87 protein-coding genes and 1 riboswitch are annotated in these 115,343 nt (G+C 73.2%); of the genes, 54 read left to right on the top strand and 33 right to left on the bottom strand.

Annotated features, from left to right (window positions below; translation table 11 throughout):
* Positions 1-106: 106 nt before the first annotated feature.
* Positions 107-619, top strand: a complete 513-nt coding sequence (nrdR, locus tag ACWCRA_RS26110; RefSeq protein WP_351543504.1) for a transcriptional regulator NrdR — start codon at positions 107-109, stop codon at positions 617-619.
* Between the two features lie 172 nt (positions 620-791).
* Positions 792-3,677: a vitamin B12-dependent ribonucleotide reductase gene (locus tag ACWCRA_RS26105; RefSeq protein ID WP_451068738.1), complete on the top strand. Its 2,886-nt coding sequence runs from the start codon at positions 792-794 to the stop codon at positions 3,675-3,677.
* A gap of 77 nt (positions 3,678-3,754) precedes the next feature.
* On the opposite strand, the gene ACWCRA_RS26100 is transcribed toward ACWCRA_RS26105, so the two are convergent.
* Positions 3,755-4,462 (bottom strand): RraA family protein, encoded by a 708-nt coding sequence (locus ACWCRA_RS26100; RefSeq protein WP_351543498.1) that lies wholly within the window; start codon positions 4,460-4,462, stop codon positions 3,755-3,757.
* Positions 4,463-4,507: 45 nt separating this feature from the next.
* Positions 4,508-5,032 carry a TerD family protein gene (locus ACWCRA_RS26095; RefSeq protein ID WP_351543495.1) on the bottom strand — a complete coding sequence of 175 codons (525 nt, stop codon included), beginning with the start codon at positions 5,030-5,032 and terminating at the stop codon, positions 4,508-4,510.
* Positions 5,033-5,238: 206 nt separating this feature from the next.
* On the opposite strand from ACWCRA_RS26095, the gene ACWCRA_RS26090 reads away from it, so the two are divergent.
* The 5 genes from ACWCRA_RS26090 to ACWCRA_RS26070 all read left to right on the top strand — a co-directional run bounded on the left by ACWCRA_RS26090 (position 5,239) and on the right by ACWCRA_RS26070 (position 9,376).
* Positions 5,239-5,844 (top strand): YdbC family protein, encoded by a 606-nt coding sequence (locus tag ACWCRA_RS26090; protein ID WP_351543492.1) that lies wholly within the window; start codon positions 5,239-5,241, stop codon positions 5,842-5,844.
* Positions 5,845-5,978: 134 nt separating this feature from the next.
* Entirely contained in the window at positions 5,979-6,638 is a 660-nt protein-coding gene (locus tag ACWCRA_RS26085) for a histidine phosphatase family protein (RefSeq protein ID WP_351543489.1), read from the top strand.
* Between the two features lie 12 nt (positions 6,639-6,650).
* Positions 6,651-7,568 carry an ADP-ribosylglycohydrolase family protein gene (locus ACWCRA_RS26080; RefSeq protein WP_351543486.1) on the top strand — a complete coding sequence of 306 codons (918 nt, stop codon included), beginning with the start codon at positions 6,651-6,653 and terminating at the stop codon, positions 7,566-7,568.
* A 406-nt stretch (positions 7,569-7,974) separates the two neighbouring features.
* Complete coding sequence (locus tag ACWCRA_RS26075) at positions 7,975-8,676, top strand: ribonuclease HII (protein WP_351543484.1); 702 nt, start codon at positions 7,975-7,977, stop codon at positions 8,674-8,676.
* 82 nt (positions 8,677-8,758) lie between these two features.
* The gene (locus ACWCRA_RS26070; protein ID WP_351543481.1) at positions 8,759-9,376 is read left to right on the top strand and encodes a hypothetical protein; all 618 of its coding nucleotides are present in this window, start codon (positions 8,759-8,761) and stop codon (positions 9,374-9,376) included.
* 241 nt (positions 9,377-9,617) lie between these two features.
* On the opposite strand, the gene ACWCRA_RS26065 is transcribed toward ACWCRA_RS26070, so the two are convergent.
* Both ACWCRA_RS26065 and ACWCRA_RS26060 read right to left on the bottom strand, forming a co-directional pair.
* Positions 9,618-10,247 carry a hypothetical protein gene (locus ACWCRA_RS26065; RefSeq protein ID WP_351543478.1) on the bottom strand — a complete coding sequence of 210 codons (630 nt, stop codon included), beginning with the start codon at positions 10,245-10,247 and terminating at the stop codon, positions 9,618-9,620.
* 228 nt (positions 10,248-10,475) lie between these two features.
* Positions 10,476-12,662: a RecQ family ATP-dependent DNA helicase gene (locus ACWCRA_RS26060; protein WP_451068737.1), complete on the bottom strand. Its 2,187-nt coding sequence runs from the start codon at positions 12,660-12,662 to the stop codon at positions 10,476-10,478.
* A 151-nt stretch (positions 12,663-12,813) separates the two neighbouring features.
* Here ACWCRA_RS26060 and ACWCRA_RS26055 point away from each other — a divergent pair, with 151 nt between their 5' ends.
* From ACWCRA_RS26055 to ACWCRA_RS26030, 6 genes are all read left to right on the top strand, one after another.
* Positions 12,814-14,175, top strand: coding sequence for a DUF4192 domain-containing protein (locus ACWCRA_RS26055; protein ID WP_451068736.1), 1,362 nt, complete (start codon positions 12,814-12,816; stop codon positions 14,173-14,175).
* 258 nt (positions 14,176-14,433) lie between these two features.
* The gene (locus tag ACWCRA_RS26050) at positions 14,434-15,198 is read left to right on the top strand and encodes an NUDIX hydrolase (protein WP_451068735.1); all 765 of its coding nucleotides are present in this window, start codon (positions 14,434-14,436) and stop codon (positions 15,196-15,198) included.
* Positions 15,199-15,305: 107 nt separating this feature from the next.
* Complete coding sequence (locus ACWCRA_RS26045) at positions 15,306-17,237, top strand: ATP-binding cassette domain-containing protein (protein WP_451068734.1); 1,932 nt, start codon at positions 15,306-15,308, stop codon at positions 17,235-17,237.
* Positions 17,238-17,396: 159 nt separating this feature from the next.
* The gene (locus tag ACWCRA_RS26040; protein ID WP_351543465.1) at positions 17,397-18,284 is read left to right on the top strand and encodes a FadR/GntR family transcriptional regulator; all 888 of its coding nucleotides are present in this window, start codon (positions 17,397-17,399) and stop codon (positions 18,282-18,284) included.
* Positions 18,285-18,629: 345 nt separating this feature from the next.
* Positions 18,630-20,183: an RNA polymerase sigma factor gene (locus ACWCRA_RS26035; protein ID WP_351543462.1), complete on the top strand. Its 1,554-nt coding sequence runs from the start codon at positions 18,630-18,632 to the stop codon at positions 20,181-20,183.
* A 207-nt stretch (positions 20,184-20,390) separates the two neighbouring features.
* Positions 20,391-21,212: a S1 family serine peptidase gene (locus ACWCRA_RS26030; protein ID WP_351543459.1), complete on the top strand. Its 822-nt coding sequence runs from the start codon at positions 20,391-20,393 to the stop codon at positions 21,210-21,212.
* Positions 21,213-21,560: 348 nt separating this feature from the next.
* Here ACWCRA_RS26030 and ACWCRA_RS26025 read toward each other — a convergent pair whose 3' ends face one another.
* Positions 21,561-21,791, bottom strand: a complete 231-nt coding sequence (locus ACWCRA_RS26025) for a DUF7455 domain-containing protein (protein ID WP_006346139.1) — start codon at positions 21,789-21,791, stop codon at positions 21,561-21,563.
* A gap of 434 nt (positions 21,792-22,225) precedes the next feature.
* On the opposite strand from ACWCRA_RS26025, the gene ACWCRA_RS26020 reads away from it, so the two are divergent.
* Positions 22,226-24,343, top strand: a complete 2,118-nt coding sequence (locus tag ACWCRA_RS26020) for a DNA gyrase/topoisomerase IV subunit B (protein ID WP_351543456.1) — start codon at positions 22,226-22,228, stop codon at positions 24,341-24,343.
* An 86-nt stretch (positions 24,344-24,429) separates the two neighbouring features.
* Here the strand turns inward: ACWCRA_RS26020 and ACWCRA_RS26015 are convergent, their stop codons facing one another.
* The 3 genes from ACWCRA_RS26015 to ACWCRA_RS26005 all read right to left on the bottom strand — a co-directional run bounded on the left by ACWCRA_RS26015 (position 24,430) and on the right by ACWCRA_RS26005 (position 28,813).
* The gene (locus ACWCRA_RS26015; RefSeq protein ID WP_351543453.1) at positions 24,430-25,182 is read right to left on the bottom strand and encodes a response regulator; all 753 of its coding nucleotides are present in this window, start codon (positions 25,180-25,182) and stop codon (positions 24,430-24,432) included.
* Complete coding sequence (locus tag ACWCRA_RS26010; RefSeq protein ID WP_351543450.1) at positions 25,179-26,831, bottom strand: sensor histidine kinase; 1,653 nt, start codon at positions 26,829-26,831, stop codon at positions 25,179-25,181. Before ACWCRA_RS26010 ends, ACWCRA_RS26015 begins: the two co-directional genes overlap by 4 nt.
* Positions 26,832-27,499: 668 nt before the next feature.
* Positions 27,500-28,813: a citrate/2-methylcitrate synthase gene (locus tag ACWCRA_RS26005; RefSeq protein ID WP_451068733.1), complete on the bottom strand. Its 1,314-nt coding sequence runs from the start codon at positions 28,811-28,813 to the stop codon at positions 27,500-27,502.
* 102 nt (positions 28,814-28,915) lie between these two features.
* Between ACWCRA_RS26005 and ACWCRA_RS26000 the strand changes: the two genes are divergently transcribed.
* Together ACWCRA_RS26000 and ACWCRA_RS25995 are read left to right on the top strand one after the other, a co-directional pair.
* Positions 28,916-30,124, top strand: a complete 1,209-nt coding sequence (locus ACWCRA_RS26000; RefSeq protein ID WP_451068732.1) for a citrate synthase/methylcitrate synthase — start codon at positions 28,916-28,918, stop codon at positions 30,122-30,124.
* A gap of 12 nt (positions 30,125-30,136) precedes the next feature.
* Complete coding sequence (locus ACWCRA_RS25995) at positions 30,137-31,273, top strand: CobW family GTP-binding protein (protein ID WP_351543445.1); 1,137 nt, start codon at positions 30,137-30,139, stop codon at positions 31,271-31,273.
* Between the two features lie 129 nt (positions 31,274-31,402).
* Here the strand turns inward: ACWCRA_RS25995 and ACWCRA_RS25990 are convergent, their stop codons facing one another.
* Positions 31,403-33,853, bottom strand: coding sequence for a DNA gyrase/topoisomerase IV subunit A (locus ACWCRA_RS25990; protein ID WP_351543442.1), 2,451 nt, complete (start codon positions 33,851-33,853; stop codon positions 31,403-31,405).
* A gap of 294 nt (positions 33,854-34,147) precedes the next feature.
* Between ACWCRA_RS25990 and ACWCRA_RS25985 the strand changes: the two genes are divergently transcribed.
* From ACWCRA_RS25985 to ACWCRA_RS25970, 4 genes are all read left to right on the top strand, one after another.
* A complete protein-coding gene (locus ACWCRA_RS25985) occupies positions 34,148-35,521 on the top strand; it encodes a M16 family metallopeptidase (RefSeq protein ID WP_351543439.1) in 1,374 nt (457 codons plus the stop codon).
* A 26-nt stretch (positions 35,522-35,547) separates the two neighbouring features.
* Complete coding sequence (locus tag ACWCRA_RS25980) at positions 35,548-36,915, top strand: M16 family metallopeptidase (protein WP_451068757.1); 1,368 nt, start codon at positions 35,548-35,550, stop codon at positions 36,913-36,915.
* A 209-nt stretch (positions 36,916-37,124) separates the two neighbouring features.
* Positions 37,125-37,285: riboswitch (cyclic di-AMP (ydaO/yuaA leader) on the top strand.
* A gap of 13 nt (positions 37,286-37,298) precedes the next feature.
* The gene (locus ACWCRA_RS25975; protein ID WP_451068731.1) at positions 37,299-38,072 is read left to right on the top strand and encodes a M23 family metallopeptidase; all 774 of its coding nucleotides are present in this window, start codon (positions 37,299-37,301) and stop codon (positions 38,070-38,072) included.
* A 292-nt stretch (positions 38,073-38,364) separates the two neighbouring features.
* A complete protein-coding gene (locus ACWCRA_RS25970; protein WP_351543432.1) occupies positions 38,365-39,042 on the top strand; it encodes a GntR family transcriptional regulator in 678 nt (225 codons plus the stop codon).
* A gap of 525 nt (positions 39,043-39,567) precedes the next feature.
* Here ACWCRA_RS25970 and ACWCRA_RS25965 read toward each other — a convergent pair.
* Positions 39,568-39,849, bottom strand: coding sequence for an HPr family phosphocarrier protein (locus ACWCRA_RS25965; protein WP_351543429.1), 282 nt, complete (start codon positions 39,847-39,849; stop codon positions 39,568-39,570).
* 169 nt (positions 39,850-40,018) lie between these two features.
* Between ACWCRA_RS25965 and ACWCRA_RS25960 the strand changes: the two genes are divergently transcribed.
* The 5 genes from ACWCRA_RS25960 to ACWCRA_RS25940 all read left to right on the top strand — a co-directional run bounded on the left by ACWCRA_RS25960 (position 40,019) and on the right by ACWCRA_RS25940 (position 49,952).
* Complete coding sequence (locus ACWCRA_RS25960; protein WP_451068730.1) at positions 40,019-43,240, top strand: GNAT family N-acetyltransferase; 3,222 nt, start codon at positions 40,019-40,021, stop codon at positions 43,238-43,240.
* A 46-nt stretch (positions 43,241-43,286) separates the two neighbouring features.
* A complete protein-coding gene (locus tag ACWCRA_RS25955) occupies positions 43,287-43,880 on the top strand; it encodes a DUF5998 family protein (protein ID WP_351543423.1) in 594 nt (197 codons plus the stop codon).
* Entirely contained in the window at positions 43,880-45,082 is a 1,203-nt protein-coding gene (locus tag ACWCRA_RS25950) for an alkaline phosphatase family protein (RefSeq protein ID WP_351543420.1), read from the top strand. Before ACWCRA_RS25955 ends, ACWCRA_RS25950 begins: the two co-directional genes overlap by 1 nt.
* Before the next feature lie 136 nt (positions 45,083-45,218).
* Positions 45,219-45,869: a thymidine kinase gene (locus ACWCRA_RS25945; RefSeq protein ID WP_351543418.1), complete on the top strand. Its 651-nt coding sequence runs from the start codon at positions 45,219-45,221 to the stop codon at positions 45,867-45,869.
* Positions 45,870-46,040: 171 nt separating this feature from the next.
* On the top strand, positions 46,041-49,952 hold the full coding sequence (locus tag ACWCRA_RS25940; protein WP_451068729.1) for an FG-GAP-like repeat-containing protein: 3,912 nt from the start codon (positions 46,041-46,043) through the stop codon (positions 49,950-49,952).
* 129 nt (positions 49,953-50,081) lie between these two features.
* On the opposite strand, the gene ACWCRA_RS25935 is transcribed toward ACWCRA_RS25940, so the two are convergent.
* Entirely contained in the window at positions 50,082-50,852 is a 771-nt protein-coding gene (locus ACWCRA_RS25935; protein ID WP_351543413.1) for a VOC family protein, read from the bottom strand.
* 278 nt (positions 50,853-51,130) lie between these two features.
* On the opposite strand from ACWCRA_RS25935, the gene ACWCRA_RS25930 reads away from it, so the two are divergent.
* From ACWCRA_RS25930 to ACWCRA_RS25915, 4 genes are all read left to right on the top strand, one after another.
* Complete coding sequence (locus ACWCRA_RS25930) at positions 51,131-51,967, top strand: sulfurtransferase (RefSeq protein WP_451068728.1); 837 nt, start codon at positions 51,131-51,133, stop codon at positions 51,965-51,967.
* Positions 51,968-52,384: 417 nt separating this feature from the next.
* Entirely contained in the window at positions 52,385-53,248 is an 864-nt protein-coding gene (locus ACWCRA_RS25925) for a siderophore-interacting protein (protein WP_351543410.1), read from the top strand.
* A 48-nt stretch (positions 53,249-53,296) separates the two neighbouring features.
* Positions 53,297-54,097, top strand: coding sequence for an alpha/beta fold hydrolase (locus tag ACWCRA_RS25920; RefSeq protein ID WP_351543407.1), 801 nt, complete (start codon positions 53,297-53,299; stop codon positions 54,095-54,097).
* Between the two features lie 131 nt (positions 54,098-54,228).
* Positions 54,229-55,980, top strand: coding sequence for an SDR family oxidoreductase (locus tag ACWCRA_RS25915; RefSeq protein ID WP_351543404.1), 1,752 nt, complete (start codon positions 54,229-54,231; stop codon positions 55,978-55,980).
* Between the two features lie 97 nt (positions 55,981-56,077).
* Here ACWCRA_RS25915 and ACWCRA_RS25910 read toward each other — a convergent pair whose 3' ends face one another.
* Complete coding sequence (locus tag ACWCRA_RS25910) at positions 56,078-56,617, bottom strand: ATP-binding protein (RefSeq protein ID WP_451068727.1); 540 nt, start codon at positions 56,615-56,617, stop codon at positions 56,078-56,080.
* Between the two features lie 177 nt (positions 56,618-56,794).
* On the bottom strand, positions 56,795-59,446 hold the full coding sequence (locus ACWCRA_RS25905) for an MXAN_6230/SCO0854 family RING domain-containing protein (protein WP_451068726.1): 2,652 nt from the start codon (positions 59,444-59,446) through the stop codon (positions 56,795-56,797).
* A gap of 341 nt (positions 59,447-59,787) precedes the next feature.
* On the opposite strand from ACWCRA_RS25905, the gene ACWCRA_RS25900 reads away from it, so the two are divergent.
* Entirely contained in the window at positions 59,788-60,498 is a 711-nt protein-coding gene (locus ACWCRA_RS25900; protein ID WP_351543396.1) for a TetR/AcrR family transcriptional regulator, read from the top strand.
* Positions 60,499-60,502: 4 nt separating this feature from the next.
* Here ACWCRA_RS25900 and ACWCRA_RS25895 read toward each other — a convergent pair whose 3' ends face one another.
* From ACWCRA_RS25895 to ACWCRA_RS25875, 5 genes are all read right to left on the bottom strand, one after another.
* On the bottom strand, positions 60,503-61,690 hold the full coding sequence (locus tag ACWCRA_RS25895) for an LLM class flavin-dependent oxidoreductase (protein ID WP_451068725.1): 1,188 nt from the start codon (positions 61,688-61,690) through the stop codon (positions 60,503-60,505).
* Positions 61,691-61,743: 53 nt separating this feature from the next.
* Positions 61,744-62,298, bottom strand: coding sequence for an NADPH-dependent FMN reductase (gene ssuE, locus ACWCRA_RS25890; RefSeq protein ID WP_351543390.1), 555 nt, complete (start codon positions 62,296-62,298; stop codon positions 61,744-61,746).
* 479 nt (positions 62,299-62,777) lie between these two features.
* On the bottom strand, positions 62,778-62,876 hold the full coding sequence (locus ACWCRA_RS25885; protein ID WP_351543387.1) for a putative leader peptide: 99 nt from the start codon (positions 62,874-62,876) through the stop codon (positions 62,778-62,780).
* A 142-nt stretch (positions 62,877-63,018) separates the two neighbouring features.
* Positions 63,019-63,540 carry a universal stress protein gene (locus tag ACWCRA_RS25880; RefSeq protein WP_351543384.1) on the bottom strand — a complete coding sequence of 174 codons (522 nt, stop codon included), beginning with the start codon at positions 63,538-63,540 and terminating at the stop codon, positions 63,019-63,021.
* Between the two features lies 1 nt (position 63,541).
* Positions 63,542-64,852, bottom strand: a complete 1,311-nt coding sequence (locus tag ACWCRA_RS25875; RefSeq protein ID WP_451068756.1) for an SLC13 family permease — start codon at positions 64,850-64,852, stop codon at positions 63,542-63,544.
* Between the two features lie 857 nt (positions 64,853-65,709).
* On the opposite strand from ACWCRA_RS25875, the gene ACWCRA_RS25870 reads away from it, so the two are divergent.
* Positions 65,710-66,597, top strand: coding sequence for a DUF4394 domain-containing protein (locus ACWCRA_RS25870; RefSeq protein ID WP_451068724.1), 888 nt, complete (start codon positions 65,710-65,712; stop codon positions 66,595-66,597).
* A gap of 197 nt (positions 66,598-66,794) precedes the next feature.
* On the opposite strand, the gene ACWCRA_RS25865 is transcribed toward ACWCRA_RS25870, so the two are convergent.
* A complete protein-coding gene (locus ACWCRA_RS25865) occupies positions 66,795-67,457 on the bottom strand; it encodes a fasciclin domain-containing protein (RefSeq protein WP_351543378.1) in 663 nt (220 codons plus the stop codon).
* A 411-nt stretch (positions 67,458-67,868) separates the two neighbouring features.
* Between ACWCRA_RS25865 and sigK the strand changes: the two genes are divergently transcribed.
* The 4 genes from sigK to ACWCRA_RS25845 all read left to right on the top strand — a co-directional run bounded on the left by sigK (position 67,869) and on the right by ACWCRA_RS25845 (position 71,851).
* Positions 67,869-68,453, top strand: coding sequence for an ECF RNA polymerase sigma factor SigK (gene sigK, locus ACWCRA_RS25860; RefSeq protein WP_351543375.1), 585 nt, complete (start codon positions 67,869-67,871; stop codon positions 68,451-68,453).
* Positions 68,454-68,464: 11 nt separating this feature from the next.
* On the top strand, positions 68,465-69,211 hold the full coding sequence (locus ACWCRA_RS25855; RefSeq protein WP_351543633.1) for an anti-sigma factor: 747 nt from the start codon (positions 68,465-68,467) through the stop codon (positions 69,209-69,211).
* Between the two features lie 573 nt (positions 69,212-69,784).
* A complete protein-coding gene (locus ACWCRA_RS25850; RefSeq protein WP_351543372.1) occupies positions 69,785-70,339 on the top strand; it encodes an avidin/streptavidin family protein in 555 nt (184 codons plus the stop codon).
* Positions 70,340-70,552: 213 nt separating this feature from the next.
* A complete protein-coding gene (locus ACWCRA_RS25845; protein WP_451068755.1) occupies positions 70,553-71,851 on the top strand; it encodes an MFS transporter in 1,299 nt (432 codons plus the stop codon).
* 25 nt (positions 71,852-71,876) lie between these two features.
* Here ACWCRA_RS25845 and ACWCRA_RS25840 read toward each other — a convergent pair whose 3' ends face one another.
* The 8 genes from ACWCRA_RS25840 to ACWCRA_RS25805 all read right to left on the bottom strand — a co-directional run bounded on the left by ACWCRA_RS25840 (position 71,877) and on the right by ACWCRA_RS25805 (position 81,144).
* Positions 71,877-74,213: a hypothetical protein gene (locus ACWCRA_RS25840; RefSeq protein WP_451068723.1), complete on the bottom strand. Its 2,337-nt coding sequence runs from the start codon at positions 74,211-74,213 to the stop codon at positions 71,877-71,879.
* 350 nt (positions 74,214-74,563) lie between these two features.
* Positions 74,564-74,923 carry a TetR/AcrR family transcriptional regulator gene (locus ACWCRA_RS25835; RefSeq protein ID WP_351543366.1) on the bottom strand — a complete coding sequence of 120 codons (360 nt, stop codon included), beginning with the start codon at positions 74,921-74,923 and terminating at the stop codon, positions 74,564-74,566.
* 187 nt (positions 74,924-75,110) lie between these two features.
* A complete protein-coding gene (locus ACWCRA_RS25830; RefSeq protein WP_451068722.1) occupies positions 75,111-75,638 on the bottom strand; it encodes an STAS domain-containing protein in 528 nt (175 codons plus the stop codon).
* A 263-nt stretch (positions 75,639-75,901) separates the two neighbouring features.
* Positions 75,902-76,783: an ANTAR domain-containing protein gene (locus ACWCRA_RS25825; protein WP_351543360.1), complete on the bottom strand. Its 882-nt coding sequence runs from the start codon at positions 76,781-76,783 to the stop codon at positions 75,902-75,904.
* A gap of 254 nt (positions 76,784-77,037) precedes the next feature.
* On the bottom strand, positions 77,038-77,949 hold the full coding sequence (locus ACWCRA_RS25820) for a trypsin-like serine peptidase (protein WP_451068721.1): 912 nt from the start codon (positions 77,947-77,949) through the stop codon (positions 77,038-77,040).
* Between the two features lie 285 nt (positions 77,950-78,234).
* On the bottom strand, positions 78,235-78,861 hold the full coding sequence (locus tag ACWCRA_RS25815; RefSeq protein WP_351543355.1) for a class I SAM-dependent DNA methyltransferase: 627 nt from the start codon (positions 78,859-78,861) through the stop codon (positions 78,235-78,237).
* A 1-nt stretch (position 78,862) separates the two neighbouring features.
* On the bottom strand, positions 78,863-79,678 hold the full coding sequence (locus ACWCRA_RS25810) for a class I SAM-dependent methyltransferase (RefSeq protein WP_351543352.1): 816 nt from the start codon (positions 79,676-79,678) through the stop codon (positions 78,863-78,865).
* A 425-nt stretch (positions 79,679-80,103) separates the two neighbouring features.
* On the bottom strand, positions 80,104-81,144 hold the full coding sequence (locus ACWCRA_RS25805) for an inosamine-phosphate amidinotransferase 1 (protein WP_351543349.1): 1,041 nt from the start codon (positions 81,142-81,144) through the stop codon (positions 80,104-80,106).
* A 1,184-nt stretch (positions 81,145-82,328) separates the two neighbouring features.
* On the opposite strand from ACWCRA_RS25805, the gene ACWCRA_RS25800 reads away from it, so the two are divergent.
* Positions 82,329-83,042: a response regulator transcription factor gene (locus ACWCRA_RS25800; RefSeq protein ID WP_351543346.1), complete on the top strand. Its 714-nt coding sequence runs from the start codon at positions 82,329-82,331 to the stop codon at positions 83,040-83,042.
* A gap of 14 nt (positions 83,043-83,056) precedes the next feature.
* Here ACWCRA_RS25800 and ACWCRA_RS25795 read toward each other — a convergent pair whose 3' ends face one another.
* Genes ACWCRA_RS25795 through ACWCRA_RS25775 form a run of 5 tightly spaced genes read right to left on the bottom strand, consistent with a single transcriptional unit; the run spans position 83,057 to position 91,837 of the window.
* Positions 83,057-84,526 (bottom strand): acyl-CoA dehydrogenase family protein, encoded by a 1,470-nt coding sequence (locus ACWCRA_RS25795; protein ID WP_451068720.1) that lies wholly within the window; start codon positions 84,524-84,526, stop codon positions 83,057-83,059.
* Between the two features lies 1 nt (position 84,527).
* On the bottom strand, positions 84,528-85,718 hold the full coding sequence (locus tag ACWCRA_RS25790) for an acyl-CoA dehydrogenase family protein (protein WP_351543340.1): 1,191 nt from the start codon (positions 85,716-85,718) through the stop codon (positions 84,528-84,530).
* A 10-nt stretch (positions 85,719-85,728) separates the two neighbouring features.
* Positions 85,729-89,841, bottom strand: a complete 4,113-nt coding sequence (locus tag ACWCRA_RS25785; protein ID WP_451068719.1) for a non-ribosomal peptide synthetase — start codon at positions 89,839-89,841, stop codon at positions 85,729-85,731.
* Positions 89,838-90,962, bottom strand: coding sequence for a M20/M25/M40 family metallo-hydrolase (locus ACWCRA_RS25780; RefSeq protein ID WP_351543334.1), 1,125 nt, complete (start codon positions 90,960-90,962; stop codon positions 89,838-89,840). The genes ACWCRA_RS25785 and ACWCRA_RS25780 overlap by 4 nt, the downstream gene beginning before the upstream one ends.
* Complete coding sequence (locus ACWCRA_RS25775) at positions 90,959-91,837, bottom strand: RimK family alpha-L-glutamate ligase (RefSeq protein WP_351543331.1); 879 nt, start codon at positions 91,835-91,837, stop codon at positions 90,959-90,961. The genes ACWCRA_RS25780 and ACWCRA_RS25775 overlap by 4 nt, the downstream gene beginning before the upstream one ends.
* Positions 91,838-92,121: 284 nt before the next feature.
* On the opposite strand from ACWCRA_RS25775, the gene ACWCRA_RS25770 reads away from it, so the two are divergent.
* The 16 genes from ACWCRA_RS25770 (at position 92,122) to ACWCRA_RS25695 (ending at position 110,981) form a co-directional block, all read left to right on the top strand.
* Positions 92,122-92,853: a sulfotransferase-like domain-containing protein gene (locus ACWCRA_RS25770; protein WP_351543328.1), complete on the top strand. Its 732-nt coding sequence runs from the start codon at positions 92,122-92,124 to the stop codon at positions 92,851-92,853.
* Positions 92,854-93,023: 170 nt separating this feature from the next.
* Positions 93,024-93,623 (top strand): hypothetical protein, encoded by a 600-nt coding sequence (locus ACWCRA_RS25765; protein WP_451068718.1) that lies wholly within the window; start codon positions 93,024-93,026, stop codon positions 93,621-93,623.
* Complete coding sequence (locus ACWCRA_RS25760; protein ID WP_451068717.1) at positions 93,613-94,713, top strand: BtrH N-terminal domain-containing protein; 1,101 nt, start codon at positions 93,613-93,615, stop codon at positions 94,711-94,713. The genes ACWCRA_RS25765 and ACWCRA_RS25760 overlap by 11 nt, the downstream gene beginning before the upstream one ends.
* A 40-nt stretch (positions 94,714-94,753) precedes the next feature.
* Positions 94,754-96,049 carry a DegT/DnrJ/EryC1/StrS family aminotransferase gene (locus ACWCRA_RS25755; RefSeq protein WP_451068716.1) on the top strand — a complete coding sequence of 432 codons (1,296 nt, stop codon included), beginning with the start codon at positions 94,754-94,756 and terminating at the stop codon, positions 96,047-96,049.
* Entirely contained in the window at positions 96,046-96,888 is an 843-nt protein-coding gene (locus tag ACWCRA_RS25750) for a transketolase (protein WP_351543316.1), read from the top strand. Before ACWCRA_RS25755 ends, ACWCRA_RS25750 begins: the two co-directional genes overlap by 4 nt.
* Positions 96,885-97,853, top strand: a complete 969-nt coding sequence (locus ACWCRA_RS25745) for a transketolase family protein (RefSeq protein WP_351543313.1) — start codon at positions 96,885-96,887, stop codon at positions 97,851-97,853. The genes ACWCRA_RS25750 and ACWCRA_RS25745 overlap by 4 nt, the downstream gene beginning before the upstream one ends.
* The gene (locus ACWCRA_RS25740) at positions 97,850-98,026 is read left to right on the top strand and encodes a lysine biosynthesis protein LysW (protein ID WP_351543310.1); all 177 of its coding nucleotides are present in this window, start codon (positions 97,850-97,852) and stop codon (positions 98,024-98,026) included. Before ACWCRA_RS25745 ends, ACWCRA_RS25740 begins: the two co-directional genes overlap by 4 nt.
* 110 nt (positions 98,027-98,136) lie before the next feature.
* Positions 98,137-99,165 (top strand): N-acetyl-gamma-glutamyl-phosphate reductase, encoded by a 1,029-nt coding sequence (gene argC / locus ACWCRA_RS25735; RefSeq protein ID WP_451068715.1) that lies wholly within the window; start codon positions 98,137-98,139, stop codon positions 99,163-99,165.
* Between the two features lie 22 nt (positions 99,166-99,187).
* Positions 99,188-100,060: a [LysW]-aminoadipate kinase gene (locus ACWCRA_RS25730; RefSeq protein ID WP_451068714.1), complete on the top strand. Its 873-nt coding sequence runs from the start codon at positions 99,188-99,190 to the stop codon at positions 100,058-100,060.
* A gap of 169 nt (positions 100,061-100,229) precedes the next feature.
* A complete protein-coding gene (cysD, locus tag ACWCRA_RS25725; protein ID WP_451068754.1) occupies positions 100,230-101,126 on the top strand; it encodes a sulfate adenylyltransferase subunit CysD in 897 nt (298 codons plus the stop codon).
* A gap of 2 nt (positions 101,127-101,128) precedes the next feature.
* Entirely contained in the window at positions 101,129-102,676 is a 1,548-nt protein-coding gene (locus ACWCRA_RS25720; RefSeq protein ID WP_451068713.1) for a sulfate adenylyltransferase subunit 1, read from the top strand.
* A 9-nt stretch (positions 102,677-102,685) separates the two neighbouring features.
* On the top strand, positions 102,686-103,885 hold the full coding sequence (gene rocD / locus ACWCRA_RS25715) for an ornithine--oxo-acid transaminase (RefSeq protein ID WP_351543299.1): 1,200 nt from the start codon (positions 102,686-102,688) through the stop codon (positions 103,883-103,885).
* A gap of 157 nt (positions 103,886-104,042) precedes the next feature.
* Positions 104,043-105,335, top strand: a complete 1,293-nt coding sequence (locus ACWCRA_RS25710) for an ATP-grasp domain-containing protein (protein WP_451068712.1) — start codon at positions 104,043-104,045, stop codon at positions 105,333-105,335.
* Positions 105,332-106,579, top strand: a complete 1,248-nt coding sequence (locus ACWCRA_RS25705) for an MDR family MFS transporter (protein ID WP_351543293.1) — start codon at positions 105,332-105,334, stop codon at positions 106,577-106,579. Before ACWCRA_RS25710 ends, ACWCRA_RS25705 begins: the two co-directional genes overlap by 4 nt.
* Positions 106,580-106,658: 79 nt before the next feature.
* Positions 106,659-107,417 carry an SDR family NAD(P)-dependent oxidoreductase gene (locus ACWCRA_RS25700; RefSeq protein ID WP_351543290.1) on the top strand — a complete coding sequence of 253 codons (759 nt, stop codon included), beginning with the start codon at positions 106,659-106,661 and terminating at the stop codon, positions 107,415-107,417.
* A gap of 216 nt (positions 107,418-107,633) precedes the next feature.
* Positions 107,634-110,981, top strand: a complete 3,348-nt coding sequence (locus tag ACWCRA_RS25695; RefSeq protein ID WP_451068711.1) for a S8 family peptidase — start codon at positions 107,634-107,636, stop codon at positions 110,979-110,981.
* A gap of 546 nt (positions 110,982-111,527) precedes the next feature.
* Here ACWCRA_RS25695 and ACWCRA_RS25690 read toward each other — a convergent pair.
* Positions 111,528-113,819, bottom strand: coding sequence for an ATP-binding protein (locus tag ACWCRA_RS25690; protein ID WP_451068710.1), 2,292 nt, complete (start codon positions 113,817-113,819; stop codon positions 111,528-111,530).
* A gap of 248 nt (positions 113,820-114,067) precedes the next feature.
* Here ACWCRA_RS25690 and ACWCRA_RS25685 point away from each other — a divergent pair, with 248 nt between their 5' ends.
* Complete coding sequence (locus tag ACWCRA_RS25685; protein WP_451068709.1) at positions 114,068-114,616, top strand: hypothetical protein; 549 nt, start codon at positions 114,068-114,070, stop codon at positions 114,614-114,616.
* Between the two features lie 66 nt (positions 114,617-114,682).
* Positions 114,683-115,225 carry a hypothetical protein gene (locus ACWCRA_RS25680; RefSeq protein ID WP_351543280.1) on the top strand — a complete coding sequence of 181 codons (543 nt, stop codon included), beginning with the start codon at positions 114,683-114,685 and terminating at the stop codon, positions 115,223-115,225.
* Positions 115,226-115,343: the final 118 nt, after the last annotated feature.

Below are 115,343 nucleotides of genomic sequence, written 5' to 3'. Positions count from 1 at the left end.
TGGTCTCTCAAGGTCATGGGCATCGCCTATGCTGGGGACTGCTTCGAAGGGCTTCGACGAGCCCGTCGAGGTGATTCAGTCGTGCCGAGAAGGAGGGTTGGGATACATGCACTGCCCCTTCTGCAGGCACCCCGACAGCCGGGTCGTCGACAGCCGTACCACCGACGACGGGACGTCGATCCGGCGCCGTCGCCAGTGCCCCGACTGCTCCCGCCGTTTCACCACGGTGGAGACCGCTTCCTTGATGGTCATCAAGCGCAGTGGTGTGACCGAGCCCTTCAGCCGCACCAAGGTCATTTCCGGGGTGCGCAAAGCGTGCCAGGGGCGGCCGGTGACCGAGGACGCACTCGCTCAGCTCGGCCAGCGGGTCGAGGAGGCGGTGCGTGCCACCGGGAGTGCCGAGCTGACCACGCACGATGTGGGGCTGGCCATACTCGGCCCGCTGCAGGAGCTCGACCTCGTCGCCTACCTGCGCTTCGCGTCCGTCTACCGGGCGTTCAATTCCCTTGAGGACTTCGAGGCGGCCATCGCGGAACTCCGCGAGCAACGGTCGCCCGCAGAGAACAACGGGACCGGAGGGACCCCCGTGGTCCCCGTTCCCAGCGCCGCCGCAGGCTGAGAGACACCGAGCGGAGCGGCTCGGCCCCACGCGACCGGACGACCGGTCGCCGGCGGGGCGGAAATCAGGATCTGCCGTGGGCGCCGACGCGCGCCCACGACACCACACCAGCACAGTGCTCCGGGAAGAACTCGGCACTTCACGATGTTTTTGCCCGTATATGGGAGGCGGCATGACAGAGACGACGAGCGGCCCGGCACGAGGGTCCCGCGCCAAGGGGACCAAGGCCACCAAGGGTCTGCGTATCGAGCGCATCCACACCACTCCCGGCGTGCATCCGTACGACGAGGTGGTCTGGGAGCGCCGTGACGTCGTCATGACCAATTGGCGCGACGGCTCGGTCAATTTCGAGCAGCGTGGCGTCGAGTTCCCCGACTTCTGGTCGGTGAACGCGGTCAACATCGTCACCAGCAAGTACTTCCGCGGGGCTGTCGGCACTCCCCAGCGCGAGACCGGTCTGCGGCAGCTGATCGACCGGATCGTGAAGACGTACCGGAAGGCCGGCGAGGACCACAGGTACTTCACCTCGCCCGCCGACGCCGAGATCTTCGAGCACGAGCTGGCGTACGCCCTCCTGCACCAGATCTTCAGCTTCAACTCGCCGGTCTGGTTCAACGTCGGCACCCCCCAGCCGCAGCAGGTCTCCGCCTGCTTCATCCTGGCCGTCGACGACTCCATGGAGTCGATCCTCGACTGGTACAAGGAAGAGGGGATGATCTTCAAGGGCGGCTCCGGCGCCGGCCTGAACCTCTCCCGCATCCGTTCCTCCAAGGAACTGCTCTCCTCCGGCGGCAACGCCTCCGGTCCGGTCTCCTTCATGCGCGGAGCCGATGCCTCCGCCGGAACCATCAAGTCCGGCGGTGCCACCCGGCGCGCGGCCAAGATGGTCATCCTCGATGTCGATCACCCCGACATCGAGAGCTTCATCGAGACCAAGGTGAAGGAGGAGGAGAAGATCCGCGCTCTGCGGGACGCGGGCTTCGACATGGATCTGGGCGGTGACGACATCACGTCCGTCCAGTACCAGAACGCCAACAACTCGGTCCGGGTGAACGACGAGTTCATGAAGGCCGTCGAGGCGGGCTCCTCCTTCGGGCTGCGGGCCCGGATGACCGGCGAGGTCATCGAAGAGGTCGACGCCAAGTCGCTCTTCCGCAAGATGGCCGAGGCGGCGTGGGCCTGTGCCGACCCGGGCATCCAGTACGACGACACCATCAACCACTGGCACACCTGCCCGGAGTCCGGCCGGATCAACGGCTCGAACCCGTGCAGCGAGTACATGCACCTGGACAACACGTCCTGCAACCTCGCCTCGCTGAACCTGATGAAGTTCCTCAAGGACGACGGCGAGGGCAACCAGTCCTTCGAGGCCGAGCGCTTCGCCAAGGTCGTCGAACTGGTCATCACGGCGATGGACATCTCCATCTGCTTCGCCGACTTCCCCACCCAGAAGATCGGTGAGAACACCCGGGCGTTCCGTCAGCTGGGCATCGGCTACGCCAACCTCGGCGCCCTGCTGATGGCGACCGGCCACGCCTACGACAGCGACGGCGGCCGCGCCCTCGCCGGGGCCATCACCTCCCTGATGACGGGTACGTCCTACCGGCGCTCCGCCGAGCTGGCCTCGGTCGTCGGCCCGTACGACGGTTACGCCCGCAACGCGGCCCCCCACAACCGCGTCATGCAGCAGCACGCCGACGCCAATACCAAGGCCGTCCGCGTGGACGACCTGGACACCTCGATCTGGGCCGCCGCCACGGAGGCCTGGCAGGACGTGATCCGGCTCGGCGAGAAGAACGGATTCCGCAACGCCCAGGCGTCCGTCATCGCGCCCACCGGCACCATCGGTCTCGCGATGTCCTGCGACACCACCGGCCTGGAGCCCGACCTCGCCCTGGTCAAGTTCAAGAAGCTGGTCGGCGGCGGCTCGATGCAGATCGTCAACGGCACGGTCCCACAGGCGCTGCGCCGCCTCGGCTACCAGCCCGAGCAGATCGAGGCGATCGTCGCCCACATCGCCGAGAACGGCAACGTGGTCGACGCTCCCGCGCTGAGGACCGAGCACTACGAGATCTTCGACTGCGCCATGGGCGAGCGGTCCATCTCCGCGATGGGTCACGTCCGGATGATGGCGGCGATCCAGCCCTGGATCTCCGGCGCTCTCTCCAAGACGGTCAACATGCCGGAGACGGCGACCGTCGAAGAGGTCGAGGAGATCTACTTCGAGGCGTGGAAGATGGGCGTCAAGGCGCTCGCGATCTACCGTGACAACTGCAAGGTCGGCCAGCCCCTCTCCGCGAAGACCAAGGAGAAGGAGAAGGCCGAGATCACCGAGAAGACCGAGGACACCATCCGTGCCGCGGTCGAGAAGGTGGTCGAGTACCGCCCGGTCCGCAAGCGCCTGCCCAAGGGGCGTCCCGGCATCACCACCTCTTTCACGGTGGGCGGCGCCGAGGGTTATATGACCGCCAATTCCTACCCGGACGACGGTCTGGGCGAGGTCTTCCTGAAGATGTCCAAGCAGGGCTCGACCCTCGCGGGCATGATGGACGCCTTCTCGATCGCGGTCTCGGTCGGTCTGCAGTACGGCGTTCCCCTGGAGACCTATGTCTCCAAGTTCACCAATATGCGTTTCGAGCCGGCCGGTATGACGGACGACCCGGATGTGCGGATGGCGCAGTCGATCGTGGACTACATCTTCCGCCGCCTGGCGCTGGACTTCCTGCCCTTCGAGACCCGCTCGGCCCTCGGCATCCACTCGGCCGAGGAGCGTCAGCGCCACCTGGACACCGGTTCCTACGAGCAGTCCATCGACGACGAGATGGACGTCGAGGGTCTGGCCCAGTCGGCCCCGCTCCGGCAGGAGCCGACCCCGGTCGCCACCCCGCAGGCCGCGGTCGCGGCGCCCGCCCAGGCCCACACCTCGGCGGAGCTGGTGGAGATGCAGCTCGGCATCAGCGCCGACGCGCCGCTCTGCTTCTCCTGCGGTACGAAGATGCAGCGGGCGGGTTCCTGCTACATCTGCGAGGGCTGCGGGTCGACCAGCGGTTGCAGCTGATCACCGGCCGCCGGTGACGGCGGTGTCGTGAACGGGGAGGGCGGCGGCCTGTGGCCGGCGCCCTCCGCCGTGCCCGGCTACTCCTCGACGGCACCGCCCCCGGACCGCAGATGTTCGCGGAAGGTCAGGGCGGGGTTCTCGCGGCGGTTCGCGAGATAGTCGGCGAACCGGAACTGCTCGCGGAGGCCGGTGCCCGCACGGAGCCGCTCGGCCTGGCGGCGCTCGCCGGCGCGGATCTCCTCCGCGAGGGAGAACAGCTCTCCGGCGCGGTCGGCGGGGATGAAGACCACGCCGTCGTCGTCGCCGAGGACCAGATCGTCACGGCTGACGACCCACTCGCCGACCGTGGCCGACTCCAGCGCGTCCGGGATGCGGTCGCCGGGGCTCAGCGGGCCGGTGGGGATCGCGCCCAGACTGAAGACCGGCAGGCCGATCGCCCGGATGTCGGCCGTGTCGCGATGGAGCCCCCAGACGACGACTCCGGCCAGCCCCGCCGCCGCGGCCTCCAGCACCATGAGGTCGCCCACGCACGCCTCGTCCGAGCGGCCGTGGTTGTCGGCCACCAGGACATCGCCCGGCGCGGCGCTCTCGAAAGCCTCCAGGAAAATGTCCACGCTGCCGGAGTGACGTGCCGGGAGGGCCCGGCCCGCCAGCCGGCTTCCCGGTGTCACCGGACACAGCGGGGCGGGCGCGCAGCGCACCGGGACCTCCGCCCGGACGCAGGCGTCCGCGAGGTGCGCCGTGGTCAGTGGTGCGAACCGCTTCACGAGCTCGTGGTGATCCATGAGATCCTCTCTGCCCCGCCCGTCCGCCCCTGACGCGGCCACCGCTCAGGCGCCGCCCATCACGGAGACGAAAGCCTGGGGATCGGTGTCGAAGCCGCGGAGGGTCTGCCGGTACTCCCAGACACCCGTCCCGTTCCGGACGAACTCCGCGACGACCGCGGCCGTGGACTCCGCGACGGCGGCGAAATCGCTCCGCCACAGCTCGGTGTGGCCCTCGGTGACCTGGACCAGGGTCTTGGCGACCTCGCCGAACACGCGCCGGCCGTTGCCCTGCTGGATGGCGACGCCCACCACCACCCGTCCGTGGACCGGTGCGAGCCGGTCCAGCTCCAGTGTCATGACCTCGTCGGAGCCGAACCCCTGGCCGGTCTTGCTGTCCCTGGTCAGGCTGATCGTGCCATCGGGCGACCGGCTGTCGAAGTGCACGATGTACGCGGGATCGCCCGTCGGGCCGGAGCCCGGATAGGTCGCGGCGACGATGTCGAGATCGTGGGCGGGGGCTCCCATGGGACTCGGGTCCCACCGGAGGCTCACCTCGACCTTGCTGACGCCCTTGCTCAGGCTGCTCACCAGATTCCCCTCCCCGTAACCGACAGGAACGCTCCGTACCCCGACCGTATCGGCTGGATGTGTGTCACGGCGAGTAGTTGGCTGCTCTGCGCCGTTTCCGGCGGTGGGGATTCCGGAACCGGCCGCGCACCGGCCCCGCGGGGATGGGGCCGGGGCGGCCTTCCGGAGGGTGACCCGGGCCTTGGAGCGGGCCGTACGATGGCGCGGTGCTGGTCAAGTGGATTCGCTGCACCGTGGTGGACCGTCGTCGGTTCGAGCGGGGACAGCGGAAGTGGGCGGGGCTGCCGGGGGAGCCGGGATTCCGGGGGCAGGGCGGCGGGTGGAGCAGGAGCCGGCCCGAGGTCGCCCATGTCTTCGCGTTCTGGGAGAGCCGGGCGTTCTACGACTCGTTCATGGCGCGCTCGCATGATCGTCTGGCGGCGGGTCAGTCGGGGGCGTACCGGGACATGCAGGTCAAGCTGTTCGATCACCGCTTCGATGTGAAGACCGGCTTCGAGCCGCGGTTCACCGGCGCCGATGTGGTGCGGGTGGCGCACTGCAGGGTCCACGAGGACCGCGTCGAGCACTATGCGCTGATGCAGGAGAAGGTGTGGAACCCGGCGATGGCCGGGTCGCCGGGGATGGTGCGCGGGCTGTTCGGCGAGGCCCCGGGGAACGAGTTCCTGGTGATGTCGATGTGGCAGTCCGAGGCGGAGCACGGCAAGTACCGCAGGGAGCGGGTCGAGCGGTTGCTGCTGCGCACCCGCACCGAGGCGGATGTGGCGGCGCTCGCGGGGGACGTGGTGCGGCTCGAACCGGCGTGGACGGTCTGAGAGGGCGACGCGGTGGCCGTCGCGGACGGCCGGGGCGGGTGCGCCGCCCCGGTGTGGCCCGCGTCACGGGCGGATACGCCGGATGGACTCGGCCCGACCTCCCGGGCGCGTCCCCGCCGATCTAGGGTCGTGGCATGGCAAGACCGCGACGTATCGTCCTCGTCCGGCACGGCGAGTCGGAAGGGAACACCGATGACACGGTGTACGAACGCGAGCCCGACCACGCGCTGCGGCTGACCGGCACCGGGCTGGTCCAGGCGCGGGCCACCGGGGTCCGCTTGCGCGAGCTGTTCGGGCAGGAGCCGGTCAGCGCCTATGTCTCGCCCTATCGGCGTACCCACGAGACCTTCCGCGCCTTCGCCCTCGATCCCGCTTCCGTGCGGGTGCGGGAGGAGCCCAGGCTGCGCGAGCAGGACTGGGGAAACTGGCAGGACACCGAGGACGTACGGCTTCAGAAGGCGTACCGGGACGCCTATGGGCACTTCTTCTACCGCTTCGCCCAGGGGGAGTCGGGGGCGGATGTCTATGACCGGGTCGGAGCGTTTCTGGAGAGTCTGTACCGCAGTTTCGACGCACCCGATCATCCGCCGAATGTGCTGCTGGTGACTCATGGGCTGACGATGCGGCTGTTCTGCATGCGGTGGTTCCACTGGACGGTCGCCGAGTTCGAGTCGCTCTCCAATCCGGGCAACGGCGAGACGCGGGTGCTGGAGCTCGGCGCGGACGGCCGCTACACGCTTGACCGGCCGTTCGAGCGCTGGCGCGCCCCTGAGCCGTACGGCATCACCGGATAGAGTGGCAGGAAGATGACCGCTGACTCCCGTGACAACCGGCGCTTCGCACGCGCCCTGGACAGCCTGCGCGGACTGTCCGTGGGGGACGCTCTGGGCTCCCAGTTCTTCGTCCCCGTGAACCTTCCTCTCCTCAAGCGGCGCGAGCTGCCATCCGGTGTCTGGCAGTGGACCGACGACACCGAGATGGCCTGCTCGGTGCTGGCCGTCCTCGCGGACCACGGCCGGGTGGACCAGGACGCGCTGGCCCTCTCCTTCGCGCATCACCACGACTTCGACCGCGGATACGGCCCCGCCGTCAACCGTATGCTCCGGCTGATCCGGGAGGGCGGCGACTGGCGTGAACTCGCCGCGGGTCTTTTCAACGGCCAGGGGTCGTGGGGTAATGGATCTGCCATGCGGATCGCCCCGCTCGGCGCGTGGTACGCGGAGGACCCGGAGCAGGCCATCCACCAGGCCGAGATCTCCTCGTACACCACACACCAGCACCGCGAGGCCGTCGTCGGTGCCATGGCGGTGGCCGCCGCCGCCGCGCTGGCCGCCGCGCCGGCCGGGCCTCCGGAGCCCGCGGAGCTGCTCGACGGGGTGATCGCGCTGGTCCCGCGCAGCGCGGTGGGCGCCGGTCTGCGCAGGGCGCGGGACATGCTCGACTACGACGATGCCTCGACCGTCGCGGCCGTCCTCGGCAGCGGCCGGCGGACGAGCGCCCATGACACCGTGCCGTTCGCCCTCTGGTCCGCCGCCCGTTCCCTGAGCGATTTCGAGCGGGCGTTCTGGACGACCGCGCAGGTCGGCGGAGATGTGGACACCACCTGTGCCATCGCCTGCGGTGTGGTCGCCGCGGGCGGGGCGGGGCGGCCTCCCGCCGACTGGCTGGAGCGCACCGAGGCACTGCCGGAGTGGACACCGAGGCAGTCGCGCGGGCGGGTGTAGGGCTCGACTGGCCGGCGCCTTCCCGGGCGCCGGTACGGCGGGAGCGGATGAATCGGACCGGAGGGTTCGATTCCGTTCCGGTGTGCCGTGACGGCGGGTCCCTTCCTTCGATGGTTCACCTGTGCGATGTGTTGTCGATATCCGCCCTCCAGGTGCGTCCCGTTCAACGGACACCTCTGGAGCTCTCGCCCCTTGTGCAGCAGGGGAGTTGGGGTTCCATGCCGCTCCGTCCGGGGCCGGTCCCGGCGGGTGAGGCACGGTCTGTCGAGTGTGTGCGGGTGTAAATTTTCAGGAGAGGTGTCCGGTGCCGCGACCGGGCGTGGTCAAGATGCGGAGATCCGGTGTGAAGAGTGAGGGGAATCCGGTTGTCACCGGTGGGGTCAGGCGGCGTACGCTTGCTGGCGCCATGCCGTATGAACCCCCCACCCACACAGTCGAGCGCTCGATCCGGGCCACCACCGGTGCCAAGATCATCGCCGGTGTCGACGAGGTCGGACGAGGTGCCTGGGCCGGACCCGTCACGGTGTGTGCCGCGATCACCGGACTGCGCAGACCGCCCGTCGGCCTCACCGACTCCAAGCTGCTCAGCCCCAAGCGCCGGCAGACGCTCGTCGTCGAACTGGAGAAGTGGGTCACGGCGTACGCCCTCGGTCATGCCTCGCCCGAGGAGATCGACACACACGGAATGACCGCCGCGCTGCGGCTCGCCGCCTGTCGCGCGCTCGACGGCCTGCCCGTGCGGCCGGAGGCCGTCATCCTCGACGGCAAGCATGACTATCTCGGGGCGCCCTGGGCCGTTCGCACGGTCATCAAGGGGGACCAGTCCTGTATCGCGGTCGCCGCCGCCTCGGTGATCGCCAAAGTGCGCCGGGACGCGATGATGGCCGAACTTCCGGGGGAGTACGAGGACTTCGCCTTCGCCGCCAACGCGGGCTACCCCTCGCCCGTGCACCAGGCCGCCCTGGCGGAACGGGGCCCCACGCCCTACCACCGGCTCTCCTGGGCCTATCTCGATGCCCTGCCCCGGTGGCAGCATCTCAAGAAGGTCCGTCTCCCCGCCCCGTCGGCGGAACTGGAGAACGGGGGCCAGCTCGGCTTCGATTTCTGAACCCGCCCTGCCCCTGGAGCAGTCGCACTCAGGTGCGCACCCGCCTATGCCATTCGAACCGGCATTTGATAGACATCCATCCATGCCTCTCATACCCGAGGAGCCTCAGATTCACGAGAGCGCCCAGGGTCCCCGCGTCACTCCGGCCACCGGCCGTACCGCGCCGACCCCACGCCCCGTACCCGGTCCGCGTTCCCTGGCCGCGCCGCGCCCCGGACGGCCGGTTCCCGGCCCGGTCCGGCCCGCGCCGCCGGCGCAGCGTACGCATCCTTCCGCGGGTCAGCCGCAGGCTTCCCCCGCGCAGGACCCCGCCCGGCCGCAGATCCAGCTCATCCCCGCTCCCGAGAGCGGCGTGCTCGACGCCGCCGACGAGGCGGTGGATCTGCTGCTCGACTCCGGTCGCGCGCCGGGCGACGTCCTGGTGCTCACCACCGGCGAGCAGCACCCGTGGGCGGCCCACGAGCTGTCCTTCGGCGAAGCCGCCTACTGGGCCCAGCACGACGCCCGTGACGACGTCTTCTACGCGGACGCCGCGGCGGCGGACCGGGCCTCGGCCCGGCCCGTCGTGATCGTCGCGCTGAGCGGCGGCACCGACGACGACGCCCGGGTCCTGCCCGCGGCGCTGTCGAAGGCGGGCGCGCTGCTGATCGTGTGCGGTGACCCCCAGCGGGCCAACACCGTGCTCGGCGCGGGCGTCTGAGCCGTACCCCCTTCGGGGTCGCACGGTGACGGGCCATGGCCCCAGGTGATCCGGCTGTCCGCTCGACGGGCAGCCGGACCATGGGCACAGCGGGCATTCCGCCCTGCCCCGAACCCGGGAGCGGGGTCGTCCGGTCCACTGTGGCGAGGGCGGTCCGGCCGAGGGGCGGAGGCCCGGGGAGGACGGCCGGCCGGAGCGGGGAGAGCGGTCTCCCCCGGGAGCCCCGGCGGGCCCGGTGCGGTCAGCGCGCGGCGGTACGGCGCAGGGCCTCGGGCGCCCCGCTGGCCGTGCGCAGCTCCAGCGGCTCGGCCGCGGCGGATGCCTCGGCCAGATCGCCGGGGTCCGAGGTCAGATTGGGCCGGCGGCCACCCCGCCCCTCGCCCAGCACCTGCCAACCACCCTGCGTCAGGGTGATGTACGCCCCGCACCGCAGACCGTGCAGGGTGCAGGCGTCCCGCAGGCCCCACATCCACGCGCCGTCCTCCGCCGTCCACCGTTCATCGCCCTCGCGGCAGTAGAGCAGGACGGCGGTGCGCACCGGGGTGCGTCGGCGCAGATCGTGCGGGATCACCCGGCGCAGATGCGCCAGGAGCGCGTTGCGGAACTCCCAGCCGTCCGCGAGTGCGGAGCGCCGGGTGAACGAGGCGCTCGCCGCGAGGCGTTCCTCCGGGTCGAGCACGGCGACGACCGCCGTGGTGGGAGTCGGCCGGTGCCGCGAGTGCAGCCCGCTGACCACCTCGCGCGGGTTGCGCAGCAGCGGGATGCCCGCGGACATCCACTCGGCGGGTTCGAGCATCCTGGCGAGGTGATTGGCGGCGTGCGCCGAGGTGTTCATCGAGGTGGCTGCGGACGAAGCGAATCCGAAGGTCACAGTCCTCCCTTCGCATACGCGCCCACAGTGCGGGCAGGGTCGGGTGAGGGCGCGCCGCGAACAGCCCTTCCGGACCGCGAACGGGCCGTGCGGGGAGCACTCCAATTCTCGCTGTCCTGTCGGCATGCGGCAACGAGCAATTTGACCTCAGCGGTGGAATCGGTGGGTATGACGCGGATATCCCTTCCCGCCGGCGCTCCCCGCGACCTCGTCAGTGCCTCCCCGCCCTCATGCCTGGACCGCGAGGACCAGCGGGAACACCCCCTGGGCACCCGCCCTGCGGAGCAACCGGGCCGTGACCGCCAGGGTCCAGCCACTGTCCGAAAGGTCGTCCACCAGCAGAACCGGACCTCCGGCCGCCGTCACGGCCTCCGCCAGCGCGGGCGGAACGGTCAGGGACTCGTACAGCGCGCGCACCCGCTGAGCGCTGTTGGTCCGCGAGATCCGGGCCTCCCGGGCCTCGGGGGTGTACTCCACCGAACCCAGCAGAGGCATCCGGCCCACCTCGGCGATCCTGGCGCCCAGCGACCCGACCAGCACCGGCCTGCTCCGGGAGGCGACGGTGACGACACCGACCGGGCGGGCGGGTGCGTCCGGTGCGCCACTGGCCCAGCCGCCGGGCCCCTTCGCCCAGTCGGCGAGCACGGTCACCACCGCGTCCACCACGTCGTCGGGGACGGGGATGTCGGGTGACTGCGGGGCCAGCATGGGCCGCAGCCGGTTGCCCCAGCCGATGTCGGAGAGCCGGCCGAGCGCCCGGCCCGTGAACGCCTGGTCCGACTCCGGGAGCCGGCCCTTGAGACCGACCCCGACGGCAGCCAGCCCCGTCGGCCACATCTTGCGCGGCTCGACCTCCACGCCCGGCCTGCTCAGCTCCCCGCGCGCGGCGTCCAGCGCCGTGTCGGAGACCTGGTCGCTGAACCGGCTCCCCGCGCAGTTGTCGCAGCGCCCGCAGGGAGCCGCCTCCTCGTCGTCGAGCTGGCGCCGGAGGAACTCCATCCGGCAGGCGGTCGAGCGCGCGTACTCCCGCATCGCCTGCTGCTCGGCCTCCCGCTGGCGGGCAACCCAGGCGTAGCGCTCGGAGTCGTACGACCAGGGACGGCCGGTGGAGGTCCAGCCGCCCTTCACGCGGTGCACCGCGCCGTCCACGTCCAGCACCTTGAGCATGGTCTCCAGGCGGGTGCGCCGCAGCTCCACCAGCGGTTCCAGCGCGGGCAGCGAGAGCGGGCGGTCCGCCCGGGCCAGCACATCGAGGGTGCGCCGCACCATCTCCTCGGGAGGGAAGGCCACCGAGGCGAAGTACTGCCAGATGGCCTCGTCCTCCCGGCCGGGGAGGAGCAGCACCTCCGCGTGCGCCACACCGCGGCCGGCCCGGCCCACCTGCTGGTAGTAGGCGATGGGCGACGAGGGGGAGCCGAGGTGGACGACGAACCCGAGGTCGGGCTTGTCGAAGCCCATGCCCAGCGCGGAGGTGGCGACCAGGGCCTTCACCCGGTTGGCGAGGAGGTCCTCCTCGGCCTGCTGGCGGTCGGCGTTCTCCGTGCGGCCGGTGTAGGAGGCGACGGTGTGGCCGCGCTGCCGCAGATGGGCGGTGACCTCCTCGGCCGCGGCGACCGTGAGGGTGTAGATGATTCCGGAGCCGGGCAGTTCGCCGAGGTGGTCGGCCAGCCAGGCGAGCCGGGTGGCGGCGTCGGGCAGCTGGAGCACTCCGAGGCTCAGGCTCTCGCGGTCGAGCGGACCGCGCAGCACCAGCGCGTCGGTCCCGGCACCGGTGCCCAGCTGTTCGGCGACATCGGCGGTCACCCGGGCGTTGGCCGTCGCGGTGGTCGCCAGCACGGGGACATCGGCGGGCAGCTCCGCCAGCATGGTGCGCAGCCTGCGGTAGTCGGGGCGGAAATCATGGCCCCAGTCGGAGATGCAGTGTGCCTCGTCGACCACGAGCAGACCGGTGGCGGCGGCCAGCCGGGGCAGCACCTGGTCGCGGAAGTCCGGGTTGTTCAGCCGCTCGGGGCTGACCAGCAGCACATCCACCTCGCCCGCGGCGACCTCGGCCTGGACCGTGTCCCACTCGTCGGTGTTGGAGGAATTGATGGTGCGCGCCCGGATGCCGGCGCGGGCCGCTGCCTCCACCTGGTTGCGCATCAGGGCCAGGAGCGGGGAGACGATCACGGTCGGGCCGCTGCCGCTCCGGCGCAGCAGCGAGGTGGCGACGAAGTAGACGGCGGACTTGCCCCAGCCGGTCCGCTGAACGACCAGCGCCCTGCGCTTGTCGGCGACGAGCGCCTCGATCGCCCGCCACTGGTCCTCCCGCAGCCGGGCGGTGCCGCCGCTGTCGGAGACGAGGCGGGCGAGCACGGCATCCGCCGCCGCCCTGAGAGCCGTGCGGTCCATGGAGTCCGCGAGGTCGTTGGTCATGCCCCCATGCAACCCGATGCCACCGACAACACGCGAACGGGACCCCGGGCCTGTGGACAACCTCACCGGGCCGAGCGCCCCGGCGGCCGGCCCGCCGGGGAGTTATCCACAGGGGGTCGCGGAGTCGGACGGACCGCGAGACCGTCGGGCCATGAGCAAGCACCAGGAACCCACCGGACGCACCGACGAACCCCAGATCACCCTGCGCGGCCCCGCCGAGCTGGCCGACGCCCTGCCGTACATGCTGGGCTACCACCCCACGGACTCCGTGGTGCTGGTCGCCCTGCACGGCAGCCGCGGCCGCTTCGGCGGGCGGGTGAGACTCGGCATTCCGCGCTCACCGAAGGAGTGGCCTTCCGTGGCCGGACAGCTCGCGGAGTGTCTGATCGAGGGCAGCGAGCGGCGCGGCAAGCGCCCCGACGGCATGGTGCTCTTTCTCTGCCAGGACCCCGGCGAGGGGGAGAGCGGCCCGGCGGTCATGGAGCGGCTGAGGCCGCTGGCGCAGGGGCTGCGCACCGCGTGCGGCGCGCACGACGTGCCGGTCTACGAAGCGCTCTGCATTTCCGGCGGCCGCTTCTGGTCCTACTGCTGCCCCGATGAGCGCTGCTGCCCGCCGGAGGGGAACGCCATGGCCGTCCCCGGCACCTCGGTGATGGCCGCTGCCGCCGCCTACGCGGGCATCCAGGTGCGCGGATCGCTCCGCGAGCTGGAGGCCGGGCTCGAACCTCCGGCGACCCCGGCCGCGGCGGAGCAGCGCAGGGCGCTGGACCGGGCGGCCTTCGCGCTGGTGCCGAGGATTCTCGAAGGGGCGGGGCGGCGGGGGGTGGCGGAGGAGACGATCGCCCTGGCCCGGGCCGCGCTGGAGCGGTTCGCCGGGGCGCCCCGGCGCGCGGGCCGGGCGGAGACGGACCGGGCGGACGACCTTCTGATCACCCATGACGAGGCGGCCACGCTGATCATCGGCCTCCAGGACCGGGAGACACGGGACCGGGCCGCCGAGTGGATGGAGGGGCCGGAGGCCGAGCCCGCGCTCCGGCTCTGGCGGGTGCTCTGCCGCCGCTGCGTCGCCCCCTACGCCGAACACGCCGCCGCCCCGCTGACCCTCGCGGGGTGGGTGTCCTGGTCCACGGGCGACGAGCCGGCGGCGCGGGTCGCGCTGGGGCTCGCCCTGAACAGGGACCCGGAGTACGTCTTCGCCCGCCTTCTGCACCAGGCGTGCAACGAGGACCTGGACCCGGAGACCCTCCGGGACTGCCTCCGGGAGGAGCGGGGCAGGAGGGAGGCCGCCGCCGGCGGCACGGCATCCCCGGAGCCCTCCGGCTCCCACTCCCCGCCCCGCCGCGACTCCACCGCCGTCCGGCGCTCCGGCACCCGTGCGCGGGCGACCCGGCCCGCCGCCGGGAGGCCTCGCCGCGCCGCCGCGCCCCGGACCGGGCGGGCGGCCGGCATCCGCGCCCGCCGGGGCGGTCACGACAGCCGCGGCGGACCGGAGCAGAGGCGGGACGACCGCTGAGGGACGCCCTCCGCCACCCGGGAGGAGAGCGCCCCGGCCGGCCCCGGGGCCCTGGGGAGAGCCGGGAGAACCGTTGGATGCCCGAGCGCGGGGCCTGTGCGCGGACGGGCGCGCCGGGCGGCGGCGGGCAGGTGGCCGTTCCGCCGGTTCCGGAGCCCGGACGGGCCCGTCGTGGGCAGCCCCCGCGAGGAGCGGAAGGCCCGGCCCGGTGGCGGCGAAAGGAGTGTTTATCGTCAGGCAGACGACTATGATCACGGCATGTCTCCCTACGACCCGTCGGCCTTTCCCCCCTTCGCTGTCACCGTCGACCTGGTCGTGCTCACCGTGCGGCGCCACGCGCTCTGCGCACTGGTCGTCCGCCGCGGTGAGCCGCCGTTCCAGGGCCGGTGGGCGCTGCCCGGCGGCTTTGTGAGGGATGACGAGGACCTCGCGACCGCCGCTGCCCGGGAGCTGGCCGAGGAGACGGGTCTGTCGGCCCACGACCCGGTGTCCCCCGCGCCGGGGAACGGCGCACACCTCGAACAGCTCGCCACCTACGGCGATCCGCGCCGGGACCCGCGGATGAGGGTCGTCAGCGTCGCCCATCTGGTGCTCGCCCCCGATCTGCCCGCACCCCGCGCGGGCGGTGACGCGAACGGCGCCCGGTGGGCTTCCGTGGCGGATCTGCTCGGCCGGGAGAGCGGATTCGTCCACGAGGACGAGGACGCGACCCCGCTGGCCTTCGACCACGCCCTGATCCTCGCGGACGGGGTGGAGCGCGCCCGGTCGAAGATCGAGTACTCCTCCCTGGCCACCGCCTTCTGTCCGCCGGAGTTCACGGTCGGCGAGCTGCGGCGGGTGTACGAGGCGGTGTGGGGCGTGGCCCTGGACCCGCGCAACTTCCACCGCAAGGTGACCGGCACCCCCGGATTCCTGGTGCCGTCGGGCGGGACCACCACACGCCAGGGCGGCCGTCCCGCCCAGCTCTTCCGGGCGGGCGGCGCCACCGTCCTCAACCCTCCGATGCTGCGGCCCGAGGTCTGACACTCACGTATCCACATGCGCCAAAAGTCGTAAATGTCAGGTTATCTTGCTGCGGTATCCGCCCTGCCGCCGAGCGGTCCGCGCGCCGCCCTTCAGCGAGAGAATCGATGCTCCAGGCCATCGGACTGACCAGCAGCCGGCGGCGGGACCGCCCGCCCGCCGTCCAGGACCTGACCCTGGAGGCCGCGCCCGGCCGGGTCACCGCCCTGCTCGGCCCTCCCGGCTCCGGCAAGTCCACGGCGCTGCGGCTCATGCTGGGGCTGGAGCCCGGCCGCGGGGTGACCTACTTCCGGGGCAGCCCGCTCCACCGCGTCGCCCACCCGGCCCGCGAGGTGGGCGCGCTCCTGGGGGATGTGCCCGGCCACCCCGCCCGGACCGCCCGGGGGCAGCTCCGGATGGTCTGCGCCGCCATCGGGGTGCCCGCCGCCCGCGCCGACGAGGTGCTCGAAGCCGTCGGGCTCACGGGCTTCGCCGGTCACCGCCTCGACGCGCTCTCCGCCGGCGCGGACCGCCGGCTCGCCGTCGCCTGCGCCCTGCTGGGCGATCCGCAGACGCTCATCCTCGACCAGCCGGCCGAGGGCCTCCCGCCCCAGGAGCACCCCTGGTGGCACGGGCTGCTGCGGACCCACGCCGACCGCGGCGGAACGGTGCTGTGCACCAGCGGCGACCCCAGGGAGGCGGCCCGGTTCGCCGACCGGGTCGTGACCGTCGCCGCCGGCCTGGTCGTCGCCGACCAGGAGTGCGCCGACTTCTCCCGCACCCGGCTGCGCCCCCGTGTCACCGTCCGCACCCCGCACGCCGCCCGCCTCGCCGAGCTGGTGCGCCGGGAGGCGCGGGCCTCCCGGCGTTCGGTGGAGGCGGTCGCCGAGGCCGGGGGCGGCCTCCTCTCCGTGTACGGGAGCACCTGCGCGGAGGTGGGTGAGACCGCCTTCCGGCACGGGGTGCTCGTGCATCTGCTGACCGAGGAGACCGGCCCCGCCCCGGGGGCCCCGAGCCCTCCGGGGCGCGGTCCGGGCGCCCGACCCCCGGGCCTCTCCGCGACCCCTCCGGGCGCCCCGGCCCCGGAACCCGGGCCGTCCGCGCCACCCGCGCCCGCCCCTGCCGCACCGCCCGCCGCGGGACCCGGACCACCCGCGCCCGCCGCACCACCCGCCCTCGCGGTACCGCCCGCACCATCCGCCCTCGCCGCACCGCCCGCACCACCCCCGCCCGTCGCGGGACCCTCCCGTGCCGCCGGGCCGTTCCGTGCCGCCGCCCCCGTCCGGCCGCTGCGGTACGAGCTGCTGCGCATCCTCGGAGTGCGCACGGCCGCTCTCGTCGTGGCCGCGGCCGTCCTCGTCTCCCTCGCGCTCTGCGTGCTGCTCGCCCGCTCCGGCACCACCCCCCTGCCCCTCGCGCTCGCCGCCTGGCCCGACGCGCTGCCGCTGCCGCCCGCCGCCCTCGCCGCCGGGGTGATCGGGGCGCTCTCCTTCGGGGAGGAGTTCCGCCACCCCGCGCTCGCGACCGCCCGCGGCACCGTGCCCCGCCGTCTCGGGCTGCTGCTCGCCAAGCTCGCGGTGACCGCCGGCGCCGCGCTGCTGACGGCGCTGCTCGTGGCGGCGGCCGACGCCCAGGCGCTCCGGATCGTCTACGGGGCGGTGGACACCGGCGGCCCCGGGGCGGCGGGTCTTCCGGAGGGCCGGACCGCCCTGCTGGCCGCCTGGTGCGCCCTCGCGGTGGGCTGCGCCTGGGCCGGGCTCCTCGCGGCCGGGGTCTTCCGCGTCACGGCCGCCGGGGTGGCCGCCGTCCTCGCCGTGCCGGTCGTGGTGACCCCGCTGGTGCGGGAGGCGCTGACCGTCCCCTCGGCGCGTTCCGTCGCCGGGTTCCCCGGCAGGCTGCGGGAACTCACCGGGCTGCGGCTCCCGCGCGAGGCCGACGACTGGCTGCTGACGGGCGTACAGACGTTCGCCCAACCCGTGGGGGTGGCGCTCATGTTGTCGCTGTCTGTTCTGATCTGCGCGTACATGTTCGCGGACCTTCGTCGCGGGACACCTTGGTGATCATGAACGACCATGGATCGGTCATCTGCCCACAACTCCCTTGAGTGCGCCCGTTTCTTTCCGATAAGGCGTCAATTGTGGGGGAAGCGCCGATCACCCTTTCGTGTGCTTTTCACCAAAGACCTCAAGGGGTGCGGAGGGCGGGCCGACAAAGGATGCGTGAGTACCCTTGCGCACACCATGATGACCGCCGCCCGTCCCGCCGACTCCGGCCTGGCCGGCCCGGGCGAACTCGACCGATACCCCTACGCGGAGTCCCCCGGAACCGATCGCGTCGGACCGCCCGCGTGGGACAGCTCCGATGTGGAGCTCGGACGGGTCGGCCGCCGCACGGCAGGCAGCCGGGGCCGCGGACTGCACGGCCAACTCGTTCAGCAACTCGGCCAGATGATCGTCTCGGGCGATCTGGGCGCCGACCGCCCGCTCGTCCCCGAGGAGATCGGCCAGCGCTTCGAGGTCTCCCGCACCGTCGTGCGCGAGTCGCTGCGCGTCCTTGAGGCGAAGGGGCTGGTCAGCGCCCGCCCCAATGTCGGCACCCGGGTCCGTCCGGTCAGTGACTGGAATCTGCTCGACCCCGACATCATCGAGTGGCGGGCGTTCGGGCCGCAGCGCGACGACCAGCGCCGTGAGCTCTGCGAGCTGCGCTGGACCATCGAGCCCCTCGCGGCCCGGCTCGCCGCCGGCCACGGGCGCGAGGAGGTGCAGCAGCGGCTCGGTGACATGGTCGAGATCATGGGCCACGCCCTCACCCAGGGCGACGGAATCACCTTCTCCCGCGCCGATGCCGAGTTCCACACCCTGCTCATCCAGCTCGCCGGCAACCGGATGCTGGAGCACCTCTCCGGGATCGTCTCCTCGGCTCTCCAGGTCTCCGGCGGCCCGGTCACCGGCTGCGACCGCCCCACGGAGGTCTCCCTCTCCCATCACGCGCGGATCGTCGACGCCCTCGCGGCCGCCGACGCGCACGCCGCCGAATCCGCGATGCGGCAGCTGCTCACCGTGCACCCGGAGGTGGAGCGCGTCGTACCGGCGCCCCGCGAGCACTGACCCGCTGGTCAGGCGGCCAGGAGTACGGAGGCGTACACACCGAGTGTCGCCGGACGCCCCACAGGGTCCGGCGGCACGATTGCGTGCTGTATGTACCTTCTGGCCGTTTAGTCGTGCATGGGGTGTGACTCGGGCCACGCGGAATGGGCGTAACACTCCGCGAAACAGGGCGATGACCTAAGAGGTGACAGCCGAGGAGGGAATACAGCAGCCGTTCGTGGCGCTGTTCTGTTCCAGCTGAGGTTCCGCCCGCGCCACCGGCACATCCGTAGCCCGGTGGTCGTCGGCTCCGGCCCGATCATGGGCGGGGCCGGAAGCCGTATCCATCGTTCCGAGAGGTTGTTCGTGTCGGCCAGCACATCCCGTACCCTCCCGCCGGAGATCGCCGAGTCCGAGTCTGTGATGGCGCTCATCGAGCGGGGAAAGGCTGATGGGCAGATCGCCGGCGATGACGTGCGTCGCGCCTTCGAGGCCGACCAGATTCCGTCAACCCAGTGGAAGAACGTTCTGCGCAGCCTCAACCAGATCCTCGAGGAAGAGGGTGTGACGCTGATGGTCAGTGCCGCGGAGTCGCCCAAGCGCACCCGCAAGAGCGTGGCGGCGAAGAGCCCGGCGAAGCGCACCGCCACCAGGACCGTCGCGGCGAAGACCACGACGACGAAGACGGTCGCGGCCACCGCGGCGACCGCCGACTCCGTCGACGCCCAGGCCGGCGACGAGGGCGCGGCGACGCCCGCCAAGAAGGCCGCGGCCAAGAAGACCACGGCCAGGAAGACGGCGGTCAAGAAGACCGCCGCCAAGAAGACCGTGGCGAAGAAGTCCGCGTCCAAGAAGGACCTGGACGAGCCGGGCGACGGCGAGGAGCTGCTCGACGAGGTCCAGCCCGGCGCCAAGGGCGAAGAGGAAGAGGCCGAGGGCGAGAACAAGGGCTTCGTCCTCTCCGACGAGGACGAGGACGACGCTCCCGCGCAGCAGGTCGCGGTCGCCGGAGCCACCGCCGACCCGGTCAAGGACTATCTGAAGCAGATCGGCAAGGTCCCCCTCCTCAACGCCGAGCAGGAGGTCGAGCTGGCCAAGCGCATCGAGGCCGGTCTCTTCGCCGAGGACAAGCTCGCGAACTCCGACAAGCTGGCGCCGAAGCTCAAGCGCGAGCTGGAGATCATCGCCGAGGACGGCCGCCGCGCCAAGAACCACCTGCTGGAGGCCAACCTCCGGCTCGTCGTCTCCCTGGCCAAGCGCTACACCGGCCGCGGCATGCTCTTCCTGGACCTGATCCAGGAGGGCAACCTCGGTCTGATCCGCGCCGTCGAGAAGTTCGACTACACCAAGGGCTACAAGTTCTCCACGTACGCCACCTGGTGGATTCGTCAGGCGATCACCCGCGCCATGGCCGACCAGGCCCGCACCATCCGTATCCCGGTGCACATGGTCGAGGTCATCAACAAGCTCGCGCGCGTGCAGCGCCAGATGCTCCAGGACCTGGGCCGCGAGCCCACCCCGGAGGAGCTGGCCAAGGAACTCGACATGACCCCGGAGAAGGTCATCGAGGTCCAGAAGTACGGCCGTGAGCCGATCTCCCTCCACACCCCCCTCGGTGAGGACGGCGACAGCGAGTTCGGTGACCTGATCGAGGACTCCGAGGCCGTGGTCCCGGCCGACGCGGTCAGCTTCACCCTCCTCCAGGAGCAGCTCCACTCGGTGCTCGACACCCTGTCCGAGCGCGAGGCGGGCGTGGTCTCCATGCGCTTCGGTCTCACCGACGGCCAGCCCAAGACCCTGGACGAGATCGGCAAGGTCTACGGGGTGACGCGTGAGCGCATCCGTCAGATCGAGTCCAAGACGATGTCCAAGCTGCGCCACCCCTCGCGCTCGCAGGTGCTGCGCGACTACCTGGACTAGACCGGACTGGACCGGACTGGACCGGCCGCCCCGACCGGGCGGCCACCGTGCCCCACAGGCCGTTCGGAGGCCCGTCTCCCGCCGGGAGCCGGGCCTCCGCCGTGTCCGGGGTGCGGATGACGGCTCCCTGACTGACCCTGGGTGTGCTGTTATTCACACAGAGTCACCGATGTGCGGAGTTCCCGAGCCGCGGAGTCAGGAGAGCCCATGCGCCGCCCCCTCGTCCGAGCCCTGACCGGGGTACTGGCCCTGGCCCCTGTGGGGGCCGTGCTGCCGCTGGCCGCCTCCGCTCCCGCCGCCGCGGACAGTGTCGTCATCGGCGGTTACGCGGCCCGGGCCGCCGACAGCCCCTGGGTGGTCGCGCTCTCCAGCCGTGACCGGTTCGGGGGAACGCGCGGGGGCCAGTTCTGCGGCGGGGTGGTGGTGGCGCCGACCAAGGTGATGACCGCCGCGCACTGTCTGGGCCGCGCCGTGCTGGGCGGGGAGGTCGGCGACGTCCCCGATCTGAAGGTGATCAGCGGGCGCACCGAACTGGCGAGTGCGGAGGGCAGGGAGACGGCGGTCACCGGCAGCTGGGTCGCGCCGGAGTACGACGCGTCCACCAACGACTCCGATCTCGCGGTGCTCACCCTGGCCGAGGCGCTGCCCGCCTCACGGGTGATCCCGGTGGCCGGAGCGGGTGATCCGGCGTACGAGCCGGGGACCAGTGCCACGGTCTACGGCTGGGGTGACACCACCGGACAGGGCGACTACGCGAGGTCACTGCGGGCGGCGCCGGTGAGCGTGCTGTCCGACAGGAGCTGTGAACGGGCCTATCCGGGAGGGCTGCGCGGGCGGTACACGGCCGCCACGATGCTCTGCGCCGGTGACGCCCGGGGTGGCCACGACGCCTGTCAGGGGGACAGTGGAGGCCCCCTGGTTGCCGGGGGCCGGCTGATCGGCCTGGTGTCGTGGGGCAGCGGCTGCGGGCGGGCGGACAGCCCGGGGGTCTACACCCGGATCGCCGCGATCCCCGCGCCCCTGTCCTAGGGAGTTTCCGAGAGGCGACCCGGGCGGGGCGGCGGTGCGCCGGCGGGGCGCCGGGCCGGGGAACGCGGGTGTCCGCGTGCCGGGGCGGGCGGGTGCGCTGCGATGCCGCTCCAGAAGGGCTCCAGGCCCGCTGCGGCCCCCGGCGGGCGGTGTCCCGGCATCCGTGGCCGCGCGTCGCCCCGGAGGGCTCCAGCGGCGCTCCAGTGGCACGCGGGTGCCGGTCGGCTCCGGAGGGTCGCTCGCGGGACGGGCGTGGATACGAGAGCGGGCGGTCGCCCCTGACTGATCAGGGGCGACCGCCCGTCAGCCGGTCCGGGACCGGCCTTAGCTCGTCGTGGATGTGAGGTGTCAGTGATCCTCTTGACCGGCACCGGCCGGAACGGCCGTGAGCCGGTCGGTCTCATCCTGTATTTCCGCGGCGATCTTCTTGAGTTCCGGCTCGAACTTGCGTCCGTGGTGGGCGCAGAAGAGCAGTTCACCGCCGCTGGTCAGGACGACGCGCAGATACGCCTGGGCGCCGCACCGGTCGCAGCGGTCAGCGGCCGTCAGGGGGCTCGCGGGGGTCAGAACAGTAGTCACGTCGCCTCTTCTCTAGCTCGACGAGCTGTCGTACCAGGGTCAACATCCAACCAGTCCCAAAACGTTCCCGCTCGGGACTTTTCCCTGAAAACTTCTTGCCGGGGGCGGCTGGCTGCTGCCGGGTGGCGGCGAATGGGCCGTATTGCTGTGCTCTACGGGTTTCGCGTTGCTTGTCTCTTTTGATCCTCCCGGCTGGCTTGCCGGTGTTGTTGAGGACGTGCCCGGAGCCTAAATGGTTCATGCCTCGAAGGGAACGTGATGTTCGTGTCACTCCATCGAGGGATCGAACAGGTATACGAGACTGGACTAGCATAAGGAATCATGAGGGTGGCGTTACATCGGCTCTACCAGGCCTCGGTACGCTCTGACCGGCGACCGACGCCGTGCCCTCACTCCACGGGGCCAGATGTGAAATTCAGCGAGGAGCGAACCGCGTGACCGCCGAAACGTCCGTGCCGTCCACAGCGCTGCTGACCGCAGAGCGTGACGGCTCCAACTACACCGCGCGGCACCTGCTCGTCCTTGAAGGTCTCGAAGCGGTCCGCAAGCGCCCGGGTATGTACATCGGGTCCACCGACAGCCGCGGTCTGATGCACTGCCTCTGGGAGATCATCGACAACTCCGTCGACGAGGCCCTCGGCGGCTACTGCGATCACATCGAGGTCATCCTCCACGACGACGGCTCCGTCGAGGTCCGCGACAACGGCCGGGGCATCCCGGTCGACGTGGAGCCCAAGACCGGGCTCTCCGGGGTGGAGGTCGTCCTCACCAAGCTGCACGCCGGCGGCAAGTTCGGCGGCGGCTCCTACGCCGCCTCCGGCGGTCTGCACGGCGTCGGCGCCTCCGTGGTCAACGCCCTCTCCGCCCGGCTCGACGTCGAGGTGGACCGCAACAGCGCCACCCACTCGATCAGCTTCCGCCGGGGCGTCCCCGGCATGTTCACCGAGCCGGGCCCCGACGCGCCCTTCGACCCGGCCAACGGGCTGCTGAAGGGCAAGCGGGTCCCCAGGAACCGCACCGGCACCCGCGTGAGGTACTGGGCCGACCGCCAGATCTTCCTCAAGGAGGCCAAGCTCTCCCTGGAGACGCTGCACCAGCGCGCCCGCCAGACCGCCTTCCTCGTCCCCGGTCTGACCATCGTGGTGCGCGACGAGCGCGATCTGGAGGGTGAGGGCAAGAGCCAGGAGATCTTCCGCTTCGACGGCGGGATCAGCGAGTTCTGCGAGTACCTCGCCCAGGACCGGGCCGTCTGCGACGTGCTGCGCCTGACCGGCACGGGCACCTTCAAGGAGACCGTCCCCGTCCTCGATGACCGGGGCCACATGACCCCGACCGAGGTCACCCGGGAGCTGGGCGTCGACATCGCGCTGCGCTGGGGCACCGGCTACGACAGCCGGATCAGGTCGTTCGTGAACATCATCGCCACCCCGAAGGGCGGCACCCATGTCACCGGCTTCGAACGCGCGGTGACCCGGACGATGAACGAGGCGCTCCGCTCCGCGAAGCTGCTGCGCGTCGCCGAGGACGACATCGTCAAGGACGACGCCCTGGAGGGCCTCACCGCCGTGGTGACGGTCCGGCTGGCCGAGCCGCAGTTCGAGGGCCAGACCAAGGAGGTCCTGGGCACTTCGGCGGCCAACAGGATCGTCGCCAATGTCGTCGCCAAGGAGCTGAAGGCGTTTCTGACGTCGACCAAGCGCGACGCCAAGGCCCAGGCCCGGGCCGTGATGGAGAAGGCCGTCGCCGCGGCGCGCACCCGGATCGCGGCCCGTCAGCACAAGGAGGCGCAGCGCCGCAAGACGGCCCTGGAGTCCTCCTCGCTGCCCGCGAAGCTGGCCGACTGCCGCAGCGACGACGTGGAGCGCAGCGAGCTGTTCATCGTCGAGGGGGACTCCGCCCTCGGTACCGCCAAGCTCGCCCGGAACAGCGAGTTCCAGGCGCTGCTGCCGATCCGGGGCAAGATCCTCAACGTTCAGAAGTCCTCCGTCTCGGACATGCTGAAGAACGCCGAGTGCGGTGCGATCATCCAGGTCATAGGGGCCGGCTCGGGCCGGACCTTCGACATCGACGCCGCGCGCTACGGCAAGATCGTCCTGCTGGTCGACGCCGATGTCGACGGCGCCCACATCCGCTGTCTGCTGCTGACGCTCTTCCAGCGCTACATGCGCCCGATGGTCGAGGCGGGCCGGGTCTTCGCCGCCGTGCCGCCGCTGCACCGGATCGAGCTGGTCCAGCCCAGGAAGGGCCAGGACAAGTACGTCTACACCTACTCCGACAACGAACTGCGCCAGACCCTGCTGGAGTACCAGCGCAAGAACATCCGCTACAAGGACTCCATCCAGCGCTACAAGGGCCTCGGAGAGATGGACGCCGACCAGCTGGCCGAGACCACGATGGACCCGCGCCACCGCACCCTGCGCCGGATCAACATCGGCGACCTGGAGTCCGCCGAGGGCGTCTTCGATCTGCTGATGGGCAATGAGGTGGCGCCCCGCAAGGAGTTCATCACCAGCTCCGCCGCCACCCTGGACCGCTCCCGCATCGACGCCTGAGCACCTGGTGCCCGGCTCCCGGGGCCCGGACGGCAGAGCCCCCGCACCCGGTCACGGGCGCCGGGGCTCCGCCGTCCGGGGACCGGCTAGCCGCTCGCCGACCAGAGGTAGCGGTGCTCCGGGCGCCCTGTCTCGCCGTACTTGAGACTGAGCCGCACCCGGCCCGTGCGCTCCAGCAGCTTCAGATACCGCTGAGCGGTCTGGCGGCTCACACCCGAGCGGTCCGCGATCTCCTGGGTCGAGAGCGCGCCCTCGGCCGCCAGCAGCACCTGACGCACCACCTCGGCGGTGGTGGGGGAGTGGCCCTTGGGCAGATCGGGGGCGATCGAGCCGGCCGACAGGGCGCCGAAGATCCGGTCCACCTCGGCCTGTTCCGCCTCGCCGCCGCTGCCGAGGGTGCGGCGGAGCCCCGCGTACGCCTCCAGTTTGGCGCGCAGCCCCGCGAAGTTGAACGGTTTCACCAGGTACTGGAGCGCCCCGTGGCGCATGGCGGCCTGGACCGTCGCCACATCGCGGGCCGCCGTCACCATGATCACATCGGTGTGGTGGCCGAGCCGGCGGAGCTCCCGGACGACCGCGAGACCGTTGCCGTCCGGCAGATAGTGGTCCATGAGCACCAGGTCCACCGGGCAGTCGGCGATCCGGGCCAGCGCCTCGGCGGCCGAGTGGGCCTTGGCCGCGACCCGGAAGCCCGGCACCTTGGCGACATAGGCCGCGTTGATCCCCGCCACCCTGAGGTCGTCGTCCACGACCAGGACATCGATCGGCTCGCCGTCCGCTCCGCCGCCGGGCTCCCGCGCGCCGCCCCGCACCGGTCCCCGGCTCGGTCCGTCGGTCATGGCGCCTCCCCGGCTGCGGCGGGCTCGGGATCGGTGAGCTCGTTCAGTGCCTCGGGCAGGACGACGATGAACTCCGCCCCGCCGCCGTCCGCCTCGCGCACCCGGGCGCTGCCGCCCTGCCGTTCCGCGAGCCGGCGCACCAGCGCGAGCCCGAGGCCCCGCTTGCCGTGGGCGGGCAGCTCCTTGGTGGACCAGCCCTCGGTGAAGATCAGTTCGCGCTGCTCGGCCGGGACCCCGGGGCCGCTGTCCGCGACCCGGAGCACGGCGGTCCGGCCCTGGGAGTACATCTCCACCTCGATCAGCGGATCGGGGGAGCCGGCCGCGGCGTCCATGGCGTTGTCGACGAGATTGCCGACGACCGTGACCAGACCGCGCGGATCGACCAGCCGGTCGGGCAGCAGGGTGTCCGGGGCGATGCGCAGCGGGACGCCGCGTTCGGCCGCCACGGTCGCCTTGCCCACCAGCAGCGAGGCCAGCAGTGGGTCGTGCACCTTCTCGGTGACCTGCTCGGCGGTGGCCCGGTGCACCCCCACCACCTCGGTCACGAAGTCCACGGCCTCGTCGTGCATCTCCAGCTCCAGCAGACCGAGCAGGGTGTGCAGCCGGTTGGCGTGCTCATGGTCCTGGGCGCGCAGGGCGTCGATCAGACCGTGGGTGGAGTCGAGTTCGCGGCCCAGCTGCTCCACCTCGGTGCGGTCGCGCAGGGTGGCGACGGCACCGCCCTCGTCGGTGGGCATCCGGTTGGCTATCAGGACGCGGTGTCCGCGTACGGTCACGAGGTCCTCGCCGCTGACCCGTCCGGTGAGCACATCGGTGGTGCGGCCCTCGCCCAGTACCTGGTCGAGGGGGAGCCCCCGGCTGTTGGTCTCCAGTCCCAGCAGCCGCTGGGCCTCGTCGTTCATCAGCCGGATACGGCCCGAGGCGTCCAGTGCCACGACGCCCTCACGGATGCCGTGCAGCATGGCCTCCCGCTCCGCGAGCAGTGCGGAGATATCGGAGAAGGCCAGGTCGTGGGTCTGCCGCTGGAGCCTGCGGGAGATCAGATAGGCGGCGAGCGCACCGGCGGCGAGGGCTCCGCCCGCGTACAGCAGCAGGCCGGGTATCGCCGAGAAGAGCCGGTCGCGCACGCTGTCGTACTCGATGCCGACGGAGACGGCCCCGACGATCAGACCGCTCTCGTCGCGCAGGGGGACCTTGCCCCGGGCCGAGCGGCCGAGGGTGCCGTTGTCGATCTCCATCACGGCGCGGCCCGCGAGGGCGGGGCTGGGGTCGGTGGAGACCACCCGGCCGATCTGCTCGGGTGAGGTGTGCGACCAGCGCACTCCGCCCATGTCCATGATCACGACATATTCGGCGTCGGTCGCCCGGCGTATCCGCTCGGCCTCGGACTGGATGGGCCCGTCGGCCGTCGGGCCGGTGCTGACCAGCTTGCCGGCGATCTCCGTGGACGCGGCGGTCTGGGCGATGGCGAGCGCCCGGCGCATGGCCTGGTCGTCGAGCTGGGCGCTGAGCGGCGCGAGGAAGAAGCCGGTGGCCAGCACGGTGACGCCGGTGGCGATGGCGAGCTGCATCAGCAGGACCTGCGAGAAGACCCGCTGCGGCCAGCCGAACCGACGGCGTCTGGGCGGGGCGGACGGTTCGGGTCTCATGTCTAGGAACGGTAGACGGAGCGCGGGGCTTTCCGAAATCTGCGGAGGGGGGAGCCTGCCGGCGGGCGGGGCGGGGGTGGGTTCGCGGGGCGGTCGGCCCGGGGGTGGGGTGCGTCCCGGCAGGGGTGCGTCCCGGCTCGGGTGCGTCCTGGCCGGGGTGCCTCCGGGCTCGGGTGCGCCCCGGCTGGGGTGCTTCCCGACCGGGTCCGGTTCGGCCGGGTTGTGGTTCGGCCCGGTCCGGCCCGGCTGTCCCGTGCCGTTGTGCCGGTCGGGGGGCCGGCAGCCCGGGGAGCGCGGGGGCGCCCATGGCTCCGCCGGTGTGCCCGCGGGCCGCTGAACCGTTGCCCCGGTCCGGCCCGGCCCTGGCTCCCCGGCCCGGCCCTGGCTCCCGGGCCCGCCACTTGGTCCGGGTCCTTGGTCACCAGGTTCCTGGCCCCCTGGCTCCGGAGCCCGTCGCTTGGTCCGGGTCCTTGCCCATCGGGTCCTTGGCCCCCTGGCCCATCGCTTGCCCTTGGCCCCCGGGTCCGGCGGCCGGTCCGGGCGGTGGGTCCGAAGGCGGTGAGGGCAGTGATCGTGGTCCCCGGCCCCTGGGCCCCTTGCCCCCGGCACTTGGCCGGCCGGCCGGTCCGGCACCGGCGCGGGGCTGTGATCGTGGTTCCCGGTCCCCGTCAGGGCCGAGGTGGTGCCGGGGGTGGCAGAGGGAGGGGCGGGCGGGGGCCGGTGTAGTGGCCGCTCGGGCGCAGTCGCAGGGCGCCCTCCTCGTACTCCTCCAGCGCATGGGCGATCCACCCCGCCGTGCGGGCGACCGCGAAGACCGTCTCCCCCGCCTCGGGACGCATCCCCGACGCCACCGACAGCACGGCCAGCGCCAGATCGACATTGGCCCACTGCTCCGTCCGGCGCGCCGCCACCGCCTCGATCGCGTGGGCCGCCTCCAGGGCCTCCCGCGCGGCCGGAACCCCGGCCAGCGCGCCGAAGAGGGCCTCGGCCCGGGGGTCGCGGCCGGGGTAGAGATGGTGCCCGAGCCCCGGCACCCGGCGGCCGGAACGCAGCTGGTCCGCGACCACGGGGCCCGCGGCACCCCGCTCCAGCACCTCGGTCAGGGTCCTGTGCGCCAGCCCGCTGGCGGCCCCGTGCAGCGGCCCGTCGAGCGCGCCCAGGCCCGCGGAGACCGCGGCGTACGGATGGGCCCGGGTCGACGCCGCCACCCGTACGGCCAGCGTCGACGCGGCCAGATCGTGGTCGATGAGCAGCGCGAGCGCCATGTCCAGGGCCCGCAGGGACGCCTTGTCGGGCTCCCGGGCGGTCAGCCGGGTCCAGAGGCGGGCGGCGATGAGCCGCTCCGCGCCGGCCCCACCCGCCCCGGCCCGGGCGCCCCCGGCCTCCGGTCCTCCTCCGGCGGCCGGCGGCAGCGCGTCGACCAGCGTCGGGATCATGATCCGGGCGCTGCCGAGCACCGCGTCCCGGCCGAGGTCGAAACGGACCGGGTCCATGACCGCCGCGGCGATCACCGCCGCCCGCAGCCGGTCCGCCGACCCGCTGCCCGGGGGCAGCGCCCCGACCGCGCGCCGCGCCGCCGCGAGGGTCTCCGGCGGCGCGGTGAACCGGGTCCCGGTGCGCAGGGTGCCGGTCCAGAGCCAGTCCGCGATCTCCTCGTAGTGGTGGTGCCGGGCCAGCTCACCGGCGTCGACCCCGCGGAACCAGCACCGTCCCCCGTCGATGAGGGTGATGCCGGTACGGATCTGCTGGAGGCCGCCCCCGCCCGGCGCGGGCTCCCTGCGGCTCCTGCGGGCGAGCGCCCCGACCTCCGCCGCGTCGAAGGTGCTGCCGCGCCCGCCCGGATCGCGGCGGCTGGTGAGCTGGCCCCGGCTGACGTACGCGTACAGCGTCGCGGGCTTCACTCCCAGCCGCTCGGCCGCCTCCCGGGTGGTCAGCCGCTCCCCGGCCGCCGCACCGTCGCCCGCACTGCTCTGATCCGCCATGAGGTCACCGTACACACCCCATCCATATATTGATTCAATCAATATTGACACTCGTTGAGTCAAGAGTGGAGAGTCGAATCAATCGTGACCGAGGAGACCTCCATGCACTCCACCACCGCATCCACCACCGCATCCACCACCGCATCCACCACCGCATCCGCATCCGCATCCGCATCCGTCGCCGTGCCGCGCGGGCTCGCGGGCGTCGTCGTCACCGACACCGCGCTCGGCGACGTCCGGGGCCGCGAGGGCTTCTACCACTACCGCCAGTACTCGGCCGCCGAGCTGGCCCGGAGCCGGGGCTTCGAGGACATCTGGCATCTGATGTTCCACGGACATCTGCCGGACGCCGCCGAGCGCGCCGCCTTCCTCGCGCGCACCGCCTCCCTGCGCCGGCTCCCCGACGAGGTGCGCGCGGCGCTGCCCGCCATCGCCCGGGCGAGCGCCCCCTCCGGCCCGCTCGCCGGGCTGCGCACCGCGCTCTCCCTGCTCGGCGCCGCTGCGGGCCTGCGGCCGGTGTACGACCTCGCCCCCGAGGAGCGCCGCGCCGACGCGCTCGCCGCCTGTGCCGCCGTACCGACGCTGCTCACCGCGCTGCACCGGCTGGGCGAGGGGCTGGAGCCCGTCGAGCCGCGCGCGGACCTCCCGTACGCCGCCAACTACCTCTACATGCTCACCGGCACCGAACCGGACCCCGTGCGGGCGCGCGCGGTCGAGCAGTACCTCAACTCCACCGTCGACCACGGCTTCAACGCCTCCACCTTCACCGGGCGGGTGATCGCCTCCACCGGGGCCGATGTGGTGGCGGCGCTGACCGGTGCCATCGGCGCGCTCTCCGGGCCGCTGCACGGCGGCGCGCCCAGCCGCGCCCTGGACACCCTCGACGCGATCGGGACCCCCGGCCGCAGCCGGTCCTGGATCAGGGAGCGGGTCCTGGCGGGCGACCGGATCATGGGCTTCGGCCACCCCGTGTACCGCACCGAGGACCCGCGCTCACGGATGCTGCGGACCATCGCGGAGGAGTTCGGCGGCCCCCTGGTGGAGCTGGCCGTCCAGGTGGAGCGGGACGTGGTCGACCTCCTCGCCGAGCTGAAGCCGGGGCGGGAGCTGCACACCAACGTGGAGTTCTACGCCGGAGTGGTCATGGAGCTGTGCGGGCTGCCGCGCCAGATGTTCACCCCGACCTTCTGTGCGGCCCGGGTGATCGGCTGGAGCGCCAATATCCTGGAGCAGTCGGCGGACTCGAAGATCATCCGCCCGGCGGCCCGCTACACGGGCCCGCCCCCGCCGCAGCCCGTGCCCGCAGTCTGAGAGAGGCCCCAGGTGAGTCCCGTCCCCCCGCCGAGCAGGCAGATCCCCGTCATCGTCCTCGCGGGCTTCCTCGGATCGGGCAAGACCACCTTGCTCAACCATCTGCTCCGGGCGAGCCGGGGCACCCGGATCGGCGCGATCGTCAATGACTTCGGCTCCATCGAGATCGACGCCATGACCGTGGCCGGCCAGCTCGGCGACTCCACCGTCTCCCTCGGGAACGGCTGTCTGTGCTGTGCCGTCGACGCCGGCGAACTCGATGTCTTCCTGGAGAAGCTCGCCCGGCCCGCCGCCCGCCTCGATGTGATCGTGATCGAGGCGAGCGGCCTCGCCGAACCGCAGGAACTCGTCCGGATGGTCCTCGCCAGCGAGAACGAGCGGATCGTGTACGGAGGACTGGTCGAGGTCGTCGACGCGGCCGAGTTCGAGGCCACGCGCGAGCGCCACCCCGAGATCGACCGGCATCTCGCCGTCGCCGACCTCGTCGTCCTCAACAAGACGGACCGGGTGGACGCCGCCGCGCTCGCCCGGCTGCGCGGACTGCTCGGCCCGGGGGCCGCGGTGGTCGACGCGGTGTACGGGAGGGTCGATCCGGAGCTGCTCCTCGACCGCCGGCCGAGCGCGGAGCGCGTGGGCCAGCTCGCCTTCGAGGACCTGCTGGAGGAGGAGGGGCCGGAGGGGGCCGCCGGGGGCGGCGCGGGGCACGCGGGGCATCTGCACACCGCGTACGAGAGCGTGGCGTTCACCACCCCCGATCCCCTGCACCCCCGGCGGCTGCTGGACTTCCTCGACACCCGTCCCGAGGGGCTCTACCGGATCAAGGGGTTCGTCGACTTCGGCGCCGCCGATCCGGACCACCGGTACGCCGTCCACGCCGTCGGCCGGTTCCTGCGCTTCTACCCCGAGCCCTGGCCCGCCGGCGCCGAGCGCCTCACCCAGCTCGTGCTGATCGGCTCGGGCGTCGACGGCCCCGCCCTGCTGGCGGAACTCGGCTCCGCCCGCGCGGACGGACCGCGTGACGCCCCCGACGAGCGCAGCATGTGGGGCGTCCTGCGGTATGTGCCCCGGCCGTCCGGGGCGTCCGACGAGGTGCCGGTGCCGGAGGAGGTCCCGCTGTACGAGGAGGTGCCGGCGCGGCGGGACGGCTGAGCCCCTCCGCGCCGCGCGCCGCAGACCGCCGGACCCGGGCCCAGGTACGGACCCGGACCCGGACCCGGACCCGGACCCAGGCACGGACCCAGGCACGGACCCGGGCACGCGGCCCGGGCCCGCACACCGCTAGGTCGCCGGCCCCGCCAGCACCGCCACCACCGAATCGGGCGGGGTGCCCGAGCCGTCGCGGCGCGGGTCCGGCTCCGGCAGCCCCGCCGGGGTGCCGTTCTGCTGGGAGGCTCTCGCCGGGGCCGGTCCCGCCCAGGCCAGCAGCAGATGGTCCTCGCCCTTGAGGAAGCGCTGACACCGCACTCCGCCCGTCGCCCGGCCCTTGCGCGGATACTGGTCGAACGGGGTGAGCTTCACCGAGGTGGCCGAGTCGTCCAGCGCGCCGGTCGAGCCGGCGGCCGTGAACACCACCGCGTCCGCGGCCGGGTCCACCGCCGTGAACGAGAGCACCCGGGCGCCGTCCGCCAGCTTGATGCCGGCCATGCCGCCCGCCGCCCGGCCCTGCGGCCGGACCTGCGCGGCCGGATAGCGCAGCAACTGCGCGTCGGACGAGATGAAGACGAGATCCTCCTCGCCGGTGCGCAACTCGGCCCCGCCGACGATCCGGTCGCCGTCCTTGAGGGTGATGACCTCCAGCTCCTCCTTGTTCGCCGGATAGTCGGGCACCACGCGCTTGACGACGCCCTGGAGGGTGCCGAGCGCCAGCCCCGGCGACGACTCCTCCAGCGTGGTGAGACAGACCACCGTCTCGTCCGGCTCCAGGGAGAGGAACTCCGACATCGGCGCCCCGCCCGAGAGGGTGGGCGCGGCGGCGGTCTGCGGCAGCTGCGGCAGATCGATCACCGCGAGCCGCAGCAGCCGGCCGGCCGAGGTCACCGCGCCCACATCGGCGCGCGCGGTCGCCAGGACCGCCGAGACGATCAGATCGTGCTTGGCGCGCTTGGCCCCCGGCTCCGGCAGCGGCTCGCCCGTGGCCGTGCGCGCCAGCAGCCCGGTGGAGGAGAGCAGCACCCGGCACGGGTCGTCGGCGACCTCCAGGGCCACCGCGGCGACCGGGGCGGCCCCCGACTCCAGCAGGACCGTGCGCCGCTCGGTGGTGAACTTCTTGGCCACCGCCGCCAGCTCGCCCGAGACCAGCTTGCGCAGCTCACCGTCCGACTCCAGGATGCGGGTCAGCGCCTCGATCTCGCCGGTCAGCCGGTCGCGCTCGCTCTCCAGCTCGATCCGGTCGAACTTGGTGAGCCGCCGCAGCGGGGTGTCCAGGATGTACTGGGTCTGGATGTCGCTGAGGGAGAAGCGCTCGATCAGCCGCTCCTTCGCCTGCGCCGAGTTCTCGCTGGAGCGGATGACGCGGATCACCTCGTCGATGTCCACCAGCGCGACGAGCAGACCCTCCACCAGGTGCAGCCGGTCCCGGCGCTTGGTGCGGCGGAACTCGCTGCGCCGGCGCACCACGGTGAAGCGGTGGTCGAGATAGACCTCCAGCAGCTCCTTGAGGCCCAGGGTCAGCGGCTGGCCGTCGACCAGCGCCACATTGTTGATGCCGAAGGACTCCTCCATCGGCGTCAGCTTGTAGAGCTGCTCCAGCACGGCCTCCGGCACGAAGCCGTTCTTGATCTCGATCACCAGCCGCAGCCCGTGGGAGCGGTCGGTGAGGTCCTTGACATCGGCGATGCCCTGGAGCTTCTTCGAGCCGACCAGGTCCTTGATCTTCGCGATCACCTTCTCCGGCCCCACCGAGAACGGCAGTTCGGTGACGACCAGGCCCTTGCGGCGCGGGGTGACGTCCTCGACCGTGGCCGTGGCGCGGATCTTGAAGGTGCCCCGGCCCGACGCGTAGGCGTCCTTGATGCCGGCCAGGCCCACGATCCGGCCGCCGGTCGGCAGGTCGGGCCCCGGGATGAAGCGCATCAGCGCCTCCAGGTCGGCGCCCGGGTACCGGATCAGATGGCGGGCGGCGGCGATGACCTCGCCCAGATTGTGCGGCGGCATATTGGTCGCCATGCCGACCGCGATCCCGGACGATCCGTTGACCAGCAGATTCGGATACGCCGCCGGAAGGGCGACGGGCTCCCGCTCCTGGCCGTCGTAGTTCGGCGCGAAGTCGACCGTGTCCTCGTCGATGGACTCCGTCATCAGCGAGGTGGCGTCCGCCATCCGGCACTCGGTGTACCGCATGGCGGCGGGCGGGTCGTCATTGCCCAGGGAGCCGAAGTTCCCGTGGCCGTCGACCAGGGGGACGCGCATGGAGAAGGGCTGGGCCATCCGCACCAGCGCGTCGTAGATCGACGCGTCGCCGTGGGGGTGGAGCTTGCCCATGACCTCGCCCACGACCCGGGCGCACTTCACATAGCCGCGGTCGGGGCGCAGGCCCATCTCGTTCATCTGGTAGACGATGCGGCGCTGGACCGGCTTCATGCCGTCCCTGGCGTCGGGCAGGGCACGGGAGTAGATCACCGAGTAGGCGTACTCAAGGAAGGAGCCCTGCATCTCGTCGACGACGTCGATGTCGAGAATGCGCTCCTCGAAATCTTCGGGCGGCGGGGTTTTCGTGCTGCGGCGGGCCATCGCGGCTGCTGCTCCTTCACGTACCGGATCGGGAACTGACGCCGACCATTGTGGACCGTCCCGCTGACAACGCCCGACACGACCCGGGGTCGCGGGCCTCCACCGCGCGCCCCGGAGCGGGTCCGGCACCGGCCGGGGGAGCGGCCCGGCACCCTCGGGGAAGCGTCCGGAGACCGGAACGAGACCAAAGGAGAGCACCGGTGCGCCGGGAACTTCGCCAGGTGTCAGCCCGCTTGCATACAGTGGCAGTGCTGGGAAAACAACACCCACAGCATCGCGATCGAAGGGACGTACATGCCCATGGGTCACACGGCCACAGCGCAGGCCGGTTCGGGCGGCCTGACAGCGACGGAGCACCGGCTGGCCAATGGCCTGCGCGTGGTGCTCTCCGAGGACCATCTGACGCCGGTCGCCGCGGTCTGCCTCTGGTACGACGTGGGCTCGCGTCACGAGGTCAAGGGCCGTACCGGACTCGCCCACCTCTTCGAGCACCTGATGTTCCAGGGTTCCAAGCAGGTCCACGGCAACGGCCACTTCGAGCTGGTGCAGGGCGCCGGTGGTTCGCTCAACGGCACCACCAGCTTCGAGCGCACCAATTATTTCGAGACCATGCCCACCCACCAGCTGGAGCTGGCGCTCTGGCTGGAGGCCGACCGGATGGGCTCCCTCCTCGCCGCGCTCGACGACGAGTCGATGGAGAACCAGCGCGACGTCGTCAAGAACGAGCGCCGTCAGCGCTACGACAACGTCCCGTACGGCACCGCCTTCGAGAAGCTGACCGCCCTCTCCTACCCCGAGGGCCATCCTTACCACCACACCCCCATCGGCTCCATGGCCGATCTGGACGCGGCGACCCTCGACGACGCCCGCGCCTTCTTCCGTACGTACTACGCGCCGAACAACGCCGTGCTCTCCGTTGTCGGGGACATCGACCCGGAGCGGACCCTCGCCTGGATCGAGAAGTACTTCGGTTCGATCCCCTCCCACGACGGCAAGCAGCCCCCGCGCGACGGCTCCCTCCCGGAGAACATCGGCGAGCAGCTGCGCGAGGTCGTGGAGGAGGACGTCCCGGCGCGGGCGCTGATGGCCGCCTACCGGCTCCCGCACGACGGCACCCGCGAGTGCGACGCCGTCGATCTGGCGCTCACGGTGCTCGGCGGCGGCGAGTCCTCCCGGCTGCACAACCGGCTGGTCCGCAGGGATCGCACCGCCGTCGCGGCCGGCTTCGGGCTGCTGCGGCTCGCCGGGGCCCCCTCGCTGGGCTGGCTGGACGTGAAGACCTCCGGCGGCGTCGAGGTCCCGCAGATCGAGACCGCCGTCGACGAGGAGCTGGCCCGGTTCGCCGATGAGGGCCCGACCCCCGAGGAGATGGAGCGCGCCCAGGCCCAGCTGGAGCGCGAGTGGCTGGACCGCCTCTCCACCGTCGCGGGCCGCGCCGACGAACTCTGCCGGTACGCGGTGCTCTTCGGGGACCCGCAGCTGGCGCTGACCGCCGTCGACCGGGTCCTCGACATCACCGCCGACGAGGTGCGCGCGGTCGCCGCGGCCCGGCTGCGCCCCGACAACCGGGCGGTGCTGGTGTACGAGCCGGTGGCCGCCGACGCCGATGCCGACGACCCGTCCGACACGACCGAGCAGAGCGACGACGAAGAAGGGGCGCGCCAGTGACCGACGCCGCCGAGCCGCTGACCACCATGGAGTTCCACCCACAGCCGCAGGCCGGGGAGGCCAGGCCCTGGGCGTTCCCCGCCCCCGACCGCGGCACCCTGGACAACGGCCTGACCGTGCTGCGCTGTCACCGCCCCGGACAGCAGGTCGTGGCGGTCGAGGTCTCCCTCGACGCGCCGCTCGACGCCGAGCCCGAGGGCCTCGACGGCATTGCCACGATCATGGCGCGGGCGCTCTCGGAGGGCACCGACAAGCGCTCCGCCGAGGAGTTCGCCGCCGAGCTGGAGCGGTGCGGCGCCACGCTCGACGCACACGCCGACCACCCCGGTGTCCGGGTCTCGCTGGAGGTCCCGGTCTCCCGGCTGCCCAAGGCGCTCGGGCTGGTGGCCGAGGCCCTGCGGGCCCCCGCGTTCCTCGACACCGAGATCGAGCGGCTGGTGCGCAACCGGCTGGACGAGATCCCGCACGAGACGGCCAACCCGGGCCGCCGGGCCGCCAAGGAGCTGTACCGGCAGCTCTTCCCGGAGTCCCTGCGGATGTCCCGTCCGCGCCAGGGCACCGAGGAGACCGTCGCCCGGATCGACGCGGCGGCCGTGCGCGCCTTCTACGAGGCGCATGTCCGCCCCGCCACCGCCACCGCGGTGATCGTCGGCGATCTCGCCGAGGTCGATGTCGACGCCGTGCTCGCCGAGACCCTCGGCGAGTGGACGGGCGACACCGCGGACCTGCGCCCCGTGCCGGCGGTCACCGCCGACGACACCGGCCGGGTGGTCGTCGTGGACCGCCCCGGCGCGGTTCAGACCCAGGTGCTGATCGGACGGGTCGGCGCGGACCGCCACGACCGGGTCTGGCCCGCCCAGGTGCTCGGCACCTACTGCCTCGGCGGCACGCTGACCTCCCGGCTCGACCGGGTGCTGCGCGAGGAGAAGGGCTACACCTACGGTGTGCGCGCCTTCGGCCAGGTGCTGCGCTCCGCCCCGGACGGCTCGGGCGTCTCCCTGCTCGCCATCAGCGGCTCGGTGGACACCCCCAACACCGGCCCGGCCCTCGACGATCTGTGGAAGGTGCTGCGGACCCTGGCGGCCGGCGGGCTCACCGACGCCGAGCGGGATGTGGCGGTGCAGAACCTGGTGGGCGTCGCCCCGCTGAAGTACGAGATGGCCGCCTCCGTCGCGGGCACGCTGGCCGACCAGGTCGAGCAGCACCTCCCCGACGACTACCAGGCCCAGCTCTACGTCCGGCTGGCCGAGACCGGCACGGTGGAGGCGACGGCCGCGGTGGTCAACGCCTTCCCGCAGGACCGGCTGGTCACGGTCCTGGTGGGGGACGCCGCGCAGATCGCGGAGCCCGTCAAGGCCCTCGGTATCGGCGAAGTGACCGTCGTCACCGGCTGATCGGGACGGATGAGGGAACCCCGGCGGCCACGGGTGCCGGGGTTCCCTCATCTGGCTGCTATATGTCCCTTTTGATCGTTTGTCATGGGGAAGATGCCTTTCTGGGCTGTGGCATGTGCAACAAAAGCAGCTCTTTGTTTGGCGGAGGGAAGATCCCGCGCTTAGCGTCGGTCCGGCTGTTCGCCCGCACGACGCCGCACCCGTGGCACGGGCAGCCATCGCCGAATCCCCCAGGGCGCGAGTCCGGGGAACCGGGGACCCACCGTCCCAGGGGTGAATCGAGCGCCTTCGCCGCCATGCGGAGGGGCCCGTAGGAGACCTTCCTGCTCCGAACCCGTCAGCTAACCCGGTAGGCGAGAAGGAAGGAAAGGACCAGCCTCTCCATGGCGTTGACCCGCCCCACCGGGAAACACCGTGCGCCTGGCCGGATGACGCGCAGAGGCGCGAGCATCGCCGGTGTCGCCACCCTCGCCACCACCGGAGTCTGCGGAACCCTCGCCGCCCCGGCCCACGCCGCCGGATCGGGCGCGCCGTCCCTGGAGGACACCGGATCGCTGATGATCATCAGCGCCGACGCCGACGCGGACTCCCTCGCCGACGAGGTCGCCGACCAGGCGGCCACCCAGAAGTCCGCGGCCGTCGCCCGGGTCCAGGCCGCCGAGGAGGCCCAGCGCAGGGCCGACGAGCGGGCCCGTGAGGCCCGTGCGGCCGAGGAGCGCGCCGCCCGTGAGGCAGAGCGCCGCCGGCTCAACACCTTCCAGTCCCCCGTCGCCGGTTCCCATGTCTCCACCGGCTACCGCGCCGGCGGCTCCCTCTGGTCCTCCGGCAGCCACTCCGGCATCGACTTCCACGCCCCCCACGGCACCCCCGTGATGTCGGTCGGCATGGGCACGGTCGTGGAGGCGGGCTGGGGCGGCGCCTATGGCAACAACGTCGTCATCAGGATGAACGACGGCTCCTACACCCAGTACGGCCATCTGGCGTCCATCGGTGTCACGGCGGGCCAGAGCGTCGTGGCGGGCCAGCAGATCGGCCTCGCGGGCTCCACGGGCAACTCCACCGGGCCCCACCTCCACTTCGAGGCCCGAGGCGGCGCCGACTACGGCTCCGACATCGACCCGGTCGCCTATCTGCGCGCCCACGGAGTCTCCCTCTGACACCACCGCGCCGGGCCCGGCGGCGTCCCGTCGGACGCCCGGCGCCCCCGGAGCGCGGCCGGCCCGCACCGTCATCCCACCGAAGGCCCCGGCGGCAGCGCGCCGGGGCCTTCGGCGTGCCGCCGCCCGGTCCGGGGCTGCGGCCGGGTGGCGGCCGGGGTGGCGGCCGGAAGGAATCCCCGGCCGTCGAGAGGCCATCGGAAAACGGGGGCCGCTGCAATAGAGTCGCCGAACAGACGTCAGACCGGCTGCGTTCCACGCGGAGTGAGCGGATGAAGGCGGAGGTTCGGTGATGCGCGTTCCCGCGCACTCGGTAGGCACGGCGCTCCGCGACGACATCGTCTCCGGGGTGTTCCCGCGCGGCGGCCGGCTCGCGGAGGAGCAGCTCGCCCGCCGCTACGGAGTCTCCCGCATCCCGGTGCGCGAGGCCCTGCGCACCCTGGAGTCCGAGGGCTTTGTCGTCATCCGCAGACACGCCGGTGCCCAGGTCGCCGAGCCCACCGAGCAGGAGGCCGCCGATCTGCTGGAGGTCAGGGCGCTGCTGGAGCCACTGGGCGCGGCCCGCGCCGCCCGGCGGCGCACCGAGGCACACCTCAAGGTGCTGCGCGGCCTGGTCCGCCTCGGCCAGGAGCGGGCCCGCCGGGGGCAGAGCCAGGACCTGCGGGCCCTCGCCGGCTGGTTCCACGAGACCCTGGCCGGGGCCTCCGGGAGCCCGGGGCTGATCGCGCTGCTCACCCAGCTCCGGCACAAGATCGCCTGGATGTACGCGGTGCAGCCGCCGGCCGAGCCCGCGGCGTCCTGGGCCGAGTACGGGGCGATCGTGGACGCGGTGGCGCGCGGGGACGCGGAGCGGGCGCGGGCGCTCACCGCGCTGCACGCCGAGCGCACCGCCGGGGCGCACCGGCTGCGGAGCGCGGAACCGGCTCGCCCGGCGCACCGATCCGTGACGACGGCGCGCGTCCGGAACTAGGGACTGAGTGGGGCTGGGTCCGGTGCCGTGCGGCGCGAGGCGGAGGATGGGGTCACTGCGGGGCGGGCAGGGGTGACGGACGACACCGCGGCGAGGTGCGGTGCCGGGGCGCGCGAGCCCAGCGAGATCCACACGACATACCCCGGCGGAGGGGTGCGACGGCCCGTCACGGCTCTCCGGCGGGCCGCTCAGGGAACGCCGTGCCCGGTGCTCCCGGATTCGGCGGGCGGGGTGCCCTCCCGGCGCCCGGCTGTGCGACGGTGCGGTGGTGTGCCCGGATTCCGTGCCGTGCGGGCCGGACTCCTGCCGGGTGGTCATCCGGACATGCGGTCCCGGGGCCCGGTGTCCGGTGTTCGGTGCCCGGTGTTCGGCGCCCGGTGTTCGTCCGGGTGTACGGCTCGGAAGCCGGCCGCGTCGGCCGAGACGGTCGTGGGCCGCGCGTCCGGCAAGGCGCGGGGCCGGGAACGGCGATGGCCGGGGAGTCCCCGTCGGGGGTTCCCCGGCCACACTGCCCGCGCTATCGGGTCAGACCGTCTCCGGAAGCTCTTCCAGCCCCTCGGCCACCAGCTTGGCCAGCCGGTCCAGGGCGGCTTCCGCGCCCTCCGCGTCGGACGCGAGCACGATCTCCTCGCCGCCCTGGGCGCCCAGGCCCAGCACCGCGAGCATGGAGGCGGCGTTGACCGCGTTGCCGTCGGCCTTGGCGATCGTGACCGGGACGCCGGAAGCCGATGCGGCCCGGACGAAGATGGAGGCGGGTCGGGCGTGAAGGCCCTCGGCCCAGCCGACATGGACGCGGCGCTCAGCCATGGTGTTGCCCTTCAATGAAATCGGTTGTCTAGACCAGTGTGCCATGGTATGAAGATCGACTGCCGCAGGTCCCGGAACGGCGGGCCACCCGGCCCCGGCACCCGGTCCCGACGGCCCTCCCCGCCCCCGTGAACCCCCGCCCGGCGGGAGCGCGCCGTACGCTTTCGGCATGCACACGCGGCCGGAGCAGACCTACCCCGATCACTGGGAAGCGGACGTGGTGCTGCGCGACGGGGGCACCGCGCGCATCCGCCCCATCACCACCGAGGACGCCGAGCGGCTGGTCAGCTTCTACGAGCAGGTCTCGGACGAGTCCAAGTACTACCGCTTCTTCGCGCCCTACCCCCAGCTCTCCGCCAAGGACGTCCACCGGTTCACCCATCACGACTACGTGGACCGGGTGGGGCTCGCGGTCACGGTGGGCGGCGAGTTCATCGCGACCGTCCGCTACGACCGGATCGACGCGCGGGGGCGTCCGGCGAGCGCCCCCGCCGACCGGGCCGAGGTCGCCTTTCTCGTCCAGGACGCCCATCAGGGGCGGGGGGTGGCCTCCGCCCTCCTCGAACACATCGCCGCGGTCGCCCGCGAGCGCGGCATCCGGCGGTTCGCGGCCGAGGTGCTCCCTGCGAACACCAAGATGATCAAGGTGTTCCGGGACGCCGGATTCACCCAGAAGCGCAGCTTCGAGGACGGCTCCGTCCATCTCACCCTCGATCTCGAACCCACCGCGAAGTCCCTCGCCGTGCAGCGCGCCCGGGAGCAGCGGGCCGAGGCCCGCTCCGTGCAGCGGCTGCTCGCCCCCGCGTCGGTCGCGGTGATCGGGACCGGCCGGGAGCCGGGCGGCCTGGGCCGGACCGTGCTGCGCAATCTGCTCGCCGCCGGATACACCGGCCGGGTCCGCGCCGTGAACCGCGCCTTCCCCGCCACCACGCGGGAGGTGGACGGAGTGCCCGCCTTCCGGTCCGTCGCCGACGCCGTGGCCGACGCGGGGGAACCCGTGGACCTCGCGGTCGTCGCGGTTCCGGCGGAGCGGGTGCCCGAGGTGGTCGCCGACTGCGGCGAACACGGGGTGCGCGGGCTCGTGGTGCTCTCCGCCGGCTACGCGGAGAGCGGGGTCGAGGGCCGGGCGCGCCAGCGGGACCTGGTCCGCCAGGCCCGCTCGTACGGGATGCGGATCATCGGCCCGAACTCGTTCGGGATCATCAGCACGGCCGAGTCCGTACGGCTCAACGCCTCGCTCTCGCCGCAGGCGCCGGAGCGGGGACGGATCGGGCTCTTCACCCAGTCCGGGGCGATCGGTATCGCGCTGCTGTCGGGGCTGCACCGCCGCGGGGCGGGGCTGTCCACCTTCATCTCGTCCGGGAACCGGGCGGACGTCTCCGGCAACGACTTCCTCCAGTACTGGTACGAGGACCCGGACACCGATGTCGTCCTGCTCTACCTGGAGTCGATCGGCAACCCGCGCAAGTTCACCCGGCTCGCGCGGCGGACGGCGGCCGTCAAGCCGGTCGTGGTGGTCAAGGGCGCCCGGCACAGCGGCAGCGAGCCGCCCGGGCACGCGGTGGTGGTGACCAGGATTCCGGACGCGGCCGTCGGCGCGCTGCTGCGCCAGGCGGGGGTGATCCGGGTCGACACGGTCACCGAGCTGATCGACGCGGGCCTGCTGCTCGCGGGCCAGCCGCTGCCCGCGGGCCCCCGGGTGGCGATCCTCGGCAACTCCGAGTCGCTCGGGCTGCTGACGTACGACGCCTGCCTCGCGGAGGGGCTGCGGCCGATGCCGCCGCTCGATCTGACCACGGAGGCGACGCCGGCCGACTTCCGGGCCGCGCTCACCCGGGCGCTGGCGGACGAGGGGTGCGACGCCGTGGTGGTGACGGCGATCCCCTGGGTCGGAGAGAACGGCGAGCCGGAGTCGGGCGACGGCGAGGTGCTGGCCGCCGCCCTGCGCGAGGCGGCGGCCTCGGCCCCGGCGAAGCCCGTGGCGGTGGTCCATGTCGAGCTGGGCGGCCTCTCGGCCGCCCTCGCCGCGGTCCGCCCCCCGGCGAGGCCCGCCCCGGACTCCGGCCTTCCGGCTCCGGGCCTTGGCCTTCAGGCTTCGGACCCCGGCCTTCCGGCTCCGGGGCTTGGCCATCCGGTTTCGGACCCCGGCCCTCCGGCCCCGGACCCCGGCCTTCCGGCTCCGGACTCCGGCCTTCCGGCTCCGGGCCTTGGCCATCCGGTTTCGGACTCCGGCCTTCCCGCCCCGGACCCCGGCCTTCCCGCCCCGGCGGACCCGCTCCGGGACCGGACGGCCCCGGCGACCCCGGACTCCGCGCCGGCGGCCGGCCCGGCCGCGCCCGCCGGCCCGGCCGCGCCCGCCGACCCGCCCGCCGACGCGTCCGGAGGCCCGGCCGCGAGCGCTGGCCCGAGCACCGGCTCCGGCCCGGCCACCGGCTCCGGCCAGGGCCCCGGCCCCGGCACAGCCGCCGGCCACGGCCCCGGCACAGCCGCGGACACAGCCATGGGCACGGCCCCCCGCGCCCCCGGCAGCGCCCGCATCCCCGCGTACCCCGCCGCCGAGCGGGCCGTCCGGGCGCTGTCGCAGGCGGTGGCGTACGCCCAGTGGCGGCGCGGCGCCGCCGAGCCCGGGACCGTGCCCGCCTACGACGACATCGACGAGAGCGGCGCCGCACGCCAGATCGAACGGCTGCTCCACACGGGCGGCACCGGCACCCTCCCGCCCACCGACGCCCACGAGCTGCTCGCGCGGTACGGCATCGATCTGCTCCCCGCCCTCCCCGCCCCCGGCCCCGACGACGCGGCCCGGGCCGCGCGGGTGCTCGGCTACCCGGTCGCCCTCAAGACCACCGCGCCGCATCTGCGCCACCGCCCCGACCTCGGCGGCGTACGGCTCGACCTCGCCGACGAGGACCGGCTCCGCCGGGCCTACCACGAGCTGACCCATGCCCTCGGCAAGCCCGAGGAGCTGCGCCCCGTCGTCCAGTCCATGGCCCCCCGGGGCGTCGACACCGTCGTCCGGGCCGTCATCGACCCGGCCGTCGGCGCCGTTCTCTCCTTCGGGCTGGCCGGAGCCGCCTCCGAGCTGCTCGGCGACACCTCCCACCGGCTGGTGCCCGCCACCGACCGGGATGTCGCCGAACTCATCCGATCCATCCGGACGGCACCCCTCCTCTTCGGCTGGCGGGGCTCCGCCCCCGTCGACACCCCGGCGCTCGAAGAGCTGCTGCTGCGGGTATCACGGCTGGTCGACGACCATCCGGAGGTGGTGGGAATCAGTCTTGAACCCGTCGTCGTGGCGCAGCACGGCCTCTCCGTCCTCGGTGCGTCGGTCCGGCTCGCGCCCTCCGCGACCTTCACTGACCTGGGGCCGCGCCGTCTGCCCAGCTACTGAGCGGACTGAGCGCTCGGTGCCGCTCCGGCCCCGTAGGATGGACCGCATGGCGAAGACCGGTACGACGACCCAGGGGCTGCGCGCGGCGATCGAGCGCAGCGGCTACTACCCGGCTCTCGTGGCAGAGGCGGTGGAGGCCGCTGTCGGCGGGGAGCAGATCGCGTCGTACCTGGTCCACCAGGAGACCACGTTCGACGCCAATGAAGTGCGCCGCCACGTCACCGTGCTCGTTCTCACCGCCAACCGTTTCATCGTCAGCCACACCGACGAGCAGACGGCCGACTCCAGCTCGCCCACGCCGTACGCGACCACCTCCACCGAGTCCGTGAAGCTCGACCGGATCTCGTCCGTGGTCGTCAGCCGGGTCGTGGCCAACCCGGAGTCGTACACCCCCGGTACGCTGCCCCGCGAGGTCGTCCTCACCATCGGCTGGGGCGCCGTCTCCCGGCTCGACCTGGAGCCCGCCGCCTGCGGCGACCCCAACTGCGAGGCCGACCACGGCTACACGGGCAACTCCACCGCCGACGACCTCAGCCTCCGCGTCAGCGAGGCCGGCGACGGCCCGGACACGGTCCGTCAGACCCTCGTCTTCGCCCAGGCGATCTCCGAGGCGACCGCGGCCACCGGTATCGCCCGCTGATGGTCCAGCCCGCGACGGCCGCCCTCTGGCCCGACGACCCCGAACCGCTCGCGCTCGCCGGCGCCCCCGTCCCCGCGTACGGCGCCGGATCGCTCGCCGATCTGCTGCCGACCCTCGCGGCCGGACAGGGCGTACCGGGGTTCAGCCCGCTCATACCGGAGCTGGGCCCGGCCGACCGCAACTGCGTCTTCCTGATCGACGGCCTCGGCTGGGAGCAGATCCGCAGCCATCCGGACGAGGCGCCCTTCCTCACCTCGCTGCTGCCCACCTCGCGCGGCGGCACCGGGACCCCGATCACCGCCGGCTTCCCCTCCACCACCGCCACCTCGCTCGCCTCCGTCGGCACCGGGCTCCCCCCGGGCGCCCACGGACTGGCCGGCTACAGCGCGCGCAACCCCGCCACCGGTGAGCTGATGAACCAGCTCCGGTGGAAGCCGTACACCGACCCGGGCGCCTGGCAGCCGTATCCGACCGTCTTCCGGCGCGCCCACGAGGCCGGGGTGCACACCGCGCAGGTCTCGTCCCCGGTCTTCGAACAGACCCCGCTCACCAAGGTCGCCCTCAGCGGAGGCACCTTCCACGGCCGGCTCTCCGGCGAGGACCGGATGGACCTCGCCGCCGCCCAGCTCGCCGCCGGTGACCGCTCCCTGGTCTACACGTACTACAGCGAGGTCGACGGCAAGGGCCACCGCTTCGGCATCGACTCCGACGCCTGGCGCGGCCAGCTGATGTACGTCGACCGGCTGGCGCAGCGCCTCGCCGAGCAGCTGCCGCCGCGCGCCGCGCTCTATGTCACCGCCGACCACGGAATGATCGATATCCCCTTCGACGAGGAGTCGCGCATCGACTTCGACGAGGACTGGGAGCTGGGCGCCGGGGTCGCCCTCCTCGGCGGCGAGGGCCGGGCGCGCCATGTGTACGCGGTCCCGGGCGCCGAGGCCGATGTGCTCACCGTCTGGCGCGAGGTGCTGGGCGACAGATTCTGGGTCGCGAGCCGTGCCGAGGCCGTCGAGGCCGGCTGGTTCGGGCCGTCGGTCGACGAGCGGGTGCTCGGCCGGATCGGCGATGTGGTCGCCGCCGCCTGCGCGGATGTGGCGATCACCGCCTCCGTCGCCGAGCCGCACGAGTCGGCGATCGTCGGCATGCACGGCTCGATGACCCCGGTGGAGCAGCTGGTGCCGCTGCTCGAAGTGCGCTCGTAGCGCCCGTCGCGCTCGCACCGTCGCGCCCCTTGATCTGACAACGCCCCGATACAACGATGCCCCGACCCGACGACGCCCCGACACAACGACGCCTCCGCCCTCACGGCGCCCCCGAACCGAAAGGCCCCGACCTCCCATGCCCGAGCTGGTTTTCTTCTCCGGAACGATGGACTGCGGGAAGAGCACTCTGGCACTCCAGATCGGTCACAACCGGTCGGCCCGGGGCCTCCAGGGCGTGATCTTCACCCGGGACGACCGGGCGGGGGAGGGGAAGCTCTCCTCCCGGCTCGGCCTGGTCACGGAGGCCGTGGAAGCCGCCCCGGGCATGGATCTGTACGGCTATCTGGTGGACCAGATGTCCAGGGGCGGCAGGGTCGACTATGTGATCGTGGACGAGGCCCAGTTCCTCGCCCCGGCCCAGATCGACCAGCTCGGCCGCGTCGTGGACGACCTGGACCTGGATGTCTTCGCCTTCGGCATCACCACCGACTTCCGCACCAAGCTGTTCCCCGGCTCGCAGCGGCTGATCGAGCTGGCGGACCGGATAGAGACCCTCCAGGTCGAGGCGATGTGCTGGTGCGGCGCGCGCGCCACCCACAACGCCCGCACGGTGGGCGGGGAGATGGTGGTGGAGGGCGAGCAGGTCGTCGTGGGCGATGTGAACCGCCCGGTGGAGGAGATCGGTTACGAGGTGCTCTGCCGGCGCCATCACCGGCGGCGGATGACCAGCGCGGCGGTACGGGCGGGCGCGCTGTCGCCCGATGTCCTGCCGGTCACCCCGGCCTGAGCCGGCCCGGCCCCGGCCGGGAGGCGTCCGCCCCTCCGCCGCCGGGCGGCTGATCTTTGCGTCACCTTTCTCCGCAGGTCCGGACAAGTCCGCGGGGAGCGATGGACGGCGTGATCGAACTGGGCTAGAGGTGGGGATGTTCCGCTCGACCCGCTCGACCAGAGGGCCTTGATGAGACATCTCCCGGGGACGCCGCGAAGACGGAAGTCCCTGTCCCGCGAACCGGTTTCCCGCACCCCCGCCCCGGCCTCCTCTTCCCGCACCCCCGCCCCGGCCTCCTCTTCCCGTCGGCCCGGGGCCCGGGGCGCGCTGCGCCTGCTGGCCCTGCTGCTGACCACCGGAGCGCTGACCGCCGGGACCCTGACGGCGGGCACCGGGAGCGCCGCCGCGCGGCCCGCCGCCGCACCGGCACCCGCAGTCCCCGCCCCCGCCCCCGCCGGACCGCCCACCGAGGGCCGTTTCACCATCCAGAGCGTGGGCGGCGGCTACCAGATATCGGGCAGCGAACTCCTCCTCCGCACCAGCCGTCCCAAGGGGGACGAGGACAACCAGCAGTGGTACTTCGAGGCGTCCGGCGCCGGTACCCACAAGATCAGGAATCCCACCCGGGACGACCGCTGCGCGGCCCGGGACTCCAACGCCGAGGGCGCGGCCCGGCTCGCCTTCCGCGACTGCGCCGCGACCGCGACCGACTGGCAGATCCAGCGCGTGGCGGGGGAGCGGTACCGCATCCTCGTGCCCGGCGGCGCGGAGATCCTGCGCAGCGCCCACGAGGGCGGTGAGGTCACCTTCGACACCACGGTGCCGGCGAAGCCCACCGTCGCCGAGGACGTCGCCTTCGCCAAGCCGCACCAGCCCGGCCTGCAAGGGGCGCGGGACGCCTGGGACTCGTACCGCCACACGCTCTGGTACATCACCCCGGTCGACCCCGCGCGCGGCGCCATGCCCGCCGATCCGACCTTCGACCAGCGGACCCATCTCACCACGCACAACGCCTTCTACAACCAGGACGACGCCAACGGCGCCGCGCCCTTCCCGGCCCAGCCCAACTCCATCGCCACCCAGCTGCGCAACGGGGTGCGGGGGCTGATGCTCGACGCCTACCAGTTCAACGGCAGGGTCCGGATGTGCCACGGCGCGTGTCTGCCGACCTCGCAGCCGATGTCCGATGTCGTCGTCGACATCGCCAACTTCCTCAGAGCCGAGGAGTACCGGAACGAGATCGTCACGGTCTTCGTCGAGGACTACACGGAGCCGGGTGAGCTGGCGGCCGAGGTCGGGGACGACCTGGGCGCCGCCGGAGTCCTCAACGGCCTGGTGTTCGAGCCGAACAGCGCCCTGTGGAATGTGCGGTCGCAGGGCTGGCCCAAGGTCTCCCGGATGGTCGCCGAGAACAAGCGGCTCGTCCTGTTCTCCTCCAAGGACGACAAGGAGTCGCTCGGGTTCATGAACCAGTCCGACTGGACCGCGGAGAACTACTGGTCCATGGGCGCCGGAATCGGCAACTCGGACTGGAGCTGCTACTCCCGCTGGGGCGATGTCCCGCTCGCCAAGGAGGAGGGAAAGTTCCGGCGGCTGTTCGTCATGAACCACTTCCGGGACGCCGCCGGGGACATCACCTCCGGCGGGGACAACCAGAAGGCGCTCAACCGCGCCCAGCGGTTCTGCTCCACCGCGGCCCGGAAGAAGCCCAACTTCCTCGCGATCGACCGCTACCAGACCGGGAATCCGATGAGCGCCGTCGACGCGCTCAACGAGTACACGTACCACGGTGACACCCCCGGCTACGGCGGCACCCGAGCGGAGCAGGGCGACGACTGGTCGGTGCCGAGGCTCACCGTCATGCCGCTCGGCGACTCGATCACCGAGGGCGCGGGCAGCTCGACCCGTTCCAGCTACCGCGCCGCGCTCTGGCCCCGGCTCACCGGCCGGACCACCGCGCTGGACTTCGTCGGCTCGCAGCGGCACGGCCAGCTCCCCGACACCGACCACGAGGGCCACTCCGGCTGGCTGATCGACGGTCTCTCCGCCAACATCGACGGCTGGCTGGCCGCCGCCCGGCCCAATGTCGTCCTGCTGCACATCGGCACCAACGACATGGACCGCAACCACCAGGTCGCGACCGCGCCGGCCCGGCTCGCCGGGTTGATCGACCAGATCGTCGCCGCCTCTCCGGCCACCACGGTCCTCGTGGCGTCCCTGGTGCCGTCCACCTCCCCGGCCGTGCAGGCCCGGGTCACCGCGTACAACGCCCAGATCCCGGGGATCGTCGCGGAGCGGCGGGCCGTGGGGCACAAGGTGGAGCATGTCGACATGTCCGCCGTCACCACGGCCGATCTGCGGGACCGGCTCCACCCGAACGACGCCGGTTACGTGAAGATGGCGGACGCCTTCTTCGGCGGCGTCTCCCGGGTCGCGCGCGACGGCTGGATCAGCGAGCAGGTCGATGTGCGGCCCGCCGTGCCCCGCACGGGTCTGGGCGACTACCAGGTCGACCTGAACGCCGACCGCCGCGCCGACTATCTGGTGGTCGAGGCGAGCGGCGCCGTGCGCGCCTGGCTGAACAAGGGCGGCGACGGGCGCGGCGGCTGGACCGCGGCGGGTCAGGTCGCCTCCGGCGTGGGCGCCCCCGGAGCTTCGGTGCGGTTCGCCGATCTGAACGGCGACGGATACGCCGACTATCTGGTCGTCGACGCCAATGGGGCGGTGCGGGCCTGGCTGAACAAGGGCGGCACCGGCATCGCCGGCTGGACCGCGGCGGGTCAGGTCGCCTCCGGTACGGGGGCCTCCGCCGACCAGGTGCGGTTCGCCGACCTCAACGCCGACGGGTACGCCGACTACGTCACGGTCGACACCCGGGGCGCGGTCCAGGCGTGGCTCAACAACGGCGGCACCGGCACCACCGGCTGGACGGAGGCCGGTCAGATCGCCTCCGGTGTGGGAGTGCCCGCCGACCAGGTGCGGTTCGCCGACGCCAACGCCGACGGGTACGCCGACTATCTGGCGGTCGACACGAACGGCGCGGTGCGGGCCTGGATCAACAAGGGCGGCACCGGCCTCACGGGCTGGACCGCCACCGGACAGATCGCCTCCGGGGCGAACGCCCCCGGCTCATCGGTGCGCTTCGCCGACCTCGACGCCGACCGCCGCGCCGACTACCTGGTCGTGGAACCGACCGGCGCGATCCGCGCCTGGCTCAACAACGGGGGCGACGGCACGGGCGTGGGCGGCGGCTGGACCCCGGCCGGAACCGTGGCGCCCGCCACCGGTGTCACCGGCTCCCAGGTCCGGTTCGCCGATGTCGACGCCGACCGCCGGGACGACTACCTGGTGGTGGCCGCCGATGGCTCGGTGCGCGCGTGGCTGAACAACGGGACCGGTGGCTGGACCCCGGCGGGCCAGATCACCGGTGGTGTCGGCGCACCCGGCGACCAGGTGCGGTTCGCCGACCTGAACGCGGACGGCCGCGCCGACTATCTGGTGGTCGAACCCACCGGCGTCACCCGCGCCTGGCTCCACAACGGCGGCGACGGCCACGGCGGCTGGACCCCGCTGGGCATCTACGCCTCCGGTACGGGCGCGCCCGCCGACCAGGTGCGGTTCGCCGACACCAACGCCGACGGCCGGGCCGACTATCTGGTGGTGGCGGCCGACGGTTCGGTGCGCGTCTGGCTGAACAACGGAGGGGACGGCAACGGGGGCTGGGGCACCGGCACCGCCTTCGCCTCCGGTACGGGCGCGGCCGGCGACCAGGTGCGGCTGTCGGACGTCAACGCCGACGGCCGGGCCGACTATCTGGCCGTGGCCGCCGACGGCTCGGTGCGGGCCTGGCTCAACAAGGGCGGCAACGGCAACGGGGGCTGGACGCCGCAGGGCGCCTACGCCCCGAGCGCCGGCGCCCCCGGCTCCCAGGTCCTCTTCGCCGAGGTCAACGGAGACGGCCGGGCCGACTATCTGGTGGTGGCGGCGGACGGTTCGGTGCGCGTCCGGCTGAACAACGGGGGTGAACTCACCGGGGGCTGGGCGAGCCTCGGCACCATCGCCTCCGGCGCCGGAGCCCCCGCGAACCAGGTCCGTATCTGACCCCGGGCACGGGCTCCGGCCCGGTCACCTGGGACTCGGGCTCCGGCCCGGTCACCCCGGGCTGAGGAACCGCGAAGGTCCACAGGATCGACTCCTGTGGACCTTCGCTTCCGTCTCTCCCCGGGGGCCTCAGAGGCGGGGCTGGAGGAGGGCGAAGACCGCGCCCTCCGGGTCCGCCACCGTCGCGGTCCGCCCGAACGGCCCGTCCCCGGGCGGGGTCCGCACCTTCCCGCCCAGCTCCGACACCCGGTGCGCGGCCCGGTCGGCGTCGTCGACCTGGAAGTACGTCAGCCAGGCGGTCCCCGGTTCGTGCGCGGGCCCCCGGCCGACCCCGCGCAGGGTGGCCACCGGGCGGCCCTCCAGCCGGAGCGTCACCACGTCGGGGCCCGAGGGGTCGGCCTCCTCGCCGTCGTAGCCGAAGACCGTCTCGTAGAACTTGGCCACGGCGGAGGTGCCGGCCGTGATCAGTTCGTAGCGCGCGGGTGCGCCGGGGACGCCGTGGACGGCGGTGCCCGCGTGGGCGCGGGGCTGCCAGAGCCCGAACACCCCGCCCGCCGGGTCGGACACCATCGCCATCCGGCCCGCGTCGGCCGCGTCCAGCGGGCCCACGCCCACGGTGCCGCCGCAGCAGCGGATGGTCTCAGCGGTGGTGTCCGCGCTCTCCGTCGCCAGATAGGGGGTCCAGGCGATGGGCAGCTTCCGGCCGGCCGGCAACTGCCCGAGCCCGGCGACCTCCTCGCCGTCGAGCAGGGCGCGCACATAGGGGCCGAGCTGCTGGGGCCCGGGGTGGAACTCCCAGCCGAACAGCTCGCCGTAGAACGACTGGGTCACGTCAAGGCCGTGCACCATCAAGCTCACCCAGCAGGGTGTGCCGGGCGGGTGCCGAGTCGCCTCGGTCATCGTCACTCTCTCCTCGGACCATCGTGGTGGCCGTGCGGGGGGACGGGGCGCGCGTGCCGTCGGGTGGAGAGGCCGTGCGCGCCCCGTGTGAATGCTTCCATGCGCCCGGCGTTCCACGCGCCCCGGCCGCGCCGTAATTGGCGGGTTCCCGCTGGACGATGCCCAATTCGGTGGGGCGATTCCGGTTCGGCGCCGGGGTGTACCCCGGTCGGTGGGCTGTCCGGCGCCGGTTCGATGCCGGTCCGCCGGGCCGGCCGGTGGTGCGCGAGGATGCCTTTATGAACGCCATTGAACCGATCATCTCCGGGGCCCGGCTCGCCGAGGAGCTGACCGCGTCCCGCCCACCGGTCCTCCTCGACGTCCGCTACCGGCTCGGCGGGCCGCACGGCAGGCCCGCGTACGACTCCGGACACATCCCGGGGGCCGTCTTCGTCGACCTGGACGCGGAATTGGCGGGTCCGCCCGGGGACGGCGGCCGTCATCCGCTCCCCGACCCGGAGGCGTTCGGCGCTGTGATGCGCCGCGCCGGTGTCTCCCGCGACTCGTCCGTGGTCGTCTACGACGACTCCCAGGGGTGGGCGGCGGCCCGCGCCTGGTGGCTGCTCCGGTGGACCGGGCACCGGGACGTACGGGTCCTGGACGGCGGTCTCGCGGCGTGGGCCGGACCTCTGGAGACCGTCGTCCCCGACCCCGCCGAGGGCGATTTCCGGCCCGAGCCGGGTGCGCTGCCGCTGCTCACCGCCGACGGCGCGGCGGAGCTGGCCCGTTCGGGGCTGCTTCTGGACGCGCGGGCGGGGGAGCGGTACCGGGGCGAGGTGGAGCCGATCGACGCGGTGGCCGGGCACATCCCGGGCGCGGTCTCGGCCCCCACCGGGGAGAACCTGGACGAGGAGGGGCGCTTTCTGCCCGCGCGGCGGCTGGCCGAGCGGTTCGCGGCGCTGGGGGCCGGGGGCGGCGGGGAGGTCGGGGTCTACTGCGGCTCCGGGGTGTCGGCGGCCCAGCAGGCCGTGGCGCTGGAGCTGGCGGGGTTCACCCCGGTGCTGTACGCGGGCTCCTGGTCGGAGTGGTCCCGCGACCCCGCCCGCCCGGTGGCCACGGGCCCGTCACGCGGCTGACCCGCCGGGAGCCCGGGAGGGCGCCCGGGGCGGCCGGATGGGCGCGGCTGCCCGGGGCCGTGCGCGGCGTCCGCTCGGGCCCGTCGGGGTGAGGTCGGTCTCGGCCCGGTGGCGTGCCCGGTTCCGGCCCGCCTGTCCTCCCGGTCCACGGTTCCGGCCAACTGCTCCCGCGCCGTCCGGGCCGACGGGTCCGGGGTCGCCCGGTCCGGGGCCAGGGCCGCCGGGGTCGTGCGCGGCGTCCGCTCGGGCCCGTGCGGGCGAAGGGCCCGGGTCGTGCGCGGGGCGGGCGGGGCCGGCGCACCCGGCCCGGCGCTTCCCCCGCGCGCCCCGGCACGGGCCCCCGAGTGACCCTGCTGCCCGGTGGATCAATTAGGTTAGCCTTCCCTTATTATCAATGGGCTTCCCGGGGAGTGGACCGTGGCCAAACCGCTGAGCTATTCGGCACTGCATGTCACCCGCGTCGAGCGGATCACCCCGCACATGGTCCGGGTGACCTTCGGCGGCGAGGATCTCGCCGGGTTCACCTCGGTCAGCCCCGACCAGCAGGTGAAGCTCTTCTTCTCCCGGCGCCCCGACCGCGCCCCGGTCATCCCGCCGATGCCCGCCGACGGCGATGTGGGCCACTGGTACCAGGACTACCTCGCGATGCCCGAGCCCGAGCGCCCCTGGATGCGCGCCTACAGCATCCGCGCGCACCACCCGGAGCGCCAGGAGATCGATATCGACTTCGTGCTCCACGGCGACGACACCCACCCCGGCGGGCCCGCCTCCGGCTGGGCGGCCGGTGCCGCCCCCGGCGATGTCGTGGGCATGCTCGGCCCCGGGACCAGCCACTTCTGCACCCCCGGCCGCCGCGACTGGACCCTCCTCGCGGGCGACGAGACCGCCCTCCCCGCCATCGGCGCGCTGATCGAGGCGCTGGAGCCGGGGGAGCGGGCGATCGCCTATGTCGAGGTCGCCGGTCCGGAGGAGGAGCAGGAGTTCCGTACCGCCGGCGATGTCACCCTGCACTGGCTGCACCGCGACGGCGCCCACGCCGGGCGGACCCGGCTCCTCGCCGAGGCCGTCCGGGCCGCCGAGTTCCCCGAGGGCGAGGTGTTCGCCTGGCTGGCCGGGGAGGCCTCGGCGGTCCGCACGCTCCGCCGCCATCTGGTCGGGGAGCGGGGAATCGACAAGCGCTCCATCGCCTTCAGCGGATACTGGCGCTTCAGGCTCACCCAGGACGACGCGCCGACCGACGACGATGTCGCCGACCGGGCCGACGCGCTCGCCCCGAACTGACCAGCGTCCGAACGGCGTTTCACCACGACAGCGAAGGCGAGGCGGACCATGCCGGTGGCACGGCTGAACGGGATCAATCTGTCGTACGAGGTGCGGGGCAGCGGTGACCTCGTCGTCCTGGTGATGGGCACCGGCAGCCCGGGCCGGGTCTGGAGTCTGCACCAGGTCCCCGCCCTCCTCGCGGCCGGCTACCGGGTCGCCACCTTCGACAACCGGGGCATACCGCCGACGGACGAGTGCGCGGAGGGCATGACCATCGGCGATCTGGTCGCCGACACCGCCGCGCTGATCACCCACCTCGGCGCCCCCGCCCGGGTCGTGGGCACCTCCCTCGGCGCCCGGGTGGTCCAGGAACTCGCGCTGGCCCGCCCCGATCTGATCACCCACGCGGTGGCGATGGCCGCCCACGCGCGCATGGACACCACTGGGCTGCTGATGAACGACGGCGAGAAGGCGCTGCACGACGAGAAGACCGTGCTGCCCCCGGCGTACCACGCGGCGGCCTACGCGCTGCGCAACCTCTCCCCGGCCACCCTGCGCGACCCGCAGCGCGCCCAGGACTGGCTGGAACTCTTCGAGATGTCCGGGTCGGCGATCGGCCCCGGGACCCGGGCCCAGCTCGAACTCTCCGGCCCCGGCGACCGCCGCGCCGCCTACGCCGCCATCACCGTGCCGACCCTGGTCATCGGTTTCGCCGACGACACCACGATCCCGGCCCACCTCAGCCGCGAGGTCGCCGACGCCATCCCCGGCGCGCGGTACGAGGAGATCCCGGACACCGGCCACCTCGGCTATCTGGAGCGACCCGAGGTGGTCAACCGGGTCGTCCTCGACTTCCTCGCCGGTTGAGCGGGCCCGCACGGGGCACCTGCGGGGAACCCGCCGGTAACCTCCAGCGGTGATCCGGCGGGCATCCGGCCGGCGCGACAGGACGGCGCCGGCCGCGTCCCGCAGGATGGGGAAGCGAGAGGGAGGCGCCGATGACCACGGACCGAGCCACCGGTGGAACCCCGGGCGACCAGCCCGGCGACACCCGGGGCGTGCCCACGGGCCGGACCCCCGGCGCCGCCCCCGGCGAGACCCCGGACAGCGCACCCCCGCCCCCGGACAGCACGACCCCGGGGGCCCCGGCCCCGCCCCCGGACAGCACGACCCCGGACCCGTCGGCCCCGGCGACCCCGGCGGCCCCCGTGGCCGACGGGCCGCCCCTCACCTGCCTGGTGACCGGCGCCACCGGCTACATCGGCGGCCGGCTGGTCCCCGAACTGCTCGCGGCCGGCCACCGGGTCCGCGCCCTCGCCCGCACCCCGGCGAAGCTCCGCGACCACCCCTGGGCGAAGGATGTGGAGATCGTCCGGGGCGATGTCCTGGACCCGGCGTCGCTCCGTGAGGCGATGCGCGGCGTCGATGTCGCCTACTACCTCGTCCACGCGCTCGGCACCGGCTCGCGCTTCGAGGAGACCGACCGCGAGGCCGCGCGGAACTTCGCCGAACAGGCCGCCGACGCGGGCGTCGGCCGGATCGTCTACCTCGGCGGGCTCACCCCCGAAGGCGTCCCGTCCCACCGGCTCTCCCCGCATCTGCGCTCCCGCGCGGAGGTCGGCCGCGTCTTCCTCGACGCCCCCGTCCCCGCCACGGTGCTGCGCGCCGCCGTGATCATCGGCTCGGGATCGGCCTCCTTCGAGATGCTCCGCTATCTGACCGAGCGCCTCCCGGTGATGGTGACACCCAGTTGGGTACGGACCCGGATTCAGCCGATCGGCGTAAGGGATGTGCTGCGCTATCTCGGCGGCTCGGCCCGGATGCCCCGGGAGGTGAACCGCGCCTTCGACATCGGCGGCCCGGATGTCATCACCTATCTCGACATGATGCGCGGCTACGCGGCCGTGGCCGGGCTGCCCCGGCGGCTGATCGTCCCCGTCCCCGTGCTCACCCCCCGCCTCTCCAGCCACTGGGTGGGCCTGGTCACCCCCGTACCGCACTCCATCGCCCGGCCGCTGACCGAGTCCCTGCGGTACGAGGTCGTCTGCCGCGAACACGACATCGCGCGGTACGTCCCCGACCTGCCGGGCCGCCCGCTCTCCTTCCGCACCGCCCTGACCCTGGCCCTCCAGCGGGTCCAGGACGCCCATGTCACCACCCGCTGGTCCTCCGCCTCCCTGCCGGGAGCGCCGAGCGACCCCCTGCCCACCGACCCCGACTGGGCGGGCGGCAGCCTCTACACCGACCGCAGGGAGCTGACGGTCGATGCCTCGCCGGCCGCGCTGTGGCGGGTGATCGAGGGCATCGGCGGGGACAACGGCTGGTACTCCTTCCCGCTGGCCTGGGCGGTACGGGGGTGGCTCGACCGGTTCGTGGGCGGAGTGGGCCTGCGGCGCGGCCGGCGCGACGCGCAGCGGCTGAGGGTCGGTGACTCGCTGGACTTCTGGCGGGTGGAGGAGATCGAACCCGGCCGGCTGCTGCGCCTGCGGGCGGAGATGCGGCTGCCGGGGCTCGCCTGGCTGGAGATGCGCGCGGTGGGCGACGGACAGGGGCGCACCCGGTACCGTCAGCGGGCGCTGTTCCACCCGAGGGGGCTGCTGGGGCACGCGTACTGGTGGAGCGTGTCGCCGTTCCACACCGTCGTCTTCGGCGGGATGGCCCGCAATATCGCGCGGGCGGCGGAGCAGACGCCCCCGGCTCCGGAGCGGGCACCCGGTGCGGTGTCCTCCGCGTCGGCGGAACAGCCCTGAGGGACCTGAGGGAGGGGGCGGCGCGGCGCCGGCACGGCGACGGCGCGGCCACGGCGCGGGGCCCGGACCTCTCGGCCGCTCCCGCTGTCGCTGTCGCTCAGACGGCCCCGAGCGGGACCCGTACCCTGATGCGCTTCCCGACCGGCTCCCGCCGGACCTCGAAGCTCTCGCACAGCGCGAGCACGATCTCCAGACCGTGCCGGCCCACCCGGTCCGGCCGGGGGCTGCCCGCGACCGGAAGCTCGGGGTTGGCGTCCCAGACGGTGATCTCCACCGACCGGCCGCCACCGGAGCGACCGGACCCACCGGCCCCGCCCGACCCACCAGCCCCGCCGGCCCCGCCCGACCCACCAGCCCCGCCGCTCCGGACACCGGTCACCTCAAGATCCAGCAGACAGGGCCCGGGAGCGTACTTGCAGGCATTGGTCACCAGCTCGCTGACGATGAGCTGGGCCGCCCCGACCGCCTCGGCCGACACCGGAACGGCGAGAGTCTCCCGTACCCGGGTCAGAAAGTCCGCCGTGAAGAAGCGCGCCGAGGCAATGCCCTCCGGCGCCCCGTCGAAGCACACACCGGCCCACGGGACGGCCTCCGGGGACAGCACGTCACCGCGGTAAATCAGTCCGATCTGTTCCATTGGCTCTCGCACCCCGTTGCCTTCCCAGCTTTGCGGCGAGGTTCGCCTACCCCGGGGCACCGTCTTCACTCCTGCCGGCTCCCGCCACCGGACGCGGCGGGACAGACGGGCGGGGGGCTCCATTCTTCCACCCTCCCTCCCGCCCCGTCCCGCCCCCGGGGCCGGCCGGCCGCTCCTCTACCCCGGCACCAGCGACGACACCAGCTCCGGCGCGGCCAGCAGCCGGACCTCGCCCGCGTCCAGCCCCGCCGGGTGGAGGGCGAACACCTCCGCGCCGGAGCGCAGGGGCAGATCGCCCCGCAGCAGATACGCCAGCTCCGCCCCCGCCAGATCCGGGGCGGGCTCCCCGGACGCCCCCGGGGCCCCGGACGTGTCGGTGTCCGGGGTGCCGATACGGGCGGCGAAGGCGGCCACACCCTCCTCGCCGCGCCGCCGGTAGACGTTCAGCGACCCGTCGAAGTGCCGGACCACCACCGTCCGCGCGCGGGCCGCCGCCCGCCAGACCGCCAGCTCCCCCAGGCCCACCCGGGCACCTGAGGTGAACAGCTCGGTGAGACCCCGGCCGAGGACCGCCAGGGTGTCCGCGTGCCGCTCCACCGAGTGGTGGGTGCCCGTCACCCCCTGGGCGACATCCAGCCAGCGCATGGTCCGGTCCACCACATCGATCACCATCGGCACCCCCGTCCTCGCGGGCCCGGTCAGATCGAAGCGCTGCTCCACCTGGCGCGGATCGAACACCGGACCCCGGCCGCCCGGCTCGTCGCGGACCATCAGCCCGGCGAACCCCTCGGCCAGCTCCGCGAAGGGGACGCTGTTGTACGAGAAGACCGAGGCGACCACGTACCGCACCCCCTCCTCCGCCAGCCGGTCCAGATCGAGATCGAGGAACTCGCTCGACCCGTGCGGCGGCTGCGCGCTGGTGAAGTCGCCGGAGTGCACGGCCGCGTCGTCCCGGTACCGCAGCCGGGTGTAGTCGCAGGTGCCGGTGTGCCGCCACTCCGCGGAGTAGAGGGCCACCGAGAGGTCCAGATCGGTGCGGCCCGAGGTCTCGCTCTCCATCCAGTGCAGAAAGAGCCGTACGCTCCGCCCGGCCGGCACGGGCAGCTCACTGCCGCGCGGCAGGGTCACCAGGGCGCGGGCGGCGGTCCGTTCGGCGAACGGCGCGATCACCCCGTCGAGAGCCGCGTCGATCACCGCCGTCCCCGCCGGCGGCAGCGCGGCCGAGCGGCGCAGCACCTCCCCGGTGAGCACGGCGACCGCACGGTCGACCACCCCACCCGGCAGCGGTCCGCGCTCATCGGCGACGATGTGCGCCCGCGCGTTGCCTCCCTTGGGGAAGAACACCCGGTCGCGGCCGGGCCGCGCGCGGGTACGGATTCCCCCCAGCGCCGACAGCAGCACGGCCGGTGCCACCCGGGGCACGGCGTCGGCCAGAGCGTCGAGCACCGGCCCGGCCTCCGCGTCGCCGGCGAGCCGCAGAAGGTGGTCGAGGCGGCGCAGCAGCTCACCCGGGCGCTGTGCGAGCAGGGCGAGCGCGCCGGGGACGTCCCCCTCCGCGAGCGCCGTCTCCACCCGCGACGACCAGCGCCGCACGGTCACCCGCGAACCGTCCGCGACGGCTCCCGGCACCTTTCGGGCAGTGGCGCTCAGCCGCTCCGCGAGAGCGTCGCCGGCCGGCCGGAACTCGCGCAGCGCCGCCACCGCGAGCGCCGCGCGCGGATAGCGGCGGGCGTACTCGAAGGGGTGCAGCAGCTCCGCCGCGCGCTTCCACACCCGCGCGTGGCGGTGCATGTCCTCGGCGGCCCGGGCCGGGTCGAGCCCGTCGAGCACCGCCAGCAGCGCGCGCCGCAGCGGACGCGGTACGGCGGTGAACCGGTCCACGGTGAGCAGCCCGGCGTCCCCGCCGGAGCGCACGACGAGCAGCCGCAGCACATCGGTGGCGGTGTCGGCGAGCCGGGCCAGCGCCGGGAGAGTCCACTCGTACGCCGCCGAATCCGCCAGCAGCCAGGCCAGGACCCGGGCCTTGGTCTCACGGCCCGGCACGGTCTCCGGCAGCCACGACAGATCGGTGCGCTCCCGGGTGCCGAGGAAGGTCTCCAGATCGTCCGAGTCCTGCGGGCTCAGCGCGCCCGCCCGGGCGAGGAGCGCCCGCAGCTCGCGTCCGGCGTCGGCGTCCCGCGCCGTGTGGTCCCCGCCGTGCGCGAGCACCCGCAGCCGGCCCGGCAGGGCCCGCCCGCGGCCCGCCCGGGGCCGGGCGTCCGCGGCGCGCAGGAAGGGTTCGTCCGGGTCGATGTGCCGGCGGCACACCGGGCAGGCGGAGAAGTCGGTGCCGTCGAAGCAGTCACGGCAGACCAGATGGGCGCACGGCGCGACCGCGTGCACCGTCCCCTCGCCGCAGCACAGCACACACGGCTGCTCCGGCGACTGGAGCAGCACCGTCAGCACACGGTCGACATGGAAGCCGAGCGTGTCCGCCGGAACGCTGTCGGGGAAGTCCCGGAACAGCGGGGTGTGGTCGCGGTCCGCGCCGAGGGCCTCGTCGACCTCCGCCAGCAGCGCGCGCCCCGCCGCCGCCAACTCCCGCGCGCCGAGCGCCACCAGAGCCCGGCGGAGGGCGTCGGACATCAGATATCCGCGCTCGACCAGATCGGCCTCCAGCAGGGTGACACCCCCGTGCCCGTCCAGCGACGACCGGGCGCCGGCCCCCGAGGCCCCTGGCCCGGAGCCGTTCCCGGCCGCCGGATAGACGGCGCCCCGGCGCGCCAGCAGCGCGGCGGCGAGTGAACGGCGGCCCCGGTCGGTGCCCAGTGATACGGCCGTGGTCGGCAAGGCCCTTCCCCCCTCCGGCGGAACCCGCCGGGTCACATCGGCCGGCGGCTCGGTGCGCCACCGGGATCAGCGAACGTACCAAGGCCCCGGAAAGCGCCGCATCCGCTTTCCGCCGGGGCCCGCGCATGCGAAAAGCCCCGCGTGACCACGCGGGGCTCGTTGCACGGAACAGGGACGGAAAGTCAGCGCGCTGAGTTCTTTTGCAGAGAAAGGAGAGAAGGAAGCACGGTGTGGAGCCGTCCCGAACCGGGACATTAGCAGGACCGGCCGCCCCCGCCCACCCCATTTCGCCGGGCGGCGGCGGCCCGCCACCACCTCGCGCCCTCAAGTACCGTCGCCCCATGAGCGCCAAGCCACGAGCCGGAGCAGGACAGGGAGCACCGGGCGATGTCTGGTTCCGCCCGGCGAAGAAGCCCCGGACGAAACCCCAGCTGTCCCAGGAGAAGATCGTCACCGCCGCGGTGGCCCTGCTGGACGCCGAGGGCGTCGCCCAGCTCAGCATGCGCAACCTCGCCGAGCGCCTGGAGGCCCACGCCACCAGCCTCTACTGGCATGTGGCGACCAAGGACGATGTCGTCGACCTCGCCCTGGACGCCGTCTTCGCCGAGGTCCGCCTCCCCGCCGGGCACTCCCCGTCCTGGCGCGAGGACCTCGTCACCTTCATGACCGAACTCCGCCGCGTCCTCCTCCTCCACCCCTGGGCGGCCCCCCTCACCAACAGCCGCCCCCTGGCCGGCCCCCACGCCCTGGCCCGCTCCGAATTCGCCTACGCCTCCCTGGTCACCGCCGGCTTCCACGGAGCCGCCCTCTCCGCCGCCGCCTCCGTCATCACCACCTACGTCACCGGCACCACCTCCTCCGAATCCGTCTGGCACCGCCACGACGAACCCACCACCCGCTCCGCCGTCCACGACCACCTCCACGACCACCGCGCCGACTACCCCACCCTCGCGGGCCACTTCCCGGTCTTCGGCGGCGACTGGGACGCCCACTTCACCCGCGGCATGAACCTCCTGCTGGACGGACTGGCGGCGAACCGGCCGGGGGAGTGACCCCTCAGGCCGCCCCCGCGCCGTCCGCCGTGTCGTCCCCCGCGTCGTCCGCCGTGCCCCCGATGGTGCTCCGAGCCGGGGCGGCGGAGGGCCGGTCGGGGTGGGTCCAGAGGGTGCGGTGGGTGAGGAGGGGGAGGACGCCCTCGCCGAACCAGTAGGCCTCCTCCAGGTGCGGGTAGCCGGAGAGGATGAACTCGTCGATGCCCAGCCGGTGGTACTCGGTGATCAGGTCGGCGACCTCGGCGTGGCTGCCGACGAGTGCGGTGCCCGCTCCGCCGCGCACCAGGCCGACGCCCGCCCACAGGCCGGGGGAGATCTCCAGGTCCGCGGTGGAGCCGCCGTGCAGGGCGAGCATCCGGCGCTGGCCCTCGGACTCGCTGCGGGCCAGGCCCTGCTGGACGGCCCGGACCGTGGCCGGGTCGAAGCCGTCCAGGAGGTGCTGGGCCTGGGCCCACGCCTGTTCGGAGGTGTCGCGGGTGATGACGTGCAGCCGGATGCCGAAGCGGACGGTACGGCCCCGGGCGGCGGCCAGACCGCGTATCCAGGCGATCTTCCCGGCGACGGCCGCCGGTGGCTCTCCCCAGGTCAGATAGACATCGCTGTGCCGGGCGGCGACCTCCCCGGCGGCGGCGGACGAGCCGCCGAAGTAGATCTCGGGCACCGGGGACGGGAGGCGCTTCAGCCGTGCGCCCGCCACCCTCAGATGCGTACCGTCGAGATCCACGGTCCGGCCCGCCCACAGTCCCCGCACCACCCGCAGGAACTCCTCGGTTCTGGCGTAACGGGCGTCCTTGTCGAGGAAGTCGCCGTACGCGCGCTGCTCCTTGCTCTCGCCGCCGGTGACGACATTGAGCAGCAGCCGCCCGGAGGTGTGCCATTGGAAGGTCGCGGCCATCTGGGCCGCCAGCGTCGGGGAGACGAATCCCGGACGGAAGGCGACCAGGAAGCGGAGCCGTTCGGTCTGGGCGGCGACCATCGCCGTGGTGAGCCAGGCGTCCTCGCACCAGGCCCCGGTGGGCGTGAGGGCCCCGGCGAAGCCCAGTTGCTCGGCGGCGCGGGCGATCTGGGTGAGATAGCCGAGGGTCGCGGGGCGGTCCCCGCCGGTGGCGCCCGCGGGGGTGCCGTGGCCGCCGCTCACGATCTGGCGGCTGTCGCCGTGGGTGGGCAGGAACCAGTGGAAGGTCAGGGACATCGGGGCTCCCGGGCCGGAGGGGCTGAGGTGCGGAGGACAGACGGGTGGCGGGTTCAGCCGGTCGCCGCGAGCAGCGGGCCCCCTCCCAGTGCCGTGGAGAACCCGTCGACGACCCGGCCGAGCGGCTCCGCCGCCAGCGGGTCCAGAGTGATGCCCCCGCCGGCCCGGGCGGTGATGTGCCGGTCCAGTACGAACCAGCCCTGGACGACATGCGCGGCCCCCATCGACGACAGCACCGGCCGCAGCGCGTAGTCGACCGCCAGCGTGTGTGCCGGGGAGCCGCCGGTCGCCAGCGGCAGCACGGCCTTCCCGGCCAGCGCGTGCTGGGGGAGCAGATCGAGCAGCGCCTTGAGCAGCCCCGAGTAGGCGGCCTTGTAGACGGGGGTGCCGATGACGACCCCGTCGGCCCGCGCGAGGAGCCGCGCCGTCCGGACGATCGCCGGGTGCCCCGGATCGGCGCCGAACAGCGCGTCCGGCGGCAGGGAGCGAACCTCCAGCGGGACGACCGTGTGCCCCCGGTCGGCGAGCCCGGAGTCGAGATGGCGCAGCAGCAGGGTCGTACGGGAGACGGCGGAGGGACTTCCGGAGACGGACAGGACGGTGGCCATGGGTCCTCCATTCGGGATGCGGCCGGATGCCCGGCCGGTGGGCCCCGCCCGCGGCCGGCGGGGCCCACCGAGAGGTGCACGGTCAGGAGTACCGGGTGGGTTCGGGGAGTTCGCCGGTCGCGGTACGTGCCGGCCGGCCTCGCGGCGCTGGTGCGCCGCGCGCCCGGTGGCGCGCACCTGACCGGGCGCGTGGTCGTGGCCGCTGTGCCCGGCCGCCCCGGTCGCGGCCGCGCCCCCCGTGGGCGCGCCACTCGTTGCCGCTGGCGACCGGGCCACCGCTGACGCGGGGGACCGGTGGGGGTGGAGGGGCATGGGACTCCCGTCGCGCGGGGGTGGGTGCGGCGGCCGGGGACAGGCCCGGCGGGCCGGTGGAAGGGGAAAGGGGAAAGGGGAAAGAAAAGGGGAGAGAGGGGAGGAGGGAACGGGGACATGGGGAAGGGGAAGCTGGTGGGGCGGGAGCTGCCTCGGGCGGCGTACGGTCAGATGGCGCGTGGCCGGACGGCGTACGGACAGAAGGCGCCGGCGATCCGGCCGAGGTCGATGTGCCGCCTCCGCGTCAAGCCCTCGCTCGCGTTCATGGGACCACCTTCGGCCTTCTGCGGGCGTTGCCGCGGCGGTTCACCGGCGCGCCCGTGTGCGCACCCCCGTCCTGCCCCAGCAGGGTAGCCACTACCCGTGGTGCCGGTCGAGAGGGCCCTCATGAAGGGGCGAGCGCCCGAGTCACCCGCCCGCCGGTCCGGCCGGAGCCGGCGGGGGCGGGCCCTGGGGCGGTGGTGGGATCGTCGCCGGGTCGGGGGCCGTTCCGGGCCAGACCAGCAGTACGGGACAGGGCGCGTGGTCGACCACGAAACGGGTGGCCGGTCCGAGGCTGCGCGGCCCCAGCCGGGCGCGGTCGCCGTCGCGGGCCACGATCAGCAGCCCGGCGCCCTCGGCGGCCGCCACCACCTCCCGCTCGGCCCGCCCGCTCCGCTCCACCCGGACACAGGGGCGGCCCACCCGCTCGGCGGCGCCGGTCAGCAGCGAGTCGGCGGCCTCGGCCGCCAGCCGCGCCACCTCGGTACCGGGGTCGCGGCCGGACCGCGAGCGGCCGAGCAGTCCGGCGTACGCGCCCTCGGCGGCGTCCACCGCCTCCGGGCCGGTGACATGCAGCAGCACGATCTCCGCGTCGGGCGGTGCGTGGACCCGGGCCGCGTCGGCGCAGGCGTGCCAGGTGGCCTCCACGATCCAGACGACAACGGTCACATCAGCCTCCGATGACGGCCAGGGAGACCCACAGTGCCACGACGGAGAGCACCAGCGCCGCAGGCACGGTGAGCAGCCCGAGCCGGGTGAACTCGCCCAGCCGGACCTCGCCGTCGTGGGCGTGCACGACGCGCCGCCACAGCAGCGTCGCCAGCGACCCCGCGTAGGTGAGGTTGGGGCCGATGTTCACCCCGATCAGCACCGCCAGCACCGGGCCGGCCCCGCCGTGGGCGGTCAGCGGGAGCAGTACCAGCACCGCGGGGAGGTTGTTGATCAGATTGGCCAGTACGGCGGCGAGCGCGGCGATCCCCAGCAGCGCGAGCAGTCCGGCGCCCTCGGGGACGAGATGCCGCAGTGCCCCGCCGAGCCCGTTGTCGACCACGGCCCGGACCACGATTCCGAGCGCGAGCACGAAGGCCAGGAAGGGGAGCGAGGCGGCCCGTACCAGGGCCGCCGGTGTAGTGCGGCGGCGGATCAGCGCGCGGACGGCGAGTACCGCGGCCCCGGCCGCCGCGGCCCACGCCGGGCCGATGCCGACTGCCGAGGCGAGGACGAACCCCGCCAGGGTGCAGCCGACCGTGACCAGCGCGAACACCGGGACCTCGGGCTTCTCGCCGGCCCGGCCGTCCGTCTCCCGACCGTCCGTGCGCGGTCGTTCGCCGGACTCCTGTTCGCCCGTCTCCTGTTCGCCCGCGTCCAGGTCGGTCGCGAAGAAGCGGCGGAAGACCGCGTACTCGATCCCGATCGCCACCAGCCAGGGCAGCGTCATCAGCGCGGCGAAGCGGGTGAAGCTCAGCCCGCTCGCCGTGAACGCCAGGAGGTTGGTCAGATTCGACACCGGCAGCAGCAGCGAGGCCGTGTTCGACAGATGGGTGCACGCGTAGACATGCGGCCGGGGCCTGGCTCCCAGCCGGGCCGCGGTGGCGAACACCACGGGGGTGAGCAGCACGACCGTGGCGTCCAGGCTCAGTACCGCCGTGACCAGGGAGGCCACCAGGAACACCTGGCCCAGCAGCGCCCGCGGCCGGCGCCGTGCGGCCCGCGCCAGCCAGGCCCCGCAGGCCCGGAACAGCCCCTCGTCGTCGCAGAGCTGAGCCAGCACCAGGACGGCCGCGAGAAACCCGACCACCGGAGCGAGCAGCGCGGCCTCCGCGCCGGCGTCCTCCAGCGGGATCGCCCCGGCGGCCACGACGACCACGGCGGCGGGCACGGCGACCACGGCCTCGGGCCATCCCCACGGCCGTACGACCGCGCAGGCCAGCACGGCGGCGAGCAGCGCGACGGAGAGGATCTCCGCGGATACGGTGCTCAGGGCGCCGCTCCCTTCGGAAACCGCCCCACCCGGAGACAGCCCGCCGGGTCACCTGATACGGCCATCTCCTCGACTCCTCTCCGGGACGGGCGCCCGCCGCGCCCAACGGGACACCGTATCGGCCACCTGCCGGAGGTCACCGTCCCACCTCCCCCGGCTCACGCCCGCGCGACGCGACGGCGGATCGCCGGCGGGGCGATGGGGTGATCGGGCGGCGGGGTGATGGGGCGCCGTGTCGCCGTGTCGCCGTGTCGGCGGATTGATGGGGCGCGGGGGCGATGAGTCGGTGGGTCGGTGGGCGATCGCGAGCCGACGCGGGCAGGGGGTGGTGCCGCTCACCGGCGCGCCCTTCGCCGGGTTGACGGGGCGATGAGTCGGTGGGTCGGTGGGCGATCGCGAGCCGACGCGGGCAGGGGGTGGTGCCGCTCACCGGCGCGCCCTCGCCCGGTCGGCGGGGTGATGGGTCGGCGGGGCGGCGGGGCGCGGGGGCGATGAGTCGGTGGGTCGGTGGGCGATCGCGAGCCTACGCGGCAGGGGCGGTTGATCCGGCGGGGCGGTCCTGCTCACCAGCGCCCCCCGGCCCGGAGCGCCGGCCCCGGGCGATGCGTGCCCGGAGCGCCGGCCCCGGCGCCCGCCCCGGCCCCGGCGCCCGCCCGGGCGGTCCACCCCGGGCGGGCGGCCAACCCCAACCCCGGCCAGCCACCGGCAATCCCCACCCCTTGGGCGTGGTCTGTCACGCAATCTAAGCCATAGGGATGATTTCTTGCTCAATGTCCCATCCGGGGAGGGTTCGGCTCCGAAACCTCAGTGGATATCGCCCGGACCCCGGGCGTACCACTCGTCCCAGGAGGATGGACATGCGCAAGTCCGCTGTCGCGGCCAGTGCCGCTCTGGCCGCAGTTCTCGCCGTCCCGTTGTTCGCCCACGCGGACTCCGGGCGGGCGCCCGAGCCCGTTCCCCTTCCCGCGCCCGTGGCCGGCTCCGCGCCCGCCGCGCTCACCGCCGTGGGCCTCACCGCCGAACAGCGGCTGGTCGGGTTCGGCGTGGACAAGCCGTCCGCGACCAGGTCCATCGGGCAGGTCACCGGGCTGTCCGGGGACACCGGGCTCGTCGGGATCGACTTCCGGGTCCAGGACCGGAAGCTGTACGGAGTGGGTGACGCGGGCGGGGTCTACACCCTGGACACCACCAACGCCAGGGCGGTCAAGGTGTCCCAGCTCACGATCGCGCTCTCGGGTCAGCGGTTCGGCGTCGACTTCAACCCCGCGGCCAACCGGCTGCGCGTGATCAGCGACACCGGCCAGAACCTGCGGCACAACATCGACGACAGCGGCGGCGCGCTGGGCACGGTGGCCGACGGAACGCTCACCCACGCGACGGTCCCGCCGGCCACGGCCCTGGGGGTGACCGCCGCCGCGTACACCAACAACGATCTCAGCGCCGCCACCGCGACGACCCTGTTCGACCTCGACACCCGGGGCGACCGGGTGGTCGTGCAGTCGCCCGCGAACAGCGGCAGCCTGGCCGCGACCGGCGGTCTGGGCGTCGACGCGGGCGAGAACGCCGGCTTCGATATCCACTTCTCGCCCGCCACGGGCACCAACCACGGTTACGCCACCCTGCACAGCGGCGGCGGCCACCGGCTGTACGAGGTGGATGTGCTGACCGGTGCCGTACGGGACCTGGGCGCGTTCCCCGCGCGCCGCCAGGTCACCGACATCGCCCTTCCGCTCGCCCGCGACTGACCCGGCCCGGAATCGGAAGCGGAATCGGACCGGAACCGACCCCGGTGCCAGTGCCGGACCGGTAACCGGAACCGGCGCCGTGTCCCGGGGCCCGGCGGAGCCCCGGGACACGGAGGAGGCCGGCCACCTCGCGGTGACCGGCCTCCGGCGCGCTCGCTCAAGCGATTCCCGGGCGTCCCGGCCCGTCGTGCCGCCGGCTACTTCGGCATCAGGACGGTGTCGACGATGTGGACCGTGGCGTTGGAGGTGGAGACATTGCCGCAGACCACCTTGGCGGTGTCGTTGACGGTGTAGGTGTCCCCGGAGGCGGCGGTGGTGAGGGTGGACTTCTGGAGGGTGTCGAAGGTGCCGCCCTTGAGCTGCGCGGGAGTGAGGTTCTCGCCCACCACGTGGTACGTCAGCACCTGCGTCAGCATCTCCTTGTCGGCGAGGACCTTGTCGAGGTCCGCCTTGGGGATCTTCGCGAAGGCGTCGTTGGTGGGGGCGAAGACGGTGATGCCCTCGGCCTTGTTGAGCGTGTCGGCGAGACCGGCCTTGGTCACGGCCGTGACCAGGGTGGAGAGCGCCGGGTTGTTGGAGGCGGCGGTCGCCACCGGGTCCTTGGCCATGCCGTCGAAGGAGCCCGAGCCCTCCTTCGGGATGGAGCCGCAGGCGGTGCCGAACGGCTTGTCCCCGGCCATGGCCGCGCCGTCCTCCGGGGCGGTGGGCTCCTGCTCCTGGGTGTCGTCCTTGCCGCTCTCGGCCTGGGCCGAGTCGGAGGAGGTGTCCTTCTCCGCGTCGGAACAGGCCGCCAGGGTGAAGGGGAGGACGGCCGCCGCGGTGACGGCGATGGCGGTGCGACGGAAGCGGAGGGTGTTCATTCGGGACTCCAGAGAAGAGATCGGGGGATACGACAGGAGCGGCCGGCCCCGGTCGGGTGACCGGGAAGGGGCCGCGGGGTGGTGCATCCGCGGTGCCCGGACGGCCGGAACCTGCTCACACCGGGGATTCGGAGCCACCGCCTCTCCGGATGGGTCGTTCACCCGACCGGGTTTTGGCGCCCCGGGCTTTGACGTCCGGTCCGTCTCTCCTCGGGTCGTCCACCCATCCGTTCCCCCACCGGCTCCGAAGCACAGACAGGGGCCCCGGCCCCGCAGGCCCGACCCCACTCGACCGAGCCCTCCCGAGCCCTCCGCCCCGTCGCCGGGCCGACCGAACCGAACAGGACCGCGCATGCCATGGAAGCGTCCGCCCGCCCCACCCCGTGGAGCCCACAGCGCAGGGGCGGCCCGGTGAGCCCGCTGCCCCGATTCGACGACCGGACACACTCCGCACCGGACCTCGGCACCCTGCTGACCCGGGTCGCCCACGGAGACCAGGACGCGTTCGCCACCCTGTACGACGCCGTCGCCGGAACGGTCTTCGGGCTCGTGCTCAAAGTCGTCCGGGACCGCGCCCAGTCCGAGGAGGTGGCGCAGGAGGTGATGGTCGAACTGTGGCGGCACGCCGCCCGCTACCGGCCCGAGCAGGGCAGCGTCATGGCGTGGGTGACCACCATGGCCCACCGCCGCGCCGTCGACCGGGTCCGGTCCGCCGAGGCGGCGACCGCCCGGGAGCACCAGGACGCGCTGCGCGCCCAGGGCCGCCCCTTCGACGAAGTGGCCGAACAGGTCGGCACCCGGCTGGAGAGCGAACAGGTGAGGCGCTGTATGAAGGGGCTGACCGAACTCCAGAACCAGGCGGTGACCCTCGCCTACTATCAGGGCCTCACCTACCGGGAGGTCGCCGAGACCCTCCAGGCCCCCCTGCCCACGATCAAGACCCGAATGCGCGATGGACTCATCCGGCTGCGCGACTGCATGGGGGTGACCACATGACCACCGACCACATGACCACGGACCATCTGCACCAGCTCACCGGCGCCTACGCCCTCGACGCCCTCGGCCCGTCCGAGCACGCCGCCTTCGTCCGCCATCTGGGGAACTGCCCCGACTGCACACGCGAGGTGGGCGAGTTCGCCGCCACCACGGCCCGGCTCGGCGCCGCCGTCGCCACCCCCGTACCCGCGCATCTGAAGACGGCGGTGCTGGCCCGCGTCGACACGGTGCGCCAGCTCCCGCCCAGGGTTCCCGCGCCCCGCCGCCCCGGCGGCCGGTCCCTCGCCGCCATCGGCCGCAGGACGGGCGCCCTGGTGCTGGCCGCCTGCCTCGCCGCCGTGGCGCTCGGCGGCTCCGCGCTCTGGCAGCACCAGCGGGCGCAGGACGCCGGCCGCCAGTCCGCCCAGGCCGAGCGCAGGCTCCAGGATCTCACCGCGGTCATCTCCGCCCCCGACGCCCGTACCGTCACCGGCTCCGCCGACAGCGGGGCCCGGGCGATCGTCATCGTCTCCCGCGCCCGCGACCGGGCCGTCCTCGTCGCCGCCGAACTCCCCCCGGCCGCCCCCGGCAGGACGTACCAGCTCTGGTACGCCGACGGCCCGGCCATGCGCTCCGCCGGACTCTTCCGCGAGGCGGGCGCCCACCTCCTCGACGGAAGCCCCGAGGCGGCCTCGGCGGTCGGGGTGACCGTGGAACCCGCCGGCGGATCGGAGCAGCCCACCAGCGCGCCCCTGATGCTCATGAAGCTCCCCGCCTGATCCCTCCCTGTCCGGACGGACGTCCTCCCGTCCCGGCACACCGGCAGCGGCCCGCGGCACCGGCGAACCCCGCCACCGCCGCGGGCCCGCTGTTTCCCCGGTCAGCAGTGATGGAATGATCCGATCCCCTTCGTGCGGGAGGGAAGCGGCAATACCGGCCGGATTCACCGGTGCCGTGCATTCGAGCCAGGGCCCGCCCGGTCGACAGGAACAACGTTCCCTCCACCGGGGCGCACATCCCCTTCCCCGTGCCCCACCGGCAACTTCAGGTTTCCTCGGCACCAGGCACACCGCTATCGACCATGGCCGGTTCCGGCATGGTCAGTCCACGGTCGCAACGCTATCTTTCCCCGCAGGTGATGCGGCGTCACACCAGCTGAGGCAGTGCCACACCACCGGACGGGGCCCTCTTCGACCCTTGGGGAGATCAGTCGGAGAAGGGTCCTCATGGAGTAGCTCAATGATCGGCCGGGGGGCGTTCTCCGCGAAAGAATGCGCGCGCGATACGCGGATATTCAACTCAGGGGCCGATCGGCCATCTCATCATTCTGTACGGCAGAAAGAGGACAACTCGTGTTTCCTGCTCGGAAAATCGCGATCACCGCTGTTGTGCTCACCCTCGGACTCACCGGGGTGACCGCGAGCGCGGCGGCCGGCCCCCAGTCGGCGGGGACCACCGCCGCGGCCACCCAGGCCGCCCCGCTCGCGGGCGTCTGGCACAACCAGCTGGGCTCCGTCATGAAGCTGAGGGTCACGGCGGACGGCACCCTGAGAGGGACGTACGAGTCCGCGGTGGGGAACGCGGAGAGCACCTACGTCCTGACCGGGCGCGTCGACACGGCCCCCGCGGGCGGCGCCGAGGGAACCACCCTGGGCTGGACGGTCTCCTGGCGCAACGGCTACCGCAACGCCCACTCGAACACCACCTGGAGCGGCCAGTTCTTCCAGGACGGCGACGACCGCATCAACACCCAGTGGCTCCTGACGCGCGACACCACCCCCGCGAACGAGTGGGAGTCCACCTGGATCGGCCATGACGAGTTCTCCCGGGGCCTGCCGTCGGCGGAGCTGCTGAAGAAGGCCCAGCGCTCCGGCGGCAAGGCCTCGACCCCGCCGGGCACCAACTGAGCCGACGGCCCCGGCCCCGGCCCCGGCCCCGGCCCGGTTCCGACCCGGCCCCGGCACCCGGCCCCGGCCCGGGTGTTCCGGGCCGGGGCCCTCCTCGCGTCCACCCCGGGCCGGGGCCCGTAACCACCTGTGGACGCCGACAGTTGACCCGGTATGTCTGCACACAGTGCTGCGTCACCCGAGCCCGCCGGGAGCGGGGAACGGGAACCGTCGATGCTGCGGATCGCCTCGGCGTCGCTCGCCGGGACCGCCATCGAGTTCTACGACTTCTTCGTCTACGGGACGGCCGCGGCGCTCGTCCTGGGTCCGCTCTTCTTCCCCACCCTCTCCCCGCTCACCGGAACCCTCGCGGCCTTCGGCACCTTCGCCATCGGGTTCATCGCCCGCCCGCTCGGATCTCTGCTCTTCGGGCACATCGGCGACCGGTACGGCCGCCGTCCCGTGCTGGTCGCCTCGCTGCTGACCACCGGGTTCGCCACCACGGCCGTGGGCTGTCTGCCGGTGCACTCCACCATCGGCACGGCCGCGCCGGTCCTCCTGCTGCTGCTCCGGTTCCTCCAGGGCCTCGGGCTCGGCGGCGAGTGGGGCGGTGCGGTGCTGCTGACCGCCGAGCACGCCCCGGCCGGACGGCGAGCGCTGTGGGGCAGCTTTCCCCAGATGGGGCCGCCGCTGGGCTTTCTGCTCGCCAACGGCACGATGCTGACGCTCACCGCGGTGCTCTCCGATGCGCAGTTCCTCGCCTGGGGCTGGCGGGTGCCGTTCTGGATCGCCGGGGTGCTCACGGTGGGCGGTCTGCTGCTGCGCTCCTCGCTGGCCGAGACTCCGCACTTCCGTGAACTGGCGGAGTCCGGCAACCGGGCCGCCGCACCGGTCGCCGAGGTGCTGCGCGACCACTGGCGCCTGCTGCTGCTGACCGCGGGTGCCCTCTCGGTCGGATACGCCGTCTTCTACGCCGTGACCACCTGGTCCCTCGTCCACGGGACGGAACGCCTGGGCGTGGCCCCGACCACCATGCTGGTCCTGGTGATCGCCGCCGTGGCGGTCAAGGGGGTGCTGACACCGGCGGCGGCGCTCCTCGGCGACCGCTTCGGCCGCCGCCCGATGTGTCTGGTGGGCAGCGGTCTGGCGGCCCTGTGGATGTTTCCCTTCGTGGCGCTGCTGCACACGGGGGAGCCGCTGCTGATGTTCCTGGGCGCGGTCGTGGCGCTGATCGCGCTCGTCACGATGTTCTCGGTGATCGCCGCCTATCTGCCCGAGCTGTACGAGCCGAGGGTGCGGTGCACGGGAGCGGCGGTCGGCTACAACCTCGCCGGTGTTCTCGGCGGAGCGCTCACCCCCATCGTGGCGACCGCTCTCTCGGACGGCACCGGTCCGCCCTGGGGGGTGGCCGCCTGGCTCACCGGCGTGGCGCTTCTCAGTACGGCCTGCTTCGCCGCGCTCCCGGAGACCCGGCCCCGGCCGGCCCGTGTCCCCGCGGCCGGGCACGCCGACGAGGAGCCCGCCCCGGCGTGACGCCGTGCCCCCGCCGCCGTCCGGATCACGACCGCGCCTCCTCCTGCGCCCTGGGGCCCCCGCCCCCGGCCGGCTCCACCAGGCCGGACGGAGGCAGGGACACCGGGACCGCGCCGGCGAACGCCCGGTCCAGCAGCTCGGCTATGTCCTGGTCCCCGCGCTCGGCCAGCCGTTCCAGCAGGGAGGCCGCGTCGTACCCGGGCGCCATGCCGATCCGCCGCCCGATCACCGCGACCGCTTCGGCCGGGGTCACGTCCGGTGTCCAGCCGGTGAGGCGGGCGGCGAACGCCTCCGGCCGGGTTTCGGGCTCCGGCGCGACCAGCCGCAGGGCGCTCAGCCGGCCGTCGGTCACATTGAAGAAGGCGTGATCGCCGGCCTCGGCGCCGATGCGTTCCAGCAGGGGACGGATGGAGCCCAGAAGCGGCTGCGTCCGCCACTGGAGCGTTGTCTCCCCGGCGTCGTGGGTGAAGGCGAGCGGTTCGCAGAGCGGGGACCCGCCCAGATGCGCCGCCCAGCCCGCCGGCACCGGCGTCCCCGATCCGCGCAGATGCTCGGCGTTGACCTCCAGGCGGTACCACCACCGTCCGTCGGTACCGACGAAACACCGCCGGGTGCCCGCGACATCGTTCCTCGGGACGTACGGAGCGTCCGAGCCGCTGTCGGTCTGCTCGGCGAGACACAGCCAGCCCCGTCTGCTGCGGGCGAAGCCCGGTGCGTTCACATTGGTGCGCACCGAGGCCGCCGACACATCGAACCGTGTGGTCAGGGTGGAGATGATGGTGTTGATCTCGGCCTCGCCGCCCGCTCTCTCGATCTCCCGGACGATCATCTCCCTGATGCCGAGGTACTCCTCGCCGCCCCAGCGGCGCAGCCCGTAGAGGTTCCGGCCGAGGCGGATGAACCGCTCGTCGATCCATATCTGACTGCGCACACTGCTGAAGGCGGTGCCGTCGGCCAGCTTCTCGTGGATCGCCTCCATCGGGAGGGGAGCGCCGTGCAGGGCCAGGACGGCGGCGGCCCGGTCGTTGACGGACCGGCCCCAGTGGACCAGTCGCCCCTCCATCACCCGGAACCGGCCGATCTCGGCGGCCCAGTCCCCCAGCACCTCGCCCCGGACACCGAACCGGGCCCCGAGCGCCACCGCCTCCTCCCAGCCGAGCGGGGTCTCCCCGCAGGCGGCGAGCAACTCCTCCCGCATCGCCGACCGCAGCTCGGCCGGATCGCCGCGGACGATCCATCCGCTGTCCACGGTCCGGTCGGGCAGCAGCCGGGCGACGACATCACCGAGCGGCACCCCGAGGGTGCCCACCAGGGCGGTGTGGTCGGGGTGCAGCGCGTGGGCCTCGCCCACCGTCGCCACGCTGCCGAGCCGTTCGGCCACCGCCGCCAGATGCCCGGCGAACGCCCGCCCCGCTCCGCCGCCGTCGGCGGAGCCCGCGAGCCACCGGTGGACGATCTGCGCAATGCCGCGCTCCTGCTGCCGGATGCGCTCCCGGCTGACCGAGAACCGCTCCCCGAGCGCGCCGAGTGTCTCCGGCCGGCCGGTGAAGATCCGCTGACCGGCGATCACCACCGTGCGCTCGTCCCAGGCCGCCGTGAGACCGTCGAAGGCGGCCAGCGGGGCCTCCATGAGCGCGGGTGTGACGGGCTCGGGAAGCCCGGAGACCTCGACGGCGGGCCGGGGGTCCGGCTCCGCCGGTTCGGCGGCCGGCTCGGGCCCCGGCTCCCGCTCTCCTTCCCGCTCCCGATCCCGCTCCTCCTCCGGAGCGCCGGAGCCGTCGTCCGCCCCGGCGATCGCCGGGGCCGCGCGGCGCGGCGCGCCGCGCGGCCCCTGAAGGACGGCGAGCGCGGCACGCACCTCGGCCGGAGCGTCCTCGGGGAGCCACGCGGCGATCACGGCCACCGCCGCCGTCCACGGGGCACTCTCCGCCGGACTCTCCGCGACGCCCTCCCCGGTCCCCTCCGCGACGGTGCCGCGCCCGTGGAGCCGGTCCAGAACGCGCGCGAACAACCGGGCCAGCGCCTCGTCGCCGTCCCCGTCGGCGGCTCCGGACGGGCCCGTCGTTCCCCCGGCCACCTGGGCCACCGTGCGCCCGGGGCGCGTGACGCCGGGCCCGTCCAGCAGACGCAGCACGGGTATCACATCGCCCAGTTCGGCATGGGGCCACAGGGCCCGCAGCGACCGCGCCACCAGCCGGCTCAGCGCCTCGGCGCCGGTGACCCGCTCGACCTCCATGAGCGCGGTCGCGTGCCACCAGCCGAGCGGCAGGCGCCTGTCCTCCAGCAGCGCGGCGAGCCGGTGCGGGTCGGCGTACCGCACGGCCGGGAGGAGGTCGGCGAGGGACGTGGATGCGTGGGGCACGGCAGATGTCATGATCGGGCGACACTCCGGGGCTCGGGAGAGGGAACGTCCTCGACTGCGCTGTGGTGATGACGAAGGTATCCGCCACCACTGACAGTCACCGTCGGGCTGACGGAGCGGCGGTCGCGGCGGCCACTCGTGCGGGCAACGGCGGATGCCCGCAAGGGAGTTCCCGGCCGGGTCCCTGACTTCCCGGCCGGGTCCCTGACTTCCCGGCCGGGTCCCTGACTTCCTGGCCGGGTCCCTGACTTCCCGTCGAGCCCCCGACTTCCCGCCGGGCCCCCGACTTCCCGCCGGGCCCCGGGCTTCCCCGTACCCCCGGCCGCGTACCCCGGCCGGCCCCTACCGGGTCACGGGCCCGGCTTCCCCGTGCTTCGGTCGCGGGCCGTCACCGCCGGAGCGGGGGCGGCGGCGGGGCCGCCGAAGCCGCCCGCCGGGCGGGGTGTTCCGTCCGCCCGGCCGGGCCTGCCCGCCTCGCCGGCGAGACAGAGAAAGGCGGCGGACCGTTCGGTGAACAGGGCGGCGATCAGCGCCTGGAGCTCCGGGAACCGGCGGTGCGCCGTGCCGGCCCCGAGGCCGGCCTCCCGCGCGATCTGGTTCAGGGGGACCGGGGCCCCGCGCTCCGCGAACATACGCCCGGCCGTCTCCAGGAGCAGCCGACGGCTGCGTTCCGCGTCCGCCCGCGGCGGGCGGTGAGTCTCCTCCGTCATCGCCGCGCGCCCTCGGGCCCGGGCGCGATCCGATGGTGCCGCGCGGTGCCGGACCCGGGCCCCTCGCCGCCCGGGGTGGGCCCGCGCCGGGCGCGTACGGCCCGGGAGGTCCCGGGCCGCCGCCGTCGGAGGGCATCGGATCGGAGGGCATCGGGGCGGAGGGCATCGGGCCGGAGGAAGCGGCGCCTCAGAGGGCATCGAGAACGAAGGACGCCAGGACCGTGGCCCCCGCCAGGATCAGCATCAGCCCCCGCCCCTTCCCTCCCGGGGCCGCCCGCACTTCCTCCCCGGCCGCGGGCCGCCGCGTCTCCTCCACCGGAACGCCGGGCACCACAGCGCCGGGAGCGTCCAAGGGGGTCCCGGTCAGCTCCAGCAGCCGCAGGACGATCGCGGGAGGCCGGCCGGTGAGCGTGACGGGGACACCCACCCGCGCGGCCCGGTTCCGCGCGTTCTCCAGAAACGTCAGCCCGGCCGAGTCCAGGAGGGTGACCTCCGTGAGGTCGATCCGGATGTCGGCCGGACGGCAGGCGACGCACAGGGCGAGCGCGGCGGCCAGCTCGTCGCCGATGTCGTAGCCGACCTCCCCGCTCAGATGGACGACGGCACGATCGTCACGGGCCCCCGGGTCACCGGTGAACACCGTGCGGTGCGCGAAGGGGACTCCTCGCCACGGAGAGGGCTGGTCCCTGGGCGCACGGGATTCTCCTCCGCTCACGCGTCTCCTCCCGGCATCGGGGTCCGGAGACGGAGGCAGGGCCAGTCGCGCGGCAGCCCGGACGGGCTGGGGGTGAGTGCATCCATGCCGGGTACCTACTCGGGGCAAATCGGCTTCTCTTGGTTCGTGGGCAGGTCTGCCGGGGCGCGCCACAGGGGCGGAACAGGCGAATGGGCCGATCCCACGAGGTGTGCCTGCGCTGCGGAAGCACTGGGAAGACGCGTGCCCCGTCGGCCGGGCGGTAAACCATCCGCGTCCCGCGCCTATGCGCCACGAGCCCGGAGTGCCGACGCGTGGAGGAACTCCAGGGCGTCCAGGACGATGGTGCGGTCGTACCACGACAGCCAGTTCGCCACCTGCCGGCCGACATGGGCGAGGGCGTCGGTGCCGGCCTTGCTCAGCCCCTTGATGGGCCGGCTCATATGGGCGGAGACCATGCCGACGCACTCGCCGCCGTCGGTGGTGAGGGGAACACTGTGGCAGGCCCTGCTTCCCGCGGTCAGGATCACCCGTCTGGATTCCTCGGTGAACACCGGGTCGGTGGCGACATCGCGGACCGTGACCTGGTCGATGTCGCGTGCCGCCCTGCCGCACGAGGTCCCCGGCTCCGTCACGCCGACATGGTCGAAGAAGGAGACGAACTCGGCGCCCAGGCCGGTGTGCTTCGCGATGCGCAGACCGGTCCGGGAGCGGTCCATCAACTGCACATTGCCCATATCGGTGCCGGTGATCTCCAGACAGGTGGAGAGCGCGGTGCCCAGGACGGCGCCCCGGTCGGCCCGCGCCGCTCCGTCGAGCGACAGCAGCGTGAGGCCGGGGGGCGCGTGCCGGGCCCGCCCGGGAAACCAGAGCGGTGTGCCGTCGGCGGGGCGGGGTGCCTTGGTGACGGCGTCGGCGAGGGTGTGGAGTTTGACGTTGTGGTGCTGTGACGCCTGCCGCAGCAGGGTGAAGGCGCTCTCCGCGTCCGTCAGCCGGTAGCGCTCCCGCAGGATGCCCTGGGCGTGCGCGACCAGCGGGCGGTTGCGCGCCATGGCCCGCAGCTGACGCATTTCCTCGTGCAGCCGGGCGATCTCCTCATCCGCCGAGGCGCCCGAGCCACCCGCCGAGCCGCCCGAGCCGCTGTCCGCCATGGTGGTGCCGTCCATTCCGTCTTCCTCCGCTGCACTCTGTCGCGGCCGCGAGCCCGAGGGTCCGGGGGCAGCACACGAGGCTCCGCGAGGTCTTCAACGGTGAGAGGCTCGCTCGGTGTTCCTCGCCCGGGCGGAAACAAGGAAAGGAGGGAAAGAGAAGGAAAGAGAAGGAAAAGGAAAGGAATGGACGGGAAGAGAGGGGAAAGACGGAGACGGGTGGTGTACGGAATCCGGCGGACCCGGGTCCGTAACCGCCTGCCGCCCGTTCCTCAGGCGCGCTGGGCCCGGTCGTGGACCTTCTTGGCCGTGGACCCCAGGATCTCCCCGTACATCTTGGTCGGGGCCAGGGAGTCGAGCGCGGCGTTCATCGAGACCAGGGTGCCCTTGCCGGTGGTGGTGTTGAAGTCGGCGAACCAGGGGCCGCCGCTGGCGCCGCCGCTCAGGCTGCACGGGATCATCTGCGTGCCGTGCTCCTTCTTCGCCTTTCCGGAGCAGCGCAGGAGTTCCTCACCCCGGTACGGACTGGTGGCGGAGTAGCCGAAGGCGGAGACGGCGCCGCCGACGGGGCGGTTGAAGGCGATGGCCTGGCCGCCCACGGCGTCGGTGAGCTTGCGGCCCTTCCTGTCGGCGTCGACGGTGAGGGCGGCCATGTCGTTCACGGAGTCCCTCTCCCAGCTCCGCGGGGTGGCGGCGCTGCGGACCGCGAAGACGCCGTGCGGCTGCTTGCCCTTGCTGTACCCGGGGACGAACACCATGTCCATATGGGTGTTGACGGGGGAGGAACCCCGGCGCACACAGTGCGCCGCGGTCATCACCACGGACTTGTTGGCGCTCTTCACGGCGGTGCCCGAGCACCAGGTGTCGTGGCCGTTGGCGTTGACGAAGAAGAGCCTTCCCACGGTCTTCAGCGGGGTGCCGCGCCAGGGCTTGGCATGGGGTCCGGTCGGACCGAGCTCCACCGACGTGCCGACGGCCTTGATCCGGGCCGGTGTCCAGTGGGCGAGGGCCGCCTTGCGCTCCTTGGCGGTGTACTTCAGAACGGAGACCGGGTCGGGTGCGGCGGCCCGGGCGGGTGCGGCGGCCACGACCGGGACGGCGAGCGCGAGGACCGTACCGGCCACGGCGAGTCCCGTGGCCCGGCCACGAAGACGCCGGAACGGGGAGGTCGGGATTTCGGTCATGGCGGGTGTCTCCTCGGCCGGCGCGGGCGGTGGACGGGGGCTGTCCGTCCGTACGCACTACAGGAGCGCCGAACCCGCCCGCCCGGTTGGCGCTGTCGACGTTCTGTGACACGCGTGTGCGGATACGCGAACACATGATCGCCGACCGGGGAAGCCACGGAGCCACGGAGCCACGGAGCCACGGAGCCGCCGAACCGGCGCCCCCGCCCCCGCCCCCGGAGCGGCACACCCCGGTGACGGCCGGTGCCGGCCCCCGGTGACCGCCCGCCCATGCCCCCGCCGTACTCAGCCCCCGGCCCCCTCCCGCTTGCGGTAGGTACGGACATCGATCTCCGTGGAGCCGAAGATCGTCACGGCGTCGACCGCGACCAGGTCCCACGGCACCGTCGTGAACACCTCCCGCAGCTCCTCCTGCTCATCGAAGTAGTCCCGCCGGATCGCCACCACCGCCACACCGCCCGGCCGCAGCCATCTGTCCATGGTGCGCACCGAGCGGTGCCCCGCGTGGTTGCGGGTGAGGACGCCCGATGACATCACCCCGTCGAAGCTTCCCGCCGGGAAGAACCCGGTGTCCTCCTCCAGGTCGCAGCGGTGGTGCGCGCGGTAGACCCCCTTGCGGCGCGCGACCTCCAGCATCTCCGCGGACAGGTCCACCGCCTCGACATTGACCCGGCCGAGCCGGTGCAGCTCCTCACCGCACAGTCCCGTGCCCGCGCCCGCGTCGAGGACCCGGCTGTCCGGGTCGGGGAGCGCGCGGGCGAGCGCGCGGGCCGTCGCGACCGGTGAGACGCGATAGGCGTCCCCGAGATCGTCGTCGTAGGTGGCCGCCCACGCGTCGTACTTCCTCGCCAGGGTGTCGCGCTCCACCGGCTCGTAGATCCAGGAGAGCAGTTCATCGATGTCGCGTGCCACGTCAGGCCGCCTTCCGGCAGATGAAACAGGACCAGGCGACCTCGCCCGCGTCGACCGCGTCGATCATGGCCCGGTACGGAACCGTCAGCTCCGGCGCCAGCTCGGCCACCCGCCCCACCAGCAGTTCGTACGTACGCCTGAGGTGGCCGCTCAGATCGCGGCTGCTCTCGACGGCGAAGCCGGCATCGCCGAGGTGTGCGGCGTACCGCTCCGCGCTGAGCGCCGGCTCGAACAGCAGACGGTCGTAGACATGGCGCCGGGTCGCGGAGCCCACCGGTGTCCTCGGGGTGGTGAGGTCGTCGAAGGCGAAGACCCCTCCGTCCCGGAGCACCCGGTGCACCTCCGCGAGCGCGCGGGGGCGGTCGTGCACATGGTAGAGAGTGGCCTGGCTCCACGCGTGCGAGAACGACCCATCGGGGTACGGAACGCGCTCCGCGGACGCCTTCCGGAAGGTCACGCGTGCGGCCGGGTTCGCCTCCCGCAGACGCTGTGCGTTGGTGACACGGACCAGGCTGAGATCGATGCCGGTCACCCGGCATCCCGTGGTGCGGGCCAGCCAGACCGATGTGGTGCCGTTTCCGCATCCGATGTCGAGCACGGCGGAGTCCCCGTCGATCCCGCTTCTCGCGAGCAGCTCCCGATCCCAGTCGCGGAACGCGGCGGCGAGCCGTTCCGCGGTGTCCGCCCCGCCCGGCGGCCGTGCGCCGGCCAGGTCGGGGAAGTAGCCGTAGTGCAGTCCTCCCTCCGGGTCCCAGAACGATCGATAGAGATCGTCCTGGTGGTTGTAGTACCGCTCCGTGTCACGTTCGGTGAACAAGGGCGTCACCTCCGGTCGCGCAACGACGACATGGATCTGTCGATTTCGTCGGCCGGCGTGAACAGGGAAGCCCGGCAGCGCTGTTCTCCGTGGCCACCGTGGTCACCGTGTGTTCGGTGTGCTCGGTGTGCTCGGTGTTCTCCGTGGCCACCGTGGAGCGGAATCCGCTCCCGCCCCGTGTCGCGGGCCGGGCATCCGCCCCACCCGAAGGCCGCCGGGAAACGACCCGCCGAACACGCCCGCGACCACCGGGACCCGTATCGCGCTCACCGGAATCGCCCGCCGCGAAGCCTGCCATCAGACTCCGGCCACCGGCGGCGCGCGTCCAATACACGGGGGTAATGGCAGCCATCACCCCCCTTTATCGCACCGGGCCAGCGGCGGCGCACGGGGTCGTTCCGCGCCGCGCCTCCGTCCCGGCCGTCTCAGCGGTACGCGGCGAGTGCGCCCGTGCGGCGGACATCGAGCGTCACGCAGTGGAACCCGCCGCCGAGGGTCCTGGAGTGGGTGAGCTGTGCGGGGATCACCTCCACGCCGTGGCGCTCCAGCTCCCGGATGAGCGCCGGCTGCCGCTTGTCCACAATGGCCCTGCCGGGCGCGATCACCAGCAGATTCATCGCGATCCACACCGACGACCTCGGATGGTCGCCGACGAATCCGGTGTCCACCGGCTCCGGGCAGACCACCCGGTCCCAGCCGCGCAGGAATCCGGGCATATTGGCGTCGTTGACCCGTGACGGATTCACCAGCACGAGCCCGGGCCGCAGTGGCACGATCGTCGAGTCGACATGGGTGGACGAGTAGAGGCCCTCGCACGGATGCACGGTGTACTGATCCCCGAGCGTCGACTGAAGCCAGCGCGCCCCGCGCATGTTGCCGCTGTCGGAGACGAGGTACAGCAGATCCGTACCGAACCTGAGCACGTTCGCCGCGTCGAAGGCCGGTTCCAGATCCCGCAGCCGCTCTCCCGGTGGCGCGCTCGGCTCGTACATGTCGTCGGTCAGCTGGGGCTTGGGCGCCGACAGCCAGCGGGCGCCGCTCTCGAAGTACTCCAGGAACAGGTCCTTGTAGGCGAATCCTTCCAGGAACCGGGAGCGGAGCACCATCGGCGTCTCGATGATGGAGGTGCCGACGGTGAGGAATCCGTCCCGGGGGCAGTAGTCGTAGAAGCCGTCCGTGCTCCAGTCCGGGGTGGAGACGGTGGACTTGTGGTCGCGTCCGCCCGGCCGCCGCACGGAGACCCCGAGGCCCGTGAGCAGCTCGGTCAGCTCGGTCAGCTCGGCCTCGGTCTCCTCCACCACCCGGGCGGGGAACGGGCCGGACGGGATCTGCCGCGGGTCGTCCATGTCCGGGTACTCCGTGGCGATAAGACTCCGATCCGCGATCGGCACCCGCGCACCTGCCATGGTCCCCACGACGATTTCCTCGAGCGGGTCCCATTCCGTGTGCACATCGACCAGGCTCATCGGTCTGTCCTCCCATGCCGGACGCCGCGAGTACGGCGTCAGTCAGTCGTTCGAACACCGGGTCAAACGATCGGGCAGTAGTGAAGCCGTCCACTGGGGGCGACAAGGCGGCCGACTCGAACAAGCCGGGGAATCCCCCCGTGACACCGGGGCCGGCATCGAGTGGCTCATGCGGAACCCGCGCCGGATGAGGCGGGCGGGTTCATCGCCGCGCCGCAGCGGGTAGTTGTCGTTGGGGTCAAGTATAACGGGAAACCGAGTTGGGCGAACAGTGCGCCTGGGTTCCCAACGTATGTCCCAGGGGGACTACTTGGGTGAATACAAGGGGTTTCGGGTCGTCGTGATCGTGCCGACAACCGTACCTATCACCAGAGTTGGCTTGACATTCCTTGGAAACATCCACAACAATCTCACATTCTCGTGTGAGGAGACTCATCGATGCCCATCGACCCGGTCTTTGCCACACGGTGGAGCTGTTACTCCTCAAGAATCGCGCGGAACGCAAGGCCGGAGCGCTTCTCGCCGGGATCACCCCGGATGACGCCTCCATGGGCGTCCACGGCGGCGCTGTCCGGCCGATGACGAGTCCGCTCCGAGGAGCGGTGAGCGGCGCGACCCGTGAGGTCGACGCGCAGACGCACGCAGAGGCAAGGGGACACTCAGGATGCTGATCACAGCGGTTGGCCGGGGATTCACCCATCGGACCTGCTCGGCGCGGGCGTCCGACAGCCGGCCGGGGTGTCCGTCGTCCAGATCGGCGGTCCCGGGCGCGGCAGTCTCCTGATGCCGCTGGGCAGCGCCCCGGCCGCTCCGGTGGCCGGGGCGGTGTCGTGAGGGTGCGCGCGGCTTCTCCCGGTGCGAGCCGCCGCCCCACGGCCGGACGCTCCGCGCGCCGGTGGACCTTACGATCGAACACGCGACGGCAGTGGTGACATTCGCCCCGTCGCATCACACCGTAATGACGCCCGCCATCCCGATGGGCGCATTCACGGTTCGCGGAGTCGGTGTCCGCTCCCTCCGGTGCGCGGACACCGAAGAAGCCGTCCCAACGGGTCCGAATGGCGAACCTGTTCAGTGGCCCGCGCCGGAGGTGATGACGTGTACGACACGACTGCCGAACGGTACGAGACTCAGCGCCCGCAGTGGAGCGAAGCTCCCGGCTACCCCCATCAAGGCGGAACACCATGACCATACGGGTACTTATCTGCGATGAACTGCCGGTTATCGGCGACGGCTTACGCACGTTACTCGACGCCGTTCCCGACATCGACGTGATCGACACGACCGACAACGGCATGGAGGCCATTGTCCTGGTCCGCACCACACGGCCCGATGTCGTCGTGACCGATCTGAACCTGCGGACCATTTCCGGTCTGGAGATGATCCGCAGACTCGGAAAAGAGGACGAGCCCCCCAACATCGTGGTGTTCACCGGATACGACGCGGACAAGACGGTCAGCGACGTGCTGCACTCCGGCGCGAGCTGTCTGCTGGGCAAGGACGCCAGCCCGCAGGAGCTGGTCACCGCGATCCGGGCGGCGGCGGCCGGGCGCACCCTGCTGGCGCCGGACATCGCGGAACGCCTGGTCACCTGGTTCCGCGAGCAGCCGGACACCCTGGAGTCCGAGCCGTGCCCGGAGGTGACCGAACTGACCCCGAGGGAGCGGGAGGTGACCCGGATGGTGGCGCGGGGCATGTCCACCGAGGAGGTGGCCCGCGAGCTGACCATCGGCGAGGCCACCGTGCGCACCCATCTCTACCGGGTACGCACCAAGCTCGGTGTCCGCGACCGCGCCCAGCTCGTCTCGCTGGCCTACCGGACGGGGCTCATCCAGTCCGCCGGGCGAGATCCGGGCGACGGGAGTCCGGGGCGGCCCGAGGACCTCCGGGCGGGGTGACGCCGGCGCGGCGCTCACCGGGGCCGGGCCGCCGGCACGACCGGCGGCTCCGCGCCGTCCGCGCCGTCCGCGCCGAGGGTGCGGCGGGCCAGGTCGAGACGGGCGGCACCGGCCAGCCGCCACAGCGCGGCGGGCTCGCCGTACCGCTGGGACTCGGCCGCCGCCAGCCGGAAGTAGCGGTGCAGGCCGAGTTCCGCCGTCATCGCCCGGACGCCGCAGCTCTGCATGCAGAGGCGCACCACCTCACGCGCGGTCTCGGCGGCCATCGCCAGTGCCACGACCGGGGCGGTACCGGCCGGATCGTCCCCGGCCGGGGGATGGCCGTCCGGGACCTCGTCCCGGCCGTCCCGGACCTCGTCCCGGCCGTCCCGGGCCCCGGTCCGGTCGCGCCCGGTCCCGGGACGATCGTGTGGGGTGTTGTTCCGGTCATTCCCGGTCCCGAGGTGGTCATCCCCGATCCCGGACCGGGCACGCCTGGCCCCGGCAAGGTCGCCCCCGGCCCCGGTCCGGTCGCCCCCGGCCCGGTCGTGCTCGGGACCGGGCCCGTCGAACCCGCTCCCCACCCCCGTCCCCGCCCGGTCATCAGCCCCGGTTCCGGACCGGTCGCCCCCCGCCCCGGCCCTGTCGTGCCGGAGGGCGCCGGACCCGGCCTCCCCGAAGCCTGGCACCCCGTGCCCCGTCCCCGAGTCCGCCAGCCACGCCCCCCGGTACACCACCGCCCGGGTCGCGCGCAGCGCCACCATGGCCCGCGCCAGCGGGAAGGCCACCGCGGGCAGATCGCGGAGCCTGGTGTCGAACTGCCGCCGGACACCCGCGTACCCCACGGCCACCCGGTGCGCGCCCTCGGCGATCCCCAGCAGATACGCGGCCTGCCGCAGCCGCCCCCGCGCCAGCGGGCCGCCGGGGGAGTCGTCCAGCTCCGCGACCACATCGGCCGCCGTGAAGGGCGTGGCGTCGAAGCGGACGACCGGCGGCCAGCACCCGGTCTCCACGCCGATGCCGGGCGCACCGCGCTCCACCGCGACGAGCACCGGACCGTCACCCGTCGCCGCGGCCACCAGCAGCGGCCCGGCGGGCTCCGGGTCGTCGACCGTGGCCGCGCCGGTCAGCTCCCATCCGCCGGAGCGCGGCTTCGCGACCACCCCGCCGCCCACCGGCAGCGCCTCCCACCCGGCCAGCGCCGCGCCGGCCGGCCGGCCCGCGTCGGCCGCCGTGGCGCCGGCCCGGTAGGAGTTCCCGCGCGCCGCGTGGCCGAGTTCCTCGCTGACGAGCACCCCGGCCGTCAGGCCGAGGCCGAGGCCGCCGGCGGAGGCGGGACGCTCGAAGCCGCCCGCGCCCAGCCGGTCGAGCACCGCCCGCGTGGGGCCGCCGGCTCCATCGGTGACCGGCGGGCCGTGCACCCCCGGCCGCGGGGGGACGGCGGCGAGGGAGGTGCGCAACGCCCCGCGCAACTGGACGAGGAGGGGATCGGGGGTGGGGTCCATCTCAGCTCTCCTCCTGTCCGATGGAATGCCCGATGGAGTGTCCGTTGGAGTGCCCGATGGAGTCGAACGCGGCGGCCATGATCTGGAGCATCACCTCGGAGGTCCCCGCCGAGAGCGTGAGCCCCGGCGCCTCCCGGTGGGCGGAGTCCAGGGTCACGGCCGCCCCGGTGCGGTTCGCCCGCTGCTCCGGGCCCGGGATGCCGGAGGCCCACGCCGCGATGGACCCGGCGAGTTCGCTGCTGTGGTACTTGGCCACGGCCGCCGCGACCGGATCGACCCGGTCGGACGCGAGACCGGTGAGCACCTCCCAGGCGAGCGCGTGATCCGCCGTCAGCGCGCCGTCCCAGCGGCCGATCCGCTCCAGGTGCGCGTCGTGCGGCGAGCCCGGATCGCGCTCGATCAGCGCCTCCAGCGCGGCCTCCAGCCAGCGCTCCGCCCGCAGGTGGTAGTCGAGTCCGGTGCGCTCGATGGCCAGGGCCTCATTGAGCAGCGGCCACCCCTGGTCGCGCGGCCCGATGAGGTCGTCGCCCGACACCGGCACGGCGTCGAGATCGACCCGGTGGAAGTGCTCATCGCCGATGCCGTCCAGCGTCGTCACCGTCACGCCGGGGGAGCCCAGGTCGAGCAGGAACAGGCTGATGCCCTGGTACTTCCCGGCGCCCGGTGTCGTACGGGCGGCGCAGAGACCGAGGTCGACGAAGCGGGTCTTCAGGCTGAAGACCTTGGTGCCGGTGATCCGGTAGCCGTCGCCGTCCGGCTCGGCCGCGGTCCGCAGCGCGCCGAGATCCGATCCCGCGTCCGGCTCGGTGTAGAGCACCGAGGCGAAGCGCTCACCGCGCGCCAGCGCGGGCAGATGCCGGCGCTTCTGCGCTGTGCTGCCCGCCATCAGCAGGAACTGGCCCACGATCTGGATGGTGTTGACGTGCAGGGTGTCCGGAACCCGCGCGCGCACCAGCTCCTCGGCGACGATCGCGGCATCGGTGAGCGGGCGGCCCGCTCCGCCGAACTCGGGCGGCCAGTGCACGGCGAGCAGCCCCAGCCCGCCGAGCAGGCGGTACAGCGGCCGTACATCCGGCTCGAAGCCGTCCGCGCCGGTGGCCTCCACCACCGCGGCGCGCACCTCGGGGGAGCGCAGCGCCCGCCGTGCGTCCGCCCGGAACCGTTGCTGCTCCTCGGTGAATCCGAACCGCATATGCGCCTCCTCAGGGGGCGAGCGTCTCTTCGATCGCGGCGACGACCCGGCTCAGCGCCGGTTCCGTGAACAGGGTGTAGTGGTCACCGGGCAGGTCGCCGGCGTGGAAGGGCCCGGTGCACACCGCCCGCCACTCCTTCTCCACGGCGGCGGCGCGCGGCGAGGTGGCCAGCAGGGTGACCGGCCCGCCGTAGGGGCCCGGCGGGCGGTACGACTGGAGCGCCAGCGCGCAGGACCGGAAGACGGCGTAGCGGCCGGCCAGCTCCTCGTCGGTCAGCTCCGGATCGACCTCCAGCGACCTCAGCGCCTCCCGGACACCGGCCGCGCCGGCGGCCGGCCCGTCCAGCACTCCGCGTACCGCCGGCCCGTCCAGTACTCCGCGTACCGACGGCCCGTCCCGGCCCGCCAGCCGGGCGACGTCGTGCACGAACCGCCGCCGCACCGTCGGCTCGTCGAGCGGTGAGGGGTCCTCGTCCCAGGAGGCGTCCAGCAGCACCACCGGCGGCCGTGCCCCGGTGTCCCGCTCCAGCTGCCTGGCGACCTCGAAGGCGAGTACGCCACCGTAGGACCAGCCGGCCAGAGCGTACGGCTCGGCGGAACCGGCCGCCGTCAGCGCCCGGGCGATCCGGGCGGCCGTGGCCGTCACACCCTCCCGCGGGGACACGGCGGCATCCCGGGGATCGGCGGCGAAACCGGCCACACCGATGCCCTCGCGCACCGCCCTGACCAGGGGTACGTAGCAGAACAGCGCACCGCCCGAAGGGTGCAGCAGGATCACCCGCGGCGGGCTCGGCCCTCGCATCGGCACCGGGACCCGGCCGCCGTCCTCCCCGCCGGACAGACGCTCCAGCGAGCCGAGCGGATCGTCGCCGCCGGGCCGCGCGGCGCGGGCCGCGTCGATGACGGTGGCCAGATGCGCGACGGTGGGGGAGACGAAGAAGTCGCCGAGCGCGATCTCCACCCCGAACCTGCGGTTGATCGCCGACAGCAACTGGGCGGCCTGGAGGCTGTTGCCGCCCGCCCGGAAGAAGTCGTCGCGCACACCGAGCCGGACCCGGCGCAGCAGCGGGGCGAGCACATCGCCCAGCAGAATCCGCTCCGTCGCGGTACGGGGCTCGTCGGCGGGCCCGCCGCCCGCCGACGCGGGGTCCGGCGGGGGCAGTCTGCGCCAGTCGACCTTGCCGCCGCTGGTCAGCGGCAGTTCGCCGAGGGCGACGAAGTACGACGGGATCATGTACGACGGCAGCAGCTCGCCGAGACGCTCGCGCACCGACGGCAGCCCCTGCTCGCCGACCCCCGTCACCCAGGCGACGAGGTGCTTCTCCCCGGTCTCGTCGGTCCACGGCCGCACGGTGGCCTGACCGATTCCGGCGACCCCGGCCAGCGCCGACTCCACCTCGCCCAGTTCGATCCGCAGCCCGCGGATCTTGACCTGCTGGTCGAGCCGGCCGAGGAAGACCAGCCGCCCGTCCGGCAGCCGCTTCACCAGGTCCCCGGTCCGGTACAGCCGTCCGCCCGGCGCGGTGCCGAACGGGTCGGCGATGAACTTCTCCGCCGTCAGAGCGTCCCGGTCCAGATAGCCGCGGGCCAGCCCGGCACCGCCGATCACCAGCTCGCCCGGGACGCCGACCGGCACCCGGCGCAGATCGCGGTCGAGCACATGCGCGACATGGTTGGCCATGGGCCGGCCGATCGGGGGCGAGGTCTCCCAGGTGCCCGCGCACTCCTCGACGATCATCGTCACCGTGCACTCGGTCGGCCCGTAGCCGTTGAACAGCCGCCGGCCCGGGTTCCACCGGTTCACCAGCTCACCGCTGAACGCCTCGCCGCCGACGAACGCGATCCGCAGATCCGTGAACCTCTCCGGCGCCAGCAGCGGCATCACGGTCGGCGGCAGATCGATGACGGTGATGCCCGCCCGCTCCATCAGCGACTGGAGCCGGTCGATCGAGACCCGTTCGTCGTCGGTCGCCAGACACAGCCGTGCCCCGGTCAGCAGCGCGGAGAAGGTCTCGAACACCGAGACGTCGAAGGTCACCGACGCGAACCCGAGCACCCGGTCCGCCGGGGTCAGATCGAACAGCTCCCGCGTGGAGTCGATGAAGTTGACCACGCCCCGGTGTTCGAGCAGCACCCCCTTCGGCCTGCCGGTGCTGCCGGAGGTGTAGATGATGTACGCGACATCGCCGGGTGCCGCCGCGAGCGGGGGATCGCGGTCCGGCATCGCCGCCAGCTCCGCGCCGGCCTCGTCCAGCATCACGACGGGCGCGGCGACCGCGCTCACGGCCCCGGCGGCCCCGGTGTGCGCGAGCACCATGCGCAGACCCGCGTCGGCGGCGATCTCCGCGACCCGCGCGGAGGGGTGCGCCGGATCGAGCGGCACATAGGCGGCGCCGGTCTTGAGCACCGCCAGCATCGCCGTCGTCAGCTCCGCGCTCCTGCGCAGACAGAGACCGATCCGCGTGCCCGGCCCGGCGCCGCGCCCGCGCAGCAGGGCGGCGAGCCGGTTGGCCCGGGCGTTGAGTTCGGCGTAGCTCGTCGCGGTGCCCGCGACGACGACCGCCACCCGGTCCGGAGCCTCCGCGACGCGGGCCTCGAACTCCGCCACCACGGTGGTCTCGCGCACCGGCCGCGCCGGTCCGCCGGCGGCCTCCGCGAGGAACTCCCGGTCCGCCGCGCTCAGTACGTCCGCCGCCGACAGCGGGGCGTCCGGGCCGGCGGTGAGGGTGTGCAGCAGCGCGTCGTAGTGGCGGGCGAACCTGGCGACGCTCGCGTCGTCGAAGAGACCGGTGTCGAACTCGACGGTCAGCCGTGCGCCGGAGCCGTCGCCCGGCCGCTCCACCAGGTCCCAGCTCATGTCGAACCGGGAGGTGGCGGACGGTACGGGCTCCTCCGTCGCCACGAGTCCCGGCAGGCCGGCCGTGGTCCCCGCGTCCCGCCGCGCGGCGAAGACGACCGGGAAGACGGGGGGCCGCGCCGGGTCGCGGGGCGGGTCCACCGCGTCGAGCAGCTTGTCGAAGGGCAGGCTGCCGTGGGCGTGCGCCTCCCGGGTGGCGCGCGAGACCCGCCGGACCAGCTCCCGGAAGGTCGGGTCGCCGGAGACGTCCCCGCGCACCACCGTCATCTGGGCGAAGCACCCGATCACCGAGGACACGGAGTCGTGCCGGCGGCCCGCGTCCGGCGTGCCGATCACCAGGTCGTCCAGGCCGGAGTAGCGGTGCAGCAGGGTGAGGAAGGCGGCGAGGAGGACGTCGGACGGGTCCGCGCCCTCCTCGCGGGCCAGCTCCCCGGCCCGCTCCAGGCCCTCCCGCCCGACCGGGAACACGCCCGAGCCGCCGGCGAAGGCCGGGGTGTCGCCGCGCGGCCGGTCGGCCGGGAATTCCAGCACCTCGGCGCCCGCGAGCCTCTCCCGCCAGTACGCGGCCGGCCCGTCGAGCCCGCCGCCGTCGAGCCGGCCGCGCTGCCACAGGGCGTAATCCGGGTAGTGCGCGGTGAGTTCGGACAGCCGGGGCTCGTCGCCGTCGCGCAGGGACCGGTGGACCTCGGCCAGTTCGCGGGTCAGCACACCGAGCGACGGGCCGTCGAGGACGAGGTGGTGCCCCTCGAAGAGGAACAGGTGGTCGTCCGGCGCCACCCTGATCAGCGCCGCGCGCCACAGCGGCCTCCTGCTCACGTCGAACGGTGCTCCGAGCCATTCCGCCGCGTGTGCCCGCGCGGCGGCGAGCCGCTGCCCGTGGTCGCCCTCCGCCGTTTCGATCAGCGGCAGCTCGACCGGGACCTCCGGGACGACCTCCTGCACCGGGCCGCCCTCGCGCTCCACGATCGCGGTCCGCAGCGCCTCGTGCCGGGCGACCACCACCGCCAGCGCCGAGCGCAGCGCGCCCACCTCCAGATCACCCCGGAGCCGGACACACAGCGGCACATTCCACACGGGGCTCTCCGGTCCCGGCCGGCCGAGGGTCCACAGGGCCTCCTGGGTGGGCGACAGGGGAGTCGGACCCGTGTCGCCGCGCGGCGTCGGGCCCCGCCCGGCCGCGCCCTCCAGCTGCGCCCGCAGCCGCGCCAGGAACCGCGCGCGGCGCTCCGCCGGCAGCGCGGCGAGACGCTGGGTCATATCGGTCATCGGGGGCTCCTTCCGGCCGGCGGCGCCCCGGTCACCCGGTCGTCCGGACGGACGGGCAGCCGCGCCAGCTCCGCGAGGGCGATGGACAGCACATCGATGCCGCGCAGATAGTCCGACAGCACGATGTGCTCCGTGTCGGCGTGATCGAGTCTGCTGTCGCCCGGGCCGTAGGTCGCCATCGGGATGTCCCAGACCTCGGCGAGGGTGTTCATGTCCGAGGTGGCCGTCTTCACCACGAGACGGGGCTGGGCGTGCAGCCGCCGGATACCGGAGACCAGCGCGCGGACCACCGGCGTGGCGCGGCCCGCCCGGCAGGCCGCCACCGAGTTCAGCACGTCGAGGTCACCGGCCGGCAGACGGTCGCGCAGCTCCCGCACCAGCGCCTCGCTGTCGAACCCCGGGGGGGTGCGGACGCTGAACTCGGCTGTCGCCGTGGTCAGATCGGCGTTCAGCCCGCAGAGCGTCGCGCCCGGCCGGGCGAACACATCGTGGCCCGCGTCGGGTCCGAGCAGATCGACCAGGGCGGCCCAGCAGGCGACCGCCAACTCGGACGCCTTCGGCGCCGGGTTGCTCGGATGGGTGGCGGGACACCTGACGGTGTAGCGGAGGTCGAGCTTGCCCTTGTAGCCGAGGACCACACTCGACCAGCCGCTCGGCTCACCCACGATCAGGGCGTCCGGCCGGTCGTGGGTGGCCCGGACCGCCATCGCCCCGCGCGAGCCCGGGGTCTCCTCCTCGACGACACCGATCACCACGATCCGGCCGGGGACGTCCACCGCGCCGGCCGCGGCGCAGATCATCGCCGCCAGCGGCCCCTTCGCGTCCACCGCGCCCCGGCCGTGCAGCCTGCCCCCCTCGGAGCGGACCGGCAGCCGGCCCGGGACGGTGTCCAGATGCCCCAGCAGCATCAGGGTCGGGCCGTCGCCGCGTTCGATCACGCCGATGACATTGCCCACTCCGTCGATGTGCGCCGCGAAACCCAGGTCCGCCATCGCCTCGGCCAGGAAGTCGGCGAGCGCGCGCTCCTGGTAGGACGTGGAGGGGATCTCCAGCATTCCGCGCAGCAGTCCCACGGCGTAGGTCTCGGTGACGCCGCCCGACCGGGTGAAGGCCGAGTTCATCGCGGGGCTCGTTCCCGCAGATGTCCGACGATGCGGTCCGCGACATCGACCCGGCCGCCGAGCGCGGAGTGGAAACCGCTGAACTCGACCCGGTGGTTGACCTCCAGCACCAGCAGCCGGCCGTCCCGGTCCTCGATCAGATCGACACCGGCGATATCCGCGCCGACGGCGGCGGCGGCGGCGACCGCCAGCCGGGTGATCCCGGGAGTCGCCTCGCACGGGCGGGCCTGCGCGCCGAGCGCCACATTGGCACGCCATGTCCCCCCGGTCCGGTGGACGGCGCCCAGCAGCTCACCGCCGACCACGATCGCTCTGATGTCCCTGCCGGGCCTGTCGATCAACTCCTGCACATATCCGAGGTGCGACTGCGGGCCGGGCAGCGCGGCGACGTACTCCAGCACCCCCTCGGCACCGGCGCGGTCGGGCAGCCTGACCACCAGCCGCCCCCACGAGCCGACCAGCGGTTTGATCAGCGCCGGATAGCCGATGGAGTCCAGCGCGGCCAGCGCGGCCTTCGGGGTGAGGCCGAGCGCGGTGCGCGGTGTCGGCACCCCGGCCGCCCACAGCGCCATCGTGGTGCGCCACTTGTCACCGCACACCTCGGTGGCGTCGGCGCTGTTGACCACCAGGGCCCCGGCGGACGCGAGGGCACGGGCCGCGTACGCCGCGCGCACCTGCCCGATCTCCCGGTTCAGCACGAGATTCCAGGGCGGCTCACGCCGTCCGGCCGGGAACCACTGCTCCCGTGTGTCGACGTGGTCGAAGGGCACACCGTGCCGGTCGAACGCCTCGAAGAGGCGCTTCTCGTCCGCGCCGACCCTGCTGGCGAGTACGGCGATCCTGCCGTCACCCGGGTGCTCTGGTGTCGCTGACACGTGACCTCCGTAGTAGGACCACTGGTGGACCGGACCGGACGGCACAACCGGTCTGCCGCGCCGAAGGGACGTTATCGGCGGCCGGGGCGGAGCGCGTCCGCTCCAGGTTCAACCGGGGGCAAGCGACGCGCTGACTTTTCTTCCGCGCGGGTGCTCCTATCGCTTACCCGGCCCGGGCATCGGCCGTGCCACTCTGGCAGTGGAATCCGAATAGCCGTCGGAATGGTTCACCGCGGGATTTCTCTCCGATGGCCCGTCAGCAGCGCCAGTGGGAAGGGGAAACCGTGGAGCACATTCCGGAGCGGATACCGGTGCTCGCCCTGTGGAGTGCGCCGCGCTGTCGCTCCACCGCGTTCGCGCGGATGATGGCGGAACGCGGCGACCGCACCGTTGTGCACGAGCCGTTCTCCCATGTGGCCGACTTCGGCGAGACGAAGGTCGGCGAACGCGTCGCGCACACCGAGCAGGATGTCATCGCGGCGCTGCGTGCCGCCGCCGCGCGGAAGCCGGTCTTCTTCAAGGACACCACGGACTTCCACTACCCGGCACTCCTCGCGGACGAGGCATTCCTCGCGGCCGCGACCCACACCTTCATCATCCGCCACCCCGCCGAGGCCATCGCCTCGCACCACGCGCTCAATCCGGACCTCGGCCGCGACGAGATCGGCTTCGCCTGGCTGTACGAGATCTTCACGGCCGTGCGGGACGCCACCGGCACCACCCCGGTCGTGGTCGACTCGGACGATCTGCTCGACCGGCCGGCCGACACCGTGCGGGCGTACTGCTCGGCCGTGGGCATCCCCTTCCTGCCCGAGGCGCTGAGCTGGCAGCCGGGCATGAGATCGGAGTGGCGGGCGACCAGCCGGTGGCACGAGTCGACGAGCAGGACCGCCGGCTTCACCCGGGGGCCGGGCGAGGGGGCCGGGACGGTCGCCGCGAACCCGGTGCTCCGGGCCCACCGCGACCACCACCTGCCGTACTACGAACGGCTGCGCGCCGTCGCGCTCCGGCCATGACCGCCGCCCGGGCCGGAACAGCCGGCCGGACGGCCCTGTGAGTACACCGGAACATCGATGCGGATATTCGAGGTGATCACGGTGAGTACGGAGATCGCGGCGAGTGCGGAGCATACGAATCAGCAGTCCGGACGGGGAATTCCCCCGTGCGTTCCGGTGAGGGGGACGGCATGACGGACATCGCTCTGTCCTCCGCCGTGAGCCGGCTGTGCGATCCGGTCGACCTGTCCGGCCATCGCAACAATACGGCCGTCTCCGCGGCGACGGCGACGAAAGCCGGGAAGTTCAATGTGTGGGGGAACTCCTATGCCGCCGAGTATCTGCCCGAAGGCGGCAGCCTCGTCCGGGTGGGCGGTGTTCCCTTCCTCTTTCCCCCGGTCTGCGACGGTCCGGACAACATCCGCTGCGCCGGTCAGTTCCTCGGGGTGCCCGAGGGCCGCTACGACTGGGTCCATGTGCTGGCGGCGGCGGAACGGCGCTGCGAGTCCGCCGTCGAGCTGAACTTCGCTGACGGCTCGGTCGACGCCGAGGCGCTGCGGGTCTCCGACTTCTGGTCGGCGCCCGCGTGGTTCGGCGAGATCAAGGCGTTCGAGAGCCTCGTCATGCACTACCCCCACCATGTGCAGCGAGGTGTGTCCGCGGTCATCTGGGCACAGCGCGTGCCGGTCACCCGGCGGGCCGCGCTGGCCGGCGTCCGGCTGCCCCGCAATGTCGCGGTCCATGTCTTCGCGGTCACCCTCCAGCGGGCGGAGACCGGTCATGACCGGTGAGGCGACAGCACGGACGTACATGATCACCGGGCCGGAGCCCGAGCTGTGGTACCGCGACCTGATCAGCTGTCTCCAGGCCACGTTCGGATCGCTGGTGGCACGGGAGGGCGCCGACCCGCTGGCCGTGCTCGGCGCGGGCTGGCGGTTTCTGCACCTGCCGGGCGATGTCAGATCCGAGGAGTTCTACTACCCCTGCCCGCCCGGCGAAGCCGCCGGCTCCGATTCCGATTCCGGCTCCGGATCGGGATCGGGCTCCGGCTCCGGCGGCGATCTCGGAGCCGCGCTGGCCCCCCACCACGGACTGCGCTCGCGCTGGTGGCACCCCGCCGACGAGGACGACCTCTGGCGGGAGGTGCGCGAGACACTCGCCGACGACCGGCTGGTCATCGCCGCCGTGGACAACTTCCATCTGCCGTTCCGGCCCGCGTACGGGGATGTGCACGCCGCGCACCTCGTGATCGTCCACGGCCTGGACGAGGTCCGCGGACTGGTGTACGTCTCCGACGCGATGCCGCCCGCGTTCCGCGGCACCGTCCCGATCGAGGCGTTTCTGCGCAGTTGGGGCTCGGCCAACCCGACCGACGTCCAGGACGCCTTCTTCAGCGACTCGCGGATCGGCAGACGCTGTCTCGACGTCCGCCTCGACACCCCGCCCCCGCCCCTCACCCCCGCACTGCTCGGCGGATTCCTGCGCACCGACAACGAGATCTTCACCACCGCGGGCCCGGACCGCACCGGACTGGCCGGATTCGACGCGTTCACCGGGGAACTCCTCGACCGGTGCCGGGCCGGTGACGCCACCGCGCTGCGCGAGCTGTACCCGTTCGGGTGGGGCATGCAGGCGCAGGCCTCGCTCCACGGTGAGCTGCTGCGCCGCTGCGGCCGGGAGTGGGGCGATCCGGCGCTCGCCGGGGCCGGCCGGGCGGTCGAGTCCGTCGCGCACGCGTGGACCGGACTCCGGATCACCGCCGCGCACGGTCTCGGCGACCCCCGCGCCGTCTCGGCCGACATCGCGCACCACGCCACCGTGTTGCGCGGCATGTACGCGAGCGCGGTCGACGCCGTCGGCGCGGCGGCGGCGGAGCTGTGACGCCGCGCGGCTCGACCCCCCGTGACCAGAGAGGACAGTGATGAGCAAGCTGGCAGCGTTCGGCGGTTCCGCGGTCGTGCCGAGGGACCGGCGCCGGGTGGACTGGCCGCTGGTCGAGGACGAGGACCGCAAGGCCGTCATCGACGCGCTCGGCGGCTCCAGAATGGTCTCCGACACGGACGGCGCGAATCCGGTCTCCGCGCTTGAGGAGCACTGGGCGCGGCGGTTCGGCTTCGGCCACTGCGTCGCCGTCTCCACCGGCACCTCCGCGCTCTCCCTCGCCCTGGCCGCACTCGGTGTCGGGCCGGGCGACGAGGTGATCGTGCCCGCGCTCAGCTTCGTCGCCACCGGGCTCGCGCCGGTGCACCAGATGGCCGTCCCCGTCTTCGCCGACATCGACCCGGTCACCTTCAACATCGACCCGGACGATGTGGAGCGCCGGATCACCGACCGGACCGCCGCGATCATCCCGGTGCATCTCCACGGCGCGCCCGCCGACATGGACCGGATCACCGCCATCGCGCGCAGACACGGCCTCGCCGTGGTGGAGGACGCGGCCCAGGCCCCCGGGGCGACCCACCGGGGGCGGCCCGTCGGCGGGATCGGCGAGGCGGGCGCGTTCAGCCTCCAGGTCACCAAGAACATCCCCACCTGCGGCGAGGGCGGTCTGCTCGTGACCGGCAGCGCCGACATCGCCGAGGCGGTCCGCAAGGGCCGGCAGTTCGGCGAGGTGATCGAGGCCGGGCAGGAGCGCGACTACATCTCGTACACCCTCGGCTGGAACCACAAGATGAACGCCATCCAGGCCGCGTTCACCGATGCCCAGCTCACCCGGTTCGACGACTACGAACACGCGCGCCAGCGCAATGTCGCGGCCTTCCTCGCGCGGCTCGCCGAACTGCCCGGCCTGCGGGTGCCGACCGCGCTCCCGGAGACCACCCACGCCTGGCACATCCTGAGGTTCCGGTTCGACCGGGCCGCGTTCGGTCTGGAGGGGGTCCCGCCCGAGGCCCTGCGCTCCGCCCTGCGGCGGCTGCTGCGCGCCGAGGGCGTGCCCATGTCGCGATACCAGCTCATGCCGCTCCCCGACCAGAAGGTGTTCGTCGACCGGGTCGGCTTCGGCGGGGGCTACCCCTGGTCCGTGACCGGCGCACCCGCGCCGGTGGCGGGGGAGGGCTACCCGGTGGCCCGCGAGGTCGTCGCCGGCACGCTGACGCTTCAGAAGCGCCACCTCCATCCGGGGTCCGGGGATCTGCTCGGTCTCTACGCGGAGGCCTTCGAGAAGGTGTGGGCCCACCCCGACATGGTGGCCACGCTCGCGGCGGCGGCGTCATGACCACCACCCGGACGGCCACCCGGGACACCCTGGAATCCACCGCCGCGCGCATCCGCTCCCATATCGTCGACATGTGCGCGGGCCCGGAGGGCGGCCACCTCGGCGGCGCGTTCTCCTGCACCGAGGTGCTCACCGCGCTGTACTTCTCGGTGCTGAACGTGGACCCCCGGCGGCCGGACGACCCCGACCGCGACCGCTTCCTGCTCAGCAAGGGCCACGCCGCCGTCGCCCTCTACGCGACCCTGGCCGAACGGGGCTTTCTCCCCGTCGAGGAGCTCGCCGGATACGGACGCCCCGGCAGCAGGCTGATGGGCCATCCCGTGCGCGCGGTCCCCGGAGTGGAGCTGCCGACCGGGTCACTCGGCCACGGTCTCGCGCTGGCCTGCGGATTCGCGCTGGCGGGCCGGTACGCCCGCCGTGACGCGCGCAGCTTCGTCCTGCTCGGCGACGGCGAACTCCAGGAGGGCTCGGTGTGGGAGGCGGCCATCGCCGCCGCGTCGCTGGGGCTGGACCGGCTGGTCGCCGTGGTGGACCGCAACGGGCTCCAGCTCACCGGTCACACCGAGCGGATCGCGCCGATGGAACCACTGGCCGACCGCTGGCGCAGTTTCGGCTGGGCGGTGCGCGACGTGGACGGCCATGACGCGACCGGGCTGGCGGACCATCTCGCCGCCGCCCCGTGGGAGCCGGGCCGGCCGAGCGTACTGATCGCCCGCACGGTCAAGGGCCAGGGGTTCCCCGTCCTCGCCGGCCGGGCGGCCAGCCACTATGTGACGCTGTCGAAGCGCAACCACGCACGGGCGAGGGCGGCGCTGCGGACCGGGGACACCGCCGGATGAGCCGCGCGACCCGAGAGGCCTACCGGGACCGTCTGCTCCCGCTGCTGAGCGCGCACCCCGAGGTGATCTGTCTGGACAGCGACACCGGCCTGTTCAGCGCGGAGCACGCCGAGACCGCCGGTGAGCAGTACCTCAACCTCGGTATCGCCGAGCACAATCTGATGGGCGTGGCCGCCGGTCTCGCCGCGTGCGGCCGGATGCCGTTCGTCAACACGATGGCCGCCTTCGCCGCCTCCCGCGCACTGGAGGCGATCAAGATCGATATCGCCTACAACCGGTTGCCGGTCCGCATCATGGCCACGCACGGCGGGCTCGCCGCCGGCCATCTCGGCCCGACCCACCAGGCCCTGGAGGACCTCGCCGTCCTGCGGGTGCTGCCGGAGATGACCGTGGTGGTGCCGGCCGACGCCGCCGCCACGGAGGCGTTCGTCGAACAGAGCCTGAGCCTGCCAGGACCGCTCTACGTCCGGCTCGGCCGCAAACCGTCGCCGGCGCTGCCCGTGTCGCCGCCACCGGTCATCGGACGGGCGCAGACGCTGCGGCGGGGCGGCGACGTGGTGCTCGCGTGCTGCGGCCCCTACCCGGTGCTCGCCTGCCTCGCCGCGGCGGACGTCCTCGCCGGGCAGGGCGTCGAGGCCACCGTCCTCAACCTGCACACCCTGCGGCCGTTCGACACGGCGGCCCTGGTCGCCGCGGCGCGGCAGGCCGCGCTCGTCGTCACGGTCGAGGAGCACTGGCGCAGCGGCGGCCTCGGCGGCGCGGTCGCCGAAGCGCTGGCGGAGGCGGCGCCCACCAGGGTGCTGAGGCTGGGGGTGCCGGACCGGTTCGTCGACGCCGTCGGCAGTCAGGAACACCTCGTCACGCACTACGACCTCACCGCGGAGCGGGTCGTGAGGACGGTCCGTACCGCCCTCGGCACGGCTGCCCCCTCCGGGACCACCGATCGGAAGGACACCCTCACATGACCACAGCGGCGCAGACCTGTCCCGAGTGCGAGGACGAGGTGAACATCAGCGATTCGGCGCGGCTCAACGAGATCGTCGAGTGCGCGGGCTGCCGGAGCGAACTGGAGATCGTGGCGCTGGGCCCACCGGTGCTCGCCCTCGCGCCCGAGGTCGAAGAGGACTGGGGGGAGTAGACCGTGCGCGGACCCATGACACGCGGTGGACCCGTGCCGCGCGGTGGACCCGTGCCGCGCGGCGGGCGGCCGGCACACGGCGGACGGACGGCACCCACCGGGGCGCGGCCGTGATCCGCGCCGCGGTGGTCGGCGCGGCCGGCTACATCGGCGGGGAACTGCTGCGCCTGCTCATCGGCCACCCCGAGGTCGAGGTGGTGGGCGCGGTGTCCTCCCGGTTCCCCGGCCGGCGGGTCGACGGTGTGCACCCCAATCTGCGCTCCGCCACCGACCTGTTGTTCTGCTCGGCCGATGAGGTGGACGAGTGCGACACCGTCTTCCTCGCCACACCGCACCGCGCCGCCATGACACAGATCGACCGCTGGATCGGACAGGCCAAGCAGGTCATCGACCTCACCGGGGACTTCCGGCTGGACGACACCGAGGTCTACCGGCGCCACTACGGCACCGAGCACGCGGCGCCGCGGCTGCTCGGCGACTTCGTCCCCGGGATACCCGAGCTGCACCGGGAGCGGCTGGGCACCGCCGACCTGGTCAGTGTGCCCGGCTGCATGGCGGTGGCGGGGGTGCTCGCCCTCCACCCGCTGGTGACCCGGGGCCTGATCGAGCCGACAGCGGTCCGCTTCGACGCGCGCACCGGGTCCAGTGGTTCCGGCGCGACCGCGGGCACGGCGAATCTGCACGCCGAGCGCAGCGGGGCGATGCGGGTGTTCGCCCCGACCGGGCACCGGCACGAGGCCGAGATCTCGCGGCACCTCGGCATCCCGGTCACCATGACCGCGACCGGAGTCGAGGCGGTGCGCGGTGTGCAGACGATCGGCCACGCCGCCCTGCGCCCCGGTGTGGACAAGGCGGCGGTGCGCCGGGCCTTCCGCGAGCAGTACCGGAACGAGCCGTTCGTCCGTCTGGTGGCCCACCAGCGCGGCACCTTCCGCTACCCGGAGCCGAAGATCCTGCTGGGCTCGAACTTCTGCGACGTCGGCTACGCCGTCGACGAGGAGGCCGGGCGGCTGGTGACCATCGCGGCCCTGGACAACCTCATGAAAGGGGGCGCGGGCAACGCGGTGCAGTGTCTGAACATCCGCATGGGCCGGCCGGAGACGCTCGGCCTGTCCTTCCCCGGCCTGCACCCCCTCTGACCCCCCGGTGACTGGAGACACTGTGATCACCAGACCGCTGACCGTCGTCAAGTGCGGCGGCAACCCCGCCGTCGACGCCGCGGGCATCTGCGCCGACGTCGCCGGACTCGTCCGCGCCGGGGAGTCCGTACTCCTGGTGCACGGAGGGTCCGGGGAGATCGCCCGGCTGGCCGGGAGACTCGGCGTACCGCAGCGCACCCTGGTCGCCCCGGACAGGGTGTCCACCCGGTACACCGACCCCGCGACCCTGGAGGTGGTCGTCCTCGCGCTGGCCGGCGGGGTCAAACCGAGGATCGTCGCGGAGCTGTCCCGGCACGGGGTGCCCTCGGTCGGCCTGACCGGCCTGGACGGCGGCATGCTGCGCGCGCGCCGCAAGTCCGCCGTACGTTCCGTGGTGGACGGCCGGACGACCCTGGTCCGGGACAACCTCAGCGGCCGGCTCAGCGAGGTGCGGCCCGAACTGCCGGAGACACTGCTCCGCTCCGGCTTCGTGCCCGTGGTCTCACCGCCCGCGCTCGACGAGCACGGCCATCCGGTGAATGTCGACGCCGACCGGGTCGCGGCGGCCCTCGCCGTGGCGCTCGGGGCCGGCCGGCTGGTGCTGCTGACCGGCGCACCGGGCGTACTGGCCGATCCCGGCGACGACACCAGCACACTGAGCCGCTGCGAGGTGCCGGCGACCGGCGCGCCCGGCCGGTACGCCGGTGGCGGCATGGCACTCAAACTCGTCGCGGCACGGGAGGCCCTGACCGGGGGAGTGGAGTCGGTGCGCATAGCGGACGGGCGGGTCGCCGACCCGGTCAGCCGGGCGCTGGCCGGCTCCGGGACCGAGGTCACCGTGCGGGGACCGGAACCGGCGGCCACCCGCCCGCGCGAAAGGGAGATCCGGACATGAGCGAACCGAACGGCGGACCGGCCGCGCGGCGGGGCGGCACGCCCCGGCCGCCCGGACCGCCGCGCACGGACAGGACCACCACCATCGAGCGGGGGCTGTCGTGACCGCCGTCGCCCGGGCGGCGGTCGGCGCCGCATCCGGGCACACCGACCCGCGGCCCCCGCCGGGGGTGATCCCGCTGACCCATCTGGAGATGCTGGAGTCCGAGGCCGCGCACATCTTCCGTGAGGTGGCGGGCGAGTTCGACCGGTCGACGCTGCTCTTCTCGGGCGGCAAGGACTCGATCGTGATGCTGCATGTGGCCCTCAAGGCCTTCGCGCCCGCGCCGCTGCCGTTCCCGCTGCTCCATGTCGACACCGGCCACAACTTCTCCGAGGTGATCGCCTACCGGGACCGGACGGTCGAGCGGCACGGCCTGCGGCTCGATGTGGCCTCCGTGCAGTCCTACATCGACAGCGGAACCCTCCGCGAGCGCCCGGACGGCACCCGCAATCCGCTGCAGACCGTGCCGCTGCTGGACGCGATCCGCGACCACCGCTTCGGCGCGGTGTTCGGCGGCGGCAGGCGCGACGAGGAGAAGGCCCGCGCCAAGGAGCGCGTGTTCAGCCTGCGGGACGAGTTCGGGGCCTGGGACCCCCGCCGGCAGCGGCCCGAGCTGTGGCAGCTGTACAACGGCCGCCACGAGCCCGGTGAGCACGTCCGGGTGTTCCCCCTGTCCAACTGGACCGAACTCGACGTCTGGCAGTACATCGAGCACGAGGGCATCGAACTGCCCGGGATCTACTTCGCGCACCGGCGGAAGGTGTTCCGGCGCGGTGGCATGTGGCTGGCACCCGGCGAGTGGGGCGGCCCCCGGGACGGTGAACCCGTCTCCGAGCGGCTGGTCCGGTACCGCACGGTCGGTGACATGTCCTGCACCGGGGCGATCGACTCCCCGGCCTCGACGGTGGGGGAGGTGATCGGGGAGATCGCGGCGAGCCGGGTGACCGAGCGCGGCGCGAGCAGGGCCGACGACCGGATGTCCGAGGCCGCCATGGAGGACCGCAAGCGAGAGGGGTACTTCTAGCCATGCCGGCGGAGGTCGCGGAAACACCAGCGCACACCGGAACACCGGCGGACACGCGGACCGGAACACCGGCGGACCCGCAACCCCGGACAGCGGCGCGCACCGGAGCGGAAGCGGAAGCGGATGCGGATGCGGAGGGCCGGGCGGGCGCGCAGGGCCGGGCGGGCGCGGAAGGCGAGGGCCGGGCCGGGCCGCCCCGGCGGCTCCCGGGCGGCCTGCTCCGCCTGGCCACCTGCGGCTCGGTCGACGACGGCAAGTCCACCCTGGTCGGACGGCTGCTGTACGACACCAAGTCGGTCCTCGCCGACCAGGCGGCGGCCATCGAGGAAGTCTCCCGCCGCCGGGGCCGGGACGGCCCCGACCTGGCGCTCCTCACCGACGGCCTCCGGGCCGAGCGGGAGCAGGGCATCACCATCGATGTGGCGTACCGCTACTTCGCGACACCCCGGCGCCGGTTCATCCTCGCGGACACACCGGGGCATGAGCAGTACACACGGAACATGGTGACCGGCGCCTCCACCGCGGATCTGGCGGTGATCCTGGTCGACGCCCGCCAGGGAGTGGTGGCCCAGACCCTGAGGCACTGCGCGATCACCGCCCTGCTGCGGACCCCCCATGTCGTACTGGCGGTCAACAAGATGGACACCGTCGGACACCGGGAGTCCGTCTTCACCGCGATCGCCGCCGAATTCGCCGAGCGGGCCCATGAGCTGGGACTCGCCGACGCGGTCGCCATCCCCATGTCGGCCCTGGCCGGCGACAACGTGGTCGAACCGTCCACCAGGATGGACTGGTACGGCGGGGACACGCTCCTGGCCCATCTGGAGAAGGTGCCGCTCGGCGCGGACACCGCCGGTGGACCGCTGCGCCTGCCGGTGCAGTACGTGATCCGGCGCCCGGACGGCGGCGCGCGGCCGGCGGAACGCTGGCCGGCCGGGCAGCTCGCCTCCGGCCGGCTCTCGGTCGGCGATCCCGTCATCGTGCAACCGGGGGGCGCGACCAGTACGGTCGTGGGCCTCACGGTGCTCGGCAGGGAGACCGGCACCGCGTGGGCGCCGCAGTCGGTCGCCGTCCGTCTCGCCGACGAACTGGACGTCTCCCGGGGCGATGTCCTCACCGCGCACCCCGCCCCCCGGCCGCTGCGGCGCCTCACCGCCACCGTGTGCCATCTCGACGACCGCCCCCTGCGCGCCCGGCAGCGCGTGCTGCTCAAGCACACCACCCGGACGGTCCCCGCCGTGGTGGAGCACATCGACTACCGGATGGATGTCACCATCGCCCGCCGTCTGCCCTCCCGGGACGGCCTCGGCGCCAACGACATCGGCGGTGTGCGCATCCGCACCGCCGAGCCGCTCGCCGTGGACGACTACGCGGAGAACAGACGTACCGGATCGTTCCTGCTCATCGACCCGCGGGACGGAGCGACGCTCAGCGCCGGAATGGTCGGGGCCGCGGCCCCGCCGCCCCCGCGCCCGGCGCGCGGACGACCCGCCGCGAAACCTCGGCGGAAGCAACGTACGACTGACGAAATCGCCTCGGACGGGACCTAGCCTGACGCCATGAGTGACTCACCCTCCCCCCAGGACCACATCGCCCTCGCCGAGCAGTGGAGCGCGCGCAACTACCATCCGTTACCCGTGGTGCTCAGCCATGGGGAAGGCGCCTGGATGACCGGTCAGGACGGCCGGCGGTATCTCGACTTCCTCGCCGGGTACTCCGCACTCAACTTCGGCCACCGGCACCCCGATATCGTCGCCGCCGCGACCGCGCAGCTCAACCGGCTCACCCTGACCGGCCGTTCCTTCCACCACGACCAGTTCGGACCGTTCTGCCGTGAGCTGGCCGAGCTGACCGGCACCGAGATGGTGCTGCCCGCCAACACCGGCGCCGAGGCCGTCGAGGCGGCCGTGAAGATCGCCAGGAAGTGGGCCTACCAGGTCAAGGGCGTACCGGACGGCGCCGCCGAGATCGTGGTCGCCGGAGCCAACTTCCACGGCCGCACCACGACCATCATCTCCTTCTCCACCGACGAGGCCGCCCGCAAGGAGTTCGGCCCGTTCACGCCGGGCTTCACGGTGGTGCCCTTCGGCGACGCCGACGCGCTGCGCGCCGCGATCACCGGGAACACGGCGGCGGTGCTGCTGGAGCCGATCCAGGGCGAGGCGGGTGTGATCGTCCCGCCGAAGGGATACCTCGCCGAGGTCCGCCAGGTGTGCGACGACAGCGACACGCTGTTCATCGCCGACGAGGTCCAGTGCGGCCTGGCCCGCACCGGAGCGACGCTGGCGCTGGACGACGAGGACGTCCGCGCGGATCTGTACACCCTGGGCAAGGCCCTGGGCGGCGGGATCATGCCGGTGTCCGCGGTGATCGGCCGGGCCGATGTCCTCGGTGTGCTCAAGCCCGGCGAGCACGGCTCGACCTTCGGCGGCAACCCCATGGCGTGTGCCATCGGCCGCGCGGTGGTGCGGCTGCTGGCGACCGGGGAGTTCCAGCAGCGCTCCCGCGAACTCGGCGCGTATCTGCACACCCGGCTCGGGGAAGTGGAGGGTGTCGCCGAGGTCCAGGGCCGCGGTCTGTGGGCCGGTGTGCGCATCGCCGGCGGCCGCCGGACCGGACGCCAGGTGTCCGAGGCGCTCGCCGGGCGCGGGGTGCTCTGCAAGGAGTCCGGGGCGACCCTCCGGGTGGCGCCGCCGCTGGTGATCACCCGTGAGGAGATCGACTTCGGGGTCGAGGCGATCGCCGGAGCACTGGCGTGACCGGCCCGTCCGGCGCCGTCCGGAGGGCGGGGGGGACCGGCCCCTGAGCCCTTGTGTGCCGCGCCCCGCGGGGAACCCCAACTGATAGTCTCCGCAGCCGTGTTGCCGTTTCCGACCCCCGGCGTGCCGCCGCCGGGGGGTGAGAGAAGGAGCCACATTGTCCATCGATGCCGTACCCACCGGCCAACAGCCCTCCGCGGCCGCCACCGGACGGCCTCGCATCCTGGTCATCGGCGGCAAGCTCAAGCTTGTCCGCAAGGCCCGGGAACTGGGGCTGGACGTGGTGCACGTCCAGTACCCGGACGCGTACGACCGCGGCCACTGGCCCTACGTCGACCAGGCGCTGCTGCTCGACTACGGCGACATCGACCGGCTGCTGCCGCTGGCCCGGGCGCTGCACGAGACCAGTCCCTTCCGGGCGGCCGTGTCGGTGTTCGAGCTGGGGCTGCTGCCCGCGGCGCGGATCAACGAGGCGCTCGGGCTCGGCGGCGAGTCCGTCGAGACCGTGGAACTGCTCCTGGACAAGTGGCGGATGCGGCGGCGGCTGGCCGCCAAGGGCATCAGCCCGATGGCCTCCGCCGTCGGCCGCTCCACCCGGGACGTGCGGGAGTTCGTCGAGCGCCACGGCCTCCCGGTCATCGTCAAGCCGATCCGTGAGTCGGGCAGCGTCGGGGTGTTCTGCATCCGCGAGCCGGCCGATGTGGACGCCGTCGCCGACCGGTTCCGCGCCCTCGACGACGGGCACTGGGTCGCCGGGGACCTGTTCGGCGCCGACGCCTTCGAGGAGTTCCTCCTGGAGGAGTATCTGGACGGCCCGGAGATCAGCGTGGAGACCCTGAGCTTCGACGGCCGGCACGTGGTCGTCGCGGTGACCGACAAGGAGGAGTTCGGCGGCCCCGGGTTCGTCGAGATCGGACTCTCGCAGCCCAGCCGCTGCCCGGCGGACACCCTGGACGAGGTCACCCGGCTGGTGACGGACTTCCTCGACGCGATGGGGCTGCGCGACGGCCCCGGGCACACCGAGATCCGGCTGACCGCGAACGGCCCGAGGATCATCGAGTCCCACAACCGCATCGGCGGCTACGGGGTCAACGAACTGGTCGAGACCGCCTACGGCGTCGACATGGAGCGCTACACCCTGGGCGCCCCGTTCGGCCTGGTGGAGCCGCTGACCGCGTCGCCGAGGGCCCGGGGCGGAGCGGCCCTCCAGGCCCTCACACCGGAGCCCGGACGGGTCGTGGCGGTGAACGGCGTGGACGCCGTGCGCGCGGACCCCGCCTTCGTCGACCTCCATCTGAAGGTGAAGCCGGGCGATGTGGTGTCACCGCTGACCTGGAACGAGGACATCGGCGGCTATGTCGTCGCCCGGGGGGACACCGCCACCGAGGCCATCGCCCACAGCAGGCGGCTGGCCGAGGCGATCGACGTGCGCACCGAGCCCGTCGAGTGAGCAGCGCGCCGCCGGACGGGCCGGGCGTCGAGGAGCCGAGGTTCCGCGACGCGCTGCGCGGCCTGCCCGCCCGGGTCTGGATCATCAGCCTCGGCATCCTGGTCAACCAGATCGGCAACTTCCTTCCCGTCTTCATCGTGCTCTATCTGACCGGGCGCGGTTACTCCGCCGGGGCGGCGGGGCTGGTGCTGGGTGTGTCGGGTGTGGGCAAGGTGCTCGGCAACGCCATCGGCGGCCATCTCGCCGACCGGATCGGCCGGCGGTGGACCATCGTGCTGTCCGCGGTGACCACCTCCGGACTGACGGCGGCCGTCCCGTTCCTGGGACCGCTGGCGCTCATCGTGACGGTGGTCGGGCTCATCGGCGTCACCTCGCAGATCTACCGGCCGGCCGCCGCCGCCGTGCTGGTCGACTCCGTGGAGCCGACCAACCAGAAACGGCTCGCCGCCTTCGGGGTGTTCCGGTTCGCGGTGAACGTGGGCTCGGCCGTGGGCGGCGTCATCGGCGGTGTGCTGGCGAGCAGCTCCTACACGGGGCTCTTCCTGGTCAACGCCGCCGCCTGTCTGCTGTTCGGGGTGGTCGTGGCGGTGCTGCTGCGGGACGCGCGCCCGCCGCACCCCGCCCCGGACGGCGCGGACCCGCGACAGGACGGGGGGGTGGGGTACCGGCAGGTGCTCGCGGACCGCACCCTGACCCGCTTCCTGGTGATGACCGTGTTCGCCGAGTTCGTCTACATCCAGTCCACCGTCGGCCTGCCCCTGCACGTCGACGACGCGGGGCTGAGCGAGCGCGACTTCGGCCTCCTCATCGGGCTCAACGGTCTGCTGGTGCTGCTCTTCGAACTGCCCATCACCGGCGCGGTGGTCCGCTACCGGCCCGAGCACGTCCTGGCCGTCGGCAATCTGATCGTCGGTGTCGGTCTCGCACTGACCTGGTTCATGACCGACATGACCATGCTGGCGGTCACCGTGCTGGTGTGGACGTTCGGCGAGATGATCTCCAGCTCCATCTCCCAGGCGTATGTGGGCAGTCTGGCCCCGCCGCACATGGTCGGGCGGTACCAGGGGCTCCACGGTGTCGCGTACACGATCGGCACCGGCCTCGGACCGCTCATCGGCGGCGCCGTGTACGCGGTCGGCCCCTGGGCGCTGTGGGCGCTGGTCGCCGTGATCGGGGTGTGGTCCGCCCAGCTCAGCCTGCCGGCCCGCCGCACGAGATCCGCCGTGGCGGAACCGGGGTCCTGACCCGGCGGCGGAGCGGTGCGACGACACCGCGCCGCGCCGGCGCCTTCCCTGAACATCCGGAGTGGACAGGAGAGAGTTCGTGAGTGATTTCGCAGGACTGGTCGCGATCGTCACCGGCGGCGCCTCGGGAATCGGCCTGGCCACGGCGAGACTGCTGAGGAGCAGGGGAGCGAGCGTCGCCGCGTTCGACCTCCGGCCGGAGGGGCTTCCGGACGGCATCGTGGGCATCGAGGCCGATGTCACCGACGACGCGCGTGTCGAGGCCGCCGTGGCCGCCGTGGTCGAGCGGTTCGGCCGGCTGGACGTGGTGGTGAACAACGCCGGGATCAGCGCGGTCGGGGATGTCGCGGGGAACAGCGACGACGAGTGGTCGCGCGTGCTCGACGTCAATGTGGTCGGCATGGTCCGGGTCGCCCGGCACGCCCTGCCCCATCTGCGCCGCTCACCGGCGGCGGCGATCGTCAACACCTGCTCGATCGTGGCGTGGGCCGGTCTTGAGCAGCGGGTGCTGTACTCGGCCAGCAAGGGCGCGGTGTACGCGATGACCCTGGCCATGGCGGCGGACCATGTCCGCGAGGGCATCCGGGTCAACTGTGTCGCCCCCGGCACGGCGGACACGCCCTGGGTGGACCGGCAGATGGACCGGGCGCCCGATCCGGCCGCCGCGCGGGCCGCGCTCAACGCGTTCCAGCCGACGGGCCGTCTGGTGTCGGCCGACGAGGTGGCCGGGGCGATCGCCTATCTGGCGAGCCCGCTGTCGGGCACAACGGTGGGCACGGTGCTCTCCGTGGACGGCGGCATGCACGGCCTGCGCCTGCGCCCGCCGGCCCCGCGGTAGACCGGCGCTCGGTGGGCCGGCCCCGCCGCGCCCGCCGGGGCCGGACATCGGGCCGTGCGGGGCAGCTCCCCGGGAGGGGGCGGGGGGGCGATTTTCGGCCATCAGTGAGAGGGAGGGCAACGGGAGTCCGATCTTCCTTCTCTTCCCGGCCGGGAGCGGAGGAGCGGGGCCGTTCCCGGTCTCTCACCCCCCGACCCCGTGCGGCAGGGAGTCAACTTGTTCTCCAGCAGACAGCCAGGGCGCGGTGCGACCACCGTCACCACAGCCCTGGTGGCGGCGGCACTCGTCGCCGGAATGACCAGTACGAACGCCTTCGCGGACACCGGCACCGCGACCGGTGGCGGCACAGCCGCCGGCGGTGCCGGGACCAGCCTCCGGTGGGTCACCCTGATCACCGGCGACCGGATCGGTGTGGACATCCGGGACCGGGTCGTCTCCATCGAACAGGGCGAGGGGCGCACGAGGATACCCGTGCGGAGCTGGACCGAGCGGGGGCGCACCTACGCCGTTCCGGCCGACGCCGAGCGGCTGATCGCGGCCGGAAAGCTCGACCGGCGGCTCTTCGACGTCACCGGGCTGGCCGGCCCCGAGAGCCGGCGGGCCTACCGCGACGGTCTGAAGGTCGTCGTCGAGTACGAGGGCGCGTCGGCGGCCGGGGCCCGGCGGGAGGTCCGGGGCGACGCGAAGGTGGCGCGCACGCTGCCGTCGATCAACGCGGACGCCGTGACCGTGCCGAAGCGGGACGCGAGCGGACTGTGGGCCACCCTCACCGGAACCGGAACCGGTGGCGGGGGTGCCCGGACGGCCGCCACCGCCCCGGGGATCGAGCGGGTCTGGCTGGACGCGGTCTACACCCCGAACCTGGACACGAGCGTGGGCCGGATCGGCGCCCCGAAGGTGTGGCAGTCCGGATACGACGGCACGGGCGTCACCATCGCGGTCCTGGACAGCGGTGTCGACGACACCCACCCGGATCTGGCGACCCAGGTGGTCGGGGCGGCCAACTTCACCTCGTCCCCGGACACCAAGGACCGGCACGGGCACGGCACGCACATCGCCTCCATCGCGGCCGGGACCGGTGCCAGGTCCGGCGGCCTGCACAAGGGCGTCGCTCCCGGAGCCAAGATCCTCAACGCGAAGATCATGGACGACAACGGGACCATGGAGTCCGGCGCCATCGCCGCCGTCGACTGGGCCGTCGGCCGGGGCGCCGACATCGTCAGCATGAGCTTCGGCACCGGTGACACCCCGGACATCAATCCGCTCGAAGCCCATATCAACCGGGTGACGAAGGAGAAGGGCGTCCTCTTCACCGTCTCCGCCGGCAACGAGGGACCGAAGGCCGGCACCGTCGGCTCCCCCGGCAGCGCGGAAGCCGCCCTCACCGTCGGCGCCGTGGACGACGCCGACCGGATCGCCCCCTTCTCCAGCGTCGGCCCCCTGCACGCCGGGGTGATCAAGCCGGATGTCACCGCTCCCGGCGTGGGCATCACCGCCGCGTCGGCCCCCGGCAGCGTCATCGCCGGAGAGGTCGGCGAGAACCCGGCCGGCTACTTCTCCATCGGCGGTACGTCCATGTCCACCCCGCACGTCGCGGGCGCCGCCGCCCTGCTCAAGCAGCGCCACCCCGGCTGGACGGGGGAGCGGCTCAAGGCCGCGCTGACCGCGTCCGCCCAGGACGGCGGGTACTCCGCCCTCCAGCAGGGCACCGGCCGGATCGCCGTCGACCGCGCCGTCGAGCAGACCGTGGTCGCCGACGAGACCACCGTCCCCTTCGGCCGCCAGCAGTGGCCGCACACCGACGACCGGCCCGTGGCCAAGCAGATCACCTACCGCAACCTCGGCACCCACGAGATCACCCTGGATCTGGCGGTCAAGGGGCTCGACGCCCGGGGCGTGGCCGCCCCCGCCGGTTTCTTCGCGCTCGGCGCGGACCGGGTCACCGTCCCCGCGGGCGCCACCGCCACCGTGCCCTTCACCGTGGACACCCGGATCGGCGGCGACAACAACGGCGTCTACACCGCCGTCGTCACCGCGACCGGCGGCGGCCAGACCGTGCGCTCCACGGCCTCCGTGGACCGCGAGGTGGAGTCGTACGACCTGAGCCTCGACTTCCTCGGCCGGGACGGCCTGCCCGGCAAGGAGTTCTACACCCATCTGCGGCAGATCTCCGGCGCGGACGACGTCTCCGTCACCCTCAACGGCAGCGCCACCGGCACCGAGAAGCTCCGGCTGCCGAAGGGCGACTACGCGATCTTCTCCAGCCTGTGGAACGAGTCCGGCGGCTCGGACCGGCTGGTCCACCCCAGGCTGGCGCTGACGGGGAACACCTCCCTCACCGTCGACGCCCGCACCACCAAGCCCGTCGAGATGACCGTCACGGACCCCCGGGCCCGGATGACCGGCGCCGCGGCGGCCGTCACCGTCGGCATCGGTGAACGGTCCATGGAGTTCAAGGACCACGCCTCCGCCGGCTTCGAGGGCTTCCGCACCGCGCAACTGGGCCCGGAGCAGCCCACCGGTGTCGAGCTGCGGGACACCCTGTACGGCCAGTGGGAGCGCGACGCCACGACCCAGTACAGCCTCGCCGCCGGAGGCGAGGTGAAGCGGCTCTTCACCGGCTACACCCGGAAGTTCGGGCCCGCCGACTTCGCCCGCGCCACCGCGACGCTCGGCGCCTCCGTCCCGGGCAGGACGGGACGCACGACAGCGCTGGGCGGGAAGGAGCGCTTCGACCTCGGCTCCGAACACCCCTTCGCCCTGCCGGGCTCCCGGACCCACTACCTGGCCACCGACGGGAAGGCCAACCTCTGGTCCCTGACCGGGGCGCAGCTCGACACCCAGGGGTGGTCCGGGGAGATCGAGTACACCGCTCCGGAGCAGGACTACCGCCCGGGTACGAGTCACCGGGTGACGCTCGGCACCGCCGTGCACTCCCCGTCGATGCGGGGCCGCAACGGCGTCTTCCGCAAGGGGAACAAGCTGGAGTTCGTCGTGCCGCTCTTCTCCGACGGCCGCGGCAACACCGGCCGGTCCGCGTACTCCTCGGCGAAGTCCACGCTCCACCGGGGCGCGACCAGGATCGAGGAGAAGGAGGACGCGCTGACGGGCTGGCAGTTCTACGGCGTCGGCCCGGAGGACGCCGAGTACACCCTGACCACCTCGGTGACCCGGAGCCCGGCCGTCTCCGCCGTCGGCACCCGGATCGACGGCTCCTGGACCTTCCGCAGCGCCATGCCGACGACGGACGGCGAGACGCGCACCCCGCTGTCGACGGTGCGCTTCGGTGCCCAGGTCGACCTGGACGGCACCGTTCCGGCGGACCGCACGGTGACCTTCCCGGTGACGGTGCAGGGGCCCGCTGCGGGCACCGGACTGAAGTCCCTGGAGGTCTCGGTCTCCCACGACGGCGGCACGACCTGGCAGCGGACACCCGTCACCAAGGGGAAGATCACCGTCAGGAACCCCGCCAAGGGGAAGACGGTCGCCCTGCGGGGCGAGGCCGCCGACACCCGGGGCGGCAGGGCGAGCGTGACCGTGTACGACGCGTACATCGGCAAGTAGCCCCGCCGGCCCCCGCGCACGGCACGGGAGGACAGGGCCCCACCGCACGGATCGATGTGCGGTGGGGCCCTGCCGCGCTCCGGGGCACGCGCACCGCCGGCCGGTCCGGGCCCGCGCGTCCCGGTCCGGGCCCGTGCGTCCCGGTCCGGCCCGGGACGCGCGGGACGAGACCGCCTGGTACCGGGGCCACTCGCACGGGCGCATCCACGGCGTGGGCGGCGGACGGCCCGACCCGTGGGGCCTCCACGACATCCCCGGCGACGTCGGGAACGGGTGCCGGGATCTCAGCGGCGCCGGAGGCCCACGGCAGCCACCGGGTGCCGCGCCGCGGCGGCTGGTGCGACGAGCACAGGAGCTGCCGTGCCCCGGCCCGCCGCCGAGGCCACCCGGGCTTCCGGGCCGACGGCGCCGGACTCCGCGTGGCGCGCTCCGGGTGACCCCGCGCCCACCGGGCCGTCCCCCGGGCCGGGGAACGGCCCGCACCGCCTCCCGCCTCCCCGCACCGGGCGTTCACCGCGAGCGCGGAGGCCGCGCACGCGGGTGGTGTCACCGGCCGGTGCCGGCGAGGCCGCGGAGTTCGGCCGTGGCCTCCGCCGCGCGGGGGTGGTGGTGCTCGCTGAGTGTGCGCACCGCGGCGGCCAGCGCCGCGCGGGCCTCCGCCGGCCGGCCGAGGTGACGCAGCACGCGTCCGAGTTCGAGCTGTACGGGCCCGCTCCACGCGGGCATGTCCAGACCCTCGAAGGCGGTCAGGGCCTGCCGGAGGTCTGTCTCGGCCTCGGGGAACCGGCCGAGGGCCGCGTAGTCCCGGCCGAGGTGGTGCAGGGTGACGGCCTGGTAGACGGCGAGAACATGGGAGGACTGACCCGGAATCCTCTTCCGGCAGATCTCCAGACTGCGGCGGTGGATCGTCAGGGCCTGATCCGGGTGACCGCGCTCGCACAGGATCATGCCGAGGCTGTTGAGGGTGGTCAGTTCGGCGAGCCTGCTCGGGGGCGAGCTGTTGCGGCGGTGGCAGTCGGCCGCGTCGCGGAGCCACTGGACGGCCTCGTCCACGCGGCCGAGTCGTTTCAGCGCGCCCGCGCCGTAGGCCAGCGCCCACCCGGTCTGGAGCGGATCGCCGCACGCGCGAGCCACGGAGAGGGCGGAGCGGGCGGTCTCCAGGGCGGCGTGGTGGTCGTAGGCGCACAGATTGTGGGCCCACGTCAGGTAGTTCAGATGAGTGGCCTCCTCGTGCGGGCTCCCCAGGGCGCGGGCGGCTTCGGCGGCGCACCGGAAGACGTCGACCCACGGGTGCCAGTGCTGGGTGAGGTCGGAGAACCAGTGCATGGCCTCGGCGGTGTCGATGACCTGCCGGTACCAGCCGGCGGCGTGGGCGTGCCGCAGGGCGGCGAGCCACTGGTGGCGTTCGGCCTCCAGCCAGGCGCGGGCCCGGTCACGTCCGGCCGGGGCGGTGACGGGATCGGGGTCGCCCGCCGGTGCGCCGTGGTGCTCGGCGTCGAAGTGGAGGGCCGCGGCGGTCGCACGGGCCAGCATCCAGCGGGCGGCCCGGTCCAGAGCGGCGTCCCGGACCGCCGGGCCGTCCTCGGCCGCCACCTGTTCGGCGGCGAACAGCCGGAGGAGGTCGTGGAACCGATAGCGCTCGGCCGAGGGATCGGACTGGAGCAGCCCCCGGTCGCAGAGCTCCTCCAGACGGCGTTCCGCCTCGGGGAGCGGAACCCCGGCGAGGAGGGCGGCGGTCTCGGGGCCGACATCGGGTTCCGCCGCGAGGGCGCAGCGCCGCAGAAGCCGCCGGGCCACGGGGTCGAGCTGCTGGTACGAGAGGGCGAAGGCGGCCCGCACCTGGAGGTCCCCGGCCCGCAGAAGGTCGAGTCGGCGTTCCTTGCGGTCCAGTAACGCGGCGAGTTTGCCCAGGTCCTCCCGTGGCCGGGCGGCGAGCCGCTGGCCGGTGATACGGAGGGCCAGGGGAAGGCGTCCGCACAGATCGGCGAGGTCACGGGCGGCCTGGGCCTCGCGGGCGACACGCTCCGGGCCGAGGATGCGGCCGAGGAGTTCCACCGCCTCCTCACGGCGGAACAGGGGCAGTTCGACGCGGTGGACGCCTTCGAGGCCGGCAAGACCGCCGCGGCTGGTGACCAGGGTGAGGGAGGGGCCCGCGCTGGGGAGCAGGGGACGTATCTGGTTCTCGTCGGCCGCGTTGTCGAGCACCAGGAGCAGGCGCCGGGTCGCGGCGAGCGAGTGGAACAGCCCCGTCCGGTCCGCCAGGCCCTGGGGCAGCGACCGTTCGCCGACTCCGATGGCGCGCAGCAGCCGGGCCAGGGCGTCGCCCGGCCGGACGGGTTCGTCGTCCATGGCGCGCAGATCGAGGTGGAAGTGCCCATCGGGGAACCGGGGGGCCAGCCGGTGGGCCGCGTGGACGGCGAACGCGGTCTTCCCGAGGCCGGGCGCGCCCGTGACGACGGCAACCGTCGGGTGAGCGGGCGCCGCCGAGCCGGCCAGGTTCTCCAGATCCCTGAGGGCATCGCCGCGTGCGGTGAAGCCGTGGACGTCGCGCGGCAGGGGGAGGTGCCCCGAAGGGCCCGGACCGGCGGTGGGCCGGGCGCGCTGTCTGCCGGGGGCGGCCGAGGCTTCCAGGCGGTGGGCGTCGTCGGCGTCCAGTCCCAGCGCCCGGGCCAGGGCCTCGACCGTCCGGCGCTGCGGCCCCCGGGTACGGCCGCGTTCCAGATTCGCCAGGGCCCGCACACTCAGTCCCGCGGCGAGGGCCAGCTCCTCCTGGCTGCGTCCGGCGGCGCTGCGCAGGGTACGCAGGAGCTGCCCGAAATCGTCGTGCGCGGGGCTCATGGCGCTGCTCCTCCTCCGGGTGCGCCACGGCAGGCGCGATCTACCGGCAGAAGTATCGCGCACCGTAATTGTGCCGGTCGTTGTGCCTGGTCATGCCGCAGGCCGGATGATGAACTCGGTGCCGCAGGACGTGTCTGCACGTCTGCGGACGGGCGCCCCGATGAGGGCTTCGCCCGTCGGTGCCGGTTCCCTGACGCCCGCGGACACCGAAGTTTCCACGAGAGGTAATGACATGAGCAGGACATTTCATGGTGTCGTTCGCTAGGCGAAGAACGGACCGAGGACGCCGCTGGCTCCCCGTGGTCCTGGCCGTCGTCTGCTCGGCCGCCGTGGCTCTGGGGGCGCAGGGCCTGGTGTCCCGGGTCACGCAGGAGCCGGCGCCGCAGCGGACGGAAGCCGCCCTGCCCGCCGGGATGGGAACAAAGGAGGGGGAGTACACCCTGTTCGAACCCACCTGGACCACCGCGCACATCAGCCAGAAGGGGCTCAACGCCGTGCAGCACGACACCGGTCTCGTCGTGCAGTACGCCGGTCCGCTGGGCCGGAATCCCGGGCAGCGGAGCGACTGGATCGGGATCTACGAGCAGGGCCGGCTCGAAAAGGCCCACCGCAAGGACTGGGACTGGGTCTGCCCCAACGAGCACAGCCGCTGCAAGTGGTTCGGCTCGGCGATCATCCCCGCCGGTGACGACGGTCTGGTGTCGGGCCGGACGTACACCGTCGCCTACTGGACCGACGACGCGAGCGAATCGAGCGGCAAACCGGCCGTGACCGTTGACTTCGTGGTGCCCTGGTGACCGGGCGGCCTTCGCGCCCCCGATCCGGCAGACCGAACACCCATCCCCTGAAGAGGCTTGGCTAGCATGCTTTTCCGCACACGCGCAGACGGCAGACGGGGCAGAATCCTGCCGCTCGTCGCCGGCCTGTGCTCGGCCGCCGTCGTTTTCGGCGCCCAGCATCTGTTCTCCCCCTCGGCGGAGCCCTCCGGCACCGCGGACCCCCAGCGCGTCGCGCTCGCGGCGGCCCGCGCCGACGGCACGGACTTCACCATCGTGGACGCGACGTGGACCACCGCCGACATCCACCAGAAGGGTCTCCATCTCACGCCCTACGACACCGGGCTCGTGGTGACCTACATGGCGCCGAGCGGCAGGAACCCCAGCGCCCACAAGGACTGGGTCGGGATCTACGAGAAGGGCCGGATCGACCGGGCCCACCGCGTGGACTGGGACTGGGTCTGTCCCAACGAGCCCAACCGCTGCACGGACTACGGCTCCGCGGTCATCCCGGCCGGAGACGACGGCCTGCGGTCCGGTGCGACCTACACCATCGCCTACTGGCCCAACGACGCGTCGGAGGCCGGCGGTCCCCCCGCCGCGACCATCGACTTCGTGGTGCCGTGGTGACCCGGCCCCCCGCCGGGACCCGAACCCCGCGCACTCCGCTCCCGTACGGCATCGCCGTGCGCTGCCTGCTCGCGTTCGCTCTGGCCATCGTGTCCACGATCACCGTGCAGGCGAAGCC

The sequence above is a fragment of the Streptomyces sp. NPDC001889 genome (genome assembly GCF_053594535.1).
The sequence above is the reverse complement of the archived record's forward strand: the minus strand, read 5'-3'. Positions and strand labels throughout refer to the sequence as shown.

What these genes read in the sequence shown, in the direction of transcription:
- nrdR (WP_351543504.1), top strand. Translation starts at nt 107, where the DNA reads ATGCACTGCCCCTTCTGCAGGCACCCCGACAGCCGGGTCGTCGACAGC.
- ACWCRA_RS26105 (WP_451068738.1), top strand. Translation starts at nt 792, where the DNA reads ATGACAGAGACGACGAGCGGCCCGGCACGAGGGTCCCGCGCCAAGGGG.
- ACWCRA_RS26100 (WP_351543498.1), bottom strand. Translation starts at nt 4,462, where the DNA reads ATGGATCACCACGAGCTCGTGAAGCGGTTCGCACCACTGACCACGGCG.
- ACWCRA_RS26085 (WP_351543489.1), top strand. Translation starts at nt 5,979, where the DNA reads ATGGCAAGACCGCGACGTATCGTCCTCGTCCGGCACGGCGAGTCGGAA.
- ACWCRA_RS26080 (WP_351543486.1), top strand. Translation starts at nt 6,651, where the DNA reads ATGACCGCTGACTCCCGTGACAACCGGCGCTTCGCACGCGCCCTGGAC.
- ACWCRA_RS26075 (WP_351543484.1), top strand. Translation starts at nt 7,975, where the DNA reads ATGCCGTATGAACCCCCCACCCACACAGTCGAGCGCTCGATCCGGGCC.
- ACWCRA_RS26070 (WP_351543481.1), top strand. Translation starts at nt 8,759, where the DNA reads ATGCCTCTCATACCCGAGGAGCCTCAGATTCACGAGAGCGCCCAGGGT.
- ACWCRA_RS26060 (WP_451068737.1), bottom strand. Translation starts at nt 12,662, where the DNA reads ATGACCAACGACCTCGCGGACTCCATGGACCGCACGGCTCTCAGGGCG.
- ACWCRA_RS26055 (WP_451068736.1), top strand. Translation starts at nt 12,814, where the DNA reads ATGAGCAAGCACCAGGAACCCACCGGACGCACCGACGAACCCCAGATC.
- ACWCRA_RS26050 (WP_451068735.1), top strand. Translation starts at nt 14,434, where the DNA reads ATGTCTCCCTACGACCCGTCGGCCTTTCCCCCCTTCGCTGTCACCGTC.
- ACWCRA_RS26045 (WP_451068734.1), top strand. Translation starts at nt 15,306, where the DNA reads ATGCTCCAGGCCATCGGACTGACCAGCAGCCGGCGGCGGGACCGCCCG.
- ACWCRA_RS26030 (WP_351543459.1), top strand. Translation starts at nt 20,391, where the DNA reads ATGCGCCGCCCCCTCGTCCGAGCCCTGACCGGGGTACTGGCCCTGGCC.
- ACWCRA_RS26015 (WP_351543453.1), bottom strand. Translation starts at nt 25,182, where the DNA reads ATGACCGACGGACCGAGCCGGGGACCGGTGCGGGGCGGCGCGCGGGAG.
- ACWCRA_RS26010 (WP_351543450.1), bottom strand. Translation starts at nt 26,831, where the DNA reads ATGAGACCCGAACCGTCCGCCCCGCCCAGACGCCGTCGGTTCGGCTGG.
- ACWCRA_RS26005 (WP_451068733.1), bottom strand. Translation starts at nt 28,813, where the DNA reads ATGGCGGATCAGAGCAGTGCGGGCGACGGTGCGGCGGCCGGGGAGCGG.
- ACWCRA_RS26000 (WP_451068732.1), top strand. Translation starts at nt 28,916, where the DNA reads ATGCACTCCACCACCGCATCCACCACCGCATCCACCACCGCATCCACC.
- ACWCRA_RS25990 (WP_351543442.1), bottom strand. Translation starts at nt 33,853, where the DNA reads ATGGCCCGCCGCAGCACGAAAACCCCGCCGCCCGAAGATTTCGAGGAG.
- ACWCRA_RS25985 (WP_351543439.1), top strand. Translation starts at nt 34,148, where the DNA reads ATGCCCATGGGTCACACGGCCACAGCGCAGGCCGGTTCGGGCGGCCTG.
- ACWCRA_RS25980 (WP_451068757.1), top strand. Translation starts at nt 35,548, where the DNA reads ATGGAGTTCCACCCACAGCCGCAGGCCGGGGAGGCCAGGCCCTGGGCG.
- ACWCRA_RS25975 (WP_451068731.1), top strand. Translation starts at nt 37,299, where the DNA reads ATGGCGTTGACCCGCCCCACCGGGAAACACCGTGCGCCTGGCCGGATG.
- ACWCRA_RS25970 (WP_351543432.1), top strand. Translation starts at nt 38,365, where the DNA reads ATGCGCGTTCCCGCGCACTCGGTAGGCACGGCGCTCCGCGACGACATC.
- ACWCRA_RS25965 (WP_351543429.1), bottom strand. Translation starts at nt 39,849, where the DNA reads ATGGCTGAGCGCCGCGTCCATGTCGGCTGGGCCGAGGGCCTTCACGCC.
- ACWCRA_RS25960 (WP_451068730.1), top strand. Translation starts at nt 40,019, where the DNA reads ATGCACACGCGGCCGGAGCAGACCTACCCCGATCACTGGGAAGCGGAC.
- ACWCRA_RS25955 (WP_351543423.1), top strand. Translation starts at nt 43,287, where the DNA reads ATGGCGAAGACCGGTACGACGACCCAGGGGCTGCGCGCGGCGATCGAG.
- ACWCRA_RS25950 (WP_351543420.1), top strand. Translation starts at nt 43,880, where the DNA reads ATGGTCCAGCCCGCGACGGCCGCCCTCTGGCCCGACGACCCCGAACCG.
- ACWCRA_RS25945 (WP_351543418.1), top strand. Translation starts at nt 45,219, where the DNA reads ATGCCCGAGCTGGTTTTCTTCTCCGGAACGATGGACTGCGGGAAGAGC.
- ACWCRA_RS25940 (WP_451068729.1), top strand. Translation starts at nt 46,041, where the DNA reads ATGAGACATCTCCCGGGGACGCCGCGAAGACGGAAGTCCCTGTCCCGC.
- ACWCRA_RS25935 (WP_351543413.1), bottom strand. Translation starts at nt 50,852, where the DNA reads ATGACCGAGGCGACTCGGCACCCGCCCGGCACACCCTGCTGGGTGAGC.
- ACWCRA_RS25930 (WP_451068728.1), top strand. Translation starts at nt 51,131, where the DNA reads ATGAACGCCATTGAACCGATCATCTCCGGGGCCCGGCTCGCCGAGGAG.
- ACWCRA_RS25920 (WP_351543407.1), top strand. Translation starts at nt 53,297, where the DNA reads ATGCCGGTGGCACGGCTGAACGGGATCAATCTGTCGTACGAGGTGCGG.
- ACWCRA_RS25915 (WP_351543404.1), top strand. Translation starts at nt 54,229, where the DNA reads ATGACCACGGACCGAGCCACCGGTGGAACCCCGGGCGACCAGCCCGGC.
- ACWCRA_RS25910 (WP_451068727.1), bottom strand. Translation starts at nt 56,617, where the DNA reads ATGGAACAGATCGGACTGATTTACCGCGGTGACGTGCTGTCCCCGGAG.
- ACWCRA_RS25900 (WP_351543396.1), top strand. Translation starts at nt 59,788, where the DNA reads ATGAGCGCCAAGCCACGAGCCGGAGCAGGACAGGGAGCACCGGGCGAT.
- ACWCRA_RS25895 (WP_451068725.1), bottom strand. Translation starts at nt 61,690, where the DNA reads ATGTCCCTGACCTTCCACTGGTTCCTGCCCACCCACGGCGACAGCCGC.
- ssuE (WP_351543390.1), bottom strand. Translation starts at nt 62,298, where the DNA reads ATGGCCACCGTCCTGTCCGTCTCCGGAAGTCCCTCCGCCGTCTCCCGT.
- ACWCRA_RS25885 (WP_351543387.1), bottom strand. Translation starts at nt 62,876, where the DNA reads ATGAACGCGAGCGAGGGCTTGACGCGGAGGCGGCACATCGACCTCGGC.
- ACWCRA_RS25870 (WP_451068724.1), top strand. Translation starts at nt 65,710, where the DNA reads ATGCGCAAGTCCGCTGTCGCGGCCAGTGCCGCTCTGGCCGCAGTTCTC.
- ACWCRA_RS25865 (WP_351543378.1), bottom strand. Translation starts at nt 67,457, where the DNA reads ATGAACACCCTCCGCTTCCGTCGCACCGCCATCGCCGTCACCGCGGCG.
- ACWCRA_RS25855 (WP_351543633.1), top strand. Translation starts at nt 68,465, where the DNA reads ATGACCACGGACCATCTGCACCAGCTCACCGGCGCCTACGCCCTCGAC.
- ACWCRA_RS25845 (WP_451068755.1), top strand. Translation starts at nt 70,553, where the DNA reads ATGCTGCGGATCGCCTCGGCGTCGCTCGCCGGGACCGCCATCGAGTTC.
- ACWCRA_RS25835 (WP_351543366.1), bottom strand. Translation starts at nt 74,923, where the DNA reads ATGACGGAGGAGACTCACCGCCCGCCGCGGGCGGACGCGGAACGCAGC.
- ACWCRA_RS25825 (WP_351543360.1), bottom strand. Translation starts at nt 76,783, where the DNA reads ATGGACGGCACCACCATGGCGGACAGCGGCTCGGGCGGCTCGGCGGGT.
- ACWCRA_RS25820 (WP_451068721.1), bottom strand. Translation starts at nt 77,949, where the DNA reads ATGACCGAAATCCCGACCTCCCCGTTCCGGCGTCTTCGTGGCCGGGCC.
- ACWCRA_RS25805 (WP_351543349.1), bottom strand. Translation starts at nt 81,144, where the DNA reads ATGAGCCTGGTCGATGTGCACACGGAATGGGACCCGCTCGAGGAAATC.
- ACWCRA_RS25800 (WP_351543346.1), top strand. Translation starts at nt 82,329, where the DNA reads ATGACCATACGGGTACTTATCTGCGATGAACTGCCGGTTATCGGCGAC.
- ACWCRA_RS25795 (WP_451068720.1), bottom strand. Translation starts at nt 84,526, where the DNA reads ATGGACCCCACCCCCGATCCCCTCCTCGTCCAGTTGCGCGGGGCGTTG.
- ACWCRA_RS25790 (WP_351543340.1), bottom strand. Translation starts at nt 85,718, where the DNA reads ATGCGGTTCGGATTCACCGAGGAGCAGCAACGGTTCCGGGCGGACGCA.
- ACWCRA_RS25785 (WP_451068719.1), bottom strand. Translation starts at nt 89,841, where the DNA reads ATGACCGATATGACCCAGCGTCTCGCCGCGCTGCCGGCGGAGCGCCGC.
- ACWCRA_RS25780 (WP_351543334.1), bottom strand. Translation starts at nt 90,962, where the DNA reads ATGAACTCGGCCTTCACCCGGTCGGGCGGCGTCACCGAGACCTACGCC.
- ACWCRA_RS25765 (WP_451068718.1), top strand. Translation starts at nt 93,024, where the DNA reads ATGACGGACATCGCTCTGTCCTCCGCCGTGAGCCGGCTGTGCGATCCG.
- ACWCRA_RS25760 (WP_451068717.1), top strand. Translation starts at nt 93,613, where the DNA reads ATGACCGGTGAGGCGACAGCACGGACGTACATGATCACCGGGCCGGAG.
- ACWCRA_RS25755 (WP_451068716.1), top strand. Translation starts at nt 94,754, where the DNA reads ATGAGCAAGCTGGCAGCGTTCGGCGGTTCCGCGGTCGTGCCGAGGGAC.
- ACWCRA_RS25750 (WP_351543316.1), top strand. Translation starts at nt 96,046, where the DNA reads ATGACCACCACCCGGACGGCCACCCGGGACACCCTGGAATCCACCGCC.
- ACWCRA_RS25745 (WP_351543313.1), top strand. Translation starts at nt 96,885, where the DNA reads ATGAGCCGCGCGACCCGAGAGGCCTACCGGGACCGTCTGCTCCCGCTG.
- ACWCRA_RS25740 (WP_351543310.1), top strand. Translation starts at nt 97,850, where the DNA reads ATGACCACAGCGGCGCAGACCTGTCCCGAGTGCGAGGACGAGGTGAAC.
- ACWCRA_RS25720 (WP_451068713.1), top strand. Translation starts at nt 101,129, where the DNA reads ATGCCGGCGGAGGTCGCGGAAACACCAGCGCACACCGGAACACCGGCG.
- rocD (WP_351543299.1), top strand. Translation starts at nt 102,686, where the DNA reads ATGAGTGACTCACCCTCCCCCCAGGACCACATCGCCCTCGCCGAGCAG.
- ACWCRA_RS25690 (WP_451068710.1), bottom strand. Translation starts at nt 113,819, where the DNA reads ATGAGCCCCGCGCACGACGATTTCGGGCAGCTCCTGCGTACCCTGCGC.
- ACWCRA_RS25685 (WP_451068709.1), top strand. Translation starts at nt 114,068, where the DNA reads ATGGTGTCGTTCGCTAGGCGAAGAACGGACCGAGGACGCCGCTGGCTC.
- ACWCRA_RS25680 (WP_351543280.1), top strand. Translation starts at nt 114,683, where the DNA reads ATGCTTTTCCGCACACGCGCAGACGGCAGACGGGGCAGAATCCTGCCG.